The organism is Breoghania sp. (assembly GCF_030066895.1).
Lineage (GTDB): Bacteria > Pseudomonadota > Alphaproteobacteria > Rhizobiales > Stappiaceae > Breoghania.
In genome coordinates, this window is sequence record NZ_JASJAV010000004.1 from 1 (window position 1) to 112,032 (window position 112,032).

120 protein-coding genes, 1 tRNA gene and 23 pseudogenes (1 of these 144 only partly in view) are annotated in these 112,032 nt (G+C 60.2%); 73 read left to right on the forward strand and 71 right to left on the reverse strand.

Features of this window, described 5'->3' with window-relative positions; translation table 11 throughout:
• From QNJ43_RS07095 to QNJ43_RS07115, 5 genes are all read left to right on the forward strand, one after another.
• The coding region (locus tag QNJ43_RS07095) for a flagellar basal body rod C-terminal domain-containing protein (protein WP_300468586.1) at positions 1-214 on the forward strand (214 nt) is incomplete at its 5' end.
• Complete coding sequence (locus QNJ43_RS07100; RefSeq protein ID WP_300468588.1) at positions 211-891, forward strand: hypothetical protein; 681 nt, start codon at positions 211-213, stop codon at positions 889-891. The genes QNJ43_RS07095 and QNJ43_RS07100, both read left to right, overlap by 4 nt.
• Positions 878-2,176, forward strand: coding sequence for a FliI/YscN family ATPase (locus QNJ43_RS07105; RefSeq protein ID WP_300468590.1), 1,299 nt, complete (start codon positions 878-880; stop codon positions 2,174-2,176). The genes QNJ43_RS07100 and QNJ43_RS07105 overlap by 14 nt, the downstream gene beginning before the upstream one ends.
• A gap of 489 nt (positions 2,177-2,665) precedes the next feature.
• Positions 2,666-3,346 (forward strand): response regulator transcription factor, encoded by a 681-nt coding sequence (locus tag QNJ43_RS07110; RefSeq protein WP_300469024.1) that lies wholly within the window; start codon positions 2,666-2,668, stop codon positions 3,344-3,346.
• A gap of 136 nt (positions 3,347-3,482) precedes the next feature.
• A tRNA-Ser gene (locus QNJ43_RS07115) sits at positions 3,483-3,572 on the forward strand.
• Between the two features lie 72 nt (positions 3,573-3,644).
• On the opposite strand, the pseudogene QNJ43_RS07120 reads toward QNJ43_RS07115, so the two are convergent.
• Together QNJ43_RS07120 and QNJ43_RS07125 are read right to left on the reverse strand one after the other, a co-directional pair.
• Positions 3,645-4,000, reverse strand: a pseudogene (locus tag QNJ43_RS07120) (antibiotic biosynthesis monooxygenase).
• Positions 3,997-4,320, reverse strand: a complete 324-nt coding sequence (locus tag QNJ43_RS07125; protein WP_300469026.1) for an NIPSNAP family protein — start codon at positions 4,318-4,320, stop codon at positions 3,997-3,999. The pseudogene QNJ43_RS07120 and the gene QNJ43_RS07125 overlap by 4 nt, the downstream one beginning before the upstream one ends.
• Before the next feature lie 87 nt (positions 4,321-4,407).
• On the opposite strand from QNJ43_RS07125, the pseudogene QNJ43_RS07130 reads away from it, so the two are divergent.
• A pseudogene (locus tag QNJ43_RS07130) lies at positions 4,408-4,871 on the forward strand (hypothetical protein).
• 334 nt (positions 4,872-5,205) lie between these two features.
• Complete coding sequence (locus QNJ43_RS07135; protein ID WP_300468592.1) at positions 5,206-5,985, forward strand: MFS transporter; 780 nt, start codon at positions 5,206-5,208, stop codon at positions 5,983-5,985.
• On the opposite strand, the gene QNJ43_RS07140 is transcribed toward QNJ43_RS07135, so the two are convergent.
• The 9 genes from QNJ43_RS07140 to QNJ43_RS07180 all read right to left on the reverse strand — a co-directional run bounded on the left by QNJ43_RS07140 (position 5,975) and on the right by QNJ43_RS07180 (position 10,910).
• Positions 5,975-6,232: a hypothetical protein gene (locus QNJ43_RS07140; protein ID WP_300468594.1), complete on the reverse strand. Its 258-nt coding sequence runs from the start codon at positions 6,230-6,232 to the stop codon at positions 5,975-5,977. The genes QNJ43_RS07135 and QNJ43_RS07140 overlap by 11 nt on opposite strands.
• Before the next feature lie 96 nt (positions 6,233-6,328).
• A complete protein-coding gene (locus QNJ43_RS07145) occupies positions 6,329-6,556 on the reverse strand; it encodes a hypothetical protein (protein ID WP_300468597.1) in 228 nt (75 codons plus the stop codon).
• Positions 6,553-6,750 (reverse strand): FHA domain-containing protein, encoded by a 198-nt coding sequence (locus QNJ43_RS07150; RefSeq protein WP_300468599.1) that lies wholly within the window; start codon positions 6,748-6,750, stop codon positions 6,553-6,555. The genes QNJ43_RS07145 and QNJ43_RS07150 overlap by 4 nt, the downstream gene beginning before the upstream one ends.
• 54 nt (positions 6,751-6,804) lie before the next feature.
• Positions 6,805-7,095 carry a hypothetical protein gene (locus tag QNJ43_RS07155; RefSeq protein ID WP_300468603.1) on the reverse strand — a complete coding sequence of 97 codons (291 nt, stop codon included), beginning with the start codon at positions 7,093-7,095 and terminating at the stop codon, positions 6,805-6,807.
• Between the two features lie 50 nt (positions 7,096-7,145).
• Positions 7,146-7,529, reverse strand: coding sequence for an FHA domain-containing protein (locus QNJ43_RS26865; protein WP_346432904.1), 384 nt, complete (start codon positions 7,527-7,529; stop codon positions 7,146-7,148).
• Positions 7,530-7,541: 12 nt separating this feature from the next.
• Positions 7,542-8,591 (reverse strand): VWA domain-containing protein, encoded by a 1,050-nt coding sequence (locus QNJ43_RS07165; protein ID WP_300468605.1) that lies wholly within the window; start codon positions 8,589-8,591, stop codon positions 7,542-7,544.
• A gap of 143 nt (positions 8,592-8,734) precedes the next feature.
• Positions 8,735-9,223, reverse strand: a complete 489-nt coding sequence (locus QNJ43_RS07170) for a hypothetical protein (RefSeq protein WP_300468607.1) — start codon at positions 9,221-9,223, stop codon at positions 8,735-8,737.
• A 174-nt stretch (positions 9,224-9,397) separates the two neighbouring features.
• Entirely contained in the window at positions 9,398-9,682 is a 285-nt protein-coding gene (locus QNJ43_RS07175; protein WP_300468610.1) for a hypothetical protein, read from the reverse strand.
• A gap of 85 nt (positions 9,683-9,767) precedes the next feature.
• Complete coding sequence (locus tag QNJ43_RS07180; RefSeq protein WP_300468614.1) at positions 9,768-10,910, reverse strand: serine/threonine-protein kinase; 1,143 nt, start codon at positions 10,908-10,910, stop codon at positions 9,768-9,770.
• Positions 10,911-11,395: 485 nt separating this feature from the next.
• Here QNJ43_RS07180 and QNJ43_RS07185 point away from each other — a divergent pair, with 485 nt between their 5' ends.
• From QNJ43_RS07185 to QNJ43_RS07210, 6 genes are all read left to right on the forward strand, one after another.
• Entirely contained in the window at positions 11,396-11,644 is a 249-nt protein-coding gene (locus tag QNJ43_RS07185) for a S1C family serine protease (protein ID WP_300468618.1), read from the forward strand.
• Positions 11,645-11,689: 45 nt separating this feature from the next.
• Positions 11,690-12,457, forward strand: coding sequence for a hypothetical protein (locus QNJ43_RS07190; protein ID WP_300468621.1), 768 nt, complete (start codon positions 11,690-11,692; stop codon positions 12,455-12,457).
• A complete protein-coding gene (locus QNJ43_RS07195; protein WP_300468625.1) occupies positions 12,454-12,843 on the forward strand; it encodes a hypothetical protein in 390 nt (129 codons plus the stop codon). The genes QNJ43_RS07190 and QNJ43_RS07195 overlap by 4 nt, the downstream gene beginning before the upstream one ends.
• 90 nt (positions 12,844-12,933) lie before the next feature.
• Positions 12,934-13,569, forward strand: coding sequence for a peptidoglycan-binding domain-containing protein (locus QNJ43_RS07200; RefSeq protein WP_300468628.1), 636 nt, complete (start codon positions 12,934-12,936; stop codon positions 13,567-13,569).
• Between the two features lie 74 nt (positions 13,570-13,643).
• Positions 13,644-14,570 (forward strand): hypothetical protein, encoded by a 927-nt coding sequence (locus QNJ43_RS07205; protein WP_300468632.1) that lies wholly within the window; start codon positions 13,644-13,646, stop codon positions 14,568-14,570.
• A gap of 147 nt (positions 14,571-14,717) precedes the next feature.
• Positions 14,718-15,323 carry a hypothetical protein gene (locus QNJ43_RS07210; protein WP_300468635.1) on the forward strand — a complete coding sequence of 202 codons (606 nt, stop codon included), beginning with the start codon at positions 14,718-14,720 and terminating at the stop codon, positions 15,321-15,323.
• 994 nt (positions 15,324-16,317) lie between these two features.
• On the opposite strand, the gene QNJ43_RS07215 is transcribed toward QNJ43_RS07210, so the two are convergent.
• From QNJ43_RS07215 to QNJ43_RS07255, 9 genes and pseudogenes are all read right to left on the reverse strand, one after another.
• Positions 16,318-16,740 carry an amidohydrolase family protein gene (locus tag QNJ43_RS07215; protein WP_300468637.1) on the reverse strand — a complete coding sequence of 141 codons (423 nt, stop codon included), beginning with the start codon at positions 16,738-16,740 and terminating at the stop codon, positions 16,318-16,320.
• Positions 16,731-17,078: a hypothetical protein gene (locus tag QNJ43_RS07220; RefSeq protein WP_300468639.1), complete on the reverse strand. Its 348-nt coding sequence runs from the start codon at positions 17,076-17,078 to the stop codon at positions 16,731-16,733. Before QNJ43_RS07220 ends, QNJ43_RS07215 begins: the two co-directional genes overlap by 10 nt.
• Positions 17,079-17,146: 68 nt before the next feature.
• The gene (locus tag QNJ43_RS07225; RefSeq protein ID WP_300468642.1) at positions 17,147-17,356 is read right to left on the reverse strand and encodes a hypothetical protein; all 210 of its coding nucleotides are present in this window, start codon (positions 17,354-17,356) and stop codon (positions 17,147-17,149) included.
• Positions 17,357-17,500: 144 nt separating this feature from the next.
• Positions 17,501-17,722, reverse strand: coding sequence for a hypothetical protein (locus tag QNJ43_RS07230; RefSeq protein WP_300468645.1), 222 nt, complete (start codon positions 17,720-17,722; stop codon positions 17,501-17,503).
• The gene (locus QNJ43_RS07235; RefSeq protein ID WP_300468647.1) at positions 17,719-18,435 is read right to left on the reverse strand and encodes a GntR family transcriptional regulator; all 717 of its coding nucleotides are present in this window, start codon (positions 18,433-18,435) and stop codon (positions 17,719-17,721) included. Before QNJ43_RS07235 ends, QNJ43_RS07230 begins: the two co-directional genes overlap by 4 nt.
• A gap of 86 nt (positions 18,436-18,521) precedes the next feature.
• Positions 18,522-19,391: pseudogene (locus tag QNJ43_RS07240) on the reverse strand (dihydrodipicolinate synthase family protein).
• Between the two features lie 95 nt (positions 19,392-19,486).
• Positions 19,487-20,101, reverse strand: coding sequence for an FAD-binding oxidoreductase (locus QNJ43_RS07245; protein ID WP_300468650.1), 615 nt, complete (start codon positions 20,099-20,101; stop codon positions 19,487-19,489).
• A 162-nt stretch (positions 20,102-20,263) separates the two neighbouring features.
• Positions 20,264-20,488 carry an FAD-dependent oxidoreductase gene (locus QNJ43_RS07250; RefSeq protein WP_300468652.1) on the reverse strand — a complete coding sequence of 75 codons (225 nt, stop codon included), beginning with the start codon at positions 20,486-20,488 and terminating at the stop codon, positions 20,264-20,266.
• 37 nt (positions 20,489-20,525) lie between these two features.
• The gene (locus QNJ43_RS07255; protein WP_300469030.1) at positions 20,526-21,500 is read right to left on the reverse strand and encodes a (2Fe-2S)-binding protein; all 975 of its coding nucleotides are present in this window, start codon (positions 21,498-21,500) and stop codon (positions 20,526-20,528) included.
• On the opposite strand from QNJ43_RS07255, the gene QNJ43_RS07260 reads away from it, so the two are divergent.
• The 5 genes and pseudogenes from QNJ43_RS07260 (at position 21,471) to QNJ43_RS07285 (ending at position 24,383) form a co-directional block, all read left to right on the forward strand.
• Entirely contained in the window at positions 21,471-22,040 is a 570-nt protein-coding gene (locus tag QNJ43_RS07260; RefSeq protein ID WP_300469032.1) for a transporter substrate-binding domain-containing protein, read from the forward strand. The genes QNJ43_RS07255 and QNJ43_RS07260 overlap by 30 nt on opposite strands.
• A 391-nt stretch (positions 22,041-22,431) precedes the next feature.
• Positions 22,432-22,974, forward strand: a pseudogene (locus QNJ43_RS26870) (amino acid ABC transporter permease).
• A 71-nt stretch (positions 22,975-23,045) separates the two neighbouring features.
• Positions 23,046-23,660, forward strand: coding sequence for an amino acid ABC transporter permease (locus QNJ43_RS07275; RefSeq protein ID WP_300468658.1), 615 nt, complete (start codon positions 23,046-23,048; stop codon positions 23,658-23,660).
• The gene (locus QNJ43_RS07280) at positions 23,638-23,865 is read left to right on the forward strand and encodes an ATP-binding cassette domain-containing protein (RefSeq protein ID WP_300468660.1); all 228 of its coding nucleotides are present in this window, start codon (positions 23,638-23,640) and stop codon (positions 23,863-23,865) included. The genes QNJ43_RS07275 and QNJ43_RS07280 overlap by 23 nt, the downstream gene beginning before the upstream one ends.
• A 17-nt stretch (positions 23,866-23,882) precedes the next feature.
• Positions 23,883-24,383 (forward strand): ATP-binding cassette domain-containing protein, encoded by a 501-nt coding sequence (locus tag QNJ43_RS07285; protein WP_300468662.1) that lies wholly within the window; start codon positions 23,883-23,885, stop codon positions 24,381-24,383.
• Positions 24,384-24,408: 25 nt separating this feature from the next.
• Here QNJ43_RS07285 and QNJ43_RS07290 read toward each other — a convergent pair whose 3' ends face one another.
• The 3 genes from QNJ43_RS07290 to QNJ43_RS07300 all read right to left on the reverse strand — a co-directional run bounded on the left by QNJ43_RS07290 (position 24,409) and on the right by QNJ43_RS07300 (position 26,972).
• Complete coding sequence (locus QNJ43_RS07290; protein WP_300468664.1) at positions 24,409-25,044, reverse strand: LysE family translocator; 636 nt, start codon at positions 25,042-25,044, stop codon at positions 24,409-24,411.
• A 236-nt stretch (positions 25,045-25,280) separates the two neighbouring features.
• A complete protein-coding gene (locus QNJ43_RS07295) occupies positions 25,281-25,991 on the reverse strand; it encodes a DUF4386 domain-containing protein (RefSeq protein WP_300468666.1) in 711 nt (236 codons plus the stop codon).
• Between the two features lie 66 nt (positions 25,992-26,057).
• Entirely contained in the window at positions 26,058-26,972 is a 915-nt protein-coding gene (locus QNJ43_RS07300) for a LysR family transcriptional regulator (protein WP_300468668.1), read from the reverse strand.
• Positions 26,973-27,066: 94 nt separating this feature from the next.
• On the opposite strand from QNJ43_RS07300, the gene QNJ43_RS07305 reads away from it, so the two are divergent.
• From QNJ43_RS07305 to QNJ43_RS07325, 5 genes are read left to right on the forward strand one after another with little or no spacing between them, the layout of a single operon-like run.
• A complete protein-coding gene (locus QNJ43_RS07305; protein WP_300468670.1) occupies positions 27,067-27,219 on the forward strand; it encodes a hypothetical protein in 153 nt (50 codons plus the stop codon).
• 60 nt (positions 27,220-27,279) lie between these two features.
• Positions 27,280-27,960, forward strand: coding sequence for a DMT family transporter (locus QNJ43_RS07310; RefSeq protein WP_300468672.1), 681 nt, complete (start codon positions 27,280-27,282; stop codon positions 27,958-27,960).
• A gap of 31 nt (positions 27,961-27,991) precedes the next feature.
• A complete protein-coding gene (locus QNJ43_RS07315; RefSeq protein WP_300468674.1) occupies positions 27,992-28,141 on the forward strand; it encodes a hypothetical protein in 150 nt (49 codons plus the stop codon).
• 12 nt (positions 28,142-28,153) lie between these two features.
• Positions 28,154-29,182 (forward strand): acyl-CoA dehydrogenase family protein, encoded by a 1,029-nt coding sequence (locus QNJ43_RS07320; protein WP_300469034.1) that lies wholly within the window; start codon positions 28,154-28,156, stop codon positions 29,180-29,182.
• A 25-nt stretch (positions 29,183-29,207) separates the two neighbouring features.
• Entirely contained in the window at positions 29,208-29,627 is a 420-nt protein-coding gene (locus QNJ43_RS07325; RefSeq protein WP_300468676.1) for a thioesterase family protein, read from the forward strand.
• A 102-nt stretch (positions 29,628-29,729) separates the two neighbouring features.
• Here the strand turns inward: QNJ43_RS07325 and QNJ43_RS07330 are convergent, their stop codons facing one another.
• The 4 genes and pseudogenes from QNJ43_RS07330 to QNJ43_RS07345 all read right to left on the reverse strand — a co-directional run bounded on the left by QNJ43_RS07330 (position 29,730) and on the right by QNJ43_RS07345 (position 32,977).
• Positions 29,730-30,635 (reverse strand): EamA family transporter, encoded by a 906-nt coding sequence (locus tag QNJ43_RS07330; RefSeq protein WP_300468678.1) that lies wholly within the window; start codon positions 30,633-30,635, stop codon positions 29,730-29,732.
• A gap of 131 nt (positions 30,636-30,766) precedes the next feature.
• Complete coding sequence (locus tag QNJ43_RS07335) at positions 30,767-31,318, reverse strand: DsbA family protein (RefSeq protein WP_346432905.1); 552 nt, start codon at positions 31,316-31,318, stop codon at positions 30,767-30,769.
• 21 nt (positions 31,319-31,339) lie between these two features.
• Positions 31,340-31,918 (reverse strand): annotated as a pseudogene (wrbA, locus tag QNJ43_RS07340) (NAD(P)H:quinone oxidoreductase); the annotation flags it as partial.
• Between the two features lie 183 nt (positions 31,919-32,101).
• A complete protein-coding gene (locus QNJ43_RS07345) occupies positions 32,102-32,977 on the reverse strand; it encodes a LysR family transcriptional regulator (protein WP_300468680.1) in 876 nt (291 codons plus the stop codon).
• 240 nt (positions 32,978-33,217) lie between these two features.
• Between QNJ43_RS07345 and QNJ43_RS07350 the strand changes: the two genes are divergently transcribed.
• Positions 33,218-33,892 carry a TetR/AcrR family transcriptional regulator gene (locus QNJ43_RS07350; protein WP_300468683.1) on the forward strand — a complete coding sequence of 225 codons (675 nt, stop codon included), beginning with the start codon at positions 33,218-33,220 and terminating at the stop codon, positions 33,890-33,892.
• Between the two features lie 19 nt (positions 33,893-33,911).
• On the opposite strand, the gene QNJ43_RS07355 is transcribed toward QNJ43_RS07350, so the two are convergent.
• Together QNJ43_RS07355 and QNJ43_RS07360 are read right to left on the reverse strand one after the other, a co-directional pair.
• Positions 33,912-35,708, reverse strand: a complete 1,797-nt coding sequence (locus tag QNJ43_RS07355; RefSeq protein WP_300468685.1) for a TRAP transporter fused permease subunit — start codon at positions 35,706-35,708, stop codon at positions 33,912-33,914.
• A gap of 213 nt (positions 35,709-35,921) precedes the next feature.
• The gene (locus QNJ43_RS07360; protein WP_300468688.1) at positions 35,922-36,770 is read right to left on the reverse strand and encodes a TAXI family TRAP transporter solute-binding subunit; all 849 of its coding nucleotides are present in this window, start codon (positions 36,768-36,770) and stop codon (positions 35,922-35,924) included.
• 134 nt (positions 36,771-36,904) lie between these two features.
• On the opposite strand from QNJ43_RS07360, the gene QNJ43_RS07365 reads away from it, so the two are divergent.
• Entirely contained in the window at positions 36,905-37,075 is a 171-nt protein-coding gene (locus tag QNJ43_RS07365) for a hypothetical protein (RefSeq protein WP_300468690.1), read from the forward strand.
• Between the two features lie 188 nt (positions 37,076-37,263).
• Here the strand turns inward: QNJ43_RS07365 and QNJ43_RS07370 are convergent.
• Both QNJ43_RS07370 and QNJ43_RS07375 read right to left on the reverse strand, forming a co-directional pair.
• Positions 37,264-38,328, reverse strand: a pseudogene (locus QNJ43_RS07370) (phosphotransferase family protein).
• A gap of 32 nt (positions 38,329-38,360) precedes the next feature.
• Complete coding sequence (locus tag QNJ43_RS07375) at positions 38,361-39,203, reverse strand: enoyl-CoA hydratase-related protein (RefSeq protein ID WP_300468691.1); 843 nt, start codon at positions 39,201-39,203, stop codon at positions 38,361-38,363.
• Between the two features lie 133 nt (positions 39,204-39,336).
• On the opposite strand from QNJ43_RS07375, the gene QNJ43_RS07380 reads away from it, so the two are divergent.
• From QNJ43_RS07380 to QNJ43_RS07455, 17 genes and pseudogenes are all read left to right on the forward strand, one after another.
• Complete coding sequence (locus QNJ43_RS07380; protein WP_300468693.1) at positions 39,337-40,539, forward strand: 3-hydroxyacyl-CoA dehydrogenase; 1,203 nt, start codon at positions 39,337-39,339, stop codon at positions 40,537-40,539.
• Complete coding sequence (locus tag QNJ43_RS26875; RefSeq protein WP_346432897.1) at positions 40,536-40,889, forward strand: enoyl-CoA hydratase-related protein; 354 nt, start codon at positions 40,536-40,538, stop codon at positions 40,887-40,889. Before QNJ43_RS07380 ends, QNJ43_RS26875 begins: the two co-directional genes overlap by 4 nt.
• A gap of 7 nt (positions 40,890-40,896) precedes the next feature.
• A complete protein-coding gene (locus QNJ43_RS26880; protein WP_346432906.1) occupies positions 40,897-41,316 on the forward strand; it encodes an enoyl-CoA hydratase-related protein in 420 nt (139 codons plus the stop codon).
• Between the two features lie 28 nt (positions 41,317-41,344).
• Positions 41,345-42,542, forward strand: a pseudogene (locus tag QNJ43_RS07390) (acyl-CoA dehydrogenase family protein).
• A gap of 3 nt (positions 42,543-42,545) precedes the next feature.
• Positions 42,546-43,013, forward strand: a pseudogene (locus tag QNJ43_RS07395) (SDR family NAD(P)-dependent oxidoreductase); the annotation flags it as partial.
• 104 nt (positions 43,014-43,117) lie between these two features.
• Complete coding sequence (locus QNJ43_RS07400) at positions 43,118-43,312, forward strand: SDR family oxidoreductase (protein ID WP_300468695.1); 195 nt, start codon at positions 43,118-43,120, stop codon at positions 43,310-43,312.
• 4 nt (positions 43,313-43,316) lie between these two features.
• Positions 43,317-44,087, forward strand: a pseudogene (locus QNJ43_RS07405) (SDR family NAD(P)-dependent oxidoreductase).
• Positions 44,088-44,134: 47 nt separating this feature from the next.
• Positions 44,135-45,355: an acetyl-CoA C-acyltransferase gene (locus QNJ43_RS07410; protein WP_300468697.1), complete on the forward strand. Its 1,221-nt coding sequence runs from the start codon at positions 44,135-44,137 to the stop codon at positions 45,353-45,355.
• Positions 45,356-45,403: 48 nt separating this feature from the next.
• Positions 45,404-45,706: pseudogene (locus tag QNJ43_RS07415) on the forward strand (acyl-CoA dehydrogenase family protein); the annotation flags it as partial.
• Positions 45,689-46,387, forward strand: coding sequence for an acyl-CoA dehydrogenase family protein (locus QNJ43_RS07420; RefSeq protein WP_300469038.1), 699 nt, complete (start codon positions 45,689-45,691; stop codon positions 46,385-46,387). The pseudogene QNJ43_RS07415 and the gene QNJ43_RS07420, both read left to right, overlap by 18 nt.
• Positions 46,388-46,466: 79 nt before the next feature.
• A complete protein-coding gene (locus QNJ43_RS07425; RefSeq protein ID WP_300468699.1) occupies positions 46,467-46,592 on the forward strand; it encodes a hypothetical protein in 126 nt (41 codons plus the stop codon).
• A gap of 3 nt (positions 46,593-46,595) precedes the next feature.
• The gene (locus tag QNJ43_RS07430; RefSeq protein WP_300468701.1) at positions 46,596-47,666 is read left to right on the forward strand and encodes an acyl-CoA dehydrogenase family protein; all 1,071 of its coding nucleotides are present in this window, start codon (positions 46,596-46,598) and stop codon (positions 47,664-47,666) included.
• Positions 47,667-47,708: 42 nt separating this feature from the next.
• A complete protein-coding gene (locus QNJ43_RS07435) occupies positions 47,709-48,185 on the forward strand; it encodes a MaoC family dehydratase (RefSeq protein WP_300468703.1) in 477 nt (158 codons plus the stop codon).
• Positions 48,185-49,120 (forward strand): annotated as a pseudogene (locus QNJ43_RS07440) (nitronate monooxygenase family protein). The gene QNJ43_RS07435 and the pseudogene QNJ43_RS07440 overlap by 1 nt, the downstream one beginning before the upstream one ends.
• A gap of 53 nt (positions 49,121-49,173) precedes the next feature.
• On the forward strand, positions 49,174-49,812 hold the full coding sequence (locus QNJ43_RS07445; protein WP_300468705.1) for a histidine phosphatase family protein: 639 nt from the start codon (positions 49,174-49,176) through the stop codon (positions 49,810-49,812).
• A 46-nt stretch (positions 49,813-49,858) separates the two neighbouring features.
• Positions 49,859-50,071: a PaaI family thioesterase gene (locus tag QNJ43_RS07450; RefSeq protein ID WP_300468707.1), complete on the forward strand. Its 213-nt coding sequence runs from the start codon at positions 49,859-49,861 to the stop codon at positions 50,069-50,071.
• Positions 50,068-51,462: an AMP-binding protein gene (locus QNJ43_RS07455; protein ID WP_300468709.1), complete on the forward strand. Its 1,395-nt coding sequence runs from the start codon at positions 50,068-50,070 to the stop codon at positions 51,460-51,462. The genes QNJ43_RS07450 and QNJ43_RS07455 overlap by 4 nt, the downstream gene beginning before the upstream one ends.
• 284 nt (positions 51,463-51,746) lie before the next feature.
• On the opposite strand, the pseudogene QNJ43_RS07460 reads toward QNJ43_RS07455, so the two are convergent.
• From QNJ43_RS07460 to QNJ43_RS07470, 3 genes and pseudogenes are all read right to left on the reverse strand, one after another.
• Positions 51,747-52,247: pseudogene (locus tag QNJ43_RS07460) on the reverse strand (aminotransferase class I/II-fold pyridoxal phosphate-dependent enzyme); the annotation flags it as partial.
• 41 nt (positions 52,248-52,288) lie between these two features.
• A complete protein-coding gene (locus QNJ43_RS07465; protein ID WP_300468711.1) occupies positions 52,289-52,516 on the reverse strand; it encodes a hypothetical protein in 228 nt (75 codons plus the stop codon).
• A gap of 63 nt (positions 52,517-52,579) precedes the next feature.
• Positions 52,580-53,191, reverse strand: a complete 612-nt coding sequence (locus tag QNJ43_RS07470; protein ID WP_300468713.1) for a GntR family transcriptional regulator — start codon at positions 53,189-53,191, stop codon at positions 52,580-52,582.
• Positions 53,192-53,461: 270 nt separating this feature from the next.
• Here QNJ43_RS07470 and QNJ43_RS07475 point away from each other — a divergent pair, with 270 nt between their 5' ends.
• The 4 genes from QNJ43_RS07475 (at position 53,462) to QNJ43_RS07490 (ending at position 56,322) form a co-directional block, all read left to right on the forward strand.
• On the forward strand, positions 53,462-53,878 hold the full coding sequence (locus QNJ43_RS07475; protein WP_346432898.1) for a hypothetical protein: 417 nt from the start codon (positions 53,462-53,464) through the stop codon (positions 53,876-53,878).
• A 280-nt stretch (positions 53,879-54,158) separates the two neighbouring features.
• Positions 54,159-54,311, forward strand: a complete 153-nt coding sequence (locus QNJ43_RS07480) for a hypothetical protein (RefSeq protein ID WP_300468717.1) — start codon at positions 54,159-54,161, stop codon at positions 54,309-54,311.
• Positions 54,312-54,650: 339 nt separating this feature from the next.
• Positions 54,651-55,385, forward strand: a complete 735-nt coding sequence (locus QNJ43_RS07485) for an SDR family oxidoreductase (protein WP_300468720.1) — start codon at positions 54,651-54,653, stop codon at positions 55,383-55,385.
• 322 nt (positions 55,386-55,707) lie between these two features.
• Positions 55,708-56,322, forward strand: a complete 615-nt coding sequence (locus QNJ43_RS07490) for a hypothetical protein (RefSeq protein WP_300468722.1) — start codon at positions 55,708-55,710, stop codon at positions 56,320-56,322.
• On the opposite strand, the gene QNJ43_RS07495 is transcribed toward QNJ43_RS07490, so the two are convergent.
• Together QNJ43_RS07495 and QNJ43_RS07500 are read right to left on the reverse strand one after the other, a co-directional pair.
• Complete coding sequence (locus QNJ43_RS07495) at positions 56,309-57,298, reverse strand: PLP-dependent aminotransferase family protein (RefSeq protein ID WP_300468724.1); 990 nt, start codon at positions 57,296-57,298, stop codon at positions 56,309-56,311. The two genes, QNJ43_RS07490 and QNJ43_RS07495, sit on opposite strands and share 14 nt — an antisense overlap.
• Positions 57,295-57,804, reverse strand: coding sequence for a GntR family transcriptional regulator (locus tag QNJ43_RS07500; RefSeq protein ID WP_300468727.1), 510 nt, complete (start codon positions 57,802-57,804; stop codon positions 57,295-57,297). Before QNJ43_RS07500 ends, QNJ43_RS07495 begins: the two co-directional genes overlap by 4 nt.
• A gap of 201 nt (positions 57,805-58,005) precedes the next feature.
• On the opposite strand from QNJ43_RS07500, the gene QNJ43_RS07505 reads away from it, so the two are divergent.
• The 8 genes and pseudogenes from QNJ43_RS07505 (at position 58,006) to QNJ43_RS07540 (ending at position 63,495) form a co-directional block, all read left to right on the forward strand.
• On the forward strand, positions 58,006-58,719 hold the full coding sequence (locus QNJ43_RS07505; protein WP_300468729.1) for a YggS family pyridoxal phosphate-dependent enzyme: 714 nt from the start codon (positions 58,006-58,008) through the stop codon (positions 58,717-58,719).
• A gap of 83 nt (positions 58,720-58,802) precedes the next feature.
• The gene (locus tag QNJ43_RS07510) at positions 58,803-59,258 is read left to right on the forward strand and encodes a hypothetical protein (protein WP_300468731.1); all 456 of its coding nucleotides are present in this window, start codon (positions 58,803-58,805) and stop codon (positions 59,256-59,258) included.
• A complete protein-coding gene (locus tag QNJ43_RS07515) occupies positions 59,240-59,632 on the forward strand; it encodes an arginase family protein (protein ID WP_300468733.1) in 393 nt (130 codons plus the stop codon). Before QNJ43_RS07510 ends, QNJ43_RS07515 begins: the two co-directional genes overlap by 19 nt.
• Before the next feature lie 263 nt (positions 59,633-59,895).
• Positions 59,896-60,609 (forward strand): annotated as a pseudogene (locus tag QNJ43_RS07520) (YqcI/YcgG family protein).
• Position 60,610: 1 nt separating this feature from the next.
• On the forward strand, positions 60,611-61,537 hold the full coding sequence (locus QNJ43_RS07525) for a DMT family transporter (RefSeq protein ID WP_300468735.1): 927 nt from the start codon (positions 60,611-60,613) through the stop codon (positions 61,535-61,537).
• A gap of 92 nt (positions 61,538-61,629) precedes the next feature.
• Entirely contained in the window at positions 61,630-62,571 is a 942-nt protein-coding gene (locus QNJ43_RS07530) for a pyridoxal-phosphate dependent enzyme (protein WP_300468737.1), read from the forward strand.
• Between the two features lie 3 nt (positions 62,572-62,574).
• Complete coding sequence (locus tag QNJ43_RS07535) at positions 62,575-62,826, forward strand: hypothetical protein (protein WP_300468739.1); 252 nt, start codon at positions 62,575-62,577, stop codon at positions 62,824-62,826.
• Between the two features lie 264 nt (positions 62,827-63,090).
• Positions 63,091-63,495 (forward strand): hypothetical protein, encoded by a 405-nt coding sequence (locus QNJ43_RS07540; protein ID WP_300468741.1) that lies wholly within the window; start codon positions 63,091-63,093, stop codon positions 63,493-63,495.
• A gap of 10 nt (positions 63,496-63,505) precedes the next feature.
• Here the strand turns inward: QNJ43_RS07540 and QNJ43_RS07545 are convergent, their stop codons facing one another.
• The 24 genes and pseudogenes from QNJ43_RS07545 to QNJ43_RS07665 all read right to left on the reverse strand — a co-directional run bounded on the left by QNJ43_RS07545 (position 63,506) and on the right by QNJ43_RS07665 (position 78,703).
• Positions 63,506-63,880, reverse strand: a complete 375-nt coding sequence (locus tag QNJ43_RS07545) for a hypothetical protein (RefSeq protein WP_300468743.1) — start codon at positions 63,878-63,880, stop codon at positions 63,506-63,508.
• A 156-nt stretch (positions 63,881-64,036) separates the two neighbouring features.
• A complete protein-coding gene (dctP, locus tag QNJ43_RS07550) occupies positions 64,037-65,077 on the reverse strand; it encodes a TRAP transporter substrate-binding protein DctP (RefSeq protein ID WP_300468745.1) in 1,041 nt (346 codons plus the stop codon).
• 195 nt (positions 65,078-65,272) lie between these two features.
• Positions 65,273-66,094 (reverse strand): TRAP transporter large permease subunit, encoded by an 822-nt coding sequence (locus QNJ43_RS07555; RefSeq protein WP_300468747.1) that lies wholly within the window; start codon positions 66,092-66,094, stop codon positions 65,273-65,275.
• Between the two features lie 106 nt (positions 66,095-66,200).
• Positions 66,201-66,557 (reverse strand): annotated as a pseudogene (locus QNJ43_RS07560) (TRAP transporter large permease subunit); the annotation flags it as partial.
• Between the two features lie 8 nt (positions 66,558-66,565).
• Positions 66,566-67,084 (reverse strand): TRAP transporter small permease, encoded by a 519-nt coding sequence (locus QNJ43_RS07570; RefSeq protein ID WP_300468751.1) that lies wholly within the window; start codon positions 67,082-67,084, stop codon positions 66,566-66,568.
• Positions 67,085-67,145: 61 nt separating this feature from the next.
• Entirely contained in the window at positions 67,146-68,126 is a 981-nt protein-coding gene (locus tag QNJ43_RS07575) for a TRAP transporter substrate-binding protein (RefSeq protein WP_300468753.1), read from the reverse strand.
• 60 nt (positions 68,127-68,186) lie between these two features.
• Entirely contained in the window at positions 68,187-68,474 is a 288-nt protein-coding gene (locus QNJ43_RS07580; protein WP_300468755.1) for a LamB/YcsF family protein, read from the reverse strand.
• Positions 68,471-68,949: pseudogene (locus QNJ43_RS07585) on the reverse strand (LamB/YcsF family protein). Before QNJ43_RS07585 ends, QNJ43_RS07580 begins: the two are co-directional and overlap by 4 nt.
• A 68-nt stretch (positions 68,950-69,017) precedes the next feature.
• Positions 69,018-69,944, reverse strand: a complete 927-nt coding sequence (locus QNJ43_RS07590; RefSeq protein WP_300468757.1) for a biotin-dependent carboxyltransferase family protein — start codon at positions 69,942-69,944, stop codon at positions 69,018-69,020.
• The gene (gene pxpB, locus QNJ43_RS07595; protein ID WP_300468758.1) at positions 69,941-70,567 is read right to left on the reverse strand and encodes a 5-oxoprolinase subunit PxpB; all 627 of its coding nucleotides are present in this window, start codon (positions 70,565-70,567) and stop codon (positions 69,941-69,943) included. Before pxpB ends, QNJ43_RS07590 begins: the two co-directional genes overlap by 4 nt.
• Before the next feature lie 102 nt (positions 70,568-70,669).
• On the reverse strand, positions 70,670-71,230 hold the full coding sequence (locus tag QNJ43_RS07600) for an RraA family protein (protein ID WP_300468759.1): 561 nt from the start codon (positions 71,228-71,230) through the stop codon (positions 70,670-70,672).
• A 70-nt stretch (positions 71,231-71,300) separates the two neighbouring features.
• Positions 71,301-72,377 carry a pyridoxal phosphate-dependent aminotransferase gene (locus QNJ43_RS07605; protein ID WP_300468761.1) on the reverse strand — a complete coding sequence of 359 codons (1,077 nt, stop codon included), beginning with the start codon at positions 72,375-72,377 and terminating at the stop codon, positions 71,301-71,303.
• Between the two features lie 196 nt (positions 72,378-72,573).
• A complete protein-coding gene (locus tag QNJ43_RS07610; protein ID WP_300468763.1) occupies positions 72,574-73,482 on the reverse strand; it encodes a LysR family transcriptional regulator in 909 nt (302 codons plus the stop codon).
• A 144-nt stretch (positions 73,483-73,626) separates the two neighbouring features.
• On the reverse strand, positions 73,627-74,259 hold the full coding sequence (locus tag QNJ43_RS07615) for a sugar ABC transporter permease (protein ID WP_300468765.1): 633 nt from the start codon (positions 74,257-74,259) through the stop codon (positions 73,627-73,629).
• A gap of 33 nt (positions 74,260-74,292) precedes the next feature.
• A complete protein-coding gene (locus QNJ43_RS07620; protein WP_300468767.1) occupies positions 74,293-74,508 on the reverse strand; it encodes a hypothetical protein in 216 nt (71 codons plus the stop codon).
• Positions 74,509-74,586: 78 nt separating this feature from the next.
• A complete protein-coding gene (locus tag QNJ43_RS07625; RefSeq protein ID WP_300468769.1) occupies positions 74,587-75,072 on the reverse strand; it encodes a hypothetical protein in 486 nt (161 codons plus the stop codon).
• The gene (locus QNJ43_RS07630) at positions 75,072-75,305 is read right to left on the reverse strand and encodes a hypothetical protein (protein WP_300468771.1); all 234 of its coding nucleotides are present in this window, start codon (positions 75,303-75,305) and stop codon (positions 75,072-75,074) included. The genes QNJ43_RS07625 and QNJ43_RS07630 overlap by 1 nt, the downstream gene beginning before the upstream one ends.
• Positions 75,302-75,859 carry an extracellular solute-binding protein gene (locus QNJ43_RS07635; protein ID WP_300468773.1) on the reverse strand — a complete coding sequence of 186 codons (558 nt, stop codon included), beginning with the start codon at positions 75,857-75,859 and terminating at the stop codon, positions 75,302-75,304. Before QNJ43_RS07635 ends, QNJ43_RS07630 begins: the two co-directional genes overlap by 4 nt.
• Before the next feature lie 56 nt (positions 75,860-75,915).
• The gene (locus QNJ43_RS07640; RefSeq protein ID WP_300468775.1) at positions 75,916-76,317 is read right to left on the reverse strand and encodes an ABC transporter permease subunit; all 402 of its coding nucleotides are present in this window, start codon (positions 76,315-76,317) and stop codon (positions 75,916-75,918) included.
• A gap of 170 nt (positions 76,318-76,487) precedes the next feature.
• Positions 76,488-76,715 carry a hypothetical protein gene (locus QNJ43_RS07645; RefSeq protein ID WP_300469058.1) on the reverse strand — a complete coding sequence of 76 codons (228 nt, stop codon included), beginning with the start codon at positions 76,713-76,715 and terminating at the stop codon, positions 76,488-76,490.
• Entirely contained in the window at positions 76,640-77,086 is a 447-nt protein-coding gene (locus tag QNJ43_RS07650) for a hypothetical protein (RefSeq protein ID WP_300468777.1), read from the reverse strand. The genes QNJ43_RS07645 and QNJ43_RS07650 overlap by 76 nt, the downstream gene beginning before the upstream one ends.
• Entirely contained in the window at positions 76,971-77,594 is a 624-nt protein-coding gene (locus QNJ43_RS07655; protein ID WP_300468779.1) for an ATP-binding cassette domain-containing protein, read from the reverse strand. Before QNJ43_RS07655 ends, QNJ43_RS07650 begins: the two co-directional genes overlap by 116 nt.
• Positions 77,509-77,829: an ATP-binding cassette domain-containing protein gene (locus QNJ43_RS07660; protein WP_300468781.1), complete on the reverse strand. Its 321-nt coding sequence runs from the start codon at positions 77,827-77,829 to the stop codon at positions 77,509-77,511. Before QNJ43_RS07660 ends, QNJ43_RS07655 begins: the two co-directional genes overlap by 86 nt.
• A gap of 90 nt (positions 77,830-77,919) precedes the next feature.
• Positions 77,920-78,703, reverse strand: a pseudogene (locus tag QNJ43_RS07665) (SDR family oxidoreductase).
• Positions 78,704-79,015: 312 nt separating this feature from the next.
• Between QNJ43_RS07665 and QNJ43_RS07670 the strand changes: the two are divergent.
• The 10 genes and pseudogenes from QNJ43_RS07670 to QNJ43_RS07715 all read left to right on the forward strand — a co-directional run bounded on the left by QNJ43_RS07670 (position 79,016) and on the right by QNJ43_RS07715 (position 90,189).
• Positions 79,016-79,688 (forward strand): annotated as a pseudogene (locus QNJ43_RS07670) (DeoR/GlpR family DNA-binding transcription regulator).
• A 51-nt stretch (positions 79,689-79,739) separates the two neighbouring features.
• A pseudogene (locus QNJ43_RS07675) lies at positions 79,740-80,420 on the forward strand (BtpA/SgcQ family protein).
• Positions 80,421-80,577: 157 nt separating this feature from the next.
• Positions 80,578-82,044, forward strand: a pseudogene (locus QNJ43_RS07680) (FGGY-family carbohydrate kinase).
• A gap of 13 nt (positions 82,045-82,057) precedes the next feature.
• Positions 82,058-82,726 (forward strand): HAD family phosphatase, encoded by a 669-nt coding sequence (locus QNJ43_RS07685; RefSeq protein ID WP_300468782.1) that lies wholly within the window; start codon positions 82,058-82,060, stop codon positions 82,724-82,726.
• Positions 82,727-83,323: 597 nt separating this feature from the next.
• Positions 83,324-84,991 carry a septal ring lytic transglycosylase RlpA family protein gene (locus QNJ43_RS07690; RefSeq protein ID WP_300468784.1) on the forward strand — a complete coding sequence of 556 codons (1,668 nt, stop codon included), beginning with the start codon at positions 83,324-83,326 and terminating at the stop codon, positions 84,989-84,991.
• A gap of 104 nt (positions 84,992-85,095) precedes the next feature.
• Complete coding sequence (gene tmk / locus QNJ43_RS07695; protein WP_300469040.1) at positions 85,096-85,779, forward strand: dTMP kinase; 684 nt, start codon at positions 85,096-85,098, stop codon at positions 85,777-85,779.
• 3 nt (positions 85,780-85,782) lie between these two features.
• Complete coding sequence (locus QNJ43_RS07700) at positions 85,783-86,856, forward strand: DNA polymerase III subunit delta' (RefSeq protein ID WP_300468786.1); 1,074 nt, start codon at positions 85,783-85,785, stop codon at positions 86,854-86,856.
• A gap of 120 nt (positions 86,857-86,976) precedes the next feature.
• Positions 86,977-88,539, forward strand: a complete 1,563-nt coding sequence (gene metG / locus QNJ43_RS07705) for a methionine--tRNA ligase (RefSeq protein ID WP_300468788.1) — start codon at positions 86,977-86,979, stop codon at positions 88,537-88,539.
• On the forward strand, positions 88,539-89,333 hold the full coding sequence (locus tag QNJ43_RS07710) for a TatD family hydrolase (protein WP_300468790.1): 795 nt from the start codon (positions 88,539-88,541) through the stop codon (positions 89,331-89,333). Before metG ends, QNJ43_RS07710 begins: the two co-directional genes overlap by 1 nt.
• 34 nt (positions 89,334-89,367) lie before the next feature.
• On the forward strand, positions 89,368-90,189 hold the full coding sequence (locus QNJ43_RS07715; RefSeq protein ID WP_300468792.1) for an MBL fold metallo-hydrolase: 822 nt from the start codon (positions 89,368-89,370) through the stop codon (positions 90,187-90,189).
• A 40-nt stretch (positions 90,190-90,229) separates the two neighbouring features.
• Here QNJ43_RS07715 and QNJ43_RS26885 read toward each other — a convergent pair whose 3' ends face one another.
• Complete coding sequence (locus QNJ43_RS26885; protein WP_346432907.1) at positions 90,230-90,352, reverse strand: TetR/AcrR family transcriptional regulator C-terminal domain-containing protein; 123 nt, start codon at positions 90,350-90,352, stop codon at positions 90,230-90,232.
• 28 nt (positions 90,353-90,380) lie between these two features.
• Positions 90,381-90,779 carry a helix-turn-helix domain-containing protein gene (locus QNJ43_RS07720; protein ID WP_346432899.1) on the reverse strand — a complete coding sequence of 133 codons (399 nt, stop codon included), beginning with the start codon at positions 90,777-90,779 and terminating at the stop codon, positions 90,381-90,383.
• An 807-nt stretch (positions 90,780-91,586) separates the two neighbouring features.
• Here QNJ43_RS07720 and QNJ43_RS07725 point away from each other — a divergent pair.
• From QNJ43_RS07725 to mazG, 8 genes and pseudogenes are all read left to right on the forward strand, one after another.
• On the forward strand, positions 91,587-91,997 hold the full coding sequence (locus QNJ43_RS07725) for a hypothetical protein (RefSeq protein ID WP_300468794.1): 411 nt from the start codon (positions 91,587-91,589) through the stop codon (positions 91,995-91,997).
• A 66-nt stretch (positions 91,998-92,063) separates the two neighbouring features.
• The gene (locus QNJ43_RS07730; protein ID WP_300469042.1) at positions 92,064-92,432 is read left to right on the forward strand and encodes an efflux RND transporter periplasmic adaptor subunit; all 369 of its coding nucleotides are present in this window, start codon (positions 92,064-92,066) and stop codon (positions 92,430-92,432) included.
• Between the two features lie 25 nt (positions 92,433-92,457).
• A pseudogene (locus tag QNJ43_RS07735) lies at positions 92,458-93,390 on the forward strand (MFS transporter); the annotation flags it as partial.
• A 472-nt stretch (positions 93,391-93,862) separates the two neighbouring features.
• The gene (locus tag QNJ43_RS07740) at positions 93,863-94,150 is read left to right on the forward strand and encodes a hypothetical protein (protein ID WP_300468797.1); all 288 of its coding nucleotides are present in this window, start codon (positions 93,863-93,865) and stop codon (positions 94,148-94,150) included.
• A gap of 465 nt (positions 94,151-94,615) precedes the next feature.
• The gene (locus tag QNJ43_RS07745) at positions 94,616-95,467 is read left to right on the forward strand and encodes an autotransporter outer membrane beta-barrel domain-containing protein (RefSeq protein WP_300468799.1); all 852 of its coding nucleotides are present in this window, start codon (positions 94,616-94,618) and stop codon (positions 95,465-95,467) included.
• A 263-nt stretch (positions 95,468-95,730) separates the two neighbouring features.
• The gene (locus QNJ43_RS07750; protein WP_300468801.1) at positions 95,731-95,958 is read left to right on the forward strand and encodes a hypothetical protein; all 228 of its coding nucleotides are present in this window, start codon (positions 95,731-95,733) and stop codon (positions 95,956-95,958) included.
• Positions 95,959-96,018: 60 nt separating this feature from the next.
• A complete protein-coding gene (locus QNJ43_RS07755) occupies positions 96,019-96,729 on the forward strand; it encodes a hypothetical protein (RefSeq protein WP_346432908.1) in 711 nt (236 codons plus the stop codon).
• 46 nt (positions 96,730-96,775) lie between these two features.
• Entirely contained in the window at positions 96,776-97,615 is an 840-nt protein-coding gene (gene mazG / locus QNJ43_RS07760) for a nucleoside triphosphate pyrophosphohydrolase (protein ID WP_300468806.1), read from the forward strand.
• A gap of 10 nt (positions 97,616-97,625) precedes the next feature.
• On the opposite strand, the pseudogene hflX reads toward mazG, so the two are convergent.
• The 9 genes and pseudogenes from hflX to dusB form a co-directional block, all read right to left on the reverse strand.
• Positions 97,626-98,883: pseudogene (hflX, locus tag QNJ43_RS07765) on the reverse strand (GTPase HflX).
• A 122-nt stretch (positions 98,884-99,005) separates the two neighbouring features.
• A complete protein-coding gene (gene hfq / locus QNJ43_RS07770) occupies positions 99,006-99,263 on the reverse strand; it encodes an RNA chaperone Hfq (RefSeq protein ID WP_300468808.1) in 258 nt (85 codons plus the stop codon).
• 930 nt (positions 99,264-100,193) lie between these two features.
• Positions 100,194-101,666 carry a potassium transporter TrkG gene (locus QNJ43_RS07775; protein WP_300468810.1) on the reverse strand — a complete coding sequence of 491 codons (1,473 nt, stop codon included), beginning with the start codon at positions 101,664-101,666 and terminating at the stop codon, positions 100,194-100,196.
• A gap of 18 nt (positions 101,667-101,684) precedes the next feature.
• Positions 101,685-103,061, reverse strand: a complete 1,377-nt coding sequence (gene trkA / locus QNJ43_RS07780) for a Trk system potassium transporter TrkA (protein WP_300468812.1) — start codon at positions 103,059-103,061, stop codon at positions 101,685-101,687.
• Between the two features lie 230 nt (positions 103,062-103,291).
• Positions 103,292-104,662, reverse strand: coding sequence for a sigma-54 dependent transcriptional regulator (locus tag QNJ43_RS07785; protein ID WP_300468814.1), 1,371 nt, complete (start codon positions 104,660-104,662; stop codon positions 103,292-103,294).
• Positions 104,652-106,910 carry a PAS domain-containing sensor histidine kinase gene (locus QNJ43_RS07790; protein WP_300468816.1) on the reverse strand — a complete coding sequence of 753 codons (2,259 nt, stop codon included), beginning with the start codon at positions 106,908-106,910 and terminating at the stop codon, positions 104,652-104,654. The genes QNJ43_RS07785 and QNJ43_RS07790 overlap by 11 nt, the downstream gene beginning before the upstream one ends.
• A gap of 399 nt (positions 106,911-107,309) precedes the next feature.
• Complete coding sequence (ntrC, locus tag QNJ43_RS07795; RefSeq protein WP_300468818.1) at positions 107,310-108,752, reverse strand: nitrogen regulation protein NR(I); 1,443 nt, start codon at positions 108,750-108,752, stop codon at positions 107,310-107,312.
• Between the two features lie 35 nt (positions 108,753-108,787).
• A pseudogene (locus tag QNJ43_RS07800) lies at positions 108,788-109,823 on the reverse strand (histidine kinase dimerization/phospho-acceptor domain-containing protein); the annotation flags it as partial.
• A gap of 130 nt (positions 109,824-109,953) precedes the next feature.
• Positions 109,954-110,850, reverse strand: a pseudogene (dusB, locus tag QNJ43_RS07805) (tRNA dihydrouridine synthase DusB); the annotation flags it as partial.
• Between the two features lie 264 nt (positions 110,851-111,114).
• On the opposite strand from dusB, the gene QNJ43_RS07810 reads away from it, so the two are divergent.
• Positions 111,115-112,032: the 5' portion of a bifunctional 2-C-methyl-D-erythritol 4-phosphate cytidylyltransferase/2-C-methyl-D-erythritol 2,4-cyclodiphosphate synthase gene (locus QNJ43_RS07810; RefSeq protein WP_300468820.1), read on the forward strand. Its footprint extends 297 nt past the window's final position; only the first 918 of its 1,215 coding nucleotides appear in the window; the start codon lies at positions 111,115-111,117; the stop codon falls past the right edge of the window.

Sequence of the window (112,032 nt, forward strand, 5' to 3'; positions counted from 1 at the left end):
GGCCGTTGTTCCCGACAAGCCCGCAAACCCCATTCTGGAATTCTCCGAGAACGGGATTGCGCAGGGCTACACGGAAGGATCCAACGTCAATCCGATCCGTGAGATGACCAAGATGATCGAACTCACGCGAACCTTCGAAAGCATCTCCAAGATGATCGACTCCGGTTCGGAAAATCAGCAACGCGCGATCGAGGAGCTGGGCGAGACATCATGAGCGAATTGACCGTGGCCCCTATCGGCAAACCAACGGACCCCGCCGATGTCTCTCTGCCGCAGCCCAATCCGCTGCGGATTTCGCAAAGCGCGAGTGCCGTGAGCGGGTGGTCTGCGATGACGGTCGACGACAAGGGGTTCGGTTTCGCGGATCTCGTCGACACGTTGAACCCGCTTCAACAGTTGCCGCTGATCGGGGATCTCTACCGCGCCGTAACGGGCGACGAGATTTCCCAGGAGGCACGCTATGCGGGCAGTGCGCTTTACGGCATGGCGCTCGACGGCCCGGCGGGCATGGGCGCCTTTCTCTGCATGGCGATGGTGGGGGATGCGGTGTCCGATCATTTCAATTCGGACATCGTACAGGTCGCGACTTCCGGATCTTCTGATGTGGTTGAGGACCCGGATGCGCCCATCGAGACCCAGACCGTCGCCGAGGCGGTTTCCGGTGATCCGACCGATCTCTTTCAATGGTTATGTCCCGAAGCAGCTGCCGCGAGATTTCCCGTTCAGCCCGCCGCACTGACAGCGGATGGCGGGGAGGCGGGCGACCTGCCCCCGGCAATGCCGGCAGGCGTTGAGGGATTGACGTCCGATCCGAACAATCATCTGCCGTTGAGCGTTCTGGAAGCGCTGCGCCAGCGCCATATAGGAATGCTGGGCGATGAACAAGCTTGAGCGGACGGTGGCCTCCACGCTTCAGGAGGTCGCGCCGAACTTTTACTGGGTCGTCGGGCTGTCGTCCTTCGTGTGCCTCGGCGATACGGTCGTTCTGGAAACCAAGGACAAGGTCCAGCGCGGCGAGATCATCCGTCTCGATGAGGACGAGGCCATCGTCAAGCCATACAATCGGCAGACGGCCGTCGGCATCGATACACGGATCTATCGCGTCAGTGGGCTGACGATCCATCCCGATCCGTCGTGGAAGGGAAGGGTAGTCAATGCGCTCGGTCAGCCGGTCGATGACAAGGGGCTTATTCCAGCAGGAACGCGCGCCGTCTCCCTTGATCGCGATCCGCCGCCGACGCTCAAGCGTGCCCGCGTGACGACGCTGGTTCGAACCGGGGTGCGGGTGGTCGATCTCTTTACACCGCTGTACATTGGTCAGTGGGTCGGCATCTTCGCTGGTTCCGGCGTCGGCAAGTTGACGCTCCTGTCCATGTTCGCGCGGTCCGGCGATTTCGATACGGTCGTGGTCGGCCTCGTCGGCGAGCGGTCGCGCGAAGTGCGCGAATTCATCGAGGACGCGTTGGGTGAGGCGATCGAGAAATCGGTCGTGGTCATCTCAACCGGCGATGAAAGCCCGATGATGCGCCGAATGGCGCCGAAGACGGCCATGACGATCGCCGAGCATTTCAGCTACTGCGGGGAATCCGTCCTGCTGATCATCGATTCAACTACCCGCTTCGCCCATGCAGCGCGCGACGTGGCAATGGCGGCGGGCGAGCCGCCGGTTGCGCGCGGTTATACGCCGAGCGTCTTTTCCGAGCTTCCCCGTCTTCTGGAAAGGGTGGGGCTGGGCGTCAACAGTGGCGGGGCGATCACGGGCGTCTTCTCCGTCCTCGTTGATGGCGACGATCACAACGATCCGATGGCCGACAGCATCCGCGGCATTCTCGATGGGTACATCGTGCTGAGCCGAGCGATTGCGGATTCCGGTCGTTATCCGGCCGTCGACGTGCTGGCGTCGATTTCCCGTCTGGCCCAGCATGCCTGGACGGCGGAGCAGCGTGAACTCGTGCTTCGACTGAAAGGTCTGATTGCTCGCTATGAAGACACGTGCGATCTGCTGCTGATGGGCGGGTATCAGTCCGGCAACGATCCGCAACTCGATTATGCCTGCCAGATCGTGCCGCGAATCTACGATGCGCTGTGCCAGGGCGGGCGCGACAGAATCGCCGGCGCCCCCTTCGACGCGCTGGCCCGATCGCTTTCCGCGGATATGAACGAGCCCGCTACCTAATCTCCGGGGCAACTTTTCCCATTTCGATAAAACGTGCCGCGATGCGCCCTTGAAAGGCCGGATGAATGTATCCGGCCTTTTCTGTTTTGCGGACGCTGACGATACTGTCGGCCGGACAAGTTACATTTCGCATCATCCGATTAATGTTTATCGCGAAGCGAATGTGTGTCTGCGTAACCTGTCAGTGGCATTTGTCTTCAGAATTCCGCGTGTTTCTGCACGTGTCCAACTGTACGGTTGTGATTTGCCGAGTAAAAGATTTAACCAAGCGAAACTTCAAATTTTATGAAAACTTGCCGATGGAGAGAATTGGCGTTATTTTCTTTGAAAAGTGCAATATATTAGATTTTATTCATTTTTTTGACGCACCGGTTACCGATTTTTAACAATTTATTATAATAGGAATTTGCGTGATATCATTATTATTTGATCTCCCTTAATATTTTCTTTTACGGATGATCTCGGCTGAGTATTCAAGGGTTGATCACCGTGTTCATCATCGTAGACAACAGAGAGATAGTCACCTCGGGCTATGCTTCCGGCTTCGAACGAGAAGGGGGTTCTTCGCTCGGACTGCCGCCGGATGAGTTTAGTGACTGGGTGACCACGATGCCGCAGGACGAATTGACTGCGGTGGATGCGTTTCTCATTGGAGACTGCAAGGAACGGCACAGTTATCCGCGTATCATCCGCAGCCGGGTTCGCCAGGTGCCTGTTCTGGCACTGAACGAGAAGACGTGTCTTGAGCAGACGCTAGAGCTGTTTGCTGCCGGGGTCGACGATGTTCTGCGCAAGCCGATCCACGTGCGTGAGATCATGGCCCGCGTCAGCACGATCCGTCGGCGTGCGGTTGAAGGCACCAACGACATGCAGGTTGGCAGCATTCGCGTGTTTTTTGACGGCCGGGACCCGCTCGTTGCGGGTGAGGAATACGCTTTGCCGCGTCGCGAACGTCGTATCCTTGAATTCATGGCCCGTAACCACGGTCGCCGGGTGACCAAGACGCAGATCTACAATGCGGTCTATGGTATTTCCAACGAAGACGTCGATGAAAGCGTCGTGGAAAGTCATATCTCCAAGCTTCGCAAGAAGTTGAAGATGCAGCTTGGCTACGACCCGATCGAATCCATTCGTTTACTAGGATACATGCTGAAGAAGGACGCGGAGTAGGGGCGTTCTCCTCTCGATGTCCTTGAATGCGCTCACGTGGGCAGAGGAGGCGCGTGCGGTGCCGCGAAGCCACACATTATCCCTCCGCACCGCTTGACAAGCCGCTTGCATCCCCCCAAAGGAAGGGCTCCTTCACGGAGAAGTGGCCGAGTGGTTGAAGGCACCGGTCTTGAAAACCGGCAGGCGGGCAACCGTCTCGTGGGTTCGAATCCCACCTTCTTCGCCACCGTCCTCCACGGATGTCATCCTCCGGGCCGCCTGTCCATGCTGCGGCGAGGGGCGCCGGCGCTCCGTTCCCTCACTCGCGCACTTGATCGTGGAACGCACGGCTATCGTCCGGGGCATCGGCCCGATTGAACAGTCCGTAGTCCCGAACCACTTCTGCGATCCTCAATCGGTAATCCTCGAAGAGACCCGCCCGGCCGTTTTTCTGAGCGGTGCGATGTGCAGCAAGCTCTCGCCAGCGTCGAACCGAGGCTTCATCGTCGAAAAACGACAGCGATAAGATCTTGCCCGGCTCTGTCAGGCTCTCGAAGCGCTCGACGGAGATGAAGCCTTCGACCTTGTTCAATTGGGAGAGCATGGCAGCGGCGATGTCGAGATATTCGTCGTGTCGACCATCCGCCGATGGACTTCGAAGATGACGGCAATCATGCGGGTGCTCCATGAGGCGTTGACACGCATTTGAGCCAGGTCCGATCTTCCCGGAGAAGGAACTTCTCGCGCATGGTAAATTCATAGTTCTCCCGGCCTAAGGGATCGGCCGCGAGACGCGCCCGGTAGGTTTCATAGGCCGCAAGGCTGTCGATATTGTAGATACTGTAAGCAAGTGTGGACGAGCCTTCGTGCGGCGCGTAGTCGCCGATGAGGTCTGCGCCGCAACGGGGAATGGCCTGGCCCCAATTGCGCGAATATTCCGCGAATGCGGCTTTCTTCGTGGGGGTGATGTGATAGCGGATGATGCAGGTCAGCATATCTGTCTCATCTTCTTCGCCCGACACACATAGCGTCTTGCGTCGGGCCAATGCTTCGGCAAAGATCGAAGTATGGGAGGGTACAGTATGAAGGAAGGCCCGGATATTGCGGTAATCGCTGCCCTGATCGGTGAACCCGCGCGCGCCAATATTCTGACGGCACTCATGGCCGGGAAGGCGCTGATGGCGACGGAACTTGCCTCGGAGGCGGGTACGAGACGCTCTTGGAAAACCGCCACGTTATTGTCGGAGATGATGTGCCACATCTGACCCCGAAGGGCGCAGATGTGATGATGTGCTTCGGCATCGATGTCGGAAAACTCCGCGCTGCGCGAGCTCCTCTTTGCCGCGAATGTCTTGATTGGAACGAGCGGTGTGCACATCTCGTGGGCAATCTCGGGCGGGCATTCTTAACGCGCATCGAGGAACTCGGCTGGGCCAAGCGCGATCGGCGGACGCGGATCCTGACGTTCTCACACGAGGGAGAACGCGCGTTTAACGCGTTCATCCTGAACTTTTCTGCTGAGGTCGGTGCGTTATCGTCAGCTTGATTGGCGTCATAGTATGCCGACGGAGCGGATTCCCGGTGTCGTGCTGCGGGCGAGGGGGCGGGCACCGCTGCGGATAGCAGGCCCATTGCAGGTCAGACCTCTCGGCTCTCTCTTTATATTTCGGTCCGGATCTCCGTCTGAACTCGGCATGTTGAAGACAAGGTCGATCAAGCCGTTCGGAGCAACTTGCTCAACTCCGAGGGGCGGCGGTACGCCCTGATCTTTGGCGAATACGCCTCTGCCGATCTCCCCGACGACGAGCCCGCGTTCCCTGAGCTCGCGATAACCCCGCGTCGCCGTGGATAGACCTCTCCACCGGATCGTTCGATTGCAGGTGGCCCTCTACAATTCATACGCATACGCTGAAGCGAGCGGGGTGGGTGCCGCAGCGATCTCGATTGCTTTTGCTTTCTATGTCGTAGAGTTGATGTCGACCTTGATGCTTGTTGACGGGCTGTCCGACAGGGGCTGTCGGCGACTTCCTCTGGTCGGCACGCTGGTTTTATCGGTTCTGGCGACGGGCCTGATCGCGGTTTTCCTAGGGTGGAGCACACTCGTATCGGCGCGTTTGATGTTGGGAATTGGCACGGCGCGGGTGATGGCAGCCGGCATAGCCTATATGTCCAAGATACTTGGAGAAAAGAATACACGCCGTGCTGCACTCCTCGTAACGTCTGCCACCTCACTCGGTTTTGGCGCCGGCGCGCTTGTTCTGCTCGGAACCGCGGTTACAAGCGCAGCGAGCTACGGCTTCACGTATCTCTCAGTCCTTTCCGAGTTCTCGATGCGTGCGCCTGAAAACCGGGCCAGGGCAACGGACAGGCTCTTTGTCTATGCGTATGTGGGCATTTCCATTCCGGTGATAATCAGCGGATTTCTGTCTGACCGGTTCGGGCTCATTCCGGCAATGACGATCTTCTGGATCGCACTGATGGTCATGACGTTGGCGACGTCTTTCTACGCGCGAGCGCATAAGGTCATGATCGTGGTGTTGTCCTGTCCACTCTTGCCGCTTTTGATCACCGCGGATGCCAAAGCCCTGTCGATGTCGGCCGCACTCCAGCTTCGGCAGCTTTCGAGCGTCGCGCCAATTTGCGCAGCGGTCAGGGTGTGATGATATCGCCTAGCTCGATCGGTACGCCTTTGGGTTTGAAATCGGTGCGGGCGATGTGCTCTCCGGTGAGGGCGGAGAGCAGCATGTGGCGTGATGGATCCTTGCCAGCCTGCTCTGCGGTAATCTCTCCTTTTCGCACGAGAGCAGCCAGCTGGGCGGCCATGGAATGATCCGCGTTAATCTTGAGAAGCGGGCCGCTTGCGAGATGAAAGAGGCTTGAATCTCCGACGCTGATCCAGCGTAGCATGTCTTCGCCGATCTCGACTGCGACGAGGGTACAGCCCCATGCCCTCGAGAGCCGGATCGGCCGCGACGCTTCGCGCAATCGCCTGGTTGGCCGCGTTCAGAGCGGGGATGAAGCTGTTGGATCAGGGTCGCCCTTCTTGCACGCAAGCGTCCAGAAACGTATCGACTGCGAGCTTGGCGGCGACCTCTCCGGCCGCATGTCCCCCATGCCGTCGGCGAGCACGGCAAGCACCGCGTCTCCGTCACGATGAAAGCGGCAGTAGTTTTCCTGGTTGGCGTGATCGCCGATGATCTGGATGTCGGAGATATCCCAGCGAAGCGTCATGCCAGGTCGGAATCCGACCAGTTGAACGTCTCCGAACACAAGGGGACGAACATCAGCTTCGTTGCTCCGATATCGAGAATGTCTCCGTGCGAAAGCTGCGTCGGCGCGAGCACCGGTTTTCCATTGTGGCGCACGAGATTGGCCTTGCCGCCGTGCCGGACGTAAAAGTCGTGCTGCATTTCGTCGTAGACCATGTAGGTGTTGCTATCGCGCGAGATGCTTTCATCGCCGAAATCGATGGGAATGCGCTAATCGGGATTGCGGCCGACGCTATCCATGTCGAAGGAGATTTCGCGGGACGCGCCTCGGCCGGGGCCTGCGATGACCACCAACCAGCTCACCGTCAGTTCATAGACATCGGCTGCGTTGTCGGTGCCGGAGGACGGCTGGTCTACGCCTGCGAGGATGCGGGTCTGCGGTTCGCGAGCGCTGTCCCGATTGGTCTGGGTGCGCTCGAGGACCGAGGTCGCGTCATCGGAGCCTTCGGGCTTGGCGGCAGGCGTGCGCTTGATCACCCGGGTGCGTTCATCGTCGTTCATGACATTGTCTTTCGGTTGGCACCTTTCGGTTTGAAGCCGGTCAGGGAGCGCTACTGCTGAGATACGAAGCGGAACTTCGCTTCACCGAATTCGATGACGTCTCCGGAGTGCAACTCGGTTTTGGAGATCCGCTGGCCGTTGACGACGACGCCGTTCTCGGTGTCGAGATCGGTGATAACGGGCTGCTTGTCGGGTGACATGTGGAAGACGGCGTGGTGCCGATGAACCGTATCGTCGTTCAGTTGAAAGTCGTTTTCCGAATGACGGCCGATGGTCACGTTCTGCTCCCGGATCTCGAAGATCTCTCTGCCGTCCAGAGGTTCGAAATAGCCAAGATTCTGACCATTGGGGACGATGGTCGTGCGAATGTCGTCGTCGGCGAGAACTTCGGTTTGAACCTCTTCCTCGTCCTCTTCGAGTGCCGGATCTGCAATCGGGAGGTCTTCTTACCCCGATTTGCTACGGGACAGGAGGAACAGGAGCACGGCGGCCAGCAGCACCCAGGCAACCGCCGAATTCTGCGCGGCCCAATCCGAGGCTTGCGGCCAGAAGTCCTCGAAGTTCTTGTAGATTTTTCCGATCAGCGGCAGAGGGGGCGCCGGGGGCGGGGGATCGGTTGTCACGACCACGGGAGCCGAGGGCTCCTTGTAGAGACTGAATTCCTCACTCGTGGACGATGCCCCGTCATCATAGGCGATCTTGAGCGCGAGGGAGATTTCGCCCGAAATATCGTCGGAGGGAGCCGATACGGAACCGCCATTGGTCAGATAGTTCGTGAAGTCGTACAGGAAACTGGCGGGCAGGGGAGCGTCTCCGACCGCGCTGACAAATGGGCCACCGGTTTCTGAAGCGAGCCGCTCCACCTGTTGTAAATCGACGGTTTCAGAGGGCTTTTCCGCGAAGCCGATGCCATAGATGACGACGCCGGTTTCCTTTACCTTTTTGATGACGTCCGCATGGGTGTAGGCGGTGTCTTCCGCCTTGCCGTCGGAGATGATTACCAGGGCGCGCCGCTCGGCATCGACGCCTTTCAGGACGTCGATCGCCTGAAGTGCGGTGAAGTAGAAGGCGGTCGCGGCGCCGTCCGCGCGCACGTCCTTCAGCCTTTCCGCGACATCAGCGTAAGGATCGCCCGGCGAGATCAGAACCTGCATCTCACCGGCGAAGGTCGCGACCGCCATGATGTTGCGGGCATTGGAGCGTGCGTAGAGATCTTCGACAAGTTCAACGCTGCGTCTGACCGTGGCTGCGCGGCGCGGGTTCGAGCGGTCGATCAGGAACAGCCAGGCCGCCTTGCCGTCACCGTCCGAAAAGGATTGAAACGAAACGCCGTCGAGCGGATCACCATTGGCGGTAAGTTCAACCCGCTTTACGGCCTTGGGCTCGCGACTTCTGAAGCCGCATTCGAAAGAGGAGCTCTCACCCTGCGCGCGCAGATGACAATCGGCGTCGAGCCGGGTTTCGGCGCCGTGGGCGTTACCGATGAGTCCCACCATTGCGGCCAAAAATATAAATTTGAAACGCATATGCCCCCTGAAGGTTTAATCCGAAATGGAATTGCCCTTGAGCTGAGTATAAAACCTGATCTAAACGCCTGTAAAGCATAGCTAACAGGTAGTTTATTTTCTTTATTTTACAATTACCTCAGCGGCATACGCCGTAGCCAGATCAGCATTTCCGCGTTTTTATCCGCTCTCGTTGTGCCGGCTACGACGAAAATCCCGTCATCGAGAAGGGCAATATCTTGAGCGCTCGCCTCTCTTGGCGCGTTCAGGATTTTTTCGTTTTCGACGGTGCGCATGTCGGCGGAAGGCTGGAGCAGCCAGGCGGATATTCCCTTGGCGGTCTCGGAATTCGTATATCCGACGGCCAGGATCGTTCCGTCATTGCACACGGCAACTCCGTTCAAGGTGTCATCGCCGTCGCGAACGAGAGGTTTCGGCGGCGTCTTGTTCCCGGCTGTCAGGCGAACGAGAATGCCGTCATTGGTCTGTGTGCCGAAGCTCCTCGTTTCTCCCACCATCACGAAGTTGCCGTCGGCACCGGCGGAAAGATCGTTGATGCGGTCCGCTGCCCGTCCGCCGAATGATCGGTTGAAGAGGGCGGTTCCGTCGGAATACAGTTTCATGACTCAGAATTGGGATGAGCCTGTCGTTTTCTGCCGGTCGTGAACTGCTCCAGCTTCTCCGGCGAGCAGAAGGCTGTTGTCCGGAGTGCTTGCGATTGCCCGGAAGACGCTGCTACCCGGCGCATCGAAGGTGCGTTCGCTGATGAGTTCTCCGCGCGGCGACAATGTCAGCACTCAGCCGCGGGGAGTGCTGCCTGCGATGTGCATGGAGGAACCGGCGGCAACGATGTTGCCGTTGGATAATCGAGTGGAGGCGAGCAGTCTGTACGTGCCGGGGCCGCCGAACTTTCGCGACCAGGAGAGCTTTCCATCCGCAGAGAATACCGCGACGATCCCCTGCGACGGCTCTTTCCTGTCGAGGTTGGATTGCCCGACGGCCACGATGCTGCCATCCGGCAGGACCTGAACGGAATGAAAGCCGTCATCCTCTTTTGCGCCGAACGTCGTGCTCCAGCGCACTTTCCCAGAAAGGGAGAGGTTGTAGACGATCGCCTGTTTTCCAAGCTCTCCCCCGGTATCGATCTGACCGGCAAGAATGATGGCGTCATCCGTCGTTGCGACCCCTAGTCCAAGGCCCTTGTCCAGCGTGATCTCCCACGGGGCGGAAAGTTTGCTCAGGGGGCAGCCTTGGCGTCGCCTGAATGTTTGCCCCCGGGAAAAGCGTGGGTGAACGTCTCGTAGGCACTGCGCGTATCAAGATCGGAGGCGGCCTTCCAGGCGGCGTTTTCCGCCTGTGCCTGTTGCTGTCTGTAGAACCAGAAACCGCCGCCGCCTCTGCGGCGACGAGTACGGCCAGGACTGCTGCGGCTGCGACCAGTCGGTATCTATTGCCGGTTTGCGGAGTAGGCTCGGTGCCGGTGTTTGGCTGAGGTGAAGTTGCCTTTTGCGGCGTAGAACGGGGCTCCGTGCTTACCTGTCCGGGAGGAGCCGATTGGGGCTCACCGGCTTGCGTCCCCAGGAGTTCTGCGCGCCATGTTTCGACATCCTGCGGGTGGTTTTTGGCCTGAGGAGATAGGCCCCTGCTGATCGCTGCCAGAAACGCAGGGTCGTAGCCTTCAAGTCCCAACGCCTCCAAGGGCGGTAGGGGATCGGGCTCCTCGTTGTGAAGGGCATCGAGCCGCGCCATGGCGTCGATCGGCTTTTTCCCGAAGAGGCATTGGTAAAGGGTGGTGGAGAAGGCGTAGATGTCGGTCCACGGACCTTGTCGGCCTTCCTCGTAATACTGCTCGGGAGCCGAATAGCCGTTCTTGACGATCTGATGCATCGTCTTGCTGTGTTGGGCGGCGGTCAGTTTTGCCGCTCCGAAATCCAGCAGGACAGCCTCTCCGTTCTTGCGGATGAAGATGTTGTCGGGTGCAATGTCGCGATGTGTGAAGTCCGCCTTGTGGACGGCGGCGAGCGCGTCGAGCATCGGCGCGATGGCGGTTTCAAGCTGGACCTGGCTCGGTACCGTAGGGAGTGATTTCAGCCATTGGTCGAGGGATTGGCCGTCGACATACTCCAGCACCATGTAGGCGCTGTTGTTTTCCCCTTTCAGGATCTGCAAGACCTGAACAATCCCGAGGTGGCGAAACTTCGCCAGGGTCGTCGCTTCGGCGATGAACTTGTCGACGGCCCAGTCGTAGTCCACCTTCGTGTCGGACCCGGTGGGAACCCACGGTCGTTCCGTCGCGCGATACGAAATCATGCGGGTAGCATTCCTTGATAGCGACGTCGCGCGGCAGCTCCGTGTCGTAAGCGAGATAGGTAATCCCGAAACCGCCCTGGCCGATCACTTTCTCCAGCCGTTACTGACGCAGTATCGTTCCTGGAGATATCGTATTTTTTGCGTCCATTCCTTCCGAACTACCCCCTAGTTCGATAAATGGCTATTTACAAACCATCATCTGCGAAATTTATATATCGGCATCTGTCGTATAATCTTGAAGTTATCCGGAATATACCCAATGCTACCGTAACGGGAATTGAATTCATCGCACAATGTGGCGGCATGTTGGACTTTTGAAATGAATTTTTCGGTACTGTTGAAAAAACCGCTCTATTCCTTACCTTAAAGGGATTGCCCTGGCCGTTATCGCGGCCGTCCTGTTCGTCACGACGACCAGTGGAAGTGACGTTGAAAGCGGCGTCTATCGGGTCGTCAACATCTCGAAGAATGGCAAGCACCGCGTCTTGTCGTTTGGTACGGGCTTCAAGGTGGCGGAGCCGGGGATCGTCGTAACCAACTATTACGTCATTCGAAACGCGGATGATCTCTATGTGTTCTATCGGCAGAACGACAAGGTCGAACAGGTGCCGATGCGGATCATGTGGCACGACCGGGATCAGGATCTCGCAATTCTTCGGGGGTTGAGCGATGTGCCGGGGGAGGTGCTGACCCTCGCCGATATCGACGAAAGCCAATTGCATAAGCGGGACTAGGTCGGGGCAATCGGTTTTCCGGGCGCAGCCGATGACCTGGCGACGGTGTCCTCGCATGGCAAGCTGACGGTTGCGGACAAGGCCGTGGTCATGACGGACGCAACCATCTCGACCGGTACCGTTCAGCGTCAGGTGTCGGGAACTGCCCGCCTCACCATTCAGCACAGCGCGAAGGTGAATGCAGGCAATAGCGGCGGCCCGCTTCTGGATCGCTGCCAACGCGTCATCGGCGTCAACACGCTTAGCCAGGTTGCCGAATTCAATCTGGGAGATCTCTCGAACGCCATGAAGCGGGACGGCGTTGTTCGCTTCCAGACGCCGGGGGCGTTGGAGTCTTCCGTGCGCGTGCGCGAAGTTCTGGCGGCCTTGAAGGAAGAGAACGTCACGCCGCAAGTCTCGAGCGGGCGCCGCCATTCGGGCAACACGATGGACGAGCTGTGGGCTCTGGGAACGATTTCCACCTTGTCGTTGGCGCTGCTGTCGCTGGCGGGGCTTTCCGTTGTCATGCGCGATCGCGTGCCGGGGGCGGGGAGAACATCGATCGGATATGGAAGGGACGTGGACAGCGAGCCTGTCGATGGCTTCACGGAAGTCGTGAGCCCCGTGGAGGTGACGACTTTTCACCAAGCGGAACCGGGCCTTGCCGTCGATCTTGTGCGACGCGCGGATGGCATGGTCTTCCCGCTTGGGCCCTACCTTGATCAGCTTGAAACTTCGGGGATCGTTCTGGGGCTTGCGGGAGGTGATGCGGACATTGGCATTGACGATGGCACAATATCGCGCCGCCATACCGTCATCCGGTGGGGGATTTGACCATTACCGATTTGGAATCCACCAACGGCACCGTCGTCGATAGCGGGCAACTGAAGGCGGGCCAATTCCGCCCCGTGCATGACAGATCGGAGATCGTGCTCGGCAGTTGCGTTCTCATGGCCAAACTCGGGGCGGAACGCTCCGAGACGTCAGATGGGACGGTCTGGATACTTTCGGGCTTCGATGAGGACGGCAAAGTTTTTCAATATCCGGTTTCTTCGCATGGCGCCAATCCCGGGGTGGGCGACCATGTCGAACTCGCGACCCTTAGCAGAGCGCCCAATAAAGATTGTGTTCTCAATCATTCGTCTGTTTCGCGGCGCCACGCGGCTCTTCTAGTGGGACCTCGGCCGATAGGCAGCGCGTTGGGTTGCAGCTGGTCGTGATCGACGGCGTGCGTGAACTTCAATTCGGTGACGTCAAAGCATCCTTGTCGCGGGCACATTGATGCAATCCTTGAACGACGGGAGATTGGAATGACCATCAACGCGGTACTCAGGACGGGAATGGTCGGAGTCCTGGTAGGAGGGATGGTCCTTGCGCCCTTGTCGGCTCCGAAGCTTGTTGCCCGATATGTGTCCGGGGAGGCTCAGGCCGACAGCATCGGCAATTTCTTCAAGAAAATGAACAAACCGAAGAAGAAGGGCCGAAGCAAAAACTCGGATTTCGGGATCAAGGTGCTTCAGGGCATCGGGGCCGGCGTGGTTGTCATGGGGCTTGCCAAGGGCAATGCCGGAGCGATCATCATCGACACGGCCCTGGTGGCCGCACCGATCGTTTTTCGCAAGGAAATAGAACCGCAGTATGGGCGCGATCAGCGGTGGGCCGGCTGTCTGAACTGCAACAAGAAGCGCGTGCTCGTTCAGCCCGGCAGAACTGTCACCCAGGCTGATCAGAAAGCCATTCTGACCCGCATCGAAGAGGATGTCAGAGATATCCAGGGCGCCCTGAAAGTTCTCGGTTTCTACAGGATGCGGATCGATGGCGACTATGGTCCGGGAAGCCGTCGCGCTGCGGCGGAGTTTCAGGAATCTCAAGGCTATCGGCCGACGGGCATTTTGAGTGCCTATCAACGCGCCGAGCTGTTCAGGCTGGCAAGCGAGAGGGGCTAAATTGCGCAATCGGATATCGCCGCAACCGCCTTGATGGACTTGGAGAACGTTCGCGTGGCGCCTGCGCAGGGTGTGTGGCCGGTGCCGGCGGTGATGACCGAACCGCGGCCGTCCCCTCGATCAAGGAATTCCGGTTGGCGCAGTCGCAGCTGGAGAAATTCACTGCCGACGTTCTGAAAAAAGGCGATCCCAGCGAGGTGGAGAGCGCGACGCTGCTGCCGAACGGTCTGATCGAGGTCGTGTTGAGAGGTAGGGCTCCGCCTCGGAGCATCCGAGGTGGAGTGGAGACGGTGTCGGTGGAGCCGCATGATCTCTCGGATGAATGGGTGCGTGTGTCGGTGCCCGACGGCAATAAGAAGGAACCCGTTGCGCTCAATACGATCGACAGTTTCACCTCCAAGGAAGAGGTGGAGAACTGGCGTGAAGACGCGGAAAAGCAGATCAAGTTGCTCGCCAAGCTGACAGAACGGGATGTCCCGGCACAGGATGCGATCGTCGTGGCGGATGCGGGAAAAGAGGCTCTCCCCGGTCAGAAGGCCGAGCCGCAGGCTTCACCTGCTCTTCAGAAGGCTGAACGGAAGTCCGCGGCATTGCAGGATGCTCCCAAGGTTATCCCTGCCGCAACCTCGACCGAGGAGCCCGCAACTGACTTCGGCAGCACCCCTGAGCTTGCCGAGTTCACGCCAAGCGAGGATCAATGCGGCGAAAGCCTCTACGTCTCTTTCAAGTTTCCGGAAGACTATTCGAAGATCAATCACTTCAACATCTTCACGCCGGATAGCGCGATCATGACCGATAACGGAGATGGCACAGGCTATCTCACGGGAGCGTGCGTGCAGGGCCGATATCGCTACAAGTGTGTCGTCGTCAATCACGACGAGAAGCGGAAAGCCTGGAGTTCGTCGCTACAGGAGGGATCTTTCGTGATCGCGAGCCTGCTGGGCCAGTGCGAAATCGATCTGAACGATCCGGCCAAATCGGCGACGCTCAACTGCTTCTGATACATCGGGTGAGACCGTGGTCTCCAAACGGGACGAGCCATGGCACAAAAGAGACGACGCGAGCCGGTTAACCGCCAGGGCGGAGGTCCTTCCGGCGGTGGGGCGGGGAAATCCGGATCGGAGGCTCAATTCCTGAAATGGACGGAGTTGCCGGACGGATTTCGCGGCGATGTCGCGTACTACTGGAACATGGTTGTCAAGTCGCCGCTGCAGTCGATTGGTGCTCTTCTTGCCTTCTTGGGTTCGTCCAGTTCGCTTTTGGAAATGTTTTTCGACAAAGGACGACGACGCAGGGACGAGCGAGACCGTCAGTATTCTGGGGCCTTTGACCGCACAACCGTCGGGGCGCTTGCTGGTCTTCGTGATCGGGACCTGCTCGATTGGTTGGACAATCTCGCTGATCACCGCTTCGCTTTCCAGATCGAAGGAGGAGGTTCCAGATCGAAGGAGGAGGGCTGGCGTTTGGTCGGACTCGTCTTGAGCTGTCTCTTCGGATTGTTCCTGACGTTCTTGAGCCTGCATCTTCTCGTTGATATGGGCATGAAAACATCCGGCGGCAGAAATCTTCCGGATGGTCTGGTGTTCATGCTGACGGTAGCCGGACTTGCTGTCGCGGTTGCGCTGATGAAGACAAGCTACAGACTTACGTTTGACGCGGATCTTCTTGTCATCGACAGGTGCGCAACGTTCCTGCTGGTCTTCACGCTTAGTGCCACGGTTTCGGCCATCATCGTTTTCCTGATGATGGGGTAGGGGGTAGCGTGGAAGAAAGCCGCGAACAAGCACTTGCCAAACTTTCCATCGCTGCGTTGGCGATCGATTTCCTTCTGGTCCTTGCGATATGGAATCTCGCGCGCGGGGCTCTGCCCACAGGGCGTGGCGTATTCTCGCTGATCGCGACGTGGTTCTGGTTGAGTATTCCGCTCGGATTGGCGCTTCACCTCTTACTCTGTGAGGTCGTATTGGGCTGGTGGTCCCTCGGGCGGTTCTGCTGCGGGTTGAGGGTTGCGCATCGCAATCCTGTATCGTCGACGGTTGGCTGGAGGATGAAGCGGGCCTTCTCCATTTTGACCAAGTTCGGTCTGGGCTCTCTCAATCCGAACCGTCTGCCCGCATATAACTGTGCCGAAGACCTCGTGTTTGCCTCCGATCTCGTCGATCAGGCACCGACACGGTCGAAAGTCCGATCGCATCCGCTCCATTCATCAAGTGCAAAAGGCCGGATTTCTGGGGTGCATGCGGCAGGTGGACAGCGAAACGGCTTGTCGAGCAAGGTTCAGATGATCTTCGGCCCCCACAAGGGCATGGCCGTCGATCTTGCTGCGGGCCGCTCAAAGGACGGGCTCTTGAAGATCGGGCGAGACCCGGCCTGGGCTGACCTTGTCTTGAGTCGGGATGGGAAAGTTTCTTCCCGACACTGTGTGCTCGTTTCGCGAGGGGGGGGGCATCCGTTGCCGATGGCGACGGAGGAGGTGCCCGTTCGACCAACGGAACGTTCGTCGATCAGCAAAGGCTGAATGACACGGCACCGCGTGTCCTACGGCTGGGGGCCGTCGTTTCTGTGGGCGACAGCGTTCTCCGTATCGTCTGACCGGAACAGGGAGATTTTCGCTCTTGTGTCGGACATTGCGCCGGTGAAGCGACGCAGCTTGCTGTCGATCTCGACCGAAAGACAAAGTTGTGAAAGAAAACTGCGCGGCGATGAGCGTTGTCACCGCCGCGCAGGTTGATGGGTAAGGAAGCACGATTAGTCGGCGCTTGTCCGGCTGCTCTTGAGGAAGAGGTCGCGACCTTCCTCGGTGGTCACCTTGTCGTCTTCCATCACCACGCGCGCGATCGTCTTAACCGGCCAACAAGTCACTTCGATCCTCTCATAAGGCGTGTAGTCGATCGTGTGCTGCATCAGCTTGTTGAACTTGTTGGTGGTCGTGGCCTTGCGCTCGGGATCCCAAAGCGCGAGATCCGCATCGGCGCCCGGTGCGATCGTGCCCTTGCGCGGGTGCAGGCCGAAGCGTTTGGCCGGGTTCGTCGCGGTCAGGCGGACGAAGATCGTGAGATCAATCTCGCCCTTTGCGACACCCTCGCTGAAGATCAGCGGCAGACGGGCGGCAAGGCCGAGAATGCCGTTTGGGATCTTCGTGAAGTCGACGTCGTTGCCGTTCAGCTCCATTTGCCCTTGTTGCCTGCAAAGCTGTAGCTGCAGTGATCGGAGGACAGCACGTCCAGCACGCTGCGCCGGATCATGCCCCACAATCCGGCATGGTCGGCCGCATCGCGCGGGCTCGGGCTGCACATGTACTTCGCCCCTTCCTTGCCGGGGCGATCCATGTTGGCGGCAGAGAGAATGAGATACTGGGGGCAGGTTTCCGCAGTCACCTTCACGCCGCGGGCCTGGGCGCGGGCGACTTCCTCCGCCACTTCGGCGCAGTAGGTGTGGAAGATGTGGATCGGCGTATCGACGAATTCCGCCAATGCAATGGCGCGATAGGTCGCTTCGCGTTCCACCACTCTCGGCCGCGACCATGCATGGGCGGCGGGCTGCGTGTCTTGCCTTCCTTAAGAAGCTTCTCGGAACTTCAGCGGATCGCCTCGTAGTTCTCGCAGTGAACACAGACGATGGCTCCGGTGCGTTTCGCCGCTTCCAGAACGGAGATGAACTGGCCGTCGTCGACGTGCAACAGATCGTAGGTCAGGAACACCTTGAAGCTGCCGACGCCACCTTCCGCGATTGCGGGCAATTCGTTGGAGACGACCGCGTCTGTTGGGTCGGTGACCATCTGGTGCAACGAATAGTCGATCTGTGATTTCGCGGCGGGAGCGCGGTAGTCCGGCAGATGCGCGCCGATCGGCTCGCCCTTGAACTGGGGGGCGAAGGGAATGACCGTCGTCGTTCCGCCCGCGAAGGCCGATTGCGCCGCAGTGGCGAAGGTTTATTCGTGGATGAAGCCGTCCGGCTCCAGCTGCTCGATATGGCAGTGGCTGTCCACGCCGTCCGGCATGACAAGAAGACCCGATGCACCAATGGTTCGTGCGCCCGGCAGGTTCGTGCCGATCGCGGCGATTTGCTCGCCGTTGACGCCTACTTTGCACTTGATGACGTCGACACCGGTGACAACGGTACCTCCCTTGATGACCAGATCGTACTCACTCATTTCAGATTTCTCCGTTTCAGGCCACCCGGATCGCGGCCGCTGACGATATCGAGGGTTTCCGCCGCCACGTTGCGCAGATGGGTGACCATCGCCGCCCGGGCTCTGCGGGCGTCGCCCTTTTCAAAGGCATCCAGAATGGCCAGGTGCTCGGTCGCATCGGATTGGACACGTCCGGCAGCGCTGGACAGCTCGAACAGGCGGGTGCTGATACGCAGGTTCTTGAGCACCCGGACCATAACGACGTTGCCGAGAGCTTCGGGAAAAAGCATGTGCAGACGGTCGTCGATTTCCCAGTGCGCGGTCTCCTGAACGTCGCGCTGGCCGAGGCGGATGATCTCCTGCCGCAAGGCTTCGATGTCCTTGTGCGGGATCTTGCCGATCGCAAGCTCAACCGCTTCCGCTTCGATGAGCTCGCGCAGCTTCAATGCCTGGAAGAACTCAACGGGCTGCACCTTGCGCACCGCGAAGGATCGCGAGCCCTGCTTGATGAGTAGCCCCTCAGCGGCAAGCCTCAGGATCGCCTCGCGCATGGGCGTGCGCAAAATGTCGAGTTGCTTGGCCAGGCGTCCTTCCACGACGGTGCTGCCGCCGGGCAGCGCCTTCGTCAGGATCAGCTGTTCAAGTTGTTCGTAGGCGCGTTCTGCCAGAGAAACCTCCGGCTGCAGGTCAATGGCCGGAAGACCGCCAGCCCCCATTGGCGTCTGCTCTTCCATGATCATGCTGCCGAAAACGAATGGGGGGATAGGAGGCCGGCTCCGGCCAGAGCATTGCGCAACATCTCGATTTCCTCCTCTTTCAATTACGTTATGGGTGGACGCGGGGTTCCGCTCTTCCACCGGCCGAGCAATTCCATCTCAGCCTTCAGGCGCGCCGTTGCATGTCCTGAAGGCGCCAGGCAGTAAATTGCGTTGGCAAGGAGCTGGATCCGCAGATGGATCTCGACGGCCGTCTTCAGGTCCAATGCCTGCACGGTCCTGTCGAGCGCAACGATATCGGCAGGCATGATGGCAGCGAGGCTCACGATGCTGCCTGTGCTACCTTGAACGAAGCAGGACAGAAAATGCTCGTCGCCCGAGGCCATGACCTCCACATGAGGGGCGACCTGTGCCACCAACCGACGGTTGTGCTAGTAGGCATTGCTCTCCCAGCTTCCCTCCTTGATGCCGACGACACCGGGCAAGACGGAAAGGCTGGCCAGAACATCCTGCGTATAGGCCAGTTTCGAGGAAACTCCGGCCTGATACAGCATCATCGGCAGGCCGGACGCTTCGTCGACCCGTCTGTGGTGTGTCACGGCCATGGTGTCGTCTTGCGACAGGGCCCAGGAGAACGGTGGAAAGACAAGCGCGACATCGGCACCGGCTTCAGCCGCGTCGACGGCGTGAGCGGTGGCTTCTTCCGTTGATTCCGCAAGGATGCCGCAGACGATGATGTGCGTGTCACCAATGGTTTGCCTGGCGAGTTCCGTTACCCGACGCCGTTCCTCGTGGCTCAGGAGAAAACATTCACCCGCATGGCCGTTGCAGGGGATCCCGACGATGCTGGGTTCTGCCGTGACGCTCAGAAAATGCGCATGCAGCGTATCCTCATCGATGCTCCCGTCAGGGAGGAACGGCGTCAGCGTGGCCGCATATATGCCGCGAAAGGGATGCTCACCTGCAGGGATCACAAGCTTATCTCCATGTTCTTGCTTTCTTCAACAAGGCGCGCCGGGTCGAACAACGGGAGTTCCGGGTCGTGGCCGATAATTCTCTCGGCAAGAAGCTAGCCCATGTAAGGAACGCTTGTGTAGCCGGAATGGACGCAGCCGATCACGTAAGCCTCATCGTGGTCCGGAATGGCTCCGATCATCGGCAAGGCGTCGGAAGTTTCCGATTCCAACCCGAGCCAGACGCGGTTGATCCGCGTTTCGCCGAGGGCCGGGATGGCATGGCGGGCCAGCTGTACGTTGCCGATCAGGTTCTTCGGGATCGTCTCCACGCCGCTCCGGATCCGGTCTCCCTTGCCCTGCCAGCCACCACCGATCAGCATAGTGCCGTTCTCGAACTGCTTGAGTGACAGGAGGCCGTTGGCGATATCGACGACAGACCGCATCACGGGACGCATGCGCTCTGTCACGACGAGCTGGTTGATCAGCGTCTTGACGGGCACCTTGAGACCCAGCCAAGCGAGCATCGGCTCCAGCCAGACGCCTCCGGCCAGAACCAGACGTTTCGCCCGAACCGGCTCGGCGCCGTCGATGCGGATGACGTACGTTCCCTCCTCTTGGTCGATCGCGGGAGGGGATGGCGTTTCATGATCGTGGCATCTGCGGCGAGGAGTGCGCGTCGGTAGGCCCGGCCGGTCATGTAGGACGTGACGTGGTCGTCGAGTTCGCAATAGGCGGCCGCGATCATCGACGGGTTGAGGCCGGAATTGATTTCACAGGCGCTTTTCGGCGCGCTTTTCCACCATTTCCTGTTCTTCAGGCGTGAATGCGAGCGAAAAGTTGGGTGCGGAGCGGGCGCCGGCGTCGATGCCCAGCCAGTTGGGGGCATCGAGCTACAGCTCGCGCCCCTTCATGGCGTAGGGAATAAGAGCTGCGCGCGTCATGTGCAGGGTGAGCGTGCCGGCATTGACGCCGGATGCCTCGCGGCAGATCTCACCGCGGTCGATCAGGGCGACCCGCATGCCACCGCGCGCAAGATGTAGTGCCACAGTGGCGTCCATCGCACCCACGCCGATGATAGCAGCATCAAGGGGGAGAGATTTCGACACGTGGTTCACGACATCAGGCTTGTGGCTGGCACTATCATCTGGCGGGTCATAGCGGTGCCGGCGGCGGGAGTTCGAGGTCGGTGTATTCGATGTCGCCGGTCAGCGGAGCGGGCGGGGCCTCCTCGCCGAGCGCGATTGCGGCCAAGGCCGAAGCAATATCGCCGCATGTGCGCCCCTGGCATGGCCCCATGCCGCATCGGGTCCACGCCTTGACCTGGTTGGGAGATGTCGCCCCGTCGTTGACAGCGGCGTCGAGGTCCGCGCGCTTGACGTCTTCGCACCGGCAGACGATCGCATCGGTCGGAACGGCCTTTATCTGGCCGAGGCGCGGCGCCATCAGCTTTGCCATCGCCTGACCGAAACGTCTGGTCTTTTCCGCATGGCCAGAAAGTGCCTGCGTCTGTTTGCGATATGTATCGGAGGAAATGCGTCCGGCATTCAGCGCGACGCGAAGGTCGACACGGCGTCCGTCGAGAGCAACCGCAGCGGCTCCGCTGATACCTACGCCGTCACCTACGACGAAGAGACCGGGAAGGGAGATCTCGAAATCTTCGCTGAGCTTGGGCACCCAGGCTTTTTGCAGCTTGTCGTAGGCATGGTCGGCGCGCAGCAAGCGGGTGACTTCGGTTGCGGGAGCAAGACCGTTGCCAACGGTAACCGCATCGACCACGAATTCCCGGGACGGGCCGGAAACCGGCGCGCCGGAGGCATCGACCGATCCAACGAAGGCGCGCAACTGGCCGTTGTCAGCCGGTTCTATCCGGCGGATTGCCCGTCGACAGCACATGGGCACGCCGGCAAGCGTCAAACGCGCCGTCCAGCTCATGCCACGTGCCAGCAGGTCCGGCCGCGAGATGGTGGCGGGAAGTGTCGCCAGCCATTCGCCTCGCGAGGCGAGATCGACGACGCCTGCGACCTCTCCGCCGGCTCGATTGCCGTCGGCATCAATCCGAATCTGCCGCCGCTCGGCCAATACAACGACAAGAATGAAATCGAGGGCTTTGACGTCGACGTGGCGCACAAGCTCGGTGAGCTTCTGGGCGTCGACGTGAAGTTCGTCGAAGTCTCCTCCGCCGATCGCGTGCCCTTCCTGGCCACCGGAAAGGCCGATATCGTTCTGGGCGCGCTGACGCGCCCGCCCGCCCGAGTAAAGGTCATCGACTTCACACTGCCGACCCAGACCGAGGCGTTGAGCGCCCTGACGCTCGCCGACAAACCCTTCAAGTCGCTGACGGACCTCAATTCGGAAGATGTGAAGCTGATCGAAGTGCGTGGCACCACCCCGGTCGAGTTCGCCAAGACGCACCTGCCGAAGGCGAAGATCACCCTGTTCGATAATTATCCGGATGCAGTGAAGGCCCTGTTCCAGGGGCGTGGCGACGCGATCGTCGACGTGGTCGATTACATCGGCAAGTATACCGTTTCCTATGATCAGAAGACGAATTCCTATGATCAAAAGACGAAGGCTCTGTCGGATCCGAGCGCCAGCGTCGACTATGACTGCATCGGTATCGCGCAGGGCAACAATGCCCTCAAGTCCTGGCTGAACACCGCCACCTAAAGCATGCAGACCAGCGGTTTCCTTGGCGATACCTACAAGAAGTGGTTCGACATGGACATGGTCTACAAGATCCCGACTCAGCCCTAATTCTGAGCACATCGGCACGAACCGTCCCGCCTTTTCACAAAGTGGGACGGCTGGCCGGTTTGTGCCGGCCGCATACCCCGCCCCGAGTAAGAACGGACGCAAGAAGCCGTCTGCCGGGAGCCGGGACCGGGGCCGTTCGTTCGGTCCATCGTCCAGAGAGAAGCAGCTCTAATGCACTACACCTTGCATTTCGGCTAGGTCACGCCGCAGATACCCTACCTTCTGTGGGGTGCGTTGATCAGCCTTGAACTGAGCGTTCATGGCGCTTACCGGCGGCATGGTCATCGGCATGCTCGGCGCCATCATGCGACTGCGCGGCGGCGGCTGGCTGTCGCGGCTTGCGCGCTGGTACGTGGTGTTCTTCACCAACACGCCGCAGCTCGTGCAGATCTATTTCATCTTCTTCGGCCTACCCGAGATCGGCATTCTGCTTGATCCGTTCCCGGCGGTGCTGTTCGGCATGACGCTGAATGCAGGCGCCTATCTGATCGAGATCCTCAGGGCAGGGCTCGCCTCCGTCCATCAGTAGGAACTCGACGCGGCCGAAACGCTGGGCATGAGCCATCTGCAAACGCTGCGCTACGTGATCCTGCCTCACATCTTCAAGGTCGTGATGCCGGCCATGACGAACCAGTACATCCTGATGACACTCCGCACGTCCATGGCGGCCATCTTCGGGGTGGAGGAACTGACCGGCCGGGCCTTCAACATCAACTCCACGACATTCCGTTCGATCGAGATCTTCCTGCTCACCGACGGTATCTATGTGTTCGTCACCCTGGCTGCGACTTCGCTTCTTGCCCTCGTCGGTCGTTACGCCTTCCGTGCAAGGGTTCGTATCCTATGAGCGGTCATTTTCTCTCGGATCTTCCCAAGCTCTTCACCTTCTAAAACATCTTGTTGTAGGTGGAGGCCGCGTTGACGACGCTTCTGCTGTCCGCCGTGGGCTGCATCATCGGCATGATCGTCGGCTTTGTCCTCGCGCTTGCGCGACAGAGTCGCCACCCGACCCTGATCCCGGCGCGCATCCTCTCCGATCTCTACGTGGAGATCGTGCGGCGGGTGCTCTTTCTGATCACGTTGATGCTCTTCTTCTTTGGTGCTCAGGTGCTGGGTTTCGATCTGGCGCCGTTGACGATCGCGCTGATTTCCACCTCGGTCATCTCCACCGCCTTCGTTTCGGAGATTATCCGCGGGGGACTGGAATCTCTCAAACCCGCCCAACTCGAAGCTGCGGCGGTGATGAACTTCACGCCGCTTCAGACCCTTCGCCTTGTCTCGATTCCGCAGGCGTTGCCGATCGTCATTCCGCCGATCTTTGGCTACTTCGTGCTGTTCATCAAGGACACCGCGCTAGCCTCGCAGGTCGGCGTTCTGGAACTGACCCAGGCCGGCAAGATCATGACGACGAAGGGCCATTCGGCGCTTCTGGTCTATGCCGTGGTGCTGGTGCTCTATTTCATCGTTTCCTATCCGCTTTCCCGTCTCGGGGGCTATCTGGAGAACCGCTTTGTCCTTTCTCGATATTCATGATCTTGGGGCGTGCTACAGCTCGCTTCGCGTCCTCGACGGTATCGACCTGTCGGTGGAAAAGGGCGAGGTCGTCAGCCTGATCGGCCCCTTCGGTTCCGGTAAGAACACGCTTCTCAAGGTGATCGCCGGCCTGATGAAGCCCGATCGGGGGCATGTCACGCTTTTGCGGGGGCGTCGGTCGATTACGGCAATCGGAAGTCGCTGAAGGTTGCCCGCGACCGATTGGCGATTGTCTTCCAGCAGTACAATCTCTTCGGCAACATGACGGTTCTGCGCAATGTCACTGTGGCGCCGACAACGATCAAGAAACGCGATCGCAAGGCGGTGGAGGAAAAGGCGAAGGAACTGCTCGACCGCGTCGGGCTCGGCGACAAGCTACACGTCTATCCCGATCAGTTGTCAGGCGGGCAGCAGCAACGCGTTGCGATTGCGCGCGCGCTTTGTCTGGAACCGGAGATCCTTCTGCTCGACGAAGTGACCTCCGCACTCGATCCCGAACGGGTCAGCGAGGTGCTCGATACCATCTGCCTGCTCGCGAATGACAACATCGCAATGCTGATCGTGTCGCACGAAATGAGCTTTGTGCGTGATGTCTCCCACCGCGTCGCCTTTATGGCCGATGGACGCGTTCAGGAGATCGGCGCGTCGGAACAGATCTTCGATCATCCGCAAAGCGATCGGGCCTGCGACTTCGTCGGCAGGATTTCCCGGGTGGGAATCTGAAAGGCGTTCTGAGCAGCGCTCGGGTTCATTGCCTTTCAAGCGCCAGACGCAGTCCGAGCGCGATCAGCACGCTTCTCAGGATCTGGTCGAGCCAACGGCCGATCCCGGGGTTCTTTCTCAGCCGGTCGGTCAGGTAACCGCCGGCGAGAATGAGAGGAGGCTCGATCAGTCCGGCGACGACGATGATCAGCAGACCGTGCAGGAAGAGCTGTGCCCATGACGGGCCGGCTCCGGGGACGACGAACTGCGGCAGGAACGCCAGAAAGAACACCGCGACCTTCGGATTGAGCAGGGCCACCCAGAAGCCTTGCCTGAAAACCTCGAGCGACGGTGCCTGAAGGGCGGTGCGATCGGCGTTCAACGTGCTGCCGGAGGATCTCAGCGCGGTGATGCCGAGCCAAAGCAGATAGGCGGCCCCGCCCCACTTCACGATCGAAAAGGCGAGCGCGGAGGTCGCAACGATTGCGGAAAAACCCGCAGCGGCGAACAGGACATGCCCGAAGGCGCCCGTCCAGATGCCTCCCATTGCGACGAACCCGGCGCGTTTGCCGCTTCGGACCGTGTGGCCGACGATGAACACCATGTCCGGTCCCGGAGCGAGGTTCAGAAGGATGGCGGCCGAAAGGAACGCTGCCCAGTGAACAAAGCTGTACTCGAACATGGCTTTTCTTTCTTCAGGTGTCGGCGTTTTAAGGCGGGAAACGACAAGCGGCGGGAAGGCGCAGAGGTTCTCGCACTTGACATTATACATATAAATCTGATAAGTATGCTGCCGATACCATCGTTGCGGGTTGTGACCTTTGCGCGCTTGGCTTCCGATGAGTGTTGTCGCCACAATAGACCGAGACTAGAGCGATCGCGGATCGCTTCGTTGTTTGGGCCTTTGCAGCGCAATAGTCAGGAGGGAGTGCGTTCAACCTGGTTCGCGAGTCGGGCGGAATTGCGGGCAAACAGCAGCCAAAGGCAGAAGGCGGTCTCTGCTATCAGCGACACAACGTAAAATGCGCCGAAGGTATTGAGCGCTTGCGGCGTGAAGAAGCGCAAGGCACTGCCGATCAGATAGACGCCTCCGGCCAATGCGATCGTGGTCCCCAGCAGTTTGGGGAAAAAGCCGGAACGCCGGATCAGGATGCCGGTCAGCATACAATTGACGGAAAAGAATGCGAGGCCAAGGTCGTAGCCGTGGGCGTGCATGTCTAGGAGAAAGGTCGCGAATGCGGCCGGATCTCCGATGACAGGCGAGGCGACATTCGCGCTTTGTGAAACTATGAGCCAGACGGCCTGCATGAAGAGAAGGCTGGCGCCAATAAGGGCGGTCTGCATGAGACGAAATACCATGGCCGCCAGCGCGAGCCCGGATCCGACCGGGCGAAACAGCGTGTAGAGCAGAACCGCAAGACCGATATCGGCTGCGACCATCACCATGTCGGCGGTAAGGGCTGCACGAAACCGGATCGGGGCATCGAGAATTGCGGCTCGGGTCGCCTGCGCATCCGCGAGATCGATCAGGGGGCCGCGCAAGCCGAGTTTTGCCCCGATATCGCAGCCGATGATGACGAGGTAAAGCAATCCGGCAAGGCGGGCGATTCCGAGCGTGAAGGTTTTCATGAAACTTCCGCAAGGTAAAGGTAAGTTCTAGCGGAAGCCGGATCTGGAAGGAACCGTCGATGCGGATCACTCTGCTGCAAATAGTGGAGCTGTCTGTCGGCGGATTGTCTTTTGCAACATCTGGCGGAACACGCTCGTGACCTCCGTTTCGGCCTTGTTGTCGCCCTCCAGTTTCAGGGCGCTGAAACCCAGCCTCCCTTGCAGGAAGCTAAGCCTGCTTTCATCGCAGATGACGTGATCGGGCGCGATCTGGCCTTTCGGCAGGATCGAAATTCCAAGACTGGCGCTGATCGCGGCGCGCACGTTGGCATAGCTGTGGCCGACATATGCAATGCGGCAGCTCAGCCCCAATTCCTGGAAATGCCGGAGCAACAGGTGCCGATAGACGCATCCTTCGTGGAACACGACAACCGGCAGGTCTGCCGGAATCTTTCTCCAGTCGAAGTTCTGCGAGGCGACCCAGTGCAGTTTTTCGACCATCAGAGCGGACGAATCCGGTGCGCGGTCGGCATCGTGAAGGGATTTGATCAGCGCCAGGTCCAGTTCGCCCTCTCGCAGCCGCTTTTTGAGGTTGGCCGACAGATCCGGGATCGTGGAGACATGGGCATCCGGGTGGATTGCCTCGGATCTCACGATCGTTTCGATCAGCCCCTCCAGATCGAAGTCGTCCATCACGCCGAGACGCACGGTGTCGGAGCATGTGCGGTCAGCGCGGGCACTGCACAAATCATCGAGCGGGGCGAGAATGCGGCGGGCATAGGGTTCGAATTCCTCCCCGGCGCGGGTCAGGCCGTGAAAACGGCCCCGCGAATGCAGAAAAAGCATCTCCCCAAGTATCTCTTCAAGCGTGCGGATCTGGTGGATGACGGCACTTTGCGTGCGTAAAAGGCGTTCAGCGGCAAGGCTGAAACTCTTCGCATCGCATATGGCGGTGAATACGCGGCAATGCTCGATAGAAAGTCGACGGTCGATCTCATTCATAATAAAAAATCCTCATTTAAATCCCGCAATAATTCATTTTACTCATATTGGCGTATTCGACAATCTTGCTGCACGTGCGAACGCGGGAGGCAAGATGACGCGTATCGGGATCATCCTCACGGGAACCGTATTCAGCCTGTTGTGGGCATCGGCCTTCGTCGTGGGCAAGATCGCGCTTCTCTACACCGACCCGATGAGCCTGCTTTGCGCGCGTTTTCTGGTTGCCGGCGTCCTGATAATTGCCTGAGTCGGGATCTGGAAGGGACCGGTAGTCCTTCGTTCGAGAGGGCTTGTCGCGAGCGGCATTGTGCTGGGGCTCCTGAACAATGTGCTCTATCTCGGCCTCTCGTTTCTCGGATTGCGGACGATTTCTCCGGAGGCAACGATCCTGATCGTTTCATTGGCTCCGTTCGTGACATCGGGAATTTCGATAATGCTCGGCGGTGCGAGCTCGATACGGCATTTCGCCGGAATGGCAGTCGGGTTCCTCAGCGTGTACGTCGTTCTGTCGCTTCGCCTCCATGGCGGGGAAGACATCTGGGGGATGGTTCTGGTTGCGCTGGCGATGGTTTCGTTTTCCGTCGGAATGCTGTGGTATCAGCGCACCTCGATGCATCACGACGCGATCGCCTTGAACGGGGGTCAGAATCTTTCAGCTGGCATCATGCTGGTCCCCTTCGCCGACCAACTCGGAGGCCTGGAAACAAGTCTCGGGTACCCGGTTTTCGCCGGCACCTTCCTGCATCTGGTCATCGGGGTGTCGGTCATCGATTTTCTTATCTGGCTCGCTTTGTTGCGGCGGATTGAAGCCGGGATCGCTGCCAGTTTTCATCTGCTGAACCCGGTATTCGGCATCGTTCTGTCCTGGCTTCTCATCGGCAGCGTGATCGAGGGGACGGATCTTCTCGGGGCTCTGCTCGTGCTGATTGGCCTGGGACTGGTCATGTCGGTCACAGCATCAAAGAAAACAACGAAATTGGGGAGTTGAAGCAACGGTCATATTAACTGGAGAATTGAACATGAAAGCTCTTTTCAAACAGCATCATCACGACCTTGTTGCAGAGCTCCGGGACGCAATGCAGAAAATTGTTCTGCCGCACCTGGATGAGATCGAAAGCACGGAAACGATCCTCGACGAGATCTACCGCTACATGGCCGAGGCGGGCTAGTACGGCATTTCGATCCCGCGCGAATATGGAGGCCGGGATCTGGGCCACCTTTCCCGCTTCCTCGCCATCGAGGAAGCATCGCGCGCCTGCGGTGCGATCGGCGGGGCGCTGCAATCCGCGATCCTCGGGACCGCGATGGTTCAATTCTACGGTTCGCAGATGCAGAAGCAGAGGTGGCTGCCGCATTTTGTGGACGGAAGCCGCGCCATCTCCATCTGTGTCACGGAGCCCGGCTCCGGCTCCCATGTGCTCGGAATGCAGACGACGGCCCGGCAGGAGGGGGACGAGTATGTGCTCAACGGTACCAAGTGCTGGATCGACAACTCCCATATCGCGAATGTGCATGGCGTTATCGCTCGGACCGGCGAAGGCTCCTCCGGCCTCAGCGCATTTCTCATCGAAGCCGATCGGGACGGCGTGCGCCCGGGGAAGGCGAACGACAATACGGGGTTGCGGGGGTTCAATATCAGCGAGGTGATTTTCGAGGAGTGCCGTATCTCGGCCTCCAATCTGATCGGGGAAATCGGGATGGGGCTGGAGATCGTTCACCAGTCGATCACCAATTACGGTAAGCCGAACCTTACGGCGGTGGCTCTGGGCGTCCATCAGGCCATTTTCGATGCCACGCTGAAATATGCAAGCCAGCGCAGCATGTACGGTAAGCCTCTCACGGAGCTGGAATCCGCGCGGCTGAAGATCGGCGACATCTATTCCCGCCTGAAGCTCGCGCAGCAATCGGCCTACTGGGCGATGTACCTTCTCGATCATCAGAACCAGGCCGACGAGGAGATCATCCTGGCGAAACTCACCGGGGTGGAAAATGCGTTCACGTCCGCCAAGGCCGCGATGGATCTCTACGCGGCGCGCGGCACATCACGGGAGATGCGCGTTGAGCGCTTCTTGCGCGATCTCCTGATGGTCTTCCCGCCGGCAGGCACATCCGATGTTCACCGGAAACGTCTGTCGGAAATCGCCATGGGGAGATACGTGCCCAGCGTGCGCGCAGAACGCCAGGTCGAAATGGAACGCGGGGTTACCTGATATGTGTGATGTTCTGGGAGTCGGTATGCAACACGAACTCAAGTTCGATGTGCTGCGCGAGAAGACGATGCCTTTTCTCTATCCGGAATCTCCGGAATCTCCGGAATTTCAGGAAATACCGGAAATCTTCGCCACGTGCTACATGATCGGCTTGATGGAATGGTGCTGCATCCAGGCGCTTGAACCGGCCATCGAGGGCGGCGAAGGCAATCTCGGCGTCTTTGTGCAATCGACCCATTCGGCCGCGACGCCTCCCGGCTGTGTCGTCAAGGTTCAGGCGACGATTTCGGTCATCGAAGGACGGAAGATCACCTGGGATGTGGTGGCGTGGGAGGATCTCGATGAAATCGGCAGAGGTCAGATTTCACTCGCCGTGGTCGCGTGGGATCGCTTCAACGCGAAGCTTCAGGAGAAGCAGCAGAAAGTCCTGTTGATGCACGCTTGACGACGCCTTCCGGTTGGCCTTGGGCGTTATCTTCGCCCAGGGCTTTCGTGTTTTGATCAGGGATCAGGCGGAGGGGGATGGAGTGCTCCTTGAGGGGGCGTCCTATGCCGTCATCGGCTTCAGCTCCCTTTGTCCGTGGCAACGTGGCGGGGTTTGGCCCTTGCTGCGGGCAGCGGCCTGTCCGAGCCAGACCGATCCCAGCACCACGATTGAACCCACGATCTGGACGGGCGTCAGCGTCTGGTTCAGCCAGAGCCAGCCGAGCGCGACCGCGGTCAGCGGGCTCATCATGCCGAGCATGGAAATGGCGGGCGGCTCGATGCGGGCAACGCCGCGAAACCACAGCCAGTAGGTTGCCGCGGCCCCGATCAGCCCGAGCCAGGTGAGACCGGCGACATTCGCCATGCTGAGGGACGGCGAGGCCGGTTCCAGAATGAGGGCCACGGGCACGAGCAGGATCCCGCCCGCCGTCAGTTGCCAGGCGGTGAAGGTGAGGGCGGAGACCGGCGGTTGCCATTTACGCGACAGCACCGTTCCTGCCGCCATGGAGGCTGCACCGCCGAGCCCGGCGGCAATGTCGATCGGGTCAAGCGCGGCATCGGGGCCGAGAACGAGCATCGCCACGCCGCTAACACCCGCAATCGCCGCGATCATTGAGGTGAGGTGGATCGCAGAACCCAGAAGGGCACGCGACAGGCCCAGGACGATCAGGGCCTGCGTCGCGCTGAGTGTTGCGGTAACGCCACCGGGCAGCCGGTAGGCGGAGATAAACAGAAGCGACCAGAACAGTGCGAAATTGAGCGCACCGAGAATGAAGGTGCGGCCGAGCCATTCAACGGGTGGCAGATTGCGCGTCACCAGTAGCAGGAGCAGTCCGGCGGGGAGCACTCGCAGCACGGCGAGGGTGATCGGATAACCGACTGGAAGGGCTTCGGTGGTGACCAGATAGGTGCTGCCCCAGATTGCGGGGGCGAGCACGGTCAGGAGAGTGTTTCTCGCGCGGGTCATGTTATCGGGTTCCTGAAATGGGCGTGGGCGCGCGCTGTGCCGAGGCTCAGGCCACAGCGGCGAGGTGAATGGCGGCGCGAATCTGCGCGCGAAGATCATCGATCGGGCCGTTCACCAGTCGGGTGCCGGTCTCATGGACGATGAGCGGGGGGGATGGTGCAGATCTGAAAGGCGCGGGCGCGGTGCCGGTCGGCTTCAACGGCCCGTTCGGTTTCCGGATCGCCCATTGCGGCGGCAAGAGCGGAGGGACCGAGCCCGATTTCACCGCCGATGCGAAGCAGAATGCCGGGATCGGCGACATTGAGGGCGAGCGACAGGTGTGCGCGCTGGATCCGGTCAAACATGGTCCAGTGCGCATCCTGTCCCCCCAACCTTTCGGCCGCCTTGCAGGCAAGCGCTGCGGTGTGGCCGTGCGGATAGTCGAAGGACGCCTCGCGCATCGCGTCGATATCGATCATCTCCGGCCTGTCGCTTAAAGCGCGGCAGCCGAGCCAATGGTCGAGGATCGTCTTGCGCGTTTCTTCGGGCGCGCCCCAACGCTCCCGCATTTCCGCCGGGCTTGCCTGCAGAACGAAGGTTCTGTGGCGGATGTCGAGATCGAATTCGTCGGCAATCCGCCGCATTCGGGACGAGATGTTGAAACACCAGCAGCAGACGACATCGTGAAAGAAGTCGATGGTCAGGGCCGGGGGAGAATGCGACGATCACCAGGCAATCTCCGCGATGGGTCGGGCTGCCGATAGCGCGGAGGCCAGACGGGCGACGTGGGCGCCCAGGAAGTGTGCCCCGGCGTGGTCGGTTTCCGTCGGGCTCAGAGATCCGTCGGCCCCGGCGATCGTGTCCGCACCGTACGGAGCCCCGCCGATAACGCCTTCGCGCTGTGTTTGACCGGTGAAAGTGTAAGGCATGCCCGTCACCACCATGCCGAAATGCAGAAGCGGGATATGCGAGGATAGCATCGTCGCCTCATGGCCGCCGTGCTGCGATCCGGTGGAGGCAAAGACCGCCCCCACTTTGCCGACGAGCGCGTTCTTCGCCCAGAGTCCGCCGGCCATGTCGAGGAACTGTTTCATCTGGCTCGCCATCATGCCGAACCGGGTCGGCGTGCCGAAAATGATTGCGTCGTAATCCGCCATGTCGGCGGGGGTGGCCTGCGGTGTGTCTTCTTCGGTGAAACCGGCCGATTTGCGCACCTCGGCGGGCACGGTTTCGGGAATGCGGCGGATGTCGACATGGGCGCCGGGCATGGACCGCGCGCCGTCTGCGACGGAGGCGGCAAGCGCGCGGACATGGCCTTAGCTGGAATGGTAGAAAACGAGAACGCGAGTCATCTTTATCCTCACGGGGCGTCGTTGGTGATGCCGGGAGGATGCTTGTTGCCGCGCGGGATTAATCCGTTGCGGGACAACTCATTCTTTACGTGAGTTGAAGAATGGGCTTTACGTGGGTTGAAAATAGGCACCGCGCTAGCCATTCCCCATGAGGGCGGCGCGCAGGTGGTCGAGGAAGGCGGTCGTTTTCGTATCGAGCCCCAGGCGCATCGGGGCGATCGCATAGACATGTCGCATCGGCAGCTCGTAATCGGGCAGAACCCGGACGAGTTGTCCGCCAGCTTCCGGCGCATCGGAAATGAAATCGGGAAGGGGCCCGATGCCGAAGCCCGCGATCAGAAGATCCCGCAGAACCGGACTGGACCCGACCCGCAGGTGCGGTGTCGGCGTGAGGACATGACCGCCATCGGGTCCGGAAAGGGCCCAGTACGTGGTATCGTCGGCTAGCGTGAAGACGGCGATCTCATGCTTGTTCAAGGCGTTTGGTGTCTTCGGCGTGCCTGCGCGTGCGAGATAATCCGGGCTTGCGAACAGGCACTGGTGAACGGGGGCGAGGCGCCGGGTGACGAGTGCTGAATCGGGAAGGTCCGGCCGGACACGGATGGAGAGGCCAAAGCCTCCCTCGACCATGTCGACGATGCGATCGTCGAAGGAGAGCGTGACCTCGAGATCTGGATGACGGGCGAGGAAGGCGGGCAGGAGCGGGGTGAGCACGATCTGGCCGAAGGAACTCGGGGCGTTGATCTTGAGGTGACCGCGCACCTCGCCCGATTGTCGGCGGATACGATCCTCCACCTGTCCGACCGCATCGAGGATCGCCTGCACCTGATCGTAATACTGGCGGCCGTAATCGGTCAGCGACATGGTGCGCGTGGTACGGGTCAGAAGGCTGCAGCCGAGGCTTTCCTCCAGAAGCTTGATGTCCCGGCTGAGGAATGCCGGAGATACGCCGAGATCCTCCGCCGCCCGCGCGAAACTGCCGCGTTCCACGATGCGACAGAAAGCGTTCATCACCGATAGCTTGTCCAAATCGTCTCTTCCCCGTCATTTTGGCAAGCCGGTATTCTTTCCCTCACCGGACGGTAATATTGCAGATTGTACGGTGGAGCAGAATGCTTGCCTTGGAGAGAACCGGCAGGCTGTTCGAACCGGACGCCGCCCAAGCCTTTCGCGACCGCGATAGCCACATTGCCAGTCTTACGGCGACAGTCTATTCAACCCCGAACGATCGGAAGCTTTTGGAGCATGGACGTGGCAGGCATCGACAAGTCCGACGGCGAGGTCGGTGAGGAAAGCATGGCGCTGAGCCAGGCCGATATTCGGGTCGTTCAGAACGAAGAGCTGAAACAGACGCGGCGCGAGCAGATCTGCGATGCGGCGCTGGAGTTGTTCCTCGAGAAGGGCTTCGCCTCGACCACGATCCGCGATATCTGCGCCCGCTCTGGCGTGAACCAGGCGAGCATCTACGATTACATCGCGAACAAGAACGACATTCTGCGCCGTCTGTTGAACCAGCTCTGGTTTCGCGACGACGTGCAGACGCTGTCCTCGCTTTTGGCGCAGACCGACCGGCGGTTGGGAGATGTTCTGGCCGAGTATTTCCGTGAGACGTGGGAAAAGAAGGGCAAGGGCGCGCTACTTGTCTACCGCTCGGTCCCGCACATGCAGAAAGACGACCGCAAGGCCATGCGGGAGCGCGAGAGCAAGCTGATCGAGGATGCCTCGGAAGAGCTGCGCAAGCGGTTCGGGCGGGAAGAGGGCGACACGCGGCTTGAGACCTTGTCGAACCTTCTCGTCTATCTCGCGACCTTTGCCCCGATGAGAAGCTGGTTGCAGCAGGATCTGCCCCGCGAGGAAATGATCAAGACGGCCGCCGATGCGGCCGCCGCGATGATCCGTCAGGCGGTTGGTGCGTCCGAGGACTGAGGCTTTCTCCCGGTGACGCTCAGGCCGCCGCGGTGGCCTTGCGCTTGTCCAGCCATATCAGGGCAACCAGAAGTGCGGAGACCGCGTCGCCGATCAATGTTGTCCAGAGACCGGGAAAGCTGGAGGCGAAGTCTGCGGCGACAATGGGAAGCCGCCAAAGGTTGCGAATCCGGCCGACGCCGATCAGATAGCGTTCTAGCCCCGCCGATATCAGCACGATGCCGATTAGGATCAACGGCAGGATATGGATCAGGGGCCAGAGGTCTCTCTGCAGGGCCAGCGATGGTTGGAACAGGAAGAACAGCGACACGAAATAGATCACCACGCCGAGCCGCATGGCTGTCCATGAGGTCAGCATCGGACGGGCGCCTGCGATGGTCGCCGCCAGAAACGCGGCAGCTCCGACCGGCAGGGTGATCGCCGACAGCATCGCGTAATAGACGATGAAGAAATGAACGGCGACTTCGTTCAGTTCGCCCAACTTGACGATTGCGGGGGCGAGCGTCACCGTCAGAAAGATGTAGGCGATGATCGCGAGCCCGGCGAGGCCCATGATGAAACAGGCCAGAACGCCGAGAGCGATGACGAGGAAGAGATTGTTGCCGCCGAGCGCAACGAGCCCGGATGTCAGCGATCCTGTCACCCCGGTGATCGTCAGGCCGCTGACGACATAGGCGATGGGCAGGATGATGGCCGCCGTCTGCGTGACGAGAACGCCGATCTGACGCGCCATGCGGAACAGCCTGTCCGGGGTCGGTCGCGTTTCCCGGTTGAAGGTGGCCAGCGCCAGCAGCAGGACGGAGGCATACCACGGCGCATAATATTCCCAGCGCATGATCAGGAGGCCCCAGGTCAGGAAACCTGGCACGAAGAGAAACGGCCATCCGCGCTTGACGATGGCGCGGACGGGTTCACCGTGACCTTCCTGACCCTTCAGGCCGTTGTGCGCGTCATAGGCGTCGACCTGGAGGAGAAGATCGAAATAGAACAGAAGCGAGGGCAGGATGGCGGCGAGCAGCACGGTCGAATAGGAGACGTCGATCATCACCGCCACGACGAAGGCGATGGCGCCCATGATAGGCGGCATGACGACACCGCCCATGGAGGCGCAGGCCTCGATTGCCGCCGCATAGTGGGCGGGATAGCCGACCCGCTTTATGGTGCGGATAGTGATCGTGCCGGTGCCCGCGATATTGGAGAAGACGGAGCCCGACAGGGAGCCGAAGAAGGCCGAAGTTGCGACCGACACCTTTGCCGATCCCCCGCGATAGCGGCCGAACCTGGCATTGGCTAGATCGATGAAGAATTCTCCGGCTCCTGCTGCGATGAGCACTCCGGCGAAGACGAGAAGGCTGAGGACGATTTCCGCCACGATCTTGGTCGTGATGCCCATCATGCCCTCCGGTCGGAAGACGTGGGACTCGATCATGGAGGGAAAGTCGTAGGGGATGCCCATCAGAAGGCCGGGCATCCGGTCGGCGACCAGCGGAAATGTTCCGAACACCAGAACCACGAGAAAGAAGGGCAGGCCACGGGTGCGCCGTGCGACCTCCATCATGAGAAGCCACATCGTGACCCGGGCCGTCAGGTTCGACCAGCTGTAGAGCGCGATATTCCAGGTGTTGAGCGAGATCCAGACGGAGACGGAAAGCGCGATCAGCGCGGCGGCGATATCGTAGACAGGGATCCTCGCCGCACCTCTGTGGGCGGGGATGGCAATGAACGCGGCCACGGTAAAGAGGCCGATGAACAACCAGTAATAGCGGCCCTCCAGCATGACCGTGCCGCCGATCTGGATGCCGAAGATATAGATCACGCCCAGCGCGAGGCCCGTCGTGCAGGTGAGGGTGAAGAGGATGCTCCGCAGCGAGTAGGTCGCCCCGAGCCGCGTGATCTCGGACGGGGGCAGGTGCGCGTCCTAGCCCCTGGAGCAGATCTTGCCTGCTCCGGCGGCTGCGGCAGTCTCAAACTGAGCCATGACCGATGTTCCTGATTTCGCGTTGACGTCCCATGGACGGAGGCACTCGGATCACAAGCGTGACCGGAAACCTTCTAGCCCTTCGGTGTGCGTCTTCAGGATTTCGGCGAAGGTTTCGTCGTCGGGAGAGGGGCGGATGCCCTGCTCGCGTGCATCCTCAAGCGCGGCGTTGCGCACCTTCACCCATGCATCCATCTGGGCGATCGCCGCCTCGTTGCGCGCGTCGTCCTCCTCGCTCCAAAGCCCGGCCTCGCGCAGATAGCGAACCGTGCCCTCATGGACGGGAAGCGGGGTGCGATCGAGATAGGCGCGGAAAATCTCGCCGGACATGCGTGTCGCTAGGGGGTGCGTCGCCTTGTAGTCGTCGTAGGATTCAGCGAGCCATTTCGCCATGTGATAGGCGAAATCAGCATCGGCTGCGGCTGGCACGACATAGATGAAATTCGAGGTGGATCCGTCGATCCCGTGTGCGCTTTGAACGCCCATGGCAATCTTGGTGAGGATCAGCATGGGACGCGCCTTCAGATATCCGTTCCATCCCTCCTTGTCGTCGATCGACATGGGCAGCCATTTGATGCCGCCGGGGGCTGCTTCCATTTCCGACAGGAGCGAGCTGACCGGTGAACACAGGGCCACGTCAGCTTTGCCGTCGGTAACGAATCGACAATTCTCGGCATAGCTCGAGGCCGGAACGAAGGTGAACTTCTCCATCGCTTCCTGCGGTGTTAGGCCGGTCAGCGCGGGCAGGCCCATTTGAACCGATGTGACAAGGGTGGGAGAAAACAGGCTCGTCGCCACACGGTATCCACCCTTGGCGAGGTCCTTGAGACTGGTCAGATCGGGGTTGCCTGAGGCCACATATCCCCACGGCGTATCGTTGTGATGCCAGAGGATCCGCATCGGCCGGGCCGGGACTTGCCGAATAGGCGCCGATCCCTTCAATCTGGCTGCGGATTTCCGAGGTGGAGGCGATGTGGATCGTTTTCTTAGTCGTGAGGCGCTGATAGCGCGCCATTTAGTTGCCTTCCGGCACGATGCGCACCGTCACGCCCGTTTCCGCCTGCATGACGGGTGCCCAGTCATTTGTGGATGCGAAGCTGCCGGTGGTGGTTGCCCGGTGTTCCGATCACCAGAAGGCGCGGCCATTTGTATGCGTCCTGCGCCGCAACGGGCGCGGCATGGAGGCCGAATGCGGCAAGGCTTAACGCAAGAATGCGGGTGGTAAATATCGACTTCCTCCCTAGGGTCGATTGACGTCATCTCGCTCGTCGCGCGGTTCCCGCTTCTGTGGCCGAAATCTGCATCGCGGGTCGCAATACCCGCAGCCTCTTTGCGAGGCGTAATCTTTCAAGTTGCCTGACAAGTGACAGGATCAAAGCAAGCCGGTCGACTGTCAATCTATCTCGCTGTTTGTCGCGATCTCGCGTCCAAGGGCTGCAACGGCCATCGCGCGCCGGGCGTCGCGTACCGGATCGGCGCGGTTGCTGGAGATATTCCCCAGAACGGCTCGAGCTGCGACCCCATGCACGATGGCGGCATAGCGAAAACACGAGAAGGCCAGGAAAAGCGGCCAGTCGTCGAGATGCTCTCGTCCGCTCGCAATCCGGTAGTGGTCGAGCAATTCGTTCTCGGTGGGTAGCCCGCATGCGACCAGATCCGGCAATTCGGGCAATTGGCGGGGCAGGTGGTAGGGCAGCATCAGGTAGGCGAGATCGGACAGGAGATGCCCGATGGTGGACAACTCCCAGTCGAGCACCGCGACCGGGAGCGGTTCTTGCGGGTGCAGGATCACGTTGCCCAGCCGATAATCGCCGTGGACGATGCTTGCCTCGTCTGGCACGGCCCCGTGTTCTTCAAGCCAGTCGCGAAGCTAGTCCATGTCCGAATGGTCGAGCTCTGTCGGAAGGGTGCTTTTTGCGGCCGAGTATTTCCCTGACCAGCGGCGCACCTGGCGCGCCATGAATCCTTCCGGTCGGCCGTAATCGCCAAGGCTCTGCCTGCGCCAGTCGACCCGGTGAAGCGCGGCGAGCGTATCGACAAGCGCGAAGGCTAGCGGGCGACACTGGTCGCGGGCAATAGGGCCCATCCCCGGATCGGATACGACTCGGCCTTCGACGTGTTCCATCACGAAGAATTACACGCCGATGACGGCCGGGTCGTCGCCATAGGCGATCATCTTCGGGACTCGGACTGGTGTGTCCGCAAGTGCGGCCATGATCCGGTATTCGCGATTGACGGCATGGGCCTTGGGGAGAAGCTCTCCCGGCGGTTTCTTGCGCAGGACGTACCGCGCCCCGCTTGCCGTCTCGATCAGAAAGGTCGGGTTCGACATGCCGCCTTCGAACTGAAGCACATGAAGCGCACCGGGGTCCTCGCCGGGTTCGCGGGCGAGCCAGTAACGGACCGCTTGATCGTCAAAATGGTGAATGGTGCGTGGGGAAAGGAGCGTGGAAGGCACGGGGCTTGGCGTTCCTGAAGCTTGGGCTGCGATCAAAGGTCGGGGAAGGCGGGCGTGCGCTGCTCGACGAGGCTCTCGACGCCCTCGCGAAAATCGGGGGTCGCGAAGCTCGCATGCATTTCGGTGTCCGCGACTGCGAGTGCCTTAGCGAAGTCTTGCGAGCGCGTGGCCTGGATCTGGCGTTTCATGACGGCCATAGAACGCGGCGAGGATATCACCGCGAGATGCGCGGCGGTCTCACGGACGGTTTCCATCAAGCTGGTACCGGGCAGGGCCGCATTGACCAGCTCGAGGGCGGCGGCTTCCGTTCCTCGGAATTTGCGGGCGCTCAGCAGAAGGTCGAGAGCGGCCTGTTCCCCGATGAGACGGGGGAGCACCCAGGCGCTGCCGTGTTCCGCGATCAGGCCACGGGCGGCAAAGGCCGTGGTGAAGACGGCATCCTCGGCCGCATAGCGGAAATCGCAGTAGAGCGTGAAGACGAGGTCGATCCACACGCAAGGCCCGTTGATGGTCGCTATGACCGGCTTGGGGCAATCGTAGAGATAGCCGAAGTGGTCGGGATAGATCCCTGCGAGATCCGGTCCGGGTGCGTCCTCGAAAGCGATGTCGTCAGGGTGGAGGGTCTCTTCGCCACGGCTCTTGCCGCGTTCGACGGTGATTTCGAGGTTCTTCACCTCCGCGCCTGCACAGAAACCCCGCCCGGTGCCGGTTATCGCGATACAGCGGATATCTGGATCCTGTCCCGCGATGCCGACGGCGTGTCGAACCTCGTCGGCCATGCGTGGCGTCCAAGCGTTCAACCTGTCCGGACGATTGAGCGTGATCGTGGCGATCCGGTCCGCGTTTTCCACGCGGATTTCCTGATAGTCGGTCATCGGTTCCCTCTCTCACGGCCCGTTTCAACGCAGCAAAACGGACTGAACTTGACAAACATCAGGACTATTAGGTAGACGCGCCTGGGAGGTTCTCGGTATCGACGCGAATTCACCGCGTCGCCCGGTCGAGACCGTGGGGATCATCGGTGCGGGTACCATGGGCGGTGGCATCGCGATTAATTTCGCCACCGTCGGGATCCCGGTGAAGATCCTCGACACGACGCGCGAAGCGCTGGATCGCGAGCTCGGGGTCATTCACGGAAACTACCAGCGAAGCGCGGACAAGGGCCGGTTCACTCAAGATGAGTTGGAAGCCCGGATGGGGCGGATCGAGGGCGTTCTCGACATGGCCGCCTTCGCCGATTGCGATCTGATCATCGAGGCGATTTTCGAGGATATCGATCTCAAGAAGAAGATCTTCACGGATCTGGACAAAACGGCAAAGCCCGGCGCGATCCTGGCGACAAACACTTCGGCGCTCGATATCGATGAAATCGCGGCCGTCACCTCCCGTCCTCAGGACGTGATCGGGCTGCATTTCTTCTCGCCCGCCAATGTCATTAAGCTGCTGGAGATTGTGCGCGCCGAGCACACTGCCGATGACGTGGTGGCAACGAGCATGGATCTGGCGCGCACCATCGGCAAGGTGGCCGTGTTGGTCGGTGTTTGCTGGGGATTTGTCGGCAACCGCATGTTGCGTGCGCGTCGCCAGCAGGCCGACCGGTTGATGTTTTCCGGCGTTCTGCCCTGGGATATCGACAAGGTGATCAACGATTTCGGTTTCCGGATGGGGCCGTTCCAGATGGCGGATTTCGCCGGGCTCGATATTGGTTGGGCGCCGGGGGCAAAGACCGACTATCCGGTTCGCGACGCACTGTGCGAAATGGGACGGCGAGGCCAGAAGACCGGGGCCGGCTGGTACGATTACGAGGGACGTCAGGGCGTGCCCTCGGATGTAACGGCCGGGATCATTCGCGAGATCACGGGCGCGGAGTCGCGTTCCATGCTGCCGGAGAAGATCGTGATCGCGTGTCTCTATCCGATGATCAACGAGGTTGTGAAGATCCTTGAGGAAAACAAGGCGCAGCGACCTTCCGATATCGATGTCATCTGGCTCAACGGCTACGGCTGGCCTGCGGATACGGGCGGGCCGATCTACTGGGCGGACAGGATCGGTGCGGCTGAAGTCCTCGACAAAATCGAAGCTCTTGCGATGGCGGATCCCGGGCTTGAACCGGCAGATCGTCTGCGCCGACTGGTGGAAACGGGCGGATCGTTCCTGGACCTTGATTTCGGTGGCCTGAAGACGGCGCGTGCACGAGGGCGGGCGGCATGACGGAGACCGAATTCTGCAAGGTGGAACAGCAGGATCGCGTGCTTCTCGTCACCATGAAGCGGCCGGATGTGATGAACGTGGTTCACGCGCCCATGCACCATGAGATGTCGCGGATCTGGGATGACTTTGCCGCAGATTCCGATCTATGGGTGGCGGTTCTTACCGGGGCGGGGGAGCGGGTGTTTTCCGCAGGCAACGACCTGAAATACACCGCGCAGGGCGGCAAGATGAAGCCGCCCACGACGGGTTTTGCGGGTATGATCTCTCGGTTCGATCTGGAAAAGCCGGTCATCGCGGCGGTCAACGGCGTGGCGATGGGGGGGCGGGTTCGAAACCGCGCTTGCCTGTGACATCATTCTGGCCGATGCGAAGGCGACCTTCGCGCTGCCCGAGCCCAAGGTCGGCTTCTTTGCCGCTACCGGGGGCGTTCAGCTGCTGACCCGCCAGATCGGTCGCAAGCCTGCGGTCGAGATGCTCCTGACCGGGCGGCGCGTCTCGGCGAAGGAAGGCCAGCGCCTCGGTTTCGTCAACGAGGTCACAGATCCCGGGACCGTGTTGGAGCGTGCGCTCGACGAGGCCCGTGAAATCGCATCTGTCTCGCCCTCATCGATCCGCGCTGCGTTGCGGGTCTTGCGTCATATGGACGACATGGAGAATCTGCGCACCAACCTTCTCTACAGTCGGCAGGTGTTGATGGATCTTCGCGAAACAGAGGATTTCAGCGCGGGCGTCAACGCCTTCGTGGAGAAACGCGCACCGGAATGGAAAAACCGGTAGGGAGCGAAGCTCAGGGAGGAGCGACCACATGAATCCGGCAGAAATGCCCCCGGAACTGAACGATCTCGCCATGTCGGAAGCGTCCCATCCACTTCTGGAAAAGGTGATCACCCATGTTCGCGACCATTGCGATCCGGCCTACGAGGAATTCGAGCGGTTGGGCAGGGGGAGATAGGAGCGCTTTTCCTATGCGCCGGGGCAATTGGAAATTCTGGCGGATCTGAAGGCGCGCGCGAAAAGCGAGGGCCTGTGGAACTTCTTCCTGCCGAATGCGGGGACGGGCGAGGGGCTGTCGAACCTCGATTACGCCTATATCGCGTTTGAACTCGGCAAGAACCCCATCGCGCCGGAAACCCTGAACTGCTCGGCTCCCGATACGGGCAACATGGAGGTTCTGGAGCGCGTCGGGACGCCCGCTCAGAAAGAACGCTGGTTGAAGCCTCTGCTCGAAGGCGAAATACGGTCTGCCTTTGCCATGACGGAGCCGGACGTCGCGTCTTCGGATGCGCGCAACATCCAGACCTCGGCCGTTCTTGAAAACGGCGAATGGGTCGTCAACGGCGAGAAGTATTACATCTCCGGAGCGGGCGATCCGCGCTGCAAGATCATGATCGTCATGGTTCGCACGTCCTCGGATGCCGAGGCCTTCCGCCAGCAGAGCCAGATCCTTGTTCCGACCAATACGCCGGGGGTCGAGATCGTCGGGTCGATGCATGTCTTCGGTCAGGATCACGTGCCGCACGGGCATATGCATATCCGGTTCAACAATGTCCGCGTGCCGGAGGAAAACATCCTCTGGGGGGAAGGCCGCGGCTTCGAAATCAGCCAGCTCCGGTTGGGGCCAGGGCGGATCCACCATTGCATGCGGTCCATCGGGGCGGCCGAAAAGGCGCTCGACATGCTGATCGCCCGTGGGCTGGACCGCGAAGACTTCGGCCGCAAGAAGGAGGCGCGTGTCTGGGTCTCGATGATCAAGGCGATGGTGCCGGAAAAGGCCTGCAAGATCATCGACGATGCGATGCAGGTGCACGGCGCGACTGGCCTGAGCCAATGGACCGATCTGCCCGATGTACATGAAGCAGCGCACGATCCGCTTGGCTGATGGACCTGATGAGGTGCATCACGCCGTCGTCGCGCGGGCGGAGAGGAAGGCGTTCGAAGCCTCCAACGCACGTCGAAAGGCTGCCGCGCACCGCGGTCAGAGCCATGTTTTCGAGGGGCCCTGATCCATGCGGGACCTGTTCGATCTGACCGGGCGCGTCGCTGTTCTGACCGGCGCGTCCAAGGGCATGGGCAAGGTGATGGTGCACGCGCTCGCGGCACGTGGTGCGACGGTCGTCATCTCCTCGTGCAAGCAGGATCGACTCGATGCGGCGGCGGAAATCAATTCCGAAATCGGGGCCGATCGCGTTCATGCGGTCGCGGCCAATGCCGGGCGAAAGGGGGATCTCGAAGCTCTGATCGCTCAAGCTCGCGAGCTGGCCGGGCCTATCGACATCGCGATCGGCAATGCGGGGGTCAATCCGCATTACGGTCCGATCTCGGAAATCCCGGACGATGCGTTCGAGAAGATCATGACGACGAACGTTCAGGCGAACCTCTGGTTCACGCGTCTCGTCGTGCCGGACATGATCGAGAAAGGACGCGGGGCGCTGGTCTTCACGTCGTCGATCGGTGCGTTCAAACCGGGCGCTCGGAGCGTACGGTACTTCGAAGCTGACGCTTCTGGGACTGGTGCGCAATCTCGCACTGTAATACGGGCCCATCGGGCATTCGGGCCAATGCGATCTGTCCCGGGGTCGTGCGAACCGATTTCGCCCGGGTCCTGTGGGATACGCCGGAAGCGGAGGAACGCGCGAAAAGCCAGATACCGTTGCGCCATCTGGGCGAGCCGGAGGATTTCGCCGGGGTCGTGACCTTTCTGGCCTCCGATGCGAGCCGCTACATGACCGGACAAGCCCTCACCATTTGCGGTGGCACGGCGATGTGGAGTTGAGCGCATGAAGGTGGAGGGAAGCATCGTCGTCGTGACGGGAGGGGCAGGCGGTATCGGCCGCGCTCTCGCCCATGCAGCGGCGAAGGCGCGTCATGTCGTTGTCGCCGATATCGATGAGGTCGGCGCGCAACGCACGGCAAACGAGATCGGCGGCACGGTGCGCGCCGTCGATGTCAGCCGCGAAGAGGACATCGCCGCTCTGATCGGCGAGACGGGGTATGCAGTCGGTCCGATCGGGCTCTTCTGCGGGAATGCCGGGATCTTCGTCCCCGGCGGGGTCGACGTGCCGGATGCGGACTGGGAGAGGATCTGGAAGATCAACGTGATGGCCCATATCTGGACCGCTCGACATCTCTTTCCGCGCATGGCGGCGCGCGGCGGCGGCCATGTGCTGATCACGGCATCGGCCGCCGGGCTCCTGAGCCAGGTGGGCTCGGCGCCCTATGCGGTGACGAAACACGGGGCGGTGGCGGCTGCCGAATGACTGGCGCTCACCCACGGCGACGACGGGATCGGCGTCAGCGTGCTCTGCCCGCAGGCGGTGCGCACGGACATGATCGCGGGCAAGGAAGATGGCGTCGCCAACGTCAACGGATTGATGGAACCGGAGGTTGTTGCCGCTGCCGGGATCGACGCTGTCGAGGAGGGGCGTTTCCTCGTGCTGCCGCACGCCGAGGTATGCGATTACATGCGCCGCCGGGCGGATGACATGGATCGCTGGATTGGAGGAATGCGCCGGTTGAACCGGACCTACAACGCAAACGCGGACAACTGAAGAACACAAAACGTCCGAGCAGTTTCTTTCAAGGAGGAAAGACGAAATTGTGCGATGCAGTAATCGTATCGACGGCGCGAACGCCGATCGGCAAGGCTTATCGTGGTGTGTTCAACATTACCCAGGCACAGGCGCTGATCGGTCATGCCGTCAGCCATGCAGTTCAGCGCGCCGGGGTGGACGGGGCTGAGATCGAGGATTGCGTGATCGGCTGCGCGATCCAGCAGGGCTCGACCGGCGGCAATATCGGGCGGCAGGCCGCCATTCGAGCAGGCCTGCCCACGACCGTCTCCGGCATGTCTCTCGACCGGCAATGCGCAAGCGGGCTGATGGCGATCGCGACGGCGGCGAAACAGGTGGTGCATGACGGCATGCAGATCGCGGTCGGCGACGGCGTGGAGTCTATCTCTCTCGTCCAGAACCAGAATTACCGGACCGATCATCGCGCCGATCCCTGGATCACCGAGCATCGACCGGACCTCTACATGTCCATGCTGGAAACCGCCGAGATCGTCGCGGAGCGCTATGGCGTCAGCCGTGAGGAGCAGGACGAATATGTGCTGCGCTCGCAGCAGCGCACGGCGGCAGCACAGGAGGTAGGTCGCTTCGATGCCGAGATCGTTCCGCTGATCACGACCAAGGCTGTCACCGACAAGGAGACCAAGGAGCTCTCCTATCACGAGGTCACGCTCACAAAGAACGAGGGCAATCGCCCGCAGACGACGCTCGCCGATCTCTCGGGGTTGAAGTTGGTCTTCAAGGACGGTCTTACTGTCGGCGAGGGCAAGTTCATTACCGCCGGCAATGCCTCGCAGCTGTCGGACGGCGCATCTGCCTGCGTGGTCATGGAGGCGGCGGAAGCGGAATGGCGTGGATTACAGCCGCTCGGGCGCTATGTCGGCATGGCTGTGGCCGGGCTCGATCCGGACGAGATGGGCATCGGCCCCGTCTACGCGGTTCCGAAACTGCTGAAGACCAACGGTCTGACAATCGACGATATCGGGCTTTGGGAGCTGAACGAGGCCTTTGCCTGTCAGGTGCTCTACAGCGCCAAGACGCTCGGCATTCCGGATGAGCGGCTCAATGTGAGCGGCTGGGCGATTTCCATCGGGCACCCCTATGGCATGTCGGGCGCGCGGATGGTCGGCCATGCGCTGATCGAGGGCAAACGGCAGGGCGTGAAGCACGTGGTCTTGATCATGTGCGTGGGCGGCGGCATGGGCGTGGGCGGCGGCATGGGCGTGGCCGGGCTGTTCGAGGTTCTTTAGCCGTAATGGGCGGAACGTCGTTTCTTACAGAATAACAAGGGGTTCCAGATGGATCTTTCTTATTCGTCCGAAGAGGAAGCCTTCCGCACCGAGGTGCGCGATTTTCTCGCCCGGGAATTGCCCGAGCACATCTCTTCCGCCGTGCGCTCGGGTTGCGAGCTTTCGCACGAGATTTACCAGGAATGGCACGAAATTCTGGGCCGCAGGGGCTGGTTTGGAACCACATGACCGAAAGAATACGGCGGTTCCGGCTGGACTCCGGTCGAGCGCTATATTTTTGATGTGGAATGCAACCGCCACTACGCGCCGCGCATCGTTGCCTTCGGTCCACACATGCTGGGGCCGGTCCTGCTGAAATTCGGCTCCGATCAGCAGAAGAACGAAATCCTGCCGAGGATCCTGTCCGGCGAGGACTGGTGGGCGCAGGGGTATTCCGAACCGGGGGCGGGGTTCGATCTTGCCAGCCTGAAAACACGGGCCGAGCGCGATGGGGATCACTACGTCATCAACGGTCAGAAGACCTGGACGACGCTCGGCCAGCACGCCAACAAGATCTTCTGTCTGGTACGCACGAAGCAGGACGGCAAGCCTCAGGAAGGCATCAGCTTCCTGCTGATGAATATCGATCTGCCGGGCATCGAGGTCCGCCCGATCCGGTTGATCGATGGTGGTCACGAGGTCAACGAAGTGTTCTTTTCCGATGTGCGGGTTCCGGTCGCAAACCTTGTCGGGGAGGAGAACAAGGGCTGGACCGTCGCCAAGTATCTGCTGACCCACGAACGCACCAACATTGCCGGCGTCGGGATTTCGATGCAGGCCCTGGAAGAGGTTAAGGCGTTGACGCGCAGCGTGCGCCGTCGCGGGTGTCCGTTGATCGAGGATCCGCTTTTTGCGGTGCGGATCGCGCGGGTGGAGACGGATCTGGAGGCGATGAAGATCACCAATTTTCGCATGCTCTACACCGCGCAGAAGCAGGGTCAGCCCGGGCCCGAAACCTCGATCCTCAAGATCAAGGGAACGATCATCAATTAGGAGCTGCGCGATCTCGCGCGCCGCGCACTCGGGCCGGTCGCGGCACCGTTCCCCGGTCATATCACCGACGGGCCATCTGGTGATGGGGCCGAAGGACAGTGAGCACAATGTTGCCGTCTATTTCAACAACCGCAAGACCGCGATCTTAGGCGGATCGAACGAGATCCAACGCAACATTCTCACCAAGACGATGCTGGAGCTTTAGATCATGAATTTCGATCTGACCGAAGACCGGCAGATGCTTGCCGATACCATGCGCCGCTACCTGGCGGACAAGTGCGCGATCGAGCGACGGAACGCGATCGCCTATGCGGAGCCGTTTCACAGTGTGGAGATGTGGGCGGAAATGGCGGAGATCGGGATCCCCGGCGCTCTGGTGGGAGAGGAGAATGGCGGCTTTGGCGGAACCGGTTTCGATATTGCCATCGTCTTCGAGGAACTGGGTCGTGCGCTCTGCCCTGAGCTGTTTCTGGGGACGCTTCTGGCCAGTCGTTTGCTGACGTCTGCGGGGATGGATCAGCAGGATCTTGTCGACGGATCCGTTCGCTACGCCGTGGCGGTTTCCGAGATCGATGAACCTTACGACCAGGCTTTCATGAGCATATCGGCGACGCCGTCCGGTGATGGCTATGTGCTGGAGGGACGCAAGACGGCTGTCTATGGCGGACATATCGTGCACGCGCTGCTGGTGGTCGCCCTGCTTGATGGTCGCCCGGCGGTGTTCCGCGTCTATCCGAAGGACGTCGCACTGACGGGCTACGGCATGATCGATAGTGGAGGGGCGGCCGAGGTCGTGCTCGATGGCACGCCGGCGACCTTGCTGATCCGCGAGGCCGAGGACGCCGTTGCCGACATGTATGCGACCGGTCGTTTGGCGCTTTGCGCGGAAGCGGTCGGGACGATGGACGTCGCCAATGCGCTGCTGCTCGATTACCTGCGCACGCGCAAGCAATTCGGTGTCGTGATCGGCAAGTTCCAGGTGCTGCAGCACCGCGCGGTCGACCTTCTGGCGGAGATCGAGCAGGCCCGCTCGATAACGATTAACCTTGCGGACAGTCTTGGTACGTCGGACGCTGCCTATCGCTCGGCCATGGCCAAGAGCCTGATCGGACGGGCAGCCAGGCTCGTGGCGGAAGAGACCGTCCAGATGCATGGCGGCATCGCGATGACCTGGGAATACGCGGCTTCGCACTATGCCAAGCGGCTCGCCATGATCGACCATCAGCTCGGCGATACCGATCAGTGCGAGGGCGAGATCGTCCGAAGCTATGCCGCGTGACCGTTCACGCCGTCTTGTCTTGGGGGAAACGGAGGATGAGGGGTGGAGATCGGGGAGATCACGCTTGATGATCTGGAGGCGCGGCTTGGGGATGAAGTCGGCGTTTCCGACTGGGTGAGCATCGATCAGGAGGTGATCGACGCCTTTGCCGATCTGACGGGAGATCGGCAATTCATCCATGTGGGCCCGCGCCGGGCGGCTCTTGAGGGGTCGTTCGGCGGAACGGTGGCGCACGGGTTCCTGACGTTGTCGCTCCTACCGCGTCTGTCGCAATCGGCCTTGCCGAGATTGTCGGGCGTTCGTTCCAGCGTGAATTACGGCTTCGATCGCGTCCGGTTCCTCGCTCCCGTGCCTGCCGGCGGTCGAATCCGTGGCCGTTTCCGTCTCAAGACGCTAGAACGAAGGGGGCCCGCGTCCGTTCTGATAGTCTGGGAGACAAGGATCGATCTGGACGGCAGCGACAAGCCCGCCCTTGCCGCCGACTGGCTGGGCCTGCGTCACATGGAGGAGAACGTTTGATGCGCCGTAATGCCCGACTGTCCGAAATCCTCAAAGGATTGTGCCTGCCGATGGTGGCCGCGCCGATTTTCATCGTGTCCGGCCCGGATCTGGTGATTGCGCAATGCAAGGCAGGGATCGTCGGCAGTTTCCCCGCGCTCAATGCGCGGGAGGGTGAGGGCGAAGCGCCGATGCTCGACATGTGGTTGCAGCGCATTACCGAGGAACTGGATCGGCACAATCAGGCAAATCCGGACCGCCCGGCGGCTCCCTTCGCTGTCAATCAGATCGTTCATCGCTCCAATACGTGGTTGGAGAGGGATGTGGAGATCTGTGCCCGTTGGAAGGTGCCGATCTGGATCACGTCGCTGGGCGCGCGGCCGGAGGTCAACGCTGTTGCGCACGAGGCGGGCGGTGTGGTGCTGCACGACATCATCAACAATACCTTCGCGCACAAGGCGATCGACAAGGGCGCCGACGGGTTGATCGCGGTGGCTGCTGGAGCCGGAGGGCATGCGGGGCCGCAATCGCCGTTTGCGCTCATCACCGAAATCCGGAGCTGGTTCGACGGGCCGCTGCTTCTGTCCGGCAGTATCGCGACCGGGCAGGCTTTGCTTGCCGCGTAAGTGCTCGGGGCAGATCTCGGCTATGTCGGTTCCGCCTTCATCGCGACCGATGAAGCGAATGCACCTGCCGATTACAAGCAGATGATCGGGGATTGCGGGGCCGAAGACATCGTCACCTCGTCGCTCTTCACGGGCATTTCCGGCAACTATCTCAAGCCGTCCATCACGAATGCGGGGCTCGATCCGGACGCTCTGCGCGCAGGTGGGGCGGCGGCGATGAGTTTCAGCAAAGGTAGTTCCAAGCCGAAGGCGTGGAGCCAGATCTGGGGCGCCGGGCAGGGTATCGGGGCTGTTCGTAACACCGTTCCTGCCGGCGAACTGGTGCAGTGAATGGAGCGGGAATATCAGGCGGCTCTCGATAATATCCGGATCGCGGAGGACGTATGAGCGAACTGGTTCTCGCCCGTCATGGGCAGGCATCTTTCGGATCGGATGACTATGACCGGCTTTCGCCGCTCGGGCATGAACAGGCCCGCAGGCTCGGCGATGAGCTGGCGGCTTCGGGCTTTTCTCCCGATTGCATCTTCATCGGTGCCCAGCGACGCCACCGCGAGACGCTTGAAGGGATGGCGCCCACACTGAAGCTCGATCCGGCACAGGCGACGGTTCTTGAGGGGCTCAACGAGTTCGACGTGACCGGCCTTTTGAACGCGCGCTTTCCCGATGGGCTTACCCACGAAGAACGCAATGATCGCGGCCTGTATTTTCGTCTCATGCGCGAGATGGTCATCGCCTGGCAGAACGACGAGATTGACGGGCCGCCGGAGCTCTTTTCCGCCTTTACCGAACGGGTTTTGAGCGCGCGGTCAACGATGATCTCGAAAGGCGGTACGGTTCTTGTCGTCAGCTCCGGCGGCGCAATTTCGCGGATGCTTGCAGATGTCATGCAGGCACCACCGGTCCAGATGATCCTGTTGCAGCTTCAGTTGAAGAACTGCGTGGTCTCGCGGCTTGTGGGCCGTGATGATATTCAATACCTGCACAGTTTCAACGAAACCCCGCATCTCCAAGGGCAGGTGTAGACGCGACTCCTCACCTATGCGTGAACAAAAACAAAAGGATACGAATATGGACGATGTGGCCACTCAGCCATCGCTCGGAGAGCCTGCCTATCTATTCCAGAAGTTGCTCGGGTTCCGACTGATCGAATGGCGCGAGGACTGGGCCCGGTTCGAGTTGCCGTTGAGCGACAAGTTCGCGAACCGGCACGGAACGCCGCATGGCGGGGTCTATGCGGCGCTTCTGGATACGGTAATGGGATATTCCGGGGATATTATGTGACGCTGCGTGCGGATGCGGTGGTCGTACCGGTCAATCCGATGAACCGGAAGCACGAGCTCAAGCATCTGATCGAGGATACCGGAGCAACGGTCGCTCTCGTTGGACAGGAACTGCTGGACCACATCCTGCCCTTTGTCGGTCAGGGCAAACTCAAGCACGTTTTGGTCGCCGCCTATGCGGACAAGGCCGGGCAAGATCTCGACATTCCCTTGCCCACCGGACTGGATGCGCCGGGTTGCAGCGACTACGGTGCCGAATGCGTGATCGGTTGGCCTGAGGCGGAAGCGATGGGGCTTTTCCCCGGCGCATTGACGACCGGTGCCGACGATCTAGCCGTCATTCCCTATTCGTCGGGCACTACGGGTCAGCAGAAGGGCTGCATGCACACGCATCGCACCGTCATGACGATGCTCATCGGCGGGGTGATGTGGAACCCGAACGGGCGCGGGGAGCCGTCGCTCGCCGTCCTGCCGCTCTTTAACGTGATCGGAATGCAAGGCTCGATGAACTGCCCGATCTATTGCGGCGAGATCGTCGTGCTGATGTCGCGCTTGAATCGGCGCACTGCGGCAGAGCTCATCAAGCGTCACGGGATCGCACGCTGGCGCTGCATTACCACGATGATCATCGATCTTCTGAACGATCCCGATATTGAGGCGTCCGACCTTGCAAGTCTTGAGGTCGTCAGCGGCGACGGCGCGGCAATGCCTGCACCGATTGCGAAGCGGATGAAAGAGCTGACCGGGCTCGACTATATCGAGGGCTACGGCATGTCGGAGACGATGGCCGCAATGCACATCAACCCGACCGACCGGCCGCACCGCCAGTGCCTCGGTATACCGGTTTTCGACGTCGATGCCCGCGTGATCAATCCCGAGACGGGATGCGAGGCACGGCCGAACGAAGCCGGCGAAATCACCATCAGCGCACCGCAGGTATTCCTTGGTTACTGGAACAATCCGCAGGCGACCGCAGCCGCGTTCATGGAGATCGACGGCAAGCGCTTTCTCAGGACCGGAGATATCGGGCGCTACGACGAGGAGGGGTACTTCTACATCATCAACCGGCTGAAGCGGATGATCAACGCCTCCGCCTTCAAGATCTGGCCGACTGAGGTGGAAGCGATCATCCACGATCATCCGACGGTTGCGGAGATCTGCGTCGTCAGCTACCCGGACCCGCGACGGGGTGAGAGCGTTCTGGCCTATGTGGTGCAGCGCGCCGAGGTCTCGGAAGAAGAGTTGATTTCCTGGTGTCGCGAGGAAATGGCGGCCTACAAGGTGTCGCGCAAGATCGTGTTTCTCGACGCCCTGCCGCGCAACGCCAGCGGCAAGCTGCAATGGAGGCAGCTTGCCGAGCAGGCGACACAGGAATTCGGCGAGGTCGGCTAGCCTGGATCTGCGAACGGTTCCCGGATGAATGACACGCCTTCCATTTCACACGCGAGAAGCGGGTGTGTCATTTCTCGGCGGAAGAACATGATCGGTACGGCGCCGGGAAGTGTGGCGAGCCTGGAAGCAATCTCGCACTCCTAATTCCCTGCTATGACTTGGAGGGCGGCCGGGGAAAAACATCACACCTCGCTGGCGCTGGGTTCGCATGAGCCGCAAGGAAAGCGCGACGGAGAGAACAGAGGTTGGATGGCAGACATAATCTCTGGGAGGGGTGCCAATGCTCAAGGCCAGTTTGAATTCAAGCGCTTGAGGTGATCCTGCGGACAGAAGAAAATCCGCGGGGTGGGTTCCTGGTCATGCTTCGCGATATTCTCTTTCGGGATGTTTTCGGAAATGAAGAATGCCTCACCGCCGGAGACGGCGTATCCCAGCTCCATGAGGCGCCTGATGATGGGTTCGGAGCGAATTCCGTCCTCCAGCGGGATCCAGGCGAATCCGGCATTGCGATGGGCCTTGATCCCCGTGTTCCATAACAGTTTTCTGCAAAGCTGCTGGCGGTGGGCACCGTCGGAGTGTCGTTTCTTTTCCAGTTGAGCGACCGTGTCGTCCTCGATCCACCCCGTGACCAAACCGGATATCAGTGCCGGGGCGTTCCATGTTATCGCGCGGATCTCGCGGATAAGCGCATTGACGCAATTGTTCGGCGCGACCAGGAAACCGAGGCGCAACCCGGTCGCGATGTTCTTGGAGAACCCGCCGATATAAATCGTTCTCTCTGGCGCGAGCTCGACAAAGCTGGATGGCGGGTTGGTTTCGAGGAAGGCTAGGCGCTGTCTTCGACGATCAGCAGGTCATGCCTGCGGGCAATCCCGGCAATGGCTCGGCGGGTCGGATCGTCCATCGTCGAGCCGATGGGGTTGTGAACCATGGGCATTGTATAGAGCGCGTGGATCCGGCGCTTTGAACAGATACGCGCCAGATCGTCCGGACCAAGGGCGCCGTCGGCATGGCACACCGGAACAAGATTGATGCCGTGAATCGATGCGACCAACTTCAATCCCGCATAGGTTGAGATAGTCGGCGGCAATCGTGTCTCCTCTCTTCAGAAACCCCGTTATAAGGACAAGGCGAGCTCGTGCTGCGCTCCGGAGATGACCAGAAGATTTTCCGAATTTATCTTTCCGATGCGATCCTTGAGGTAGTCGGCGATGATGGCTCTCTCGTGGGGGGGCCGCCCGGCGTGCGGTTGATATCGGAGCATCGCATCCAGATCTCCGGCCGTCGGAATCTTCCTGCGGGCCGTTCTCAGAAGTTCCGGATCTCCGTCCGAACTGGGCATGTTGAAGACAAGGTCGACCAGACCGTCCGGAGCTCTTTGCTCAACGCCGAGGGTGAGCGGGACGCCCTGATCCCTGACGAAGACGCCGCGGCCTGTTTCGCCGACTACGAGCCCCCGGTCCTTGAGTTCGCGATAGACCCACGTTGCGATGCCGAGCGAAATGTTCAATTGTTCCTGATATTTGCGATGCGGAGGTAATTTGCAGTCGGGGCGGAGTTCTCCGTTGTGGATCTGATCCGACAGGCGTTCCGCAAGTGCCTTGTACGTATTTTTCGCCATGGATGCGCGCCTCTGTCCGATGGTCGCCCGATTGGAAACATGCCGCCCTAAAAGCGTGCTTAAGTACAATATAAAAATTGTAATGCAGGCGATATGGGAACCGTGCATTGTCCGCTTACCCAAGGATACATTTCCAATGTTGGTATGATATATGCGAAGACGATTTCATCGGCGCTTCTTGCGTTCATTTTATTCAGCGTAACGTTTGCGGTTAACCTCCAGGCTCTCTTGTACAATGCTTATGCCGAAGTCAGCGGCATGGGGGCTGCGGCCGTCACGATTGCCTTTGCCGCCTATGTTGCGGGATTGATGCCGACGCTGATGCTGATCGGTGGGCTTTCCGACAGGATCGGCCGTTGAATTCCTCTTGGCTGCGCATTGGCCTTATCGGTCCTCGCAATGGTTCTGCTCGCGCTCTATCTGAGCTGGGGCAATCTCGTATTCGCGCGTCTGATGCTGGGGGTAAGCACCGCGCTGGCGACGACTGCGGGGACCGCTTACATGACCGAGATACTCGGTGAGAAGAACGCCCGCCGCGCGGCTCTCTTCGTGATCTCTGCTACGTCGCTCGGCTTCGGCGGCGGAGCGCTTGCGACCAGCATATGCCTCGCGATACAGGGGGCGACCTTCGTGCCAGTGATATTTGTGACTTTTATCACAATATTTTCGATCCTGGCGCTGCTGGCCTTCACCTTGCCGAGGGTGGACGAACCCAAGAACGTTTCGTTGCTTCGATTGCCGTCGTTCCGCTCCAACTTGCCGAGCACGGATTGGGGACATGGACCGGGCTGGTAATCTTCATGGCGATCTTCGTCGGGTTCCTGTGTCAGCCGATCGCAAAATCGCTCAGCAATCATGCGGCGCTGTCGGTCGGTTTCGTGTTGGTTCCGACAGGCTTCGTCCTACTTGTGATCGGTGCCGAATTCGACTGGATCGCGCTCGTTCTTATCGGAACCGCCGTCACGAGTGCTGCCAGTGTTACGGCTTCACCTATCTCGCCGCCCTTTCCGAGTTCTCGATCCGTGCGCCGGACAACAGGGCGCGGGCGACGGCAGGTCTCTTCGTCTATGCGTATGTGGGCTTTTCCATTCCGGTCATTATCAGTGGGTTTCTGGCGGATCGGTTCGGGCTCATTCCGACCCTATCGATCTTCTGTGTCGCGCTTGCGGTCATAACGCTGGTGACGGTGTCGCTATGGAAGAGCCGCAGGGTTCAACTCGGGATCTGACCGGAGAGACGACGAGACACGACGTCTTTTTCAGGAAAGATCATCTTTTTCAGTAAAGATCATCGAGCGCTGAATTTCGTCGCGAAACGGGTATCGGGATTTCCCTTTCCCCGGGAGGAATAATGAGCGGCGGAAAAGCGTTCGGTGATCATGAGCCGCGTCGGAAGTTAGGACGACAAGCAAGAAACCCATTGCGCCAGTAAAAATTCTGAAAAAAACATTTCGACCGAATATTTCAGAGTTTTTTCTCCGGGGATTTTGGGATGGAGTTGGAGTTGTCTGGCTCGTTAAGCGGCGGATGTTCATGAATATTGTTTTGAAAGAACAATTTTGAAAATCATGAAGAATGGTTCGATGCAGAAAATTGCCGTGGTTACCGGTGCAAACAAAGGTATCGGCTTTGAGATCGCGAAGCAGTTATCCGAACTCGGAATACGCTGCTATCTCGCCGGACGCAGCGAGGAACGCGTTGCGTCGGCCATATCGCTGCTCCGGTCTCAAAAACTGGATGTCCACCCCTTGGTGCTGGATATCACGTCGCAACAGAGCGTGAGCGACGCACCAAGGTACCTGTCTGACCGGGAAGACAAGCTCGATATCCTCGTGAACAACGCAGCGATCTGCATCGAGCCGTACGGTACTCGGCCGTCCGAGCAGGTGCTGGATGACTGGCGGATAACGTTCGACACCAACATCTTCGGTACTGTCGCGGTAACGCAGGTCTTCCTGCCCTTGTTGAGGAAATCTCCGGCGGGGCGGATCGTCAACGTGTCGAGCCTTCTCGGTTCGATCACCACCCACAGCGATCCGGCCTCGTATGCCTATAGCGATATGTTCAAGTCGCTGCCTGCCTACAGCGCATCGAAGAGCGCTCTCAATTCCTGGATCGCTCACCTTGCCTACGAATTGCGGAAAACGCCGATCAAGGTGAATTCCGCGCATCCCGGTTATACGCGCACGGACATGAACTACGGAGAGGGGGATCAACCCGCCGCCGAAGGTGCCCGAACAAGCGTTCGATTGGCCTTGCTGGGCGACGGCGGCCCGAAAAGCATCGAAAAATATTTGGAGTAGGAAATGAAGGTCATCGCTCTTGTGATGGATGATGCGAGCCTGCCCGTTGATTACGACATGGATTGTCTTCAGGCGTCTTGTGAAAAACTTGCCTTGCCGGTCACGATACAGCGTTGGGACGCCCCCCGCGGTCGACTGGGCGTCGTACTCCATGGTACTGCTCCGGTCCCCGTAGAGCTACACGGAGCGACTGCAGGATTTTATCGCGTGGTTGTCTCGGTGGGTCTCGAAAGTGACCATGCTTGAGAACCCCTTGGAAGTCGTGGAGTGGGGGTTGGACAAGCACTATCTTTCCGATCTCGACGCCTACGGTATTCCGATAGTGCCGACCTATTTCGTCGAACCGAAAGCGACAGACGCGATCGGGGAGCTGAAAGACTTCTTTGATCGTTACCCCAGGTCCCGCGAATTTGTCGTAAAGCCTTCGGTCGGAGCCTATTCCAGAGATGTGCTTCGCTTCACGCGCGATCAGCTTTGGGATGAGGAAAAGCATGTTGCCGCTCTTCATCGTCTGGGGGCTGTGGCGCTCATACAGCCTTATCTCGGGTCCATCGAGGTTCTCGGTGAGACGGACCTCATCTTCTTTAACGGATCTTTCAGCCATGCCATCCGCAAGGGGGCGTTGCTCGATGCTGATGGTACGGTGAATGCGCCGACGGCAAATTTCCGTCAGAGCCGGATGCCCGGCGATGATGAAATCGCGCTTGCAACCGACGCCCTGATCGCGACCGGGAAGATCGTTTCAGAGATCTCCGAGTTGTTGTACGCGCGCGTCGATCTCGTGAAAGACGATGCCGGAAACCCGATCTTGCTCGAAATGGAAATATCGGAACCCTTGTTGAGCCTGCCCTTCTGTGAAGGGAGCGCGGACAGGTTCGCACAGGCGATTTCCGAGCGCTTCAAGGCCTATCAGCGCCTCGAGCTCATTTCCGTATGACGACGGCGTGCGGTTCGTCGCCGGTTTCGCGGATCAAAGCTCGGCGACGACATGGCATTGCGGCAGATGTCCCTGACCGCCATCGGACGTGCCTTTGGGGCCTTCCGCTTCGGGGAGGCGATGCCTTTGTGATCGATTCCGGCGACAGGGCCGCGTAACCCATCACCAGGTCGACCTGATTGCCGCGCTCACCGGGACATGGCGGGTTGTAAAGGGAATGGACGGAATAGAGGCCGAGGCTTCGGGCTCTCTCGATCAGCTCCGGCTCACATGTTCGGGGGAGGTCTTTGATCCAGACGACGACATGTAGCCCGGCCTTGGTGCTCTCGATTTCAATCCGTGATCCGAAATTGAGGTGGAGTGCCTCGATCAATACTTCGAGCCGCTGGCTGTTCTTGTTGCGTTGTCGACGGACGTGCCGTTCATAGGCGCCGCTTTCGATAAAGTCAGCGAGGGCTTCCTGATCGTTCAAGCTCGTATGGCGGTCGGCGAGCTGCTTTGCCGTCATGAATGCCGGTTTCAATGATTCCAGCACCACGACGCAGCCTATCCGCAGGGCCGGTGAGAGGATTTTCGACACCGTCCCGATATAGATCACGCGACTGTTGTCACCGATTGCCTGAAGCGGTGGCAATGGTTTGATATCATAGCGGTATTCGCTGTCGTAATCGTCCTCGACGATCCAGGCTCCGAATTTCCGGAACCAGCCGATCAATTCCAGGCGACGTTCCGCAGACATGATGCTGCCGAGCGGATACTGATGCGACGGGGTCACATAGGCGAGGCGTGCGTTCACTCCGTCGAGCAGCGAGGTTTCCAGCCCGTCGCAATCCACATTCACGGGGATCGCGCGGGCTCCTGTCGCCTCAAGCGCTTTTCTGGCCAGAGCATAGGCCGGGTTCTCGATCACGAAGGTGTCGTCGAGGTTCAGCAACAGCCGCCCTGTTAGATCGAGCGCCTGCTGCGAACCGCTCACGACAATGATCCGCTCGATGTCGCAATGGATGAAGCGGGCGCGCCAGAGATAACCCTGGAGAGTCTTGCGCAGTCGGAAAGAGCCCTCTGGCTCTGCACGGCCTTTTTCCAGGCCGCGATCGGAAAATCCCGCGATGCCATTTCGCCGTAGCGAAAGTTGATCCGAACACCCCGCATCGTCGGCAATGCGACCGGACCGGAGGAAATCAGCCGTTTTCCGAATTCCGGCAGGTGGATTTCGCCTTTCTCGTTTCGGGGCGCCGAGGGCTTCTGGCGCCACCGGATCGCCAATGACGCAGCCACCCGCGGACGCCTTCCCTGCCGAACCTCGATGTAACCTTCGGCGACGAGCTGTTCGTAGGCTGCAGAGACGGTCGTGCGGGAAACGTCGAGTTCAAGAGCCAGTGCGCGCGAAGAGGGGATCGGTTCGTTCGGCAAATAGGCGCGTGAGACGATCTGCTCGCGCAGAATCCGCCAAATGTCCTTTGCCCCGGTGTGCAATGACAACAATTCATTTCTCTTCAACTGGATCACCGAAAATTTCAATATCTGGCAGTTTTGGAAGTGCTATCGCAAGGATAGGAAGGGGGCAACCCGTACGAGAGTTTGAACCAAAACATTGCCGCCACCGGCATTTGAAGCTCATTTTCAATGTTTAATTCCGCCCCCAGATTCGGACCCGATTCACGTCGGGAATTTCAAACGCGTTTGGAAGCGATCGATCGCAGGATCGCCGACGTTTGCGAAGAAGTCGGCAGAAGCCGCGCCGACGTGCGGTTGCTGCCGGTCACCAAGACGGTTCCCGCGGATATCCTGCGCGATGCCTTCGAGGCGGGGATGCACGATTTCGCCGAGAACAAGGTGCAGGAAGCGCAAGGCAAGGTGGTCTTGCTCGATGATCTGCCGATACGGTGGATCATGGTCGGTCATCTGCAGACCAACAAGGTCAAACAGATGGTCCAGTTCGCAACCGAATTCCACGCGCTGGACAGTCTCAGGTTTGTCGAGGCGCTCGACCGCCAACTCGCACGAACCAATCGGACGCTTGACGTATTCGTCCAGGCCAACACGTCCGGCGAAGTTAGCAAGTACGGGCTGGAATCCGATGCGGTCGCGGATTTCATTACCGAGTTGGCCGCTTTTGAACATCTGAGGCCGCGGGGGCTGATGACGTTGGCGGTGTTCAGCGCGAGCTGCGACAGGGTGCGCGCATGCTCTCGCGTGCTGCGGGATCTGCGCGACCGTGCTCTACAGCAAAACCCGGAGATCTGCGAATTGTCGATTGGCATGTCCGGGGATTACGAGGACGCTATCCGCGAAGGTGCGATCGTCGTCTGGATCGGTCAGGCCATTTTCGGAGAACGGCCGACGCCGGATGCCTATTACTGGCTTGACGCGGTGCCGCATGGTCATGAGTCATAGCATCCGGGCCCGGGACTGGACGATGCGCCAGGTCCTCGGTCGCAACGATTGAAATATCTGAAAATCAGCAGGGAAATAGCGTCATGAGAATCAACCTTCTCGTGTCTCAGGGGAGAGCGGCCGACAAGACCGTGCGGATCATCGAGGGGGCTGCGCTGACCGGGCGTACGTTGCAGGACCGGTTCGGCGTGACGGCGCATTTTCTCGGTGAACCCTCGCCTCCGGCGGAAGACGATTGGACGGAAAGCCTGCCGCAGGCCCGGCCCACACTCGATGCGGTCGCCGGGGCGTTGGACGCGAGCCTTGCGGGCGGCGGGTTGACGGTGCTTGCGTCGAATACCTGTTCGATAAGCCTGAGCTCATTGCCTGTCGTGGCTTGGCATTTCCCCGATACCCTGCTCCTCTGGATCGATCCGCACGGCGATTTCAACACGCCGCTGAGCACAGGCTCCGGGTATCTCGGTGGGATGGGGTGGTGGCGGCAGTGTGCGGGCTCTGGGATAGCGGTCACTGTGCGGGCATGGATCCGACGAATGTGATCTTCGTCGGAGCGCGCGATATCGATCCGGAAGAGGAAGAGCTCATAAACCGCGCCGGGGCCCGGATCATTCCTGCCGGCGCCGTGGCGTCGGATGCCCTCGCTCAGGCCGTCGAGGACCGTAAGGTCTGGATCCACATCGACTGGGACGTGCTCGAACCCGGATATGTATCGGCGGATTACAAGGTGCCGGGCGGTCTGCTGCCGCAACAGCTTCGGGCATCGCTGCAAGCTTTGCCGCAGAAGCAGGTTCTGGGCCTTGAACTCGCGGAGTATCAGGCTTCTGTGGATCCAGCCGAAAGAGAAGCTGAGATCGCAACGATATTGAATATTGTGGAACCTCTGTTTACTGAAGTTTCCGTGGCTGCAATTTGAGAAATTATTCATATACAGGAGCGTGCATTACATCTTGTTGAAATAATTAATCGATATATATGTTCTGAAAATTTTCGCGTTCGAAGATGTAATAAATATTTATTTTATAGTTATGGAAAATTCGTTCTGATACGTCATGTGAAATTGAATGCTCGGACTCCGAGTTCTCTTTCGGACAGACTGTTTCCATGGCGAAGCTCCTCGACGGTCGGGTCTCCTTAACTGGTTGGTAGCGCGATGCCCTCGACGACTTCGCAGCGTGCTTGAACGACGAGGAATTTCCTTGCCCGTTTGCTCGAAGGGCGTGGAAGAGCAGTTCCGTACGGTCCGTGTTCGTCGAATGTTCGGCTGCGGCGGGGTATAAGGAGTTCCTCGCGGAACTGACGGATTACACGAATTTCGTGCACCGCGTTGATATCGAAGATCGCCTGCTTGCCCCGCTGGTTGTGTTTTTCAATGGGAGCCAATCACCTCATGCCGGTTCGCTCCATGCGCTCGGGTGAGAAATCCTCAACTAGGCCCACCGGATGGACCCTGCCGCCTGGCCGGAGACGGTGCCGATGTCTGCCGACCATTCCGACTGGAGCTATTGCTTCAACGGTGTCCAGCTCTTCACCGACATGAGCATGCCCGAACATCGCGTCCTGCGCAACAGGAAGCTGGGCAAGTACCTGACTTTCATCATTAATCCGCGCGAGAATTTCGATCATCTTATCCGCGAGCGGATCCGCGCACGTGTGGCCGCCTATACCAACGGAGTGGTTCCGCCGGATCTCGGTTTCTACGGCAATGCCGAAAACCGCGAATGGACGCAGTACCAGTTGGAAGAAGCGGATGTGCCGAGGCCGGCGAAATGCCCGTTCCACGGTTCGCCCGGCCTGACGGTACCGCACGTCGTCACTTTTTCTCCTTCCGGCGAGATCGACCGGGACGACGAACCTGCCAACTCTTTCTCACCTAGCAATCAGGAGAACTGACATGCACAACCCGGCCGAGAAAAGTCGTGGGTTATTGGAAATGATCGTGGCCATGATCGTCATGGGGACGGTCGGATATTTTGTGCTTGAATCCCACCTGGCCGCGCATGACGTCGTCTTTTTCCGTTGTGTCTTCGGAGCCTTCTTTCTCGTGTTTTTCTGTTTTGCGCGCGGGTTTTTCCGAAACACCGGGCTGACCCGCAAATCTCTGTTGCTCGCGGTTCTGAGCGGCGTCTTTCTGGTCACCAACTGGGTGATGCTGTTTGCGTCCTTCGACGTCGCATCGATCTCGACGTCGACGGTGATCTATCACACCCAGCCGCTGTTCTTCGTTCTGATGGGGGTGATATTCCTTGGAGAAACGATCACTCGCGACAAGGTCGCCTGGATTTTGATCGCGTTCATTGGGGTGGTGTTGATCGTTGCTCCGGACATGGAAGAGGTGAGCTTCACGGCGAGCCATATCCAGGGCGTCGCGCTGGCGATCGGTGCCGCGATCTTCTACGTGATCGTGTCGATCATCGTGAAGCGCCTGAAGGGCATCAAGCCGCATCTGATTGCATTCATTCAGGTTTCCGTCGGGGCCGTGATGTTGGCGCCGTTGGCTGATGTCGGCGCAATGCCCGAATTCTCCGGCGGCCAGTGGAGCGATCTGATCATCCTCGGCGCGTTCCACACGTGCCTGAGCTACATCCTGATGTATTCGGCCTTCCAGAAGCTTTCGACGCCGCTGATCGCCGTTCTCTCCTATATCTATCCCGTGGTTGCGATCCTGGTGGATTACTTCGCCTACGGCAAGGCGATGAGCCCGGTGCAGATCGTGGGCGGTCTGATGATCCTTTTCACTGGTTATGCGGTGAACCAGAACCTGCCTTTCTTGGTTCGCGCCAAGTCCGCCGTTTCCACCGCGTCGAGCCGACCCGAATGATCCAAAGTCTCTCGACGCCTCATTGTTCCTCGGCAACCAGCATTTCTTCCGGCAATCGGCAAGGACAGTCCGGTGCATTACGCCCCTGCTGAATGCGCAACCAGATAAGAGTAGTAAATATAACTATTTTAAATTCCATTTTCGACACGACCGGCCGCACGCCGATCGTCCGCCTGAACCACATCGCGCCCAAACACGTTGAAGTCTACGCCAAGGTTGAGGCCTTCAATCCCGGCGACACGATCATCGAATGCACGTCGGGCAATTTCGGCATCGCGCTGGCGGTGGTTGCCGCTGCGCGGGGGTACAAGTTCGTTGCCGTCATGGGCGACAGATATTCGGTGGAGCGGCGCAAGCTGATCCGGGCTTATGGTGGCAAGGTCATTCTGTTCCCCAGCGAATTGGGCAGCAACGGCGGAAACAAGATCGCCGACGAATTGGCCGAGCGCTACGGCTGGTTCCGATCTCGTCAGTTCGACAACCCGGCGAACCCGGAATTCCACCGCATGACGACGGCATCCGAGATCCTCAGTGATTTCGCAAGCCGACGGTTCGACTATTTCGTGACCGGCTTCGGGACCAGCGGCACCCTGACTGGCGTCGGCCAGATGCTCAAGACGGTGCGCCCTGATGTGCGGATCGTCACGACTGAGCCGGCGAATACCGCGATCCTTCAAGACGGGGTCTGGAATATCCACGAAATCCAGGGGCTCGCGCCCAACTTCATGCCGAGCGTCATGGATCGGACCGTGATCGACGAACTGCGCAAGATCGACGATGTGGCCGCAAGGGACATGTCGCGCCGTCTTTCCTCCGAGGAAGGCATCTTTATCGGGATTTCCGCAGGTGCGACCGTTGTCACGGCCCTCGAAGTGGCTGAAACTGCCTCCGAGGGCTCGGTCATTCTCGTGATGATGCCGGATACTGGAGAGCGCTATCTCTCGACTTTCTTTTTCGACAATTTGAACGAGGGTTCGGATGACAAATGGCTCGCAGCGTTCGAATCTGAGCGCTTACTCGAACCGGCAAAGTGACGGGTGGGTGGTTCGATGACGGGTTTAAGCTCACCACATCCGACACGTGAGATCGTTCCTGTTTCGACGCATTTTGTGAATTTGCCGGATGGCTTCAAGTTGAAGTGCGGCGGAGAATTACAGCAGGCGCGGATGGCCTATGAGACTTGGGGACGGCTGTCGCCGGCGCGTGACAACGCGGTTCTCATCCTGAGCGGGCTTTCCGCCAGCGCCCATGCGGCCTCGCATGGGCACGACAACACCCCCGGTTGGTGAGAGAAAGTGGTTGACCCGGGCAAGTCGGTTGATACGGACCGGTGGTACGTCATTTGCGTGAATGCGCTCGATTTGCGTGAATGCGCTCGGCGGGTGTTTCGGGTCGACGGGGCCGGCCTCGATCAACCCGGAGACGAGTCGAGAATATCGGCTCGATTTCCCCGATCTCAGCATTGAGGACATTGTCGATGCTGCGGCGATCGTTCTGCATGTGTTGGGGGGCGAGCAGCTTCCTGTCTGGTCGATGCCTCGATGGGGGGAGGGGTGAGTGCGCTGTCGCTGCTCAGTCGCCATCCCGATTGTGCGCGCAGTCATATCAACATTTCGGGTGCTGCTCATGCGACAACCTTTGCGATCGCGTTGCGATCGCTTCAACGTCAGGCAATCTGTCGTGATCCGGGGTGGCGACGAGGCAGGTACACGGATCTGCTCGATCTGCGCAACGGTATGGCCATGGCACGAATGTTGGGCACGCTGAGCTACCGGTCGGCCGATGAGTTCCAGTTGCGGTTCGGACGCGATTCTGCCGGTGAATGGGATACCTGGGAACAAACCGGCGAGTTCTGCGACCCGGAATTCATGATCGAAAGCTACCTTCGGCATCAGGCGAACGGGTTCGTCGACTCCTACGATCCCAATTTGTTATCTCTATCTCAGTCGGGCGCTTGATCGTTTCGATCTAAGCGAGGCTGTGGTCGAAGATCTCGATCTCGCATTGTCGTGCATCCGGTTGCAGAACGCCCTTGTCATCGGGGTGGAGTCGGACTTGCTGTTTCCGATTTCGCAGCAACAGGCCATTGCGGATGGTCTGAACCTCGGCAACGTGGATGCCGAGATGGTTCGCCTGACTGCAATCCAGGGACACGACACGTTTCTCGTCGCCCTCGAGGGCGTTGGGCGGCCAATCAGGCAGTTTCTCGCATCCGTCGACGGCTAACTCTGCCGTCCAGATCGCCGGGCGGCCGACGAGATACCGCAGCACCACATCCGTGAGCAGCAGAACGAAGACGGCGAAAATGGCCACCGAGGCCCATTTGCCGACCCAGAGGTTCAATCGGGTGATGGCCCGAGCGACAGGCAGCATACAGGAACACCGGATGGTTCATGACGAGCAGACCGGAGCGCGGGCGCGCCCCAAGATCTCTTGCCATCTGTTTGGAAGGTGTGGCCGGCGCAACGAGAGATGCGCCGGCCTGCTCTTCGACGCCGCTCAGGCGTAGCCGAGATCGGCCATCAGGCCCTTGTAGACATCAGCCGCCTGGGCAGCGCGCTCGCCCTTTTCGGCTTCCGTGTCGAGGATCTCCGTCGAGGCCTTGGTCAGAACGGACAGGACGTCGTCGGGAAGTTCGATCACTTTGATCCCGTTTTCCTCGATCCCTTGCGACAGAGCGACGGCCTCGGCGTGGACGTATTCGACCGAGCGCGCGAAGAACCGCATCTCGATCGCGTCGATGAGCGCGGTGCGCATGTTGTCGTCGAGGCCTTCCAGCGCATCGAGATTGATGATGTAGGCGTCGGTCGTCTGCGCAAGCGGAGGTTTGACGTGGTACTTGCAGACTTCCCACAGCGACATGGATTTCGCCCCGACTGCAGCGCCCCAGTGGGCGCCGTCCACGGTGCCGAAGCTGAGCGCCTGATAGAGTTCCGATCCGGGGATGTATTGCGGGGCGGCGCCCGCGCGGGCCAGATAGTCGAGCATCGTGCCAGATGAGCGAAGATTCAGGCCGCGGAAGTCGTCGGCATTCTCGATTTTCTTGACGGTCAGTTCGGTCGGCAGGACCTTTTCCGCCATGATCCGCACGCCCTTGGGGGCGAGGTCCTCGTTCACCAGCGCCTCGATGCAAAGGTTCTTCACCGCGTGCTGCATTTCCCAGCTTTGGCGCAAGGTGCCCGGAATGCCGTACATGAAGGACGCGGCTTGCGCGTCGTCCTGTATGTAGGAGGGGCTGATGCTTCCCATGGGAAGAACGCCGCGGTGCACGAGGTCGTAGATCCCTGAGCCCTTGGCGAACTCACCGGCGCCGAAGAGTTCCAGCTTGAAGGCGCCGTCGGTGCGCTTGTCGACTTCTGCCGCCAATACGCCGAGGCTCTTGGTGAACGAACTGGAGGCCTTCGGCCAGTGCGACTGCACCCGCCAGGTGACGGTTCCCTTCGCTAATTCCTTTCCAATGAACGCGGGGGCGGCCAATGCGGCGATCTCCGTTCCGCGCAACATCGAGCGCCTGTTCAGGCCTTTTGCGATTCCCGTCACGTTGTCCTTCTTCTCGCGACATCGCTGATGTCCGCGAAGAGCGCGCCGTTCCGGCTTTCTGCATCTTCGCTGGGCACAACGGTAACACATGTCAGGGATGGTCGAAACACTTAACATGCATTTGAAACGCAACAAGCCGCCCCGGCGATCTGCGAGGGTGGCTTGCGAACTATGGCTCCGACTTTTGGGGGGCGCTTACAGAAGGTTCGGCAGTAAGCTGACGACTTTGGGGACGACCGCCAGGAAGTAGACGAAGCACAGCATGATCACGAAGAAGGGGAAGGCTGCGCGAACGACCGAAGAAAGCGGCCGGTCCGTCAATCCCTGCAACACGAACAGGTTCATGCCCACCGGAGGCGAGATCTGCGCCAGTTCCACCATCAGGATCAGGAACACGCCGAGCCAGATCTTGTCGTACCCAGCGTGCACCACCAGAGGCATGACGATCGGGATCGTCATCACGATGATCGACATGCCTTCCAGGAAGCTGCCGAGCACGATGTGGACGACCATCAGCAGTGCGATCAGCCCAAGCGGCGGCAGGTTGAGACCGTTGATGAAGGCGGACACGGCCTGCGGCATACCGAGGAAGCCGATTGCCGAGGCGAGGAAGCTCGCCGTCGCAATGATCAGGCCGAGCATGGAAATGGTGCGAGCCGTTCCAACAGTCGCGTCCTTCAGGAAGCTCCAGGTGAGCGAGCGCTCGATTGCCATCAGCACGATGGTGACGACGACGGCAACCGCGGCAGCCTCCGTCGGGCTGGCGATGCCGCCATACATAGAGCCGAGGATCGATCCGATCAGGATCAGGAAGGGCAGCAGGCTCGGCATGCCCTGAAGATGTTCGCGCCAGATGTTCGAATTGTCGCCGGTTGCAGCGGGCACGCGCGTCGGCTTCACCTTCGCCAGAACGGCGATGAAGGTCATGAAGCAGGCGGTCAGCAGAAACCCCGGTACGATACCGGCGGTAAACAGCTTGAGCACGGAGGTCTGGGACATCACGCCGTAGACGATCATGACGATCGAGGGCGGGATCAGGAACCCGAGTGTACCGGCACCGGCCAGCGTGCCGACGGTCGTAGCCGCGACCGTCCAGTTCCGAAATCGTGATGTGGCCGACGGAGCTTGTCGTGGCTGCGGAGGACACGGAAAAAAGAGCGAAGAACGCGTAAGCCAGAATGTTGGTGTGGAGCAACGAGCCCGGCAATCGACGCACCCAGGGTTCGAGTGCGGAGAACAGATCGTTGATGAAGGAGGAGCGGAACAGCAGCTCGGCCATCAGGATGAATAGCGGCAGGGCCAGCAGTTCCGCCGAGGAGACGCCGTCCCAGATGGCTTGAGCCAGCAGCTTCTCGACCGGAATGGAGCGGAACAGCTCAAGGGAGAAGATGCCGACACCCATCAGCCCGAGCGCAACCCATGCGCCGGAGGCGAGAATGACAAGCAGAGAAGTGAGGGCCACGATTGAAGGAAGGGACATACGATAATTCAGTCCATGATGGGCGCGTTGTCGCCTTCATGCGAACTATCGAGTTCGACTGGTCCTCCCATGACCAAGTGAACGAGCCGCAAGGCAATCTGAACAGTGAGAAGAAGAGACCCGAACGCGATGAAAGCTGCCGGATAAACCAGCGTAATATCTGTAGTGGGCCTGGAGGTGTGGCCGGTGGCGTAGTAGCCCCAGGCCAACTGCAAGAGCGCGTTTGTCACGTAAGCCAAGATCACGAGGTTGATCAGCGTGGCGAGCCACTCGAAGATGCCGGGCAGAACCCCGCGCGGCAGCGTCACCCGGATATGGCCGCCGGTGCGCAACGTCCAGGCCGCGCCAAGGAAGATCGCGGACATGTGCAGGTAGACGGAAACTTCCCAGACGAAGGAAAGGTTCACGTCAAAGATATTGCGCAACACGATCTCGGTGCAGACCAGCAACGCGATGCCAAACACCACGGCCCCCGACAGAAACGCAAGAACTCTGGACAGCCGGTCAATCAGATTAAGAAACGGCATTGGGCTCGTCTTCCTTATCGGTCTCTCAGGTTGTGGTTACAAAAACGCGGCCCGCGCGAAATCAATTCACCCGGGCTGCGCGCGTTGTTATTCCGGCTTGAAGCCTTCGACGATCGCCTTCGCATCGGCGCCCATCTTGTCGAGAGTAGCCTTGCGCAGCGGTGCGGCGCGGTCGGCAAGCTCCTTGCGAAGCTCGTCGGAGATCGGAGCGAGCGTGATGCCATGGCTCCTTAAGGGTCGCCATGTTCTTGGCGTCCTCGTCCTGCACTGCCTGCCAGAAGCTCGGCTCAAGCTTGGAAGCGAGATCCGTGATGGCCTTCTGGTCCTTTTTGCTGAGTGCGTTCCAGCGATCGAGGTTGACCGTCATCGCATTCATGTTCCAAGTATGACGGGTCGGGTATCCGTATTTGATGAATTCCCAGAAGGATCCGTCGACGGCGGACGGCGAAGACGTTGCAACCGCGTCGATGACACCGGCAGCCAGGGAGGGGATGACTTCGCCCCAGGGCAGCTGCACGGGCGTCATGCCGGCAGAGGCAAACACGTCGGTGGAGGCACGGTCGTAGGAGCGGATCTTGATGCCGGACAGAGACTTGAGGTCGGTGACCTCGGTCTTGGTCCAGATCTGCTGCTGCGGCCACAGGATCGTGTAGAGAAGCTTCTGGTTGTTCTTTTCCATCAGCTTTTCAAGCGTCGGGTGGAAGTAGTCGTTGAACTGCTTCAGCTCGCCGAACGAACCGAGGAAGTAGGGCAGGGACGTCATGCCCAGAAGCGGTTCGGTGCCTACCTGCTGGTTGAGCAGCATGTTGCCGATGGGCACAAGCCTGTCGCCGACCGTCGACAGCATTTCCGGCCCCTTGAAACCGAGCGACCAACCGGTATGCAGCGTGATCTCCACGCGGCTGTCGGTTGCCGTCTTGACTTCGTCGGCGAATTTCTGAGCGCTGACGCTGATATAGTTCGTGTCCGGCCAGGAGAGCGGGAGATCCCAGTTTTCAGCCTGGGCTGCACTCGAAATCATGGCGACGGACAAAACAGCCAAGGCCACAGTGGCAGTTTTAAACATGTCGAAAAGCTTGGGGTACTGCCTATTGCGGGCCGATCACTCGGCGTAGGGCGCGATCGTGCAGCCAGCGTCGGTAGTGCCGGCGCGAATGGCGTGGGCCAGTTCAAGGGCCCCGGCCGTATCGCTGTGGACCAGAATGGAATCGACGGGGATCTTCATTTCCTCGCCCGTGACCGTCTTCAGGTGGCCGCTCGACAGGACCTCCGCGACCCGGCGACGGACGGCGTCGGGCTCATCGATGACAGCGCCCGGCACGCCGCGCGGTGCCAGCCGTCCTGGCGCCGTATAGCCGCGATCGGCGAGGAACGACCAGATGACGGTCAATCCCTAACGTTCGGCCTCGCGCGAGGCTTCCGTATCCGGCAGGCCAAAATGAATTTCAGGTTGGCATCAAACGCCTTGATCGCGCCGATGAGGGTCTTTGCGACATCGACATCGGCAAAAGATAGGTTGCCGAGCGCGCCGTGGAAATTGGCATGGGTCAGCCGGGCGCCCCGGTGGGCTGCAATCGCAGAAAGCGTGCCGAGCTGGGCGATCACCATCAGTTCCAGATCTTTCAATGACATCTGGAATTTCCGCCGTCCGAAGCCCGCCTTGTCCGGATAGCCGATATGGGCCCTATCCTGACGGCGTTCTCGCTTGCCAGGGTCAGGGTGCGATCCATGGTGGCGGGATCACCGGCATAGCCGCTGGTTGTCATATTTGACGATTTTACCAGCGGCATGAGAGCCGCATCGTCGGCGATGACATAGGGACCGAAGCCTTCTCCCAGGTCGGAATTGACGTCGATGGTTTTCATTCGATTTGTTCTTCTCAGTGAAAGGACCAGTTGGAACTGGAAAATCGTTTATCGGGAGATCGACAGGATCAGGTGTTCTTCCTTGGCGTCGGCTGCACGGGCTTCACGGAGCGTGCAGGGCGTGAAGCGTATCGTCTCGCCGAGAGGGACCTGCGCCAGGCGGTGCCGATCGACCTCGATGACGACGCCGAGCTTCGGATAGCCGCCGCACGTATTGACCTCCTGAAGCTGGACGACGGGGAGGCCGGAGGGCGGGGAAGCCGGATCGTTCCGGGAAGGATCCCGTGCGACAGCAGTTCGCGGCGCTCACGTGGGACCAGTTGCGACCCTTCAAGGCGGCATCCGTTGCGGTTGCTGTAGAAGGAAACGATCCAATCGGTTTCGGTGAAGAGCCGCTGATTGGCCTCGTCGTAGTCGTCCCATTCCGCGGTCGGAATGAAGCGGAGAACGCGTCCGCTTTCGTCTGTGGCGAAGAGCTCCGGATGAAATTCCGGGGTGACGCCGATACCGTCGATGGCGGCGCAGAGACGCGGACGCAGGACCTGCAAAAGGTCTCCCGCCTGCAGCATGCGTCCCTCAAGGCCGCTGAAGCGTCCCTTCAGATCGCAGGTGCGGGCTCCCATCACCAAGGGGACGTCGACACCGCCGCCCACGGCGATATAGATGCGCATGCCCTTTTTGGACATGCCTGCACGCACGCGGCTGCCCTTGCGGATCGTTTGTGCCCACCAGTTCGGGACCTGGACGTCATCGACGAAAACGTCGGCCTCGGCACCAGCGATTGCGATGTCGATGTCTTCGGTGAACCGCAGTTCGAAATCGCCGAACGTGAATTCCAGTCTAGCTGAGTCGTCATCATTGCCGATCATGCGGTTGGCGATCCGCAGCGAGCGCGTATCCATCGCTCCGGCAGAACCGACGCCGATGCTGCGATAGCCGCCGCGGCCGAGATCCTGGATGCTGGCCATGGGGCCGGGATTGATGACTTCAATCAACTCAACACCTCCACGGGACAGAAGCGGATGCGGTCGCCCGGCGCGATCAGCGACGGGGTCTCGGAATCGGGATCGAAAAAGCTGAGTTCGGTATGGCCGATGATGTGCCAACCGGAAGGCGAGGTGCGCGACAGGACGCCCGCCTGCGCCCCGCCGATGATGATGCTGCCTGCAACGACGCTCAGGCGCGGCGTCTTGCGGCGCGGCGTGGCGAGGCCCGGCTGACTTCCCAAAGCGAAGACCGTGTATTCGGGAGCGGAATGGATATCGACGACCTCGCGGATCGTCAGGTCGCGTCCGGCCGCGATATCGGCGAGAGCCTCGCCCATCTCTCCGCCGTAGGAGACGGGAACCTCGATCAACCGACTGGGCTCGTCCAGAGGCTGAACTTCGTCCCACATACGGGCAAGCGTCGGCTCGAAAGCCTCGACGACCTGCTTGTCGTGCAGAATCGTCAGCACGCTGTGGACGCCCGGCACCGTTTCCTTGACCTCGTCACGTTGGTCGAGCGCGCGGGCAAAGGCCCAGATGTGTCGTTGGACTTCAAGGCTCATCGGACCGGCGACGTCGAACAACAGCGCCCGTTCTCCGAGATAGGAAATGCGGTGGTCGGGATCACTCATGGTGGATTGCTTCGATTGGCGGGTGTGACGCAAACGGTCCGCATCATACCGTCGAAAATACAATAATGCCGCGCCGTTCCCGGCGCGGCACCTTCGTTTGAATTACTTACCGTAGGCGCCCGCGTAGGTGCCGTTGGCGATTGAGGGCGGGAAGGCGACGATGCCGTCGCAGTCGCCAACAACTATATCGCCCGGTGCGATCACGAGGTCGCCGATGCTCACCGGCTCGTTGAGCTTGTCCGGGCCGTTCTTGTAGGGCCCGAGATGGCAGGCAGCGCGGGCGAAGATCGGGAAATCGCTTTCCGCCAGCGCATCCGCGTCGCGAATGGCGCCGTCGAGAACCATGCCGACCGTGCCCTTGGACTGGGAGATCGCGGACATGATCTCGCCGATCAGCGCGCGTTCTTTGTATCCGCCGCCATCGGCGACGACCACATCACCTGGCTCGATCTGCTCGAACGCCTTGTAGATGAAGAAGTTGTCACCGGCATTGGTACGAACGGTGCGCGCGCGGCCTGCCATGCGGCCACCCTTGTGTAAGGGACGCAGGCCGCGCGTGCCGACGGCGCGCTCGAGGTTGTCGCTGATATTGGGGACAGGGCATTCCTTGAAGGCCGCGATCAGGTGGTCAACGGTTTCCTTGTCGGGGTTGGACGTAGTCATCTGACTGGCTTTCTGAATTTTAGTCGGAAAGTTTGGCGATTGCCGCGCAACCGGAACTGATCGTGTCGGCCTAGGTCGCAAAGGAGAGGCGCAGGAAGCCCGGCATGCCGTAGGACGTGCCGTCCATCACCGCGACGCCCGCCTCGTCGAGCAGGTAGTTGACGAGTTCGAGATCGCTCGAAATCGCCCCGTTCGGCCCCTTGCGCCCGAGAACCTGACGGATATCGGGGAAGATGTAGAATGCGCCGCCCGGCATGGAGCAGTTCACGCCGTCGATATCGTTCAGCAGCGACACGATCAGGTCGCGCCGTTCGCGATAGATCTCAACCATCTTCGCCACGGGCTCCTGATCACCGCGAAGGGCGGCGGCGGCTGCGATCTGCACGAAGGCCGAGGTGCAGGTGGTGGACTGGCGGATCAGCTTGACGATCGCCTTGATGAGGGGCGCGGGACCGGCCGCATAGACGATACGCCAGCCGGTCATCGCATAGGCCTTGGACATGCCGTTGACGATCAGGCAACGGTCCTTCATGTCCGACGCGACGGCGACCGGCGTCTTGTTCTGCACGCCGTCGAAGACGATCTTTTCGTAGATCTCGTCGGTCATGACCGCGACATGCGGATGGCGGGCCAGGACATCCAGAAGTCCCTTCCACTGCGCCTCGCTGAGAACCGCGCCGCTTGGGTTCGAGGGCGAGTTGATGATCAACCAGCGGGTCTTCGGCGTGATAGCAGCTTCCAGCGCTTCCGGCGTCAGGATGACCTCGGATTCGGCGAGGCATTCGATGACGATCGGCGTGGCACCGTTGAGGCGGACGATGTCGGGATAGCTCACCCAGTAGGGAACCGGGATGATGACCTCGTCGCCGGGCTGAAGGGTCGCTGCGAAAGCCTCGAAGATGATCTGCTTGACGCCGGAGGTTACGACAATCTCGTCGGGCGTGTAGGTGACCGCATTATCGCCCGCTAGCTTCTCGCAGATGGCCTTGCGCAGATCCAGCTTGCCGGCAGAGCCGGTATAGTGGGTGTCTCCGCTGCGCAGCGCAGCAACACCTGCTTCGATGATCGCGTCTGGGGTATCCTGATCGGGTTCGCCCAGAGTAAAAATCGAGGATGGTGCGGCCCTGGGCCTGCAATTCAGTAACACGCTGCTTGGCAGTAATACTCGCCGACGACTTGAGAGTCTGGACTTTCTTAGAAAGCGCGATCGCCATTTTGGGGGAACCTTGATACCTCGAACGAACGAGGCGAAAAGGTAGTCCGGGCTCATATTCAAGAAAAAGAGATGATACCGACTAGCAAAACATTCCGGCATGGTATGATCCTGATGTCCGCTACGTCCGTCAGCTCTGGTAGCTGCGATCGAAATAGGCGCATTCGGCGGCGACTTCCGCAACTTTGTGGATCAGGGAGTGCGGGCGATCTTCGCGGTACATCGCAGCATAGGGCACCGGCGGCAAACGCTCTTCGGTCGGAATGACCTCCAGCAGGCCCTCATCGACCAGATAGGAGAAACAGCGCGCGGGTAGGTAGCTGACACCGAAGCCTGCAACAAGAAGCCCGAGAAGCGCGGTCATGCTGTCGGAGGTCATGGCCTCTTGGACCGCAATTCCCTGTGCCTGAAGCCATTTGTTGAACAGAATGCTCGAGCCCGATTTCGTCTCCTGCATCAGCATCGGATAATCGGCCAGTTCGCGCAGAGAGCGGGCCTGGCTGGTATCGATCAACCCTTTCTTCGCCATCCAGACATTCTCCACCGCTGCCAGAGGGAGGGAGAAGAATTCCGGCAGGCGGAAGGCTCCGGGAACGATGATGAGATCAAGCTGATCGTCCTCAAGTGCGGAAAACAGCGTGCGGCTCATTTCGACGGTCGGTGTGATCTTGAGCGCCGGATAGCGGTCGCGCAGCGTACCGACGAGGCGGGGAAGCTCTGTCATCGCGGTCAATTCGGTCACGCCGAGGCGAAGCAGGTGAGGGCGGCCGGCATCGCTCTGGCGCACGTCGGCGATCTGATCGTGCAGATCGAGCATCTTTTCGGCAATGGCAAGGAGCTCCTCGCTCTTTGACGACAGGCGCGCTCCGCGTTGACTGCGGTCGAAGATCTCGATGCTTGAGGCGCGCTCCAGCTCCTGCATGCGTTTGGAGACCGCCGATTGCGAGGTCGCCAGGCGTGAAGCCGCGCGCTCGAATGTCCCCAGGCGAGAAATCCAGAACAGGGTTTCGAACTGTTTGAGGGTGATCTGGGTGTTCATGAGCTTCGCGCCGATTGGTCAAGTATTCTGCAAATGCATGGATGGCGCATAAATTACATGAGCGCAGCGCCTGTAAAGTCATAAAAACCGAAAGAGAGCTGCTACGCAGATGCAATGCCCCGGAAACCGGGGCACGCGTTTTGCTCAGTCCTTGCGTTCCAGACGCATGAAGAAGACGACCGTGATCACCAGAACGATCAGCAACAGGATGAAGGCGGTTGCGTTGCCTTCGTTGAGCGAAAGCCCTTGGAAGGCGCGCTTGTAGGCGAAGAAGGACAGCAGCTCGGTGGAAACGCCCGGCCCGCCTTTCGTCAGAACGTAGATCAGGTTGTAGGTCCGGAATTCGTTGATCAGCTGAATGATGATCGCGATGGCCGAGATGGGCCTCAGCAGGGGCAGGGTGATGTACCAGAACTGTTGAACGGTGCTGGCCCCATCCACTTCCGCGGCTTCGTACGGATCCTTGGGCAGCGACGCCAGTCCCGCCGACAGCAGCAGCACGACGAAGGATGTCTGCTGCCAGATATCGATGCCCACCATGGTCGACAAAGCAAGATCGGAGCTGCCGAGCCAATCGACGGCGGGCAGACCGGCTCCCACGAGCATCTGGTTGACGATGCCGAGGTTGGTCTGAAGCAGCATGCGCCAGATCAGGGCGACGGCGACTGGCGACATGGCCATGGGCAGCGTCAGGATCGCGAAATAGATCGGCTTCAGGTGAAAGGTCCGGTTGAGCATTAGCGTGATCGCTAGCCCGATGAAGAATTCGCCGACCACGGTCGCGACGGAGTAGCGGATCGTCAGAAAGAGCTAATGCCAGAAGAGGCTCTCGCTCATGATCGAGAGGAAATTGTCGAGACCGGCGAAGGGCGCGAGATGCGGCTTCAACAGGGTCATGGACGACAGGGAGATCGCCAGCGCATAGAGGAGCGGAAAGCCCATTGTGATGGCGAGCGCGGAGAGTCCGGGGGCGGCGAAGGCCCAGCCGGTGCGTCTGCGAAGATCCAACGAGCTGAAAAGAGACATGCACGCTCTCCTGCGCGAATAAGGCAAAAGTCCCAGGCCCCGCCGATTTCGGGGCCTGGGTCGTTCTTGAAAGACGGATTACTTGGACAGCAGGTCGTCGAGCCCCTGAGCCACCGCCGAAATGGCGTCTTCAGAGGTTGCGTCGCCGCTGGCGGCCAGCGAGATCTGCGTGCCGAGCACATCTTCATACTGGGCGGAGTAGGTGAAGATCGGGAAGGACTTGCCGCTTGCCACGATCTTCATGCCGTCGACATAGAAGGGGTACTTATTCAGCACGGCCTCGTCCTCGAACACGTCGGAGTGAACCGGCACATGACCTTCGAGTGCTCGCTTGATGGCGACCTTCTTGCCCTGCACCCAGGAGATGAACTTCCAGGCTGCGTCCTTGTCGGTATCGGAGACGTTGGCGGGAATGTCCCAGCCCCAGCCGCCGCTTTCACCATGTCCACCGGGCATGACGCCGAGCTTCAGCTTGCCCGCAACCGCCGGGCAGGTCTTGGGATTGTCGAGCTGCGGCAGCATCCACCAGTAGGTGACCATGGAGAAGGCTTCGCCGGAGCACATCAGGCGATCGTGTTGTTGAGCGTGGCCGACAGCGCACTGATCTGGGCTGCGTTCTGGATCGCATCGACATAGAGATCGAGCGTGGTCACGCCCGCATCGCTGTTCAGGACGATATCGTCGCCGTCGAGATAATCGCCGCCGGCGGCAAACAGGTAGTTGGAGAATTCCATCGCATTGGGGTCGTCCTTCTGACCCTGCATGGCGGCGCCCGCCACGCCCGCATTGGCTTTCATGAACTTGGTAAGTTCAACATAGTCGGCCAGCGTCGACGCATCTCCAGCTTCTTGCTGAACTTGGCCTTGTAGGCGTCGGTGAGCTTCTTGTCGGAGAGAAGGTCGGTGCGATAGATGACGCCCATGGAATAGTTGTACATGGGCAGGATCGGCATGGAGTCCTCGGAGGAGCCGAGCAGGTCCATGGTGGAGGAAATGAAGGGCGCCGTGTCGAAGCCCGACTTCTCTACATAAGGGTTCAGGTCCGTCAGCCAGCCTGCTGCCGGGAATTTGCCCGCCCACAGGAAATCGACCGAAAGCACGTTGTAGTAGCTCTCGCCGGACACGAGCTGGGCCACCAGCTTGTAGTGCATGTCGCCGTAGCCGACCTTTTCGAATTCGACCTTAATGTCGGTTTCTTTGGTGAATTCCGTCAGCATGCCTTCGATGATGGTCGTCTCCGGCATGTCCTCCATCAGGGCGTGGAGGGTGATGTCCTGCGCATTGACCATGACGGTGGATGCAAGCAGACCCGCTGCTAGCGCACCGCAGAAGGTGAATTTGTATGTGATCATATGGGGCAACCTCTCTGGCAAGGGGATGCGGGGGGCCTTTACGGCCAAATCGGCAATCACTTTACGCTGCCGAAGGAGAGCCCCTGGACGAGATAGCGCTGGATAAAGCGCGAAGCGATCATCATGGGCAATATGGCGAGTGAGACACCGGCGGAGACCTTGGCGATTTCGACGCCGTTGGAGGTTTGAAGCGAGGCGAGCGCGACGGGCACCGTCACCATTCGCCGGCCGCCCAGGATCAGGGCGAAGAGGAATTCGTTCCACGACAGGATGAAGCCGAGCACGGCCGCCGCCGCAATGCCAGGGGCTGCAACCGGCAACATGACGCGCCAGAAGGCGCCCCAGGCGGTTGCCCCGTCGGTCATGGCCACTCCGTCGAAATCTGCCGGCACGGCTTCGAAGAAGCCCATGACGATCCATGTGAGGAACGGCAGGTTCAGTGCCGCATAGACCAGCATCAGGCCGGGCAGCTAATTGGTGAGTCCGATGGTGCGGTAGAACATGAAGGTGGGAAGCGCCAGCGCCACTGGCGGCAGCATCTGTGTGGCCAGAACCGTGAAACGGCCCGCCCGGCTGCTGGTGCGGAAGCGGGTAAAGGCATGCCCGGTCGTGCAGGTCAGCGGTATGGCTATATGATCATTGAGCCGACCGCGACGATGATCGAGTTCAGATAGTTCGTGCCGAAATGCTTGGTCGTGAAGAGCGCTATGTAATTTTCGAAGGTCAGGTCCGGCAGGATTTCGGTGCTGTAGGACAGGTACTCCGGCACCAATCTCGTTCTTACCATCCACGGGATCGGCAGCACCACCACCGCGCAGAAGAAGAGGAGCCCGAGATGGGAGATGACCTTGCGCATGTCCCTAGCTTTCCTCGCTCGAGTGGCGGGGGTAAGCCCGCGTCGTTTCGGCATCGAAGAGGTGAATTTGCAAGGGGTCGGCGTAGAGCTGGACCTATGTCCCCGACACGGGGATGAACCGCCGCCCAAGCCGCGTGCTGAATTCCAGGTTGGCGATGTTGAAGACGACGATGTTTCTCCGTCCCCAGAGCCTCGACTGCGACGATCTCCGCCTCGAAGGCAACGCGACCCGGCCCGTCTTCCTCATGGATCTCTTCAGGGCGAAGCCCCATGAGGAGCTTCCGGCCGCGCGCTGCCTCGTAGGCCTTGGCCTGGGCCTCGGAGAGCGGGAAACGGCCAAGCGGAGAGGCAATCTGCCATGTGTCGTCCACTTCCTCCAGCGTCGCATCCAGCAGGTTTATGGCCGGAGAGGCGAGGAACTGAGAGACGAAGGTGTTGACGGGATTGGCGTAGACGTCCAGCGGCTTGCCGACCTGCACAAGGTGGCCGTCGCGCATGATGCAGATCCGATCGCCCATGGTTATGGGCCTCGACCTGATCGTGGATGACGAAGACAGTGGTGCCTATGAGACGGCGGTGGAGCTTGATCAGTTCCAGCCGCATTTCGGCGCGCAGCTTCGCATCGAGGTTCGACAGCGGCTCGTCCATAAGGAAGACGTTGGGCTCGCGCACCATCGTCCGGCCGAGCGCCACGCGCTGACGTTGTCCGCCCGACAAGGCAGCAGGCTTGCGGTTCAGATACGGCGTGAGCCCCAGAATGCCGCTGACGATATCGATCCGTTCATTGCGCTTTTCAGGCGCAAGGCCACGCATCTTCAGTCCGAATTCCATGTTCTGGCGAACATTCATATGCGGGTAGAGCGCATAGCTCTGGAACACCACCGCGACGTTGCGATCGCGCGGTGCGCGTCATGTCCCGATCTCCGATCAGGATACGACCGCTGGTCACGTCTTCCAGACCGGCGATCATCAGCAACGTCGTGGACTTTCCGCATCCCGAGGGACCGAGAAAGCAAATGAACTCGCCGTCCTCGATCGTAAGGTCCACGTCCTTGACGCCGTAGACGTCCGGATCGAATGCCTTTGTGACCGTCTGCAATTGGATGTTTGCCATACGCTTTCCCGATGGGCTCGTCGCGGTGTTTTCTTTGAGAGTAATCGAACATAAACAAACCTTACAAGCTTACATTCGAACAAATGTTGATCAGGTCGTGTAGATGTCGCCCGTGACGTTCAGAGTCTGCCCCATCATGAAGCGGGCCGCTCCCGAACACAGGAAGACGGCGACGCCCGCCACGTCTTCCGGCGTCTTGATACGGCCGAGCGGCGTCTGATCGATATAGTCCTGAAAGACCTCTTCCGGGGTCATGCCGCGCAGCTTCGCTTCCCACTGGATCTCGCGATCCTGCATGGACATCTTGACGAGGCCGGGGCACACGGCGTTGACGCGAATTCCCTTCGGCGCGAGCTCGCGGGCGAGCCCCTGCGTCCAGCAGACGACGGCGAACTTGCTGGCGGAATAATGCGCGAGGAACGGGGCGCCGACCTTGGCGGCCAGCGAGGCGGTGTTCGTGATCACGCCGTGGCCCTGCTCAAGAAAGTGCCACGCAAAACATTGATTTCAAAGAAAAAAGCCACGAGCGTTGACGTTCATATTCACGAGCGTTGACGTTCATATTGAAGTCCCAGTCCTCGTCGGTGAGGTCGATTCCGGGACGCATGGTGGATACGCCCGCATTCGCGATCAGGATATCCAGCCCGCCCATCTCCTTGATGGCGGCGGAGAAGGCGTTCGCCACTGAAGAGCGTTCGCGCACGTCGATTGCCTGAGCATAATGCGTGCCGGGCAGGGCTTCCGCCGCCTTCCTGGCCGCATCCTCGTTGAGGTTGGCGATCGTGATGGTGACGCCCTGGGCGGCAAGGCCGCGGGCAATTGCGAATCCGATACCGACGGTGCCGCCGGTGACGATGGCCTTCTTGGCCTTCAAATCGGGATAACTCTGGGCGGGAAGCTTGGTTGGGGGACATCAGGTGCTCTCCTTTGCCGCAGTAAGAAAACAAAACGAACATTAAAAACAACATAAATGTTTGATTTTCATGCCTTGTGTCTGTACCGTGAGGGTGAATTGAACACATAGGCAGTGTGCGCCCGAAGCAGCGACCAGACATGGGTAGAGAAATTGCGATGACCTTTTCCGAAAAGGCCAGAACGCTTGCGCAGGTACGGATGAACGAGATTCTCAAGCGCCTGCATTAAGGGCGGCTCGGTCACTGTTGCCGAAATCGCGCGCGATTTCGGGATCTCGGACATGACAGTGCGTCGGGATTTGACAGAGCTGGAGCGTGAGGGCCTTCTTGAGCGCGTTCATGGCGGCGCGGTGCCGCCCGCAGGTGGGCCGTTGCAGGTCATCGACGATGTCGAGCCGACGTTCAAGGCGCGTATCGCGGCAAAGGCGACGGAACTGCTTTCGCCCTATCGCACCATCGCCATGGATGTGGGCATGAGCACGTTGATGGCCGCTCAGAAGATAACCTCCGCACCGGAGGTTTTGCGTCGCAAGCGGATCTTCACCAACAGCCTGCGCATTGCCGAGACGCTCGCAGAAATCTCGGCGGAAGTCTATGTGCCCGGGGGTCGCATACGCGCCGACGAGATGTCCATGAACGGGCCTGTCGCGGTGGAATACTTCTCCCAGTTCTATTTCGAGGTCAGCGTGCTGGGGACGTCCGGCATGGCGAGCGAGGGGGTTCTTCGATTACTCGCTCGAAGAGATCGAAATGAAGCGCGTCTATATAGAGCGTTCCGCCAAGCGCATCGTCCTGTGCGACTCCTCCAAGTTCCGCCGCATGTCCACTGCCCGCGTCGCCGCTCTTCAGGCGGCCTCCGTGGTCGTGACCGATGCGCCGCCTCCCGCCGATCTCGCCTCAGCTCTCGCCGCCGCCAATGTCGATGTACAGATTGCTGGCTTCTGAGCCGGCCCTTTGAAAGCGTCCTGCCTCTCGCATACCCATAAGGGGAATTCGATGATTTTCGACTTTTTCGGCTCGAAGAAGAAAGCCGTTATAGCTATGGCTCATATCGGACCGAGGCATGGGCGGACTGATCGAGGACGCGTCCAAGGACGTCGAGAAGCTGCAGGCTGGCGGAGTCGGTGCGATTTTACGTTCGGTAACGAAAACGATCGTCCTTACGTCTTCAAGGGGACGCCCGAGAGCATTTTCGCGATGACCGCCGTCGTCATGGCGATCAAGCCGAAGATCTTCACCGGCGTCTTCGCCTCCGACATGGGCATCTGGGAATCCGATTGCGCCTCCGCATCGCGGCTTCGCGCCAATCTCGGCCGCAAGAAGATGAAGATGCTCTTCAACATCAATGCCGAGTTCGCCCATTCGCTCGATTAGCGTCCGATCGAGCTGCGCGCCAAGAGCGCGGTCTTCTCCTCGCTCGCCGATGCCGTTCTGGTTTCCGGGTCGATCACCGGCCAGCCGGCCAATCAGTCGGATCTGCGCAAGGTCTGCGAGACCGTGACCGATGTGCCTGTTTTCGCCAACACCGGCGTCAACATCGACAATGTGGCCGACGTCATGTCGGTTGCCAGCGGCTGTGTCATCGGCACGCATTTCAAGGTCGACGGCAACACCTGGAACCATGTCGACGAAGCCCGCGTCAAACGGTTCATGGACAAGGTCGAAGGTCTGCGCTGAGCTGACCTTCACTTCACCGCACGCCGTTCGGAACGACCCCTTTGACATCAGTCCCTGGCCCCGTGCTGGAGAGATTGACGGGGGAGGGGAGCCCGTTCCGTTTCGGCGTGGTCGGACAAGATGTTCTCTTTTCCGCACTGTTTTGACGGAATCTTCCATGTCGCTTGTCCTCGGCCTCGATATCGGCACCACATCGACCATCGGCATTCTGATCGAGTTGCCTGCCCGGGTGCTCGCCACCGCCTCCTTTCCGGTTAACCTGAACTCGCCTCATGCGGGGTGGGCCGAAGAAGATCCTGAGGAATGGTGGGCGAATGTTTGCCGGATCGTGCCGGAACTCCTGTCGAAGAGCGGGCGCGGCGCGGATGAGATTTCCGCGATCGGCGTTTCCGGCATGCTTCCGGCGGTCGTGCTTCTGGATAAGGACGACCGGCTGATTCGCCCCTCGATCCAGCAGAGCGACGGGCGCTGCGGCGTCGAGATCGATGAGATGCGCGCCGAGATCGATGAGGCAGCGTTTATCAAGCGGGCCGGCAACGGCGTCAATCAGCAGCTCGTCGACGCCAAGATGCGCTGGATCGCGTGTCATGAGCAGGAAAACCATGCGCGTGTAGCAACCGTCTTCGGATCCTACGACTTCATCAACTGGCGTCTGACCGGCGAGAAGGCGATCGAGCAGAACTGGGTGCTTGAAGCCGGGCTCGTGGACGTCAAAGCGACCGTCTCGATCCGGAGCTGGCCTGCATGACGGGTGTCCCGGAAGCCGCCGTTCCGCCGAAGATTGGCTCGCACGAGATTCTGGGCAAGGTTACGCCCGAGGCTGCAGCCGCCACGGGACTGGCGGAAGGAACGCCGGTTGTCGGTGGCGCTGCGGACATGATCGCCTCCGCGCTCGGGGCCGGCGTTACGAAATCCGGCGACGTCCTTCTGAAGTTCGGCGGTGCCGTCGACATCATGACCGCGACGGATCGGGTCGTGCCCGATGCGCGGCTCTATCTCGACTATCATCTGATCCCGGGCCTCTACATGCCCAACGGCTGCATGTCGACGGGCGGATCCGTTCTGAACTGGTTTGTGAAAACCTTTGCGGTCAATGCCGACACGCGGGGTAAATTGGTCCATGCCTGGCTTGATGAAAAGGCGGCGGAGCGCCCCGCCGGATCGGACGATCTGACGATTTTGCCCTATTTCCTGGGCGAGAAGACCCCCGCTGCATGATCCATCCGTGTGCGGTGTTATCGAGGGGCTGACCCTGTCACACGATATCGGCCACCTCTGGTGCGCCGTGTTGGAGGCCTATGCCTATGCCTTGCGGCACCATGTGGAGGTGCTCCGCGACATGGGACATCCGGCGGACCGGTTCTTCGTTTCCGACGGCGGTTCCCAGAGCCGGGCCTGGATGGGGATCGTTGCCGATGTGATGGGTGCGCCGGTTCAGCGTCTCGGTGGTCATCCCGGCTCCTGTCTGGGCGCGGCCTGGACGGCGGCGGTCGGCGTCGGTCTTGCCGACTGGGAAGGCATCGGGGCCTTTGTCAGCGATGCAGGACAGATCGAACCGACGGCTGAGAACATCGCCGCCTATGAGCGCGGGTATGCGCGGTTCAGGGAACTTACGAACGACTGAAGGGATTTCATTCGTGACGGAGCGAATTTTGAATGCCGTGGCATGGGATATCGACGGCACGTTGATGGACAGCGAGTCGCTGCACCTCCATGCGCTGATTGCGGTGAGCAAACGGTATGGCGTCGATCTGTCCGCGGAGCCGGAGGAGCGCTTTCGCGGCGTGCACATGTCCGATGTGTGGTTCGCATTGCACGAGGAATTCCCGGGCAGTCTCACCGAAGAGAGATGGAACGGGGAAATCGTCGACTGGTACGTCGAAAACGCGGAACGTCTGACCCCGATGCCGGGGGCTGTGGAGACCGTCAACGTTCTAGCGCGCATGGGCGTCGCCCAGTTTTGCGTCTCCAATTTGGCGTGGCGGGTCGTCGACACCAATATCGAGCGGCTCGGTATCGGGTCGCTGCTTGCAGGCTCGATCAGTGTTGAAGACGTGATGCGCGGCAAGCCTGATCCCGAGCCCTATCTGAAAGCCGTTTCGGCGCTTGGCGTTCCCCGCACGAATGTGCTGGCAGTGCTGGCAGTGGAAGATTCTCCGACCGGAGCGCGGGCTGCCCGCAGTGCCCGGCTGCGAGTGGCGTTCTATCGCCCGGAAGGTGACAAGTCGCCGAGCTTCGACGGTGCGGATATCGAAATCAACGATCTGACCGCATTGCCGGTTCTGCCGGACTTCCTGCGCCCCTGAGGCTGCGGCAAGTCTTTGCGATCGGCGCCGCACGGGTGCGCAAAATCGACGCGGGAGATCAGAAATTGCGGACGTCGGGATCGCATCGTTGTTCGCAACCGAGATTCGTGTAACGGGGCACGGCGCCCATTAATATCAGCGGGATAGCGACGTTTCCCTTCGCATTTCAACTGACGAAAGACGAAAACATCATCGGCGGTTGACTGCGTGGGGCCGATATAACCTAAAGCACCTGTCTTTGAAAACGATGTGGGTCGGCTCTTCTTCGTCACTTTTTCGCCTTGGTTCGCACGTCTCTTCGCCACACAAGAAATGCAAAAGGATGTAACGATGGGGAATGTGTGCAACCGGTTGTATCTTGCCTTGCCGCCGGTCCATTGGGGCCTCTTTAGAATCGGGGACAGCCGGAAAACCGAATGTGGTCAGGACTTAGCCGTCGGTTAAGACATCTGCGCGATATATTGTACCGGAGTTTGTGGGGACGGCTCCGGATCGATTCCGTCACTGCCGTAGTTTTGGGACAGGGGACGCGCTTTGGCGCGGTGCGGTTTTCGAGACGACGTCCCTCAGCCGGCAAAGTGTATCGAGTATGACGGCATGATGGATGCGAACGACGCCCTGAGCGGGAGAGCGGTGACGCGCGCAAACATGAGCGCGAGCCGTTTTCGCAAGTTGATGTGTGGCGTGACGATTGTTGCGGCTTGCCTTGCCTTTGCAGCCTGCAGCACCACGCCTTCCTCGAAGAACAAATTCGACCCGAAGAAGTACGGCGTGAAAGGGAGCCCTCGCGTCGTTTCGGAAAATGGCGCCGTGCCCAAGGGCGGCGGCCGCTACGTGGTCGGCAAACCCTACAAGATCGCTGGGAAGTGGTATCGCCCGAAGCTTGATCCCGACTATGACAAGGTCGGGCTGGCGTCGTGGTACGGACCGACGTTCTATGGCCGGATGACGGCCAACGGCGAGATCTTCGACAAGAACGCGCTGACCGCGGCTCACACCACCATGCCGCTGCCGTCCTATGCGCGGGTGACGAACCTGAGCAACGGCCGTTCCATGATCGTGCGCGTCAACGATCGCGGGCCGTTCCACGGCAATCGCGTGATCGACCTGTCGAGCCGCGTCGCCGACATGCTGAACTTCAAGTCCAAGGGAACGGCGAAGGTTCGGGTGCAATATGTCGGTCGGGCCCGCATGGATGGCCGCGATCAGCAGTATCTTCTGGCATCCTATCGCGGTCCGGGTGCGGTTACGCCTGGCGGCACCATGCCGGGTACTATGATTGCCATGGCCAAGCTGATGACGCTGGACGTGTTGTTCGGAGCGCTGGACAAGGGAACCGTGACACTGGAGACGACCTTTCCGGTTTCCGAACATGCCTGGCGCACAGGCGGCGCGCCTGCGCGAACGACGACGATGTTCGCCGTCTTGAACTCCGAGGTCCCTGTCGCCGATCTCATTCGCGGCATCATCATTCAGAATGCCAATGACGGCTGCATCATCGTGGCGGAAGGACTGGCCGGGTCTGAGGGAGCCTTTGCCGAGCGCATGAATGAACGCGCCCGCGAACTGGGCATGACGCATTCCCATTTCGGCAATGCGACGGGGCTTCCGGGGGCGCAGATCCGCACCACAGCGCGCGGTCTTTTCATCCTCGCGGCATACCTGATCAAGGCGCACCCGCAGCTTTATCGCATCTTCAGCGAAGAGGCGTTCACCTGGAACGGCATCTACCAGCGCAATCGGATGGCTCTGTTCGGCAATTCCATCGGCATTGACGGTCTGAAGGACGGGTTCGTGGAAGGCGAGGGGCACGGAGTCGTCTCGTCTTCGATTAAGAACGTCCACCGTCTGCTGACGGTCGTTGCCGGACTTGCCGACCAGGACGCACGGGATCAGGCCGCGGTCGATCTGCTGGGCGCCGGCTACGAGCAGTTTGATACGGTTGAAGTATACAAGGCCAATGAGGTTGTGGCGGAGGCCCGGGTCTTTGGCGGCGCCGAGAGCTACGTACCGCTTGTCTCCTATGTGCCGGTAGAGATGACGCTGCTCGATGCCGGGCGCGAAGTCTATCGGATGCGGGTCGTCTACACGGGGCCGATCCCGGCTCCGATCAAGAAAGGCCAGAAGGTAGGGGAATTGCGGCTCTACAAGGGTAAGGAGCTCGTCAATGTGGCTCCGCTCTTCACCGCATCGGAGATCGTGGTCGGCGATATCAAGCAACGCGCGGTGGACGGAGCCTTGGAACTTCTGATCGGCTGGTGGTAACGGGTGGGCGTTGCCCGTATAAATGCGAGACCAACTGGCAGGGGCGCATCGCGGCAACCTGGATTTGTGGGGTCTCCGGATGGTTCGGGGACGGTAAGGACACGATTTTGCGAGGACAATTCATCACCTTCGAAGGCGGCGAGGGGGCGGGGAAGTCCACGCAGATTTCCCGGCTTGCCGATTACCTGCGTCGTTGCGGGGTCGATGTCGTCATTACGCGCGAGCCGGGCGGCTCACCCGGTGCGGAGGCGGTGCGCCACGTTCTGCTGTCGGGGGCTGCCGAAGCCCTCGGTCCGGAAACCGAGGCGATCCTCTTTTCCGCAGCCCGTGCCGATCATATTGCCCAGACGATCGAACCGGCCTTCCATGCCGGGAAATGGGTTCTGTGCGATCGCTTCATCGATTCAACCCGCGTCTATCAGGGCGAAAGCGGTGTTCAGCCGGCATTTCTGAAGAAGCTTGAAGCCGTCGCCGTCGGTCGTCTTTCGCCGGACCTGACACTCATCGTCGATATTCCTCCGCGTCTGGGGTTCAAGCGGATTGCCGGACGGGACGAGCTATCTGGCGGCGCCGAAAAGGACCGCTTTGAGCGCGAAACTCTCGAAATTCATTCCAATCGACGCGACCGCTATCTCGACATCGCAAGGGCCGAGCCGGAGCGGTGCGCGGTCGTCGACGGCTCCAGAAAGCCGGATGAAGTGGCCGAGGCGATAATCGAGATCGTTGAAACGCGGCTCGGACCGATCGCGGAAAGCGTCACGTCCTCGCGAGACGGCGTCAGGAGCTGAGTGATGGCGGCAAACGATGTTGAAGCGGCTCCGGAAATCGACCGGATCGACGGACTGCCGTTGCCGCGCGAGCAGATGTGGCTCATCGGTCATGCGCAGGCGGAACGCACGCTGCTGGATGCCTACCGGTCTCAGCGTTTGCACCATGCCTGGCTGATCGGCGGCCCCAAGGGCATCGGCAAGGCGACGCTCGCCTTCCGCATGGCGCGGTTCGTCCTGGTCAATCCGGATCGCAATGCGCCGCACCTGATGCTTGCTGCCGATCTCTCCGTGGATCAGGACGATCCGATCGTGCGCCGGGTTATTGCGGGCAGTCACGGGGATCTTCTCCATCTGCGCCGCCCGTGGGATGAAAAGGCCAAATGCTTCAAGTCATTCCTGACCGTTGACGAGGTCCGTCGGACGATCTCCTTCTTCGGTTCGACGTCGTCCTATGGCGGCTGGCGTGTCTGTATCGTTGATGCTGCGGACGACATGAATGCAAGTGCGGCCAATGCCTTGCTGAAAATTCTTGAGGAGCCGCCGGAGAAATGCCTGTTCTTCGTCCTCTCCCATTCACCCGGACGTCTACTGCCCACGATTCGCTCGCGCTGTCGTCGGCTGGATCTGAAGCCGATGTCGGAGGAGGAGATCTGCCAGGGGCTTGAGATGTTCGAGCGTGGGGACGGGGAGGTGGCCCATGCGGCAGTTCTTGCCGACGGTTCGCTGCGCCGGGCGATCCAGCTTCTTGATTCCGGCGGGGTTGAAATTGCCAATGGGCTGGAGCGGCTGATCGGGCAATTGCCGGAGCCGGATCTGCGTCAGATCCACCGCTTCGCGGATGCTGTCAGCGACCGGAAATCCGAGGAATCCTACCGGATTTTCCTCGATCTACTGCGCGACTGGCTTGACCGCCGGGTGCGTGAGGATGCGGCATCGGGCGTAACCCCGGCGCGCCTTGTCAGGTGGAGCGAGGTGTGGGAAAAGGCCAACCGAGCGGCGACGCTCGCCGATGCGCTCAACCTCGATCGCAAACAAGTGGTTCTGGGTGGCTTTCAGGCACTGGGCGAGGCAGCGCGCGGCCGACCCGCTGCTTGAGACAGTTTTCAGCCGGCCTTTTGCGATAAAGATCACAAGCCGAACGGCGTCCGGCCGGCAACGTCGTTCGTTTTGCGCTCCGGGCATGGTGATCGCTCCGCCGCGCATGACAGGAATCTTATGACCGAGACCACGCCGTTCTACATCACGACCGCGATTTCTTATCCCAACGGGGTGCCGCATATCGGCCACGCCTACGAGGCGATCGCGACCGATGTCCTCGCACGTTTCATGGCCCTCGACGGCCGCGACGTCTACTTCCTGACCGGCACCGACGAGCACGGCCAGAAGATGCACCAGGCGGCCGCGCGCGGAGGCATGGCTGTGCGCGATCTGGCCGACCGCAATGCGGCGTGCTTCAAGGACATGGTTGCGGCGCTCGGTTGCTCCAACAACGATTTCATCCGCACCACGGAAGAGCGTCACTACAAGTCTTGCCAGGAGATCTGGCGGCGCATGGCGGAAAACGGCGACATCTACAAGGGTGCCTATTCCGGCTGGTATTCGGTTTGCGACGAGGCCTACTACCAGGAAGCGGAAACCGAGGTGCGTGACGACGGCGTTCGCTACGGCCCCCAGGGCACGCCAGTGGAATGGGTTGAGGAGGAGAGCTACTTTTTCCGCCTCTCCGCCTATCAGGACAAGCTGCTCGCCCACTATGACGCCAATCCCGATTTCATCGGCTCGTCTGAGCGTCGCAACGAGGTGGTTAGCTTCGTCAAGGGCGGCCTGAAGGATCTGTCGATCTCGCGCACCACCTTCGACTGGGGTATTCCGGTGCCCGACGATCCCAAGCACGTCATGTATGTGTGGGTCGATGCGCTGACCAACTACATCACCGCGCTGGGCTTTCCCGACGAGGAAAACTCGAAGTGGAAATACTGGCCCGCGAACCTGCACGTCATCGGCAAGGACATCGTGCGCTTCCACGCCGTCTACTGGCCGGCATTCCTGATGTCGGCGGGCATTGCGTTGCCCAAGCGCGTCTATGCGCACGGCTTCCTGTTCAACCGCGGCGAGAAGATGTCGAAGTCGGTCGGCAACGTCATCGATCCGTTCGCGCTGATCGAGAACTACGGTCTCGACCAGCTGCGCTTCTTCCTGCTGCGCGAAGTGCTCTTTGGTCAAGATGGTAACTACAGCCACGATGCGATCGTCAACCGCACGAATGCGGACCTGGCCAACGATCTCGGCAATCTGGCGCAGCGCTCGCTGTCGATGATCAGCAAGAACCTCGGCGGCAAGCTGCCGGAGCCGGGCGGATTCAGTGACGCGGACAAGGAAATCCTGGCTCAGGCCGATGCTCTGCTGGCGACCTGCCGGGCGGCGATGGAGAAGCAGGAAATCCATCACGCGCTGGCCGCGATCTGGTCGGTGGTTGCCGAGGCCAACCGCTATTTCGCTTCGCAGGAACCGTGGGCCTTGAAGAAGGCCGATCCCGCGCGGATGGGCACGGTTCTCTATGTGACGGCGGAAGTGGTTCGTCAGGTGACGATCCTTGCCCAGCCGACCATGCCGACCTCCTGCGCCAAGCTGCTCGATCTTCTGGCTCTCGGGGTGGATGAGCGCGGGTTCGCAACGCTCGGCGAGGCGGGGCGTCTGAAGCCCGGTATCGATCTGCCGAAGCCTGCGGGCGTGTTCCCGCGCTATGTGGAAGAGCAGAAGGACGAGGGTAAGTCCTGATGCTCGTCGACAGTCATTGCCATCTCGATTTCCCCAACTTTGAGGAAGAGCGCGACGCCATCGTCGCGCGCGCCAACGAGGTCGGGGTGGAGACGATGGTCACCATCTCCACGCGCGTGAAGCAGTTCGATACGATCCGCAAGATCACTGAAAGCTACGATTGCGTGTGGTGCTCCATCGGCACCCATCCCCAAAACGCACATGAGGAACTCGATCTCAGTGCGGACGATCTGGTGGCAATGGCCGAGGCGCATCCCAAGGTGGTGGCGATCGGGGAGGTGGGGCTCGACTATTTCTACGACTCGTCGCCGCGCGATGCTCAGGCGACGGGGTTCCGTCGTCATATCGATGCGGCGCGGCGCACCGGGCTGCCGCTGGTCATCCATTCCCGCGATGCCGATGACGACATGATCGCCATTTTGAGTGAGGAAATGGAGAAGGGGGCCTTTCCGGCCATCTTGCACTGTTTCTCCTCCGGCCGGGACCTGGCCCTGCGCGGCGTGGAGCTTGGTCTCTACGTTTCTTTGTCCGGCATTCTGACGTTCAAAAAGTCGGAAGAGATACGCTCCATCGCCAAGGAAATTCCTGCGGACCGGCTTTTGGTCGAGACGGATTCCCCCTATCTCGCGCCGGTGCCGAAACGCGGCAAGCGGAACGAGCCCTCCTTCGTGGTCAACACGGCGAAGGTTCTGGCGGAAACGCGGGGCGTCTCGTACGAGGAAATCGCCGCGACCACGACGGAGAATTTCTATCGGCTGTTCTCCAAAGTCGACCGCAAGAAGGCCGCGACCTGATGTGGAGCTGGCCGGAAGGCGCGGGAGCGCAGCGATGACGTCTCAATACCGCTTCACCATCCTCGGATGTGGATCCTCTGGCGGCGTGCCGCGTATCGGCAATGTCTGGGGCGAATGCGATCCGAAAGAGCCGCGCAACCGTCGCAAACGGTGCGCGCTCATGGTGGAGCGCGTCGCGTCTGACGGCGGCCGGACCAAGGTGCTGATCGATTCCGGCCCGGACATGCGGCAGCAGCTGCTCGATGCGGATGTGGGCAATCTGGATGCCGTGCTCTACACTCACGCCCATGCGGACCATATCCACGGCATCGACGATCTTCGCCAGATCGCGATACACAATTGGCGCCGCGTTCCAGTCTACATGGATGCGATGACGTCGGAGCGCGCGCGTGCTGCCTTCGGCTACTGCTTCTCCGCACCTCCTGGCTCCGGCTATCCGCCGATCCTGTCGGAACACCGGCTGAAGCCGGGCGAGGCGGTGACGATCGAGGGGGAAGGGGGCCCGATCACGGCCCTGCCGATCGAGGTCAACCACGGTGAGATCAAGGCGCTCGGCTTTCGGATTGCCGATGTCGTCTACATGCCCGACGTGAAGGCCATTCCGGAGGAAAGCGTATCGATGCTCGAAGGGCTCGATACGTGGATCGTCGATGCGCTGCGGCCGCGCAATCATCCGAGCCATTTCTCACTGGAAGACGCGCTCGGATGGATCGAGCGGATGAAACCGCGCCGGGCTGTCGTCACCAATCTGCATCTGGATCTGGACTATTACCAGCTCGTCGCGACGCTCCCCGAAGGCGTCTCGCCTGCATTTGACGGAATGCAGATCGAAGTCGCCGCTCACGCCGAAGCCTGACGCGCAAGCGGGAAGGGGGCAAGCTGTCCCCCTGCTCCGCTCAGCTGTCCTTTGCGGCCTTCACCCTCTCGGAGTCATAGGCCGCCAGGAAGACTTCGACGGCGAGATCGACGATACGGCCAATTTCGGCCTCATCGGGCGCGGGGCCGATCGCAAACAGCATCCGTTTCACCGTGTGCGTGACGCACAGGTCAAAGAAACGGATGGCGGCGATTATAGGTGTCGCAGCTTTTCAGGTCGCCCGCGTCGACGCGCGTACCCAGATATCCGGCAAACCGCGTCGCGCCGCATACCGGACAGGCCTCATATGAACCGCCGGATTCCACGTCAACGAGGGCTTCTCCCTGGCGGTGCCGGTCCACCATGATCAGGGATTCAAACAGGACTTCCTTGCTGTCGAAATAGACGTAGAGCGTGCCCTTGGGAACATTTGCCGCCTTGGCGATCATTTCCATGCTGGCGCCGTCGAACCCCTTGGTTCGAAAGACCTGTAGCGCGCCCTCGAGGATCTGGCGGTATTTCGCATTGTCGTGGTTATGGTCCCGCTGGCGCCACCCCGCCATCGCCCGGTTGTGCGCGTTTGGGTTCATGAACAATGTTCATGGCCGCGCTCCGCGCATTTCCAAGGCTCCTGATTCCCGATCGGGCATACCGACAAGCCAGCCTATCGATTCAAACAGTAGTGATCGATAGGTAGAGTTTACCGTGACTTTCTACGCTTCGTTTCATGCCGCGATTCCAATCGTCGGCACGAAAGCATTCTTCCCACTACGGCCCTGGATTGCTCCAAGATCTTCGGCCGCACGCCTAATATTCGCGCATCGCCGCTCGGCGCACCCCTGTGGCGCGTCTCAGAACATCCCCGGCCACCATAGGCGGCGCGAAAAAGAGTTCACGAGAGCTCTTACCCTACACGTCATAATGCGGCATATAGGCATTGACCGAATCGTTCAGTCAACGTTTTTCTACTCTCTTATGACGACCAAGGCAAAGGCGCTTTCAGTAGCATATCGTACAGACCGCTCCACGCCCTCCGCCCCCGACGGGAATGGCGAGGACCAGGGAGAAGAGGTGGCGCGCACTGCAGCTGACGATCAGTCCGCCGTCGCGAAATCGGGCTCTGCAGAAGCTTCGTCCGGCGAGGCCACTACTCAGAAGCGGAAAAAGGGGGCACTCCCGAGCGCGGGGGTAAGGCGCGTCTTGTGCTGCTTGTCCTGCTCGCAGGCGGGCTTGGTTTCGGCGCGTATTGAGAGTTACTCGTGGTGGACACACGGCCGCTTTTTCGAGACGACCGATGACGCCTATGTCAGTGCGGATATCACCACGGTTCTGTCGAAGGTTTCCGGCCATGTCGAGGCCGTTGGGGTCGCGGACAATCAGGCGGTCAATCTGGCGACGTGCTGGTTCGGCTTGATGACGGCGACTACTGTCTCGCCGTTCGCTCTGCCGAAGACGGGATCGCCACGGCGAAGGCGACGGTTGCGCGCACCGACAAGCAGATAACCGCAGGCCAGGCCAGAGTGGACCAGGCCAAGGCAGCTATCGATGCCGCTCAGGTCAATTTCGGCATGGCCCAGACGGATTACAATCGCCAGAAGCGTCTCGTTGAGACGGATACGGCCAGTCAGTCGGCACTCGATTCCGCGCAGGTCCATATCAAGGAGATGCGCGCGGACGTGGCCTCGATGAAGGCCTCCGTCACGCTGGCGCTTGCCAAATATCGAGGTTCTGGACGCCCAGCGCGCGGAAGTGGTTCAGGCGGTCTGTACGGCCGAGACCGCACTTGCCAAGGCCCATCGCGATCTTGAGTTCACGGTCTCCGCGCCCCCATCGACGGGGTCGTCGGCAACCGCGCGGCCGAGGTCGGCAACTTCCTGCAGGCGGGCAGCCGCATTGCCTCGATGGTTCCGCTTCAAAAGGTCTATGTGGACGCGAATTTCAAGGAGATCCAGCTTGAGGGAATCGAGCCGGGGGCCAAGGTTGATATCGAAGTCGACGCCTTTCTCGGTGAGCCGATCCACGGCACGGTGGAGAGCATCTCTCCGGCAACGGGCGTGGTCTTTTCGCTTCTTCCGCCCGAAAACGCGACGGGCAATTTCACCAAGGTCGTTCAGCGCGTGCCGGTCCGCATCGCGGTTTCGTGGGCGGAGGCGGAGCGGGGGGCATCTGCGGGCGGGAATGTCTGTCGTAACCAGCGTCGACACGCGCACGGGCACGATTGCATCGCCTGCCAATGTCGCTAATCTGAGCCATTAAGGCGGTCTGCTCATGACCAACCGGACTACAGCCGCGCCCGCTGAGGACGAGCATATTGACGGCCGCAAGCTGTTCACCTCTTCATGTGCATGGTGTTCGGTATGTCCATGGCGATCCTGGATATCCGGATCATCTCCGGCCTGAGCGCGTCGTCGGATGAAATTCCCTGGGTACAGACGAGCTATCTGATCGCGGAAGTCGTGATGATTCTGCTGTCTGGATATCTGTCGCGGATGCTGTCGACCCGGTGGATGTTCGCGATTTCCGCCGGCGGCTTCACCGCCATGAGCCTGTTGTGCTCGACGGCGACGAGACGATCGATGAAATGATCGTCTATCGTGCACTGCAGGGGGCTTTATCGGCGGCGGCATGATCCCGACGGTTTTCGCCTCCGCCTACCTGATCTTCCCACGGGCTAAGTTCAATATTGTCTTGCCGTTGATCGGATTGGTGGCGACGATCGGGCCCACGCTTGGCGGCTATCTGACGGAATTCTTCTTTTGGCACTGGCTGTTCCTGATCAACGTCGTGCCTGGTCTGTTCGTCACCATCACAGCGGTTCTCCTGATCGACTTCGATGAACCGGATTTCTCGCTGTTCCATGGGTGAAGAGCCAATTGTCGATCTCAGGGCCTTTTCCGACACGAACTTCACCATGGGCAGCATCTTCAGCTTCATCATGGGTATTGGGCTTTACGGGCTGACCTATCTCTATCCGGTCTATCTGGCGGCGATCCGCGACTACAACGCGCTCCAGATCGGCGAGACCATGTTCGTCTCGGGCGCGGCGATGTTTTTCTTGCTGCTCCGCTGGCTGGGCGGCTGATGTCGATTCTCGATCCGTGTGCCATGGTGGGGCTCGGCGGCTTCGCGGGATTTGCGGTCGGCATCTGGATGATCACCGGCGTCACGAAAGACTGGGATTTCTGGGAGCTATTCATTCCGCACCTATGCGGAGACGCGCACATACAGTCTGCGCCGCCGTGGAGCCTCCCGTCGTCAGGTCGCCGCGAAATTGGCGACCAAGGGTGTCGAGAACGCGCTGATCAGGCGTGTGATCGAAGAGGATTATACGAACGAGGTCCAGGCTTCGGCTTCGACGTGGCACGTGACGTGATCGAAGGTCGGGTCGACGATGTGTCGTGACGTGACGAATGCGAAAATCGATGTGGCTCGGCGGGGTGTTGCACGTCGCTAAGCCGTTTATAATATTCCATAATATATCTTATGCGTATTATATGTGAGACAAAGCAGAGGTGTGCCGATAATGTAATGTGTGGATCGGGTCGCTCCCTGCGCACTGGTTTATCCCCTCATGATGTAGCCGCATAGGCCAACCAACGTGGTCCGTCGTCTCCGGCTATCTACCGTGCACGCGGGATCTACGTGCGTCCTGGAGCTCCGCTGTGTCTGATGGATGGCGCTGCCGCCCGGCAGCCGATACCGATGCATCTCACTGCGACGGACGGCCTCCATCGCGTCCGGTACCTTTCCCATCGATCATCCGCTTGCGCTTTGGCTGAGATGTTCCGACCTGACGATTGATCCGGCGCCGGATATTCAATTGCTCCCGGACAGCCTCTTGATGCGACGGGCGCCAAGCCACGCCGATGTCCCGTCCGTGCGGCTTTCTTCTCCGAAAGACATCGCGCGTGATTGCAGTCAGCAATGGCAAATGTCGGCAATTGAACGCCCACTGTTCTGATTCCATGCCGTAACGGTCGGTGTATTTGCCGGAACTGTGCATAACTATCTATTTGATATCATTTCCGCAACGGTACTCGTGACATTTCGGATACAGCAAATCGCAATAGCTTATCCGGACAAAAGCGTCGGGGTTGACCGGTACTATTTGCACGGTCTCCATAGTGAGTTGTAAGTCCGTTCAATCTCTCCAGCCATCTCGCGCCTGAACCCCGGCTGTCTTTCCGAGTAAGCGCCGTCGATCATCCGGAAATGTGGTTGGGACAGTCTGAGACGCAACAACAAATGACTTCCCCACATCTGTCCATTCATCCGTACGCGGCGCACGCGGTCGGCTTTACCTTGACCCTCGGTGCGGCGGCGCTCGTTTGCCAGCCGGCGCTCGCCGAAATGAGGCGTACGGTCAATACGTCGACATTGTCGGCCGGATCCCATATCGGTGACGTGAACTCCGCGGCGGCCACATATGAAGCGAAAGAGGCGGGGACTGATATGCCGCCTTCGACGGTGCGGCTATACATATACAGCCGGGAGCAACGGCATCACGCTGAACTATACCGCCCCCCTCTCCTCCGCCGATTTCAGCAAACGCACCGATGCCGCTTTTTCCGCGCTGGGGTTTGCGGACGACGGAAAAGCTTCGAGTGCTGCGCCGGATAGTCCGTGGAATGTCTGGGCTAGTCTGCGCGGATCCTGGCTGAGCGATTCCGTTGACAGTCATCAGATCAATGCGACAGTCGGCGTCGGATACAAGATCCTGCCGAACCTCGTCATCGGCTCCTACACCGGATACGAGAACTTCGACTACGATTTTGGAGCTACCACGACCACGGTTCACAGCGAAGGTGACGGCGGATCGGTGGGCGCCTATGCGGGCTGGCGGCTTTCCGAGACGGTTCGTCTCGACGGCATGGTCGGTTGGAGCGGTCTTTCGTATGACGTGTCCACCGATCTGGGCGACGCGAGCTACGATGCCTCGCGCTGGACGGCGTCCGGCAAGCTCAGCGACACCTATGATCTCGGCGGGTTCAAACTCAGCCCCAGCGCATCGTTGTATGTGTTCTGGGAAGATCAGGATTCCTACACCGACAGTAATTCGACCGATCACGATGAGCTGGATTTCTACATCGGTCGCGCGTCCTTCGGCGGGAAGATCAGCAAGGGCTTTGCGTTGACCAATACACTTCTCGCCGCCCCGTATATCTTGCTGCCTATGGTGATTGGCGCTTCTTCAGCGACGATGCCGAAATCACCGAGATCGCGGATACCGGTCTGGAAGACAGCTGGTCGGCGCGGTTCGGCACCGGTTTTTCGGTGACGGCCACGAATGAGCTCAACATTTCGCTCGGCGGTGAAGTCCGCGGCGTTGGGCAGGATACGCAGATCTGGTCTGCTTCGGGACGCATCGGGTTGACGTTATGAGCAAACCGTCAGGAATTCGATAAAGGTCGGCAATCTGCCGGCCTTTTTTCGTTTGGCGACGGATTTTGGTGCCGCGACTGACGATCCTCATTGTGGAGAGATTTGCGACGGTCTATCGGCGGGGTAAATATATTCACAAAATATCATGTGAGGACTCCGATGCCCATGACTGCCGTCGCCCATGAGCATGCCGTCGCCGAACCCCACCTCAAGAATTTCCCGGTGAGTTTCTTTGCCGTGGTTATGGGACTGGCGGGGCTAACCCTCGCCACGCAACGTCTGGAGCACACGTTCGGTGGCAGCGCACTCGTTCCTTTGACGTTGCTCGGGATCACCATCCTGGCCTTCATCGTGATCGCTGTGTTCTACGGCACGAAGGCCGCGTGATACCCGGATGCGATCGTCTGGGAATGGAACCATCCGGTCCGCATCAGCTTCTTTCCCGCCATTTCCATCAGCCTGATCCTGATCGGTACGGCCATGGCTCGCGTTGCCCCCGGCTCGATGGCCGTGACGATCTGGGGTATCGGCACCGTGCTTCATCTGATCGGAACGCTTGCCGTCGTCTCCGCGTGGATCGGGCATCGCCCCTTCGAAGTCGTTCACATCAATCCGGCGTGGTTTATTCCAGCCGTTGGCAACATATTCGTTCCGGTCGCCGGTGTCGGCTTCGGGTTTACCGAGATCTGTTGGTTCTTCTTCTCCGTCGGTCTGCTTTGCTGGATCGTGCTGCTGCCCGCCAAGCTGATGCCGCCCCTGGTGATCCTCATCGCCCCGCCGGCCGTCGGTTTCATCGCCTATCTGCAGTTCACCGGTACGCTCGATCCCTTCACGCGCATTCTCTATTACGCCGCCACCCCGTTCTTCCTGATCATCGCCATGCAGATCACCAAGCTCGGGCGCCTGGCCTATACGCTTGTCCTGGTGGGCGTATTCCTTCCCCATCGCGGCTTTCACGATCGCAACGCTCTTCTATGCCGATCTCGCACATTCCGCCTTTTATCGCGGGCTGGGCGTCGATCTCTTCTGCCTGCTGGTCTGCGTGATTCTTCTGTTGATCGTAAGGACCGTTCAGGCTGCGCGGGCCGGCCAGATCTGCGTGCCCGAGGGCTAGTGGGAGAAGCGCCTTGTGGCCTCGTCGCTGGGCGCGACGTTTGATAAGCTTTGGGGGACTCATTTCCCCCATTACCATTGGACGCATCCCATGCAGCCTTCCCGCGATATTTCCCGCCTGATTGAAATCATGGCGGCGCTCCGTCAGCCCGAAACGGGGTGCCCGTGGGACGTGGAGCAGACGTTCGAGACGATTGCGCCCTACACCATTGAAGAAGCCTATGAAGTCGCCGACGCGATCCATCGCGGCGATCCGTTAGACCTGTGCGAGGAGCTGGGGGATCTCCTGCTTCAAGTCGTCTATCACGCCCGCATGGCGGAAGAGGAAGGTAAGTTCGCGTTCCCGGATGTCGTGGAAGCTGTCACCACCAAGATGATCCGTCGGCATCCGCACGTTTTCGGCGATGTCGAAGCCCGTAATGCGGGCATGGTCAAGGGCCTGTGGGAGAGGATCAAGTCGGAGGAAAAGCGCGAACGGGCGGAGCGACGTGCCGCCGCGGGGCTTGAGGACAAGGCGTCGGGGCTTCTCGATGGGGTGACGCACGCCCTGCCCGCCTTAATGGAAGCAGAAAAGCTGCAGAAACAGGCTTCAAAGGTCGGGTTTGATTGGGGAAAGCCCGGCCCTGTCATCGCGAAGATTTGCGAGGAACTCGATGAACTGGAGGTCGAAATTGCGGCTGCCGGAGGGGACGCCACGCCCGGCATGGAAGATGAACTCGGCGATGTGCTGTTCGCGGTCGCCAATCTCGCGCGGCACCTGAAACTGGAGCCGGAAAAAGTCCTTGCTGGAACCAACCGGAAGTTCCGCCGGCGGTTCGCGGCTATTGAAGACAGCGCGAGAACCAACGGCAAAACGCTTGACGACATGAGCCTCGATGAGATGGAGGCCGTCTGGCAGGACGCGAAGGAAAAGGAACACGCGGCCGAGTAGGCCGCGCGCGCTACTTCACAGTCGCGATCTGCCCGGCAAAACGCTGCCGGAACCGTCCGAGCGCCTTTTCCGGCACACGAACACGAAGGTTCATGATGCCGTCATGCTCGTCGCGTGACAGGACTTCCGTGGAACGATAAAGCCACGCAAGCTCCTCCCCGTCAGTGACCGGCAAGTGCAGGTCCACGATCTCACGTCCCGCGGTCAGAAGCGTTTCGATCCGCTCCAGCAGGGCGGGCACGCCCTCTCCCGTCAGAGCCGAGACAGCAACCGCTTCCTCTCTCCCGTCTGGGTGTGGGTGAGCAAACCTTCGCGGTTTTCAGGCGGAAGCCTGTCTATCTTGTTCCGGACTTCGACGATCCGGGTGCCATCCTTCGGGGACACGCCGAGATGTTCCAGCGTCACGGCGACGTCGGCGGCTTGAGCGGTGCTGTCCTCATGGCTGATATCGCGAACATGGAGGATCAGATCCGCTTCCAGCACCTCTTCAAGCGTTGCGTGGAACGCGGCGACGAGATGCGTCGGCAGATCGGAGATGAAGCCCACGGTATCGGACAGCATCACATCCATGCCGTGCGGCAAGGTAATCTTGCGCAAGGTCGGATCGAGCGTTGCGAAAAGCAGGTTCTCCGCCATCACATGCACCTTGGTGAGCCGGTTGAACAGCGTGGACTTTCCGGCGTTCGTGTAGCCAACGAGCGCAACGATGGGGTGCGGACCTTGCGACGCTGCTCGCGGTGGAGCGTGCGGGTGCGGGTACCTGCTCCAGCTCCTTCTCCAGCTTCGTGATGAGTTTCTGAATGATCCGGCGATCGACCTCGATCTGCGTTTCGCCGAAGCCACCGATGAAGCCCAGCGAACCGCGCTGGCGCTCCAGATGGGTTCAGGAGCGCACGAGCCGCGATTTCTGCCACGTGAGATGGGCCAGTTCCACCTGGAGTCGGCCTTCTTTCGCGCGCGCGTTCGCCGAAGATTTCGAGGATCAATCCGGTACGGTCCAGCACCTTGGCACCCCAGGCCCGCTCCGGATTTCTCTGCTGGACGGGGGATAGCACATGGTCGACCACCACGAGGCTGGCGCCTTCGGTTTTTACCAGAACGCCCAGCTCTTCCACCTTGCCGGTGCCAAAGAGCGTTGCAGGGCGCAACTCGCTGAGCCGCACGATGCAGGAATGGCGAATATCGAGAGAAATAGCGGCGGCGAGCCCGACAGCTTCTTCCAACCGGGCTTCCCCGGCGAGCCCCCTCTTCCTCACCCGATACCCGATCTCCGCCCAATCAGAATTGGCACGACAACCAGTGCCGGCGTTCCATGGGCCACGCCGTCATCCGAGCCTTCCGTTTCCGGATCGCCCGTAGTGTCGGACTGCCGCCTGTCGACAGGTTTCAATTAGCCTTGGGCCTTTTCCGTTTCGTCGTCGCTGGGATCGAACAGTTGAACCGGCTGGTTCGGCATGACGGTCGAGATAGCATGCTTGTAGACGAGTTGTGAATGACCATCCCGACGCAACAGCACGCAGAAATTATCAAACCACGTCACAACGCCCTGCAACTTAACACCGTTGACGAGAAAGATCGTCAGCGGAGTTTTCCCCTTACGAACATGATTGAGAAACGTATCCTGAAGATTTTGAGCGCGGTCTGCCATACTTGTTATTTTCCTGTTCTACGCGGACGCGGCCACGGCGTCCTAGTCTTGTTACATGGATGCTTTTCGGACCATTGCCGGCCGTGTGCCGGACAAATGTGCCTTCGCGTTCAAAATCACCGGAAAGCCTGCCCCTTCATCTGAAAACAGGGCCTTCCGCCGTTCTGTAGATCCCGAAGATGTCCCGTGAGAACTGCCCCAGCCTTGCGTTTGGCAACCGAGTCTAACCTGCGGACGCAAGCTCCCCGAAAATCTCCGCGTCTTTTCTAGCGGCCGTGCGGTCGGTTCGTTGTGCCGGTTGACCTGTCAGCGAGCGTGTCCCGATGAGTCCGCATCTTCCGGCTTGTTTTCCCTCTGGTCGTGAGAATATTCCAACGGCTCCATACCACCGGTATCTGCTTCACGGATTGTCCGGATGTCTGCCCACATCCGTTTTCGTTGTTCAAATCGTGTACCGCTTGAATATCCACCCGTCATCGGCGCAAACGGCGAATACCAAACCTGAGCCGATCATAACGGAATTATTTCCGCATGCGAATGCATCAACCGTGGCAATTTAAGCGTGTCGCCTACCTGGGTTCCACTGGCAATAAGGTTAAACAATAGTGACAATTCCTTGAACTTGGCTTTCGGTCTAACGACCCACGCCCGCAAGGTGGCGCCCCAATCCGTTCGAATGATGCGGCGAAGGGCCTGCGGATGTAAAAGTCTTGCGTTATCCGTACCAATAGCAAAATTCATATGATGATTCCAAGAAAAATGGCGCAAAATGTCGCACCGGATGCCGTGCTGCGGAACGCACCCTTTTGCGTACACATCCCCTGTCAAATAAACAACACGTGAAAATTACCAGTGTACTATACTGTACATAGTAGGCAAGTTTTCCACTTCTTTCCGGACGAATCGCAGGTTTGATCCGAACTCGAGCGATCAGCGCCGAAGCCAATAGGTTCGGTTCAGGGCTCCGAAAAGCGCGAGAACTTCGATACGACCGAAGATCATCAGCGCGCACAAGATGATCTTGGTGTGAGTATTGAAGTCCGAGTACCCCGGCCAGTGCGGCGCATCGATCGGCAACCACCCGCTCGAATAGAGCATTCCGATATTTGAGAAGGATGCAATCGCAGCGATCAGTGCCCCTTCGTAGTTTATGTTCTCCAAAGCCAAAGCCAGGGAACCGAGGGCGACGACGAAGATCGCGGCCACGAAGAAGCTCCAGATCGCTTTCATCAACTGGATATCGTAAGCCTGCGACCCGAAGAAATGCGCAGGCCGGATCGCATGCGGATAGACGAGACGTCCAAGCTCCCGATAGGCCTGAATAGCCATGCCGCCGACCCGGTAATGCTTCAGCCCGCCGGCCGTTGAGAAGGTGCCGCCGCCGGCAAAGGCGACGAACAGGACAAGCGTCAGCGGCAGGACGGCAAAGCCCGCTTCACGCACTTCAAATCCCGTGGTGGTGACAAGGGAGATCGCGGTGAAAAGCCCTTCGCGCAGGGCCTGCCAGGGACTGAGGGCGGAAGAAGATCCGGCGGCGCGGAAGAGGACGGCCGCATAGAGTAATCCAAGTACGGCGCCAACGATGATCACCGAATAGCTTTCGCGATGCTGTCGAAGCATCTGCATGCGGCCCAGCAGAACCATCCGCTGCCACAGAATACTGGTCGCGCCGATGAGCATGAAGACCATCAGGACGATTTCCGCCATCGGGTTCGCATAGGAAGAGATCGTGCCGTTGATCGGCAGGAAGCCACCGGTGGAAACAGTGGAAAAAGACAGACACAGAGCGTCGAGTGGCCTGATTCCGGTCGCCATCAGCATGATGATGCAGGCAAGCGTCACGACGGTGTAGAAACCCGTGATGTCGCGCATCGCGGCCAGAACGCGTTGCCGATCGCGGTAGCCCTCGATGCCGACCAGCCGGATATATCGGTCCGGCAAGCCACCGGTACCGGCCGGGGCGGGAATCAGCGTCAATCCGAGCAGTGTGAGCAGACCGCCCATCCATTGCAGTTCGGCGCGCCAGGCAATCAGCGCGTAGGGCACGGTAGAGAGGTTGGTCAGAACCGTGCCGCCCGTCGTGGTCAGTCCGGAAACGGCCTCGAAAATCGCATCGCCGATTTTCAACCCACCGACGGTGAGGAACGGCAGAGCGCCGACGGCCGACAGCGTGATCCATGCGGCGACGAGAAGCACGTAGCTCTGCACCCGGTCAAACCGCTTGCGCCACCCGCGCAATGCGACGGCCGATCCGGCAGCCACAAAGGCGACGAGCGCGGCGATCATCAGGAAATCGAGGGCGGCGGTCCCCTTCTCTTCCGCAGCCGCTACGGCGGCCGGCAGCGTCATGGCGCCGGCGAACACCAACAGCAGGAGCGAAAGGAAATAGAGGGTGCCGGTCATGTCGCGCGTCCGGCCGTATCAGAAAAATTCGAGGCTGACGCGGAACATCTGTTCCACCTGACGCACCCGATCGGCCGTCGCGAAGATGACGACGCGGTCGTTCGCCTCGATCTGAGTGTCGCCGCTGGGTGTGATCACCGTCTTGTCGCGATAGATGGCGCCGACGCGGATCCCGTCCGGCAGATCGACCGCCGAAAGCGGGCGTCCGACCAAGGGCGACGTTTCCAGCGCCTCCGCCTCGATGACCTCTGCCTGGCCGTTCTGCAGCGAATGAACGCCCCGGATACGGCCGCGACGAACGTGTTGAAGGATCTTCGAAATCGTCACCGCGCGCGGATTGATGAAGGCGTCGATGCCAAGCGCATGGGCAAACGGGGGATAGCTTGTGTTGTTCAGAAGGCTGAGGTTGCGTCGGCAACCGAGCTTCTTTGCCATGACGCAGGACAGGATGTTGACCTCGTCGTCATTGGTCAGGGCCACTATCGTGTCGGCTTCCTGAATGTCGGCTTCGCGCAGGATCTCATGGTCGAGCGCGCTGCCGTGCAGGATCACCGTGCGTTTGAGGCCGTCCGCGATCTGGATGGCGCGGTCGCGCGAATTCTCCACGATCTTGATCTTGGAGCGCGATTGTCGCTGCTCCATGTTGCGCGCCACATAAAGCCCGATATTGCCGCCGCCGGCGATGACCACGCGGTTCGCCTCGGGCTCCTCGTGTCCGAAGATCGCAAGCGTCCGGCGCACGTGTTCCCGCTTGGCAACGATATAGACCAGATCGTTGACCAGCATGGGATCGGCGCTCTTGGGCACGAAAAGGTGGTTGCCGCGCAGCACGCCGACAACGACGGCGCTCAGATCGGAGAACAGCTCCGTGAGCTGACGGAGCGGCGTGTCGACGACCGGGCAATCCTCTTCGCACAGGATGCCGACCACCACGACCTCGTCATCGGCGAAGCGGATGGTTTCCACGGCACCGGGCAGCGACATGCGCCGCAGGACCATTTCGCCCACTTCGATCTCGGGCGATATGATCACGTCGATCGGCATGTTATCGCGCGAGAAGAGATCGCGCCAATGGGTTTGAAGATAGCTCTGCGCGCGGATACGGGCGACCTTGGTCGGCACGTTGAAGAGCGAATGTGCCACCTGACAAGCGACCATATTGACTTCGTCGTAGAGGGTCACGCCGATCAGCATGTCGGCCTGATCCGCTCCGGCCAGCGCCAGCGTATCCGGATGGGACCCGTGGCCGACGAAGCCGCGCACGTCGAGCGTGTCGCGGATGGCGTTGACCAGCTTGGGCGAGGAATCGATGACGGAGACATCGTTCTGTTCCGCCGCCAATTTCTCGGCAATGCCATAGCCAACCTGGCCGGCTCCGCAGATCACCACTTTCATCGCGCGCTCCTGAGCTTGCGCACGCCCGTCGTCACCGGCGCATGCCCCGATCGGGTAGCACGATTGTGCCCGATTGCAAGGATTAGGTTTGGCCCGGCGGCTGACTTCGGCCGTTTCAACGTGAATTCTCCCGGCACTGATTTCGTGCCGGACACGGCGATCATATCCCGAATATGTGCAGAATCTCTATGGTCGATCGCCGGTGCCTTAGCGTTACTGCAAAGACTCGATCACGAAACGCCGAGCGACTTCAGTTTCCTGTGCAAGGCCGAGCGCTCCATTCCGACGAACTCAGCCGTACGCGAGATATTGCCGCCGAAGCGCTTGATCTGGGCCTCCAGGTAGTCGCGCTCGAACATCTCGCGGGCCTCGCGCAAAGGCATGGCCATCAGGTGTTCGCCGCCATTGTTGGAGGTCATCGGAGGCAGCGTTGATCCGACTTCCGCAGGCAGCATGTCCGCCGTGATTTCCGCCTCACTGTCGCCGCGCGTCAGAATCATTAGCCGTTCCACATTGTTGCGGAGCTGACGGATGTTTCCGGGCCAATCGTGCGTCTGAAGGACGGCCATGGCATCCGGTGCGATCCGGCGGATCGGCAGTCCGGAGCTGCTAGAAATTTGGTCCATGAAGAAGGATACGAGTTCGGGAATGTCTTCGCGCCGCTCCGCAAGCCCGGGCACGCGCAGAGGCACCACACCGAGCCGATGGAACAGATCTTCCCGGAACCGCCCTTCCGCGATTTCCAGCTCCAGATCGCGCGAGGAGGAGGAAATGATGCGGATATCGACGTGGACGCGGGTCGCACCGTTGACCCGGGTGAAGGTCTGGTCGATCAGCACGCGCAGGATCTTGCTCTGGGTTTCGCGCGGCATGTCGCCGACCGCATCCAGATAGAGCGTGCCGCCATGTGCTTCTTCCAGCGCGCCGACCTTGCGCGGATGCCCCTCGGCATCGGGCTCCACGCCGAAGAGCTCTTCCTCCATCCGCTCAGGCGTGATCGCAGCCGCGTTGATGGCGACGAATGGGCCGTTGGCACGGTTCGACAATGCATGAACGGTGCGCGCCGCCAGTTCCTTACCGGAACCGGAGGGGCCTGAGATCAGAATACGACTGTTGGTCGGGGCAACGCGTTCGATGGTCTGGCGCAGGTGATGAATGGCGGTCGAGGATCCGATGAGCTGGTCCGCCCCGCCGGAGCGCTGGCGAAGTTCGGCGACCTCCTTGCGCAGCTTGGAGGCTTCGAGCGCTCGCTCGGTTATCAGGACCAGACGATCGGCCTTGAACGGCTTCTCGATATAGTCGTAGGCGCCGCGCTTGATAGCCGAGACGGCGGTCTCCACATTGCCGTGACCGGAAATGATGACGACCTGCAGATCGGGGTGCTGCTGCTTGATCTGGTCAAGCAAGGCAAGCCCGTCGAGCCGGCTTCCCTGCAGCCAGATATCCAGAATGACCAGCGACGGGCGCCGTTCCTCGATCGCGGCAAGGGCAGCGTCGCTGTTGCACGCGGTGCGGGTTTGATAGCCTTCGTCATCGATAATGCCGGCAATCAGCTCGCGAATGTCAGCTTCGTCGTCAACAACCAGAACGTCAGACGCCATTTGAGTGCACCGGTTCGTTTTCTTGAATGTTTGAAATGTCCTGGGGGCCTTCCGCAGCTTCTTCCATAGCCTCCTGCGGGACCTCGTCACGGGTCTCCGGGCCTCCGGCGGCAATAATCAGCCGCACCAGCGCCCCGTGCCCTCCTTCAGCCACTTGCGGTGCATCCATCAATTCGATCCCGCCCCCGTGGTCTTCCATGATCTTGCGTACGATGGCGAGACCGAGCCCCGTACCCTTCTCGCGCGTCGTCATGTAGGGTTCGAGCAACCGTTGCCGGTTCTCGTGTGGCAGCCCTATGCCGTTGTCGATCACATCGATGAACAGGCGATCAGGCTCGACGCGCAACGCGATGGTGATCTGCCCCTTTTCTTTGCCAGCCTCTACTTCAGGCACGGCAAGGACGGCCTCGGCCGCATTCTTGATGACGTTGATCAGCGCCTGCCCGATGAGCCTGTGATCGAAATAGGCCTCGACCGGATGATCGGGAAGATCGGCCTCGATCGTCACATCCGGATGGCCGACGGACTGAAGGAACACGGCCTCGCGCACCGCGGTGACTAGATCCTGCTGTTTCTTCGTCGGCTTCGGCATGCGGGCGAACGAGGAGAATTCATCCACCATGCGCCCGATCTCGCCCACCTGGCGCACGATCGTGTTGACGCACTGATCGAAAACCTCACGGTCGGTCTCGATCCGCTTTCCGTATCTGCGCCGGATGCGTTCGGCGGAAAGCTGGATCGGCGTCAGCGGGTTCTTGATCTCGTGTGCGATGCGGCGCGCGACATCCGCCCAGGCCGAGGTTCTCTGCGCGCTGACTAGATCGGTGATGTCATCGAGCGTGACCACATAGCCGTGCTCGTTGCGCGAGGACTGTTCCGTCGTCACGCGCACGTTGATGATCCGCTCCATACCGCCGCGCATCAGCATCATCTGACCGGAAACGGTCCGCCCGTAGGCGTGAGACAGGGCCGGTTCGATGATCTCACCGATTTCCGGGACGGCGTCGGTCAGGTCGCGGCCGAGCAGCGTCTCGTCTTCCGCTTCGAGCAGAAGTCTGGCGGACCTGTTCACCAGGGTGATCCGGCTTACGTCATCGATGCCGATAACCCCTGCCGTGACGCCAGCAAGAACCGCTTCGGTGAAGCGGCGGCGCTGATCGATCTGATCATTGGCCGACAGCAGTGCTTCGCGCTGGTTGCGCAATTGCGCGGTCATGTTGTTGAAGGTCGCGCCGAGATTGGCGAGATCGCCTTCGCGGCGATCGATCGGCACCTGAACGTAGAGATTGCCTTCCGACACTTGCCCTGCGGCAGCGATCAATCGTCGGATCGGCGAAACCATCGTGTTGGCGAAACCGAATCCTATCCAGATGGCCGATAACAACAGCACTAGTGCGACGCCGGTATAGACGAGTGCGAAGGCCACCTGGACGCCGAAACGACTCTTGTCGAGGGCGTTGTATTCTTTCGCCCCCTCCTGCGACATGCGCAGGTAGTCGACCACGCGCGGATCCATCGATCGCGTCACGTACAGATAGATATCGTTGTAGGCGGTGAGCTTCATCACGCCGCCGACCTGGCTCGACACGCCGGGAGCGATGAGGACGGGATTGCCGGAATCCGCCTGCTTGAAAGAGCTTTTCGGCGGCATCAGCACTTCCGCCTTGGGATTGACGGCGGTGCGGGTGACGATCGTTCTGTCGCTCTTCAAGAGGAAGGCTACGGGGATGCCGCGCAGGGAGGCCTGCGCCTCGAAGAAACTGTCGAACCGCGTCGGCTCGAAATCGTAGACCGACTTTGCCCGGTCGATGTCGTTGGCCATCGCGATCAGATCGGCACGCAGGACGCGGGCATGTTCCTGCAGATAGGCGCGGGCAACCGTCAGAGCGTTGTCGATGATCGAGCGGGTGCGTTCCTCAAACCAGCGGTCGAGCCCCCGGTCCAGTGTGATCGTGGCAACGACGGCGACCAGAATGGCCGGGATGACGGCAATAACGGAGAATAGCCCGACGATCCGCCCCTGTAGCCGTGCCGCGGCCCGCCCTCTCTTGCGCGCAACCCAAAGGCCGTAGATCTCCCAGGCAATCGCCGCGACGAGGCCGGAAACGAGCACGCCGTTCGTCGCAAGGGCGATCCAGACGACTTGTCCGGTCGGCCGGATGGGGGTCAGGCCAGTAAGCACGGCAAAGGTGACGCCGATCGAGATCAGCGACAGCAACATGAAGAAAAGGCCGTAGGAACGGATCATCCGGTTTCCGCGCGCAGGTATGCGCGGAGGTTTGTCGGATGCCGAGTCGTCTGAAGCCGTCATTAAATGCCCGAAACCTGGCTTTTCAGCGCGAGGATGCGCCGTGAAGATCGCGTAACGAATATCACACAGTGTAGCGAAAATGCGACATAGCAAAGGCGCGAAAAAAGCAGCCCGCAAAGCGTCGCGATGCCGAATTTGTGAGGACGAATTTTCGTGAAGAGAGGACGGCTGCCGCAGAGAAAGAACAGGTCGAGAAGTGACGTTCGGCCTAACGGACGGATTAGTAAGATAAAAATTAGCGTAGCCTGCGACCGGTAACGCGATGCCGTGCGCGACATTGCGTCCTCCGGATCGAAAGCCCGGAGGACCGAATTTCGATCAAGGTATTTGCCGCTCCTAGCGCGAGTTGCGGATCACCTGGATGTTGAGGTCGCGAATCTTCTTGCGCAGCGTATTGCGATTGACGCCAAGAAGCTCCGCCGCCTTGATCTGGTTGCCGCGCGTGGCGGCCAGGGCTGACGACAGCAGCGGATATTCCACCTCGCGCAGCACACGGTGATAGAGACCCGGAGGCGGCAGCGCATCACCGAAGTTGGCGAAATAGGCGTTGAGGAAGCGCTCCACCGAACCGGAGAGATCCGTCTCGGAGGCATCGCCGTCCTGCTCCTGGGGAGCAGCGGTCTGCTGGGAGAGTTCCTGCTCCACCAGATTGGCGGTGATGACTTCCTGCGGGTAGAGCGCTGCCAGCCGGTGGATGAGGTTTTCCAACTCACGCACGTTGCCCGGCCAGGGATAGCGGCGAAGCTGGTCGAGAGCGGTCTGCTCGATCTGCTTGGCGTGAAGCCCTTCCTTTTCCACGAGCGCAAAGAAGTGGCGCACGAGATCGGGAATGTCCTCGCCGCGTTCGCGCAACGGCGGCAGGCGGAGCGGCACCACGTTGAGGCGGAAATACAGATCTTCGCGGAAAAGCCCCTGATTGATCAGTTGCCGCAGATCCTTGTTCGTGGCTGCAATGATGCGCACGTCGGTCTTGATCGGCCTCCGACCGCCGACCGCCGTGTATTCGCCCTGCTGCAGAACGCGCAACAGACGGGTCTGCGCCTCCATCGGCATGTCGCCGATTTCATCGAGGAACAGCGTGCCGCCGTCGGCCTGTTCAAAACGGCCGGCACTGCGCGCCTGGGCGCCGGTGAAGGCCCCCTTCTCGTGGCCGAACAGTTCCGCCTCGATCAGATCTTTCGGGATCGCGGCCATGTTGATGGCGACAAAGGGTCCGTTACGACGCTTGCCATAGTCGTGCAGTGCACGGGCCACCAGTTCCTTGCCGGTACCGGATTCGCCCGTGATCATCACGGTGAGGCCCGTCTGCATGAGACGGGCGAGAACGCGGTAGATCTCCTGCATGACCGGAGAGCGGCCGACCAGCGGGATATTCTCGCCGTTGTCGTCGGCACCCGTCACCCGCTTCGATTTCGGTTCCGCCAGAGCCCTACCGACGATGGAGATCAGCTCCTTCAGATCGAAGGGCTTCGGCAGATATCCGTACGCGCCGCGTTCGGATGCGCGGATCGCGGTCATGAACGTGTTCTGCGCGCTCATGACGATGATCGGCATATCGGGTCGGAGCTTCTTGATCCGCGGCAGCAGATCGAAGGCGTTTTCATCCGGCATGACCACATCGGTGATGACGAGGTCTCCGTCGCCGGACGACACCCAACGCCACAAGGTTGCGGCGTTGGAGGTCAACTGCACGGTGTAGCCTGCCCGCGACAGGGCCTGGTTCAAAACGGTGCGGATAGCTGCGTCGTCGTCGGCTACGAGAATAGTGCCGCTGGGCATGGTCAGTCGTTCCTGTCGCTGTCGGACGGTTCACCGCCGATGATCTTGGCGACCAGCGCCAGCCCGAGCCCCGTACCGTTTATCTTGGTGGTTACGAATTATCTTGGTGGTTACGAAGGGATCGAACAGATAGGAAAGCAGGTCCTCCGGCACGCCGGGACTGTTGTCGCGGACGCAGAATTCTAGCGGCAGGGAGACCCGCTCCGCCGCGCCTGGGACCGACAGGCGAATGCCCGGCTGTAAGACCGTGGAGAGAACGATCTCGCCCTCCGCGTCGTCCCCGATTGCCTCGGTGGTGTTCTTCACCAGATTGAGGAAGACCTGAATGAGCTGGTCGCGATTGGTATAAACCGGCGGAAGGGAAGGGTCGTACTCCTCCACGATGGTGATGTTCCGGGCAAAGCCAGATTCCGCCAGCCGCTTCACGTGGTCCAGCACGACGTGGATGTTGATCGGCTCGCGATCGATCGGCCGCTCGTCGGAGAAAATCTCCATCCGGTCGACCAGTTTCACGATCCGGTCCGCCTCTTCCATGATCAGGTGGGTGAGCGCGCGATCATTGTCGTCGCCGGACTGTTCCAGAAGGTGCGCCGCTCCGCGGATTCCGGAAAGCGGGTTGTTGATCTCATGGGCAAGCATTGCCGCAAGACTGGTGACGGTGCGTGCTGCTCCTCGGGAAGTGAGTTGACGGTCGACCCTCTCCGCCATCGTGCGTTCCTGAAGCATCAGGGCCACGTGGCCGGGGTGTTCGGCAATCGGGCTGGCGTAGATATCGACCATCTTCTCCGTGCCGATGCGCGGGGAGGAAATGTCGACCTTGTATTCGTTGACCGGTGCGCCACGCTCGCGCACCTGCTCGATGAGGGGCAGCAGCGGGCTTCCGAAGGGGACGAAGTAGCTGAGCTTGTAACGCCTGAGAACCGCTCCGCTCGCCCCGAAAAACTCCTCCTCCGCCGTATTCGCGGCCTCCACCTCACCGCCCGGCGCGACGACCAGGATCGGATGCGGGAGAGCATCCAGAACCGTTGTCTCGCCCTTGGCGGGGAGCGGACGTGCGCTCCTTGTCAGAATTATCGCTCATGCGGCACTCCGAACATCGCCGTCGCAGAAGATCTCTTCCAAGAGACGCAAAATGACGGCGGGATCTTCCGCCGTCATGAGGATTCGACGGCTTCCGCCTGCGCATTCGATTCCCGGCGGTATCGAGATACCAGCCAAGATGCTTGCGGGCTGCGCGCAATCCGATGTGGATGCCGTAATGCGCAAGCAGCGCTTCGTAGTGTTCGCTCACGAGATCGGCGAGCGCCGTACCGCGCGGTGTTTCGGGCACGCTCTCGCCGTTCAGCGCGGCGCCGATCTGACCGACCAGCCACGGACGGCCGTAATTGGCACGCCCGACCATCACGGCATCGGCGCCCGATCGCGCCATCATATCGCGTGCATCTTCAACCGAGGCACAATCGCCGTTGGCGACCAGCGGGATCGTCACCGCATCGCGTACGGCGCGGATGGCACCCCAGTTCGCCTGCCCCTTGTAGAACTGGCAACGCGTGCGCCCATGTACCGTTACCATGGCGACGCCAGCCTCTTCGGCGCGGCGCGCAAGTTCCGGCGCGTTGATGGAGGCGTCCCATTCAAGGCGCATCTTGAGCGTCACCGGGATCGAGGTGGCGGCGATCGTCGCTTCCACGAGCGTCATAGCGTGGTCGAGATCGCGCATCAGCGCGGAGCCGGAATACCCGGTCGTCACCTGCTTGGACGAGCACCCCATGTTGATGTCGATGATGTCAGCGCCCGTGGTCTCCGCCACGCGTGCGCCTTCGGTCATCCAGCACGCCCCGCGGCCGGCCAACTGAACGACACGCGGGAAGATCCCCTCGTTCACCGAGCGCAGAACCGTTTCCTCGTTGCCGTCGACCAGTGCGTCGCTCGCCACCATTTCGGAGATTACCAGACCGGAGCCGAACCGCGCTGCAATGCGGCGAAATGGCAGACCGCTTACCCCGTACATCGGCGCCGAAAAGGACCTGTTGCGCAAAGCTACGCCGCCGATTACCAATGGCGCACCCTTTGCCGGTTGCTCATCGCGCTCCGGCATCACCGCTTCCGCCTCTGACGCACCTGCCCGCCCTTCGGCCGATCAACAATCCTGTTCCACACCTTAGTTCGGTCGCCATGCTTATTTGGTGAGCGTTGCTCTTAATTGCACATATATTAGCCATAGTTTGGTGCTCGGCAAGGGATTGCGTACAATTTGTACAAGAAAATTGTCTCTCCGGTTGTTTTGAACGACAAACGGTTGCCCGATCCGGCGGTAGTGATGTCGTGATGGGCTAAAATCAAGCTGGGAAACGCAATTATCGTGCCGACGCCACCTCGCATAGCCGCTCTTCTCGTTGCCGCAGGACGCGGGACCCGTATGGGGGCCGCCGGTTTTGTGCCCAAACAATACCTGCCCCTGGGCGGACAGCTGATCTTGGCGCGTAGCTTCGAGGCCCTTGCTAAATCTGACAGAATTTCAACCATCGCCGTGGTGATACATCGCGATGATGACGATGCCTACCGACAGGCGATTGCCGATCTCTCCCATGATGAACGACTTGTGCCTCCCGTTCCCGGCGGTGCCACCCGTCAGGAATCCGTCCGTGCGGGACTGGAGGCACTAAGTGATCACAAGCCCGATTTCGTTCTCGTTCATGACGGTGTGAGACCTTTTGTCTCCCCTGCTACGGTGGAGCGTGTAATCGATGCGCTTCTTGAGGGCAACGATGCAACCCTCGCGGCGACCCCGATCGTCGACACGCTGAAACGCGTCGAAGGCGAGAACGGCCGGGTAACGGCGACAGTTCCGAGGGAGGCGCTTTGGGCGGCGCAGACCCCGCAAGGCTTTCGATTCGCCCCTCTGTTGGCGGCTCATCGCAAAGCGGCGAGCGAGGGCGAGACGGCCTTCACGGACGATGCGGCGGTTGCGGAATGGACGGGAATGGAGGTTTGCGTGGTCGAAGGCGAGAAGACGAACACCAAGATCACGACGGCCGAGAATCTCAAGATGGCGGAGGCGCGCGTGCTTCTCGATGAATTGGCGTCCCTTGCCGATATTCGGATGGGGCAAGGCTACGACGTCCATGCGTTTGCCGATGGCGACCATGTCGTCCTGGGCGGGATAGAAATTCCGCACGACCGCCGACTTTCGGGCCATTCGGATGCCGACGTGGCGCTCCATGCGATCACTGACGCCATTTTCGCCGCGTTGGCGGAAGGCGATATCGGCTTCCACTTC

Bases quoted from the DNA above. Each gene is read 5' to 3' on its own strand.
- QNJ43_RS07100 (WP_300468588.1), top strand. From the start codon at position 211: ATGAGCGAATTGACCGTGGCCCCTATCGGCAAACCAACGGACCCCGCC.
- QNJ43_RS07105 (WP_300468590.1), top strand. From the start codon at position 878: ATGAACAAGCTTGAGCGGACGGTGGCCTCCACGCTTCAGGAGGTCGCG.
- QNJ43_RS07125 (WP_300469026.1), bottom strand. From the start codon at position 4,320: ATGCTGACCTGCATCATCCGCTATCACATCACCCCCACGAAGAAAGCC.
- QNJ43_RS07140 (WP_300468594.1), bottom strand. From the start codon at position 6,232: ATGCTACGCTGGATCAGCGTCGGAGATTCAAGCCTCTTTCATCTCGCA.
- QNJ43_RS07145 (WP_300468597.1), bottom strand. From the start codon at position 6,556: ATGACGCTTCGCTGGGATATCTCCGACATCCAGATCATCGGCGATCAC.
- QNJ43_RS07150 (WP_300468599.1), bottom strand. From the start codon at position 6,750: ATGGTCTACGACGAAATGCAGCACGACTTTTACGTCCGGCACGGCGGC.
- QNJ43_RS07155 (WP_300468603.1), bottom strand. From the start codon at position 7,095: ATGAACGACGATGAACGCACCCGGGTGATCAAGCGCACGCCTGCCGCC.
- QNJ43_RS07165 (WP_300468605.1), bottom strand. From the start codon at position 8,591: ATGGTGGGACTCATCGGTAACGCCCACGGCGCCGAAACCCGGCTCGAC.
- QNJ43_RS07170 (WP_300468607.1), bottom strand. From the start codon at position 9,223: ATGAAACTGTATTCCGACGGAACCGCCCTCTTCAACCGATCATTCGGC.
- QNJ43_RS07180 (WP_300468614.1), bottom strand. From the start codon at position 10,910: ATGATTTCGTATCGCGCGACGGAACGACCGTGGGTTCCCACCGGGTCC.
- QNJ43_RS07200 (WP_300468628.1), top strand. From the start codon at position 12,934: ATGACCATCAACGCGGTACTCAGGACGGGAATGGTCGGAGTCCTGGTA.
- QNJ43_RS07215 (WP_300468637.1), bottom strand. From the start codon at position 16,740: ATGGAGCTGAACGGCAACGACGTCGACTTCACGAAGATCCCAAACGGC.
- QNJ43_RS07230 (WP_300468645.1), bottom strand. From the start codon at position 17,722: ATGAGTGAGTACGATCTGGTCATCAAGGGAGGTACCGTTGTCACCGGT.
- QNJ43_RS07235 (WP_300468647.1), bottom strand. From the start codon at position 18,435: ATGGAAGAGCAGACGCCAATGGGGGCTGGCGGTCTTCCGGCCATTGAC.
- QNJ43_RS07290 (WP_300468664.1), bottom strand. From the start codon at position 25,044: ATGTTCGAGTACAGCTTTGTTCACTGGGCAGCGTTCCTTTCGGCCGCC.
- QNJ43_RS07295 (WP_300468666.1), bottom strand. From the start codon at position 25,991: ATGAAAACCTTCACGCTCGGAATCGCCCGCCTTGCCGGATTGCTTTAC.
- QNJ43_RS07300 (WP_300468668.1), bottom strand. From the start codon at position 26,972: ATGAATGAGATCGACCGTCGACTTTCTATCGAGCATTGCCGCGTATTC.
- QNJ43_RS07305 (WP_300468670.1), top strand. From the start codon at position 27,067: ATGACGCGTATCGGGATCATCCTCACGGGAACCGTATTCAGCCTGTTG.
- QNJ43_RS07315 (WP_300468674.1), top strand. From the start codon at position 27,992: ATGAAAGCTCTTTTCAAACAGCATCATCACGACCTTGTTGCAGAGCTC.
- QNJ43_RS07325 (WP_300468676.1), top strand. From the start codon at position 29,208: ATGCAACACGAACTCAAGTTCGATGTGCTGCGCGAGAAGACGATGCCT.
- QNJ43_RS07330 (WP_300468678.1), bottom strand. From the start codon at position 30,635: ATGACCCGCGCGAGAAACACTCTCCTGACCGTGCTCGCCCCCGCAATC.
- QNJ43_RS07345 (WP_300468680.1), bottom strand. From the start codon at position 32,977: ATGAACGCTTTCTGTCGCATCGTGGAACGCGGCAGTTTCGCGCGGGCG.
- QNJ43_RS07360 (WP_300468688.1), bottom strand. From the start codon at position 36,770: ATGCGGATCCTCTGGCATCACAACGATACGCCGTGGGGATATGTGGCC.
- QNJ43_RS07365 (WP_300468690.1), top strand. From the start codon at position 36,905: ATGCGCACCGTCACGCCCGTTTCCGCCTGCATGACGGGTGCCCAGTCA.
- QNJ43_RS07375 (WP_300468691.1), bottom strand. From the start codon at position 39,203: ATGACCGACTATCAGGAAATCCGCGTGGAAAACGCGGACCGGATCGCC.
- QNJ43_RS26875 (WP_346432897.1), top strand. From the start codon at position 40,536: ATGACGGAGACCGAATTCTGCAAGGTGGAACAGCAGGATCGCGTGCTT.
- QNJ43_RS07420 (WP_300469038.1), top strand. From the start codon at position 45,689: ATGCTGGGGCCGGTCCTGCTGAAATTCGGCTCCGATCAGCAGAAGAAC.
- QNJ43_RS07430 (WP_300468701.1), top strand. From the start codon at position 46,596: ATGAATTTCGATCTGACCGAAGACCGGCAGATGCTTGCCGATACCATG.
- QNJ43_RS07445 (WP_300468705.1), top strand. From the start codon at position 49,174: ATGAGCGAACTGGTTCTCGCCCGTCATGGGCAGGCATCTTTCGGATCG.
- QNJ43_RS07450 (WP_300468707.1), top strand. From the start codon at position 49,859: ATGGACGATGTGGCCACTCAGCCATCGCTCGGAGAGCCTGCCTATCTA.
- QNJ43_RS07470 (WP_300468713.1), bottom strand. From the start codon at position 53,191: ATGCACGGTTCCCATATCGCCTGCATTACAATTTTTATATTGTACTTA.
- QNJ43_RS07485 (WP_300468720.1), top strand. From the start codon at position 54,651: ATGAAGAATGGTTCGATGCAGAAAATTGCCGTGGTTACCGGTGCAAAC.
- QNJ43_RS07510 (WP_300468731.1), top strand. From the start codon at position 58,803: ATGAGAATCAACCTTCTCGTGTCTCAGGGGAGAGCGGCCGACAAGACC.
- QNJ43_RS07515 (WP_300468733.1), top strand. From the start codon at position 59,240: ATGGATCCGACGAATGTGATCTTCGTCGGAGCGCGCGATATCGATCCG.
- QNJ43_RS07525 (WP_300468735.1), top strand. From the start codon at position 60,611: ATGCACAACCCGGCCGAGAAAAGTCGTGGGTTATTGGAAATGATCGTG.
- QNJ43_RS07530 (WP_300468737.1), top strand. From the start codon at position 61,630: ATGCGCAACCAGATAAGAGTAGTAAATATAACTATTTTAAATTCCATT.
- QNJ43_RS07555 (WP_300468747.1), bottom strand. From the start codon at position 66,094: ATGATCGTCTACGGCGTGATGTCCCAGACCTCCGTGCTCAAGCTGTTT.
- QNJ43_RS07570 (WP_300468751.1), bottom strand. From the start codon at position 67,084: ATGCCGTTTCTTAATCTGATTGACCGGCTGTCCAGAGTTCTTGCGTTT.
- pxpB (WP_300468758.1), bottom strand. From the start codon at position 70,567: ATGAGTGATCCCGACCACCGCATTTCCTATCTCGGAGAACGGGCGCTG.
- QNJ43_RS07600 (WP_300468759.1), bottom strand. From the start codon at position 71,230: ATGACTACGTCCAACCCCGACAAGGAAACCGTTGACCACCTGATCGCG.
- QNJ43_RS07610 (WP_300468763.1), bottom strand. From the start codon at position 73,482: ATGAACACCCAGATCACCCTCAAACAGTTCGAAACCCTGTTCTGGATT.
- QNJ43_RS07620 (WP_300468767.1), bottom strand. From the start codon at position 74,508: ATGTCTCTTTTCAGCTCGTTGGATCTTCGCAGACGCACCGGCTGGGCC.
- QNJ43_RS07625 (WP_300468769.1), bottom strand. From the start codon at position 75,072: ATGTGCTCCGGCGAAGCCTTCTCCATGGTCACCTACTGGTGGATGCTG.
- QNJ43_RS07630 (WP_300468771.1), bottom strand. From the start codon at position 75,305: ATGAAAGCCAATGCGGGCGTGGCGGGCGCCGCCATGCAGGGTCAGAAG.
- QNJ43_RS07635 (WP_300468773.1), bottom strand. From the start codon at position 75,859: ATGATCACATACAAATTCACCTTCTGCGGTGCGCTAGCAGCGGGTCTG.
- QNJ43_RS07640 (WP_300468775.1), bottom strand. From the start codon at position 76,317: ATGCTGGTCTATGCGGCACTGAACCTGCCGTTCCTCACATGGATCGTC.
- QNJ43_RS07645 (WP_300469058.1), bottom strand. From the start codon at position 76,715: ATGCGCAAGGTCATCTCCCATCTCGGGCTCCTCTTCTTCTGCGCGGTG.
- QNJ43_RS07660 (WP_300468781.1), bottom strand. From the start codon at position 77,829: ATGGCAAACATCCAATTGCAGACGGTCACAAAGGCATTCGATCCGGAC.
- QNJ43_RS07690 (WP_300468784.1), top strand. From the start codon at position 83,324: ATGATGGATGCGAACGACGCCCTGAGCGGGAGAGCGGTGACGCGCGCA.
- QNJ43_RS07700 (WP_300468786.1), top strand. From the start codon at position 85,783: ATGGCGGCAAACGATGTTGAAGCGGCTCCGGAAATCGACCGGATCGAC.
- metG (WP_300468788.1), top strand. From the start codon at position 86,977: ATGACCGAGACCACGCCGTTCTACATCACGACCGCGATTTCTTATCCC.
- QNJ43_RS07710 (WP_300468790.1), top strand. From the start codon at position 88,539: ATGCTCGTCGACAGTCATTGCCATCTCGATTTCCCCAACTTTGAGGAA.
- QNJ43_RS07715 (WP_300468792.1), top strand. From the start codon at position 89,368: ATGACGTCTCAATACCGCTTCACCATCCTCGGATGTGGATCCTCTGGC.
- QNJ43_RS26885 (WP_346432907.1), bottom strand. From the start codon at position 90,352: ATGCTGTTTGCGATCGGCCCCGCGCCCGATGAGGCCGAAATTGGCCGT.
- QNJ43_RS07720 (WP_346432899.1), bottom strand. From the start codon at position 90,779: ATGAACCCAAACGCGCACAACCGGGCGATGGCGGGGTGGCGCCAGCGG.
- QNJ43_RS07740 (WP_300468797.1), top strand. From the start codon at position 93,863: ATGGCGCTGCCGCCCGGCAGCCGATACCGATGCATCTCACTGCGACGG.
- QNJ43_RS07745 (WP_300468799.1), top strand. From the start codon at position 94,616: ATGAAGCGAAAGAGGCGGGGACTGATATGCCGCCTTCGACGGTGCGGC.
- QNJ43_RS07750 (WP_300468801.1), top strand. From the start codon at position 95,731: ATGCCCATGACTGCCGTCGCCCATGAGCATGCCGTCGCCGAACCCCAC.
- mazG (WP_300468806.1), top strand. From the start codon at position 96,776: ATGCAGCCTTCCCGCGATATTTCCCGCCTGATTGAAATCATGGCGGCG.
- hfq (WP_300468808.1), bottom strand. From the start codon at position 99,263: ATGGCAGACCGCGCTCAAAATCTTCAGGATACGTTTCTCAATCATGTT.
- QNJ43_RS07775 (WP_300468810.1), bottom strand. From the start codon at position 101,666: ATGACCGGCACCCTCTATTTCCTTTCGCTCCTGCTGTTGGTGTTCGCC.
- trkA (WP_300468812.1), bottom strand. From the start codon at position 103,061: ATGAAAGTGGTGATCTGCGGAGCCGGCCAGGTTGGCTATGGCATTGCC.
- QNJ43_RS07785 (WP_300468814.1), bottom strand. From the start codon at position 104,662: ATGGCGTCTGACGTTCTGGTTGTTGACGACGAAGCTGACATTCGCGAG.
- QNJ43_RS07790 (WP_300468816.1), bottom strand. From the start codon at position 106,910: ATGATCCGTTCCTACGGCCTTTTCTTCATGTTGCTGTCGCTGATCTCG.
- ntrC (WP_300468818.1), bottom strand. From the start codon at position 108,752: ATGCCCAGCGGCACTATTCTCGTAGCCGACGACGACGCAGCTATCCGC.